This is a genomic window from Periweissella fabalis (genome assembly GCF_012396505.1).
GTDB lineage: Bacteria > Bacillota > Bacilli > Lactobacillales > Lactobacillaceae > Periweissella > Periweissella fabalis.
In genome coordinates this window covers 1-115,343 of record NZ_JAAXPN010000002.1, presented here as the reverse complement: position 1 = coordinate 115,343, position 115,343 = coordinate 1, and the positions used below count along the sequence as shown (strand labels likewise).

The 115,343-nt window shown below is 38.1% G+C and carries 105 protein-coding genes, 1 tRNA gene, 2 rRNA genes, 1 pseudogene and 1 riboswitch (1 of these 110 running past the window's edge); of the genes and pseudogenes, 15 read left to right on the top strand and 94 right to left on the bottom strand.

What is annotated here, in order from left to right:
• The 5 genes from HF964_RS03540 to HF964_RS03520 form a co-directional block, all read right to left on the bottom strand.
• On the bottom strand, positions 1-321 hold the beginning of the coding sequence (locus HF964_RS03540; RefSeq protein ID WP_168721682.1) for a 2,3-diphosphoglycerate-dependent phosphoglycerate mutase. It extends 375 nt beyond the left edge of the window; 321 of the gene's 696 nt are visible here — the first part of the coding sequence; it begins with the start codon at positions 319-321; its stop codon lies off the left edge, out of view.
• Positions 322-452: 131 nt separating this feature from the next.
• Positions 453-791 (bottom strand): AzlD domain-containing protein, encoded by a 339-nt coding sequence (locus HF964_RS03535; RefSeq protein WP_168721681.1) that lies wholly within the window; start codon positions 789-791, stop codon positions 453-455.
• Between the two features lie 15 nt (positions 792-806).
• The gene (locus tag HF964_RS03530; RefSeq protein WP_168721680.1) at positions 807-1,583 is read right to left on the bottom strand and encodes an AzlC family ABC transporter permease; all 777 of its coding nucleotides are present in this window, start codon (positions 1,581-1,583) and stop codon (positions 807-809) included.
• A 199-nt stretch (positions 1,584-1,782) separates the two neighbouring features.
• Positions 1,783-2,115, bottom strand: coding sequence for a thioredoxin (gene trxA / locus HF964_RS03525; protein WP_168721679.1), 333 nt, complete (start codon positions 2,113-2,115; stop codon positions 1,783-1,785).
• Between the two features lie 14 nt (positions 2,116-2,129).
• Positions 2,130-3,020: an RluA family pseudouridine synthase gene (locus HF964_RS03520; RefSeq protein ID WP_168721678.1), complete on the bottom strand. Its 891-nt coding sequence runs from the start codon at positions 3,018-3,020 to the stop codon at positions 2,130-2,132.
• A 147-nt stretch (positions 3,021-3,167) separates the two neighbouring features.
• Positions 3,168-3,255: riboswitch (TPP riboswitch) on the top strand.
• 112 nt (positions 3,256-3,367) lie between these two features.
• On the opposite strand from HF964_RS03520, the gene HF964_RS03515 reads away from it, so the two are divergent.
• The 5 genes from HF964_RS03515 to HF964_RS03495 all read left to right on the top strand — a co-directional run bounded on the left by HF964_RS03515 (position 3,368) and on the right by HF964_RS03495 (position 7,362).
• Entirely contained in the window at positions 3,368-3,928 is a 561-nt protein-coding gene (locus tag HF964_RS03515; protein ID WP_168721677.1) for an ECF transporter S component, read from the top strand.
• 90 nt (positions 3,929-4,018) lie between these two features.
• Positions 4,019-5,413, top strand: a complete 1,395-nt coding sequence (locus HF964_RS03510) for an ABC transporter ATP-binding protein (RefSeq protein ID WP_168721676.1) — start codon at positions 4,019-4,021, stop codon at positions 5,411-5,413.
• A 2-nt stretch (positions 5,414-5,415) separates the two neighbouring features.
• Positions 5,416-6,075 (top strand): energy-coupling factor transporter transmembrane component T family protein, encoded by a 660-nt coding sequence (locus HF964_RS03505; RefSeq protein ID WP_168721675.1) that lies wholly within the window; start codon positions 5,416-5,418, stop codon positions 6,073-6,075.
• Between the two features lie 54 nt (positions 6,076-6,129).
• Positions 6,130-7,050: a magnesium transporter CorA family protein gene (locus tag HF964_RS03500; protein ID WP_168721674.1), complete on the top strand. Its 921-nt coding sequence runs from the start codon at positions 6,130-6,132 to the stop codon at positions 7,048-7,050.
• A 57-nt stretch (positions 7,051-7,107) separates the two neighbouring features.
• Positions 7,108-7,362, top strand: a complete 255-nt coding sequence (locus tag HF964_RS03495; RefSeq protein WP_168721673.1) for a hypothetical protein — start codon at positions 7,108-7,110, stop codon at positions 7,360-7,362.
• A 125-nt stretch (positions 7,363-7,487) separates the two neighbouring features.
• On the opposite strand, the gene HF964_RS03490 is transcribed toward HF964_RS03495, so the two are convergent.
• From HF964_RS03490 to helD (HF964_RS03385), 22 genes are all read right to left on the bottom strand, one after another.
• A complete protein-coding gene (locus HF964_RS03490; RefSeq protein ID WP_168721672.1) occupies positions 7,488-8,138 on the bottom strand; it encodes a TetR family transcriptional regulator in 651 nt (216 codons plus the stop codon).
• A 37-nt stretch (positions 8,139-8,175) separates the two neighbouring features.
• Complete coding sequence (locus HF964_RS03485; RefSeq protein WP_168721671.1) at positions 8,176-8,832, bottom strand: TetR/AcrR family transcriptional regulator; 657 nt, start codon at positions 8,830-8,832, stop codon at positions 8,176-8,178.
• A 277-nt stretch (positions 8,833-9,109) separates the two neighbouring features.
• Complete coding sequence (locus HF964_RS03480; RefSeq protein WP_168721670.1) at positions 9,110-10,522, bottom strand: amino acid permease; 1,413 nt, start codon at positions 10,520-10,522, stop codon at positions 9,110-9,112.
• 190 nt (positions 10,523-10,712) lie between these two features.
• Positions 10,713-11,039: a hypothetical protein gene (locus HF964_RS03475; RefSeq protein ID WP_168721669.1), complete on the bottom strand. Its 327-nt coding sequence runs from the start codon at positions 11,037-11,039 to the stop codon at positions 10,713-10,715.
• 237 nt (positions 11,040-11,276) lie between these two features.
• On the bottom strand, positions 11,277-12,263 hold the full coding sequence (locus tag HF964_RS03470; protein ID WP_168721668.1) for a ribose-phosphate diphosphokinase: 987 nt from the start codon (positions 12,261-12,263) through the stop codon (positions 11,277-11,279).
• 154 nt (positions 12,264-12,417) lie between these two features.
• Positions 12,418-12,864, bottom strand: coding sequence for a MerR family transcriptional regulator (locus HF964_RS03465; RefSeq protein ID WP_168721667.1), 447 nt, complete (start codon positions 12,862-12,864; stop codon positions 12,418-12,420).
• Between the two features lie 66 nt (positions 12,865-12,930).
• The gene (locus tag HF964_RS03460) at positions 12,931-14,190 is read right to left on the bottom strand and encodes a D-alanyl-D-alanine carboxypeptidase family protein (RefSeq protein WP_168721666.1); all 1,260 of its coding nucleotides are present in this window, start codon (positions 14,188-14,190) and stop codon (positions 12,931-12,933) included.
• Positions 14,150-15,331, bottom strand: coding sequence for a sensor histidine kinase (locus tag HF964_RS03455; RefSeq protein ID WP_168721665.1), 1,182 nt, complete (start codon positions 15,329-15,331; stop codon positions 14,150-14,152). The genes HF964_RS03460 and HF964_RS03455 overlap by 41 nt, the downstream gene beginning before the upstream one ends.
• 110 nt (positions 15,332-15,441) lie before the next feature.
• Positions 15,442-16,134, bottom strand: a complete 693-nt coding sequence (gene croR / locus HF964_RS03450; RefSeq protein WP_168721664.1) for a response regulator transcription factor CroR — start codon at positions 16,132-16,134, stop codon at positions 15,442-15,444.
• 40 nt (positions 16,135-16,174) lie between these two features.
• The gene (locus HF964_RS03445; RefSeq protein WP_168721663.1) at positions 16,175-16,924 is read right to left on the bottom strand and encodes a DUF1129 family protein; all 750 of its coding nucleotides are present in this window, start codon (positions 16,922-16,924) and stop codon (positions 16,175-16,177) included.
• 84 nt (positions 16,925-17,008) lie between these two features.
• Complete coding sequence (ychF, locus tag HF964_RS03440; protein WP_168721662.1) at positions 17,009-18,112, bottom strand: redox-regulated ATPase YchF; 1,104 nt, start codon at positions 18,110-18,112, stop codon at positions 17,009-17,011.
• 21 nt (positions 18,113-18,133) lie between these two features.
• Entirely contained in the window at positions 18,134-18,331 is a 198-nt protein-coding gene (locus HF964_RS03435; protein WP_168721661.1) for a DUF951 domain-containing protein, read from the bottom strand.
• A gap of 11 nt (positions 18,332-18,342) precedes the next feature.
• Positions 18,343-19,260 (bottom strand): ParB/RepB/Spo0J family partition protein, encoded by a 918-nt coding sequence (locus tag HF964_RS03430; RefSeq protein WP_168721660.1) that lies wholly within the window; start codon positions 19,258-19,260, stop codon positions 18,343-18,345.
• Complete coding sequence (locus HF964_RS03425) at positions 19,247-20,017, bottom strand: ParA family protein (protein WP_168721659.1); 771 nt, start codon at positions 20,015-20,017, stop codon at positions 19,247-19,249. The genes HF964_RS03430 and HF964_RS03425 overlap by 14 nt, the downstream gene beginning before the upstream one ends.
• Complete coding sequence (locus tag HF964_RS03420) at positions 20,018-20,560, bottom strand: ParB/RepB/Spo0J family partition protein (protein WP_168721658.1); 543 nt, start codon at positions 20,558-20,560, stop codon at positions 20,018-20,020. It lies immediately after the preceding gene.
• A 24-nt stretch (positions 20,561-20,584) separates the two neighbouring features.
• The gene (rsmG, locus tag HF964_RS03415; protein ID WP_168721657.1) at positions 20,585-21,310 is read right to left on the bottom strand and encodes a 16S rRNA (guanine(527)-N(7))-methyltransferase RsmG; all 726 of its coding nucleotides are present in this window, start codon (positions 21,308-21,310) and stop codon (positions 20,585-20,587) included.
• A gap of 328 nt (positions 21,311-21,638) precedes the next feature.
• Positions 21,639-21,839, bottom strand: coding sequence for a cold-shock protein (locus HF964_RS03410; protein WP_168721656.1), 201 nt, complete (start codon positions 21,837-21,839; stop codon positions 21,639-21,641).
• Between the two features lie 237 nt (positions 21,840-22,076).
• Positions 22,077-22,808 carry a DUF4811 domain-containing protein gene (locus tag HF964_RS03405; protein ID WP_168721655.1) on the bottom strand — a complete coding sequence of 244 codons (732 nt, stop codon included), beginning with the start codon at positions 22,806-22,808 and terminating at the stop codon, positions 22,077-22,079.
• Positions 22,805-24,277, bottom strand: a complete 1,473-nt coding sequence (locus HF964_RS03400; RefSeq protein ID WP_168721654.1) for an MDR family MFS transporter — start codon at positions 24,275-24,277, stop codon at positions 22,805-22,807. The genes HF964_RS03405 and HF964_RS03400 overlap by 4 nt, the downstream gene beginning before the upstream one ends.
• Positions 24,278-24,697: 420 nt before the next feature.
• Positions 24,698-25,249, bottom strand: coding sequence for an aggregation-promoting factor (apf, locus tag HF964_RS03395; RefSeq protein WP_246220237.1), 552 nt, complete (start codon positions 25,247-25,249; stop codon positions 24,698-24,700).
• Between the two features lie 401 nt (positions 25,250-25,650).
• Positions 25,651-26,538 carry a type I pantothenate kinase gene (coaA, locus tag HF964_RS03390; RefSeq protein WP_168721653.1) on the bottom strand — a complete coding sequence of 296 codons (888 nt, stop codon included), beginning with the start codon at positions 26,536-26,538 and terminating at the stop codon, positions 25,651-25,653.
• Positions 26,539-26,541: 3 nt separating this feature from the next.
• Positions 26,542-28,833, bottom strand: a complete 2,292-nt coding sequence (gene helD, locus HF964_RS03385) for an RNA polymerase recycling motor HelD (protein WP_168721652.1) — start codon at positions 28,831-28,833, stop codon at positions 26,542-26,544.
• Positions 28,834-28,990: 157 nt separating this feature from the next.
• Here helD (HF964_RS03385) and HF964_RS03380 point away from each other — a divergent pair, with 157 nt between their 5' ends.
• Both HF964_RS03380 and hflX read left to right on the top strand, forming a co-directional pair.
• Positions 28,991-29,674 (top strand): histidine phosphatase family protein, encoded by a 684-nt coding sequence (locus tag HF964_RS03380; RefSeq protein ID WP_168721651.1) that lies wholly within the window; start codon positions 28,991-28,993, stop codon positions 29,672-29,674.
• A gap of 20 nt (positions 29,675-29,694) precedes the next feature.
• Positions 29,695-30,981: a GTPase HflX gene (hflX, locus tag HF964_RS03375; RefSeq protein ID WP_168721650.1), complete on the top strand. Its 1,287-nt coding sequence runs from the start codon at positions 29,695-29,697 to the stop codon at positions 30,979-30,981.
• A 92-nt stretch (positions 30,982-31,073) separates the two neighbouring features.
• Here hflX and HF964_RS03370 read toward each other — a convergent pair whose 3' ends face one another.
• From HF964_RS03370 to HF964_RS03245, 26 genes are all read right to left on the bottom strand, one after another.
• The gene (locus HF964_RS03370; RefSeq protein ID WP_168721649.1) at positions 31,074-33,518 is read right to left on the bottom strand and encodes a phosphoketolase family protein; all 2,445 of its coding nucleotides are present in this window, start codon (positions 33,516-33,518) and stop codon (positions 31,074-31,076) included.
• Between the two features lie 474 nt (positions 33,519-33,992).
• A complete protein-coding gene (locus HF964_RS03365; protein WP_168721648.1) occupies positions 33,993-35,312 on the bottom strand; it encodes a dihydrolipoyl dehydrogenase family protein in 1,320 nt (439 codons plus the stop codon).
• A gap of 40 nt (positions 35,313-35,352) precedes the next feature.
• A complete protein-coding gene (gene pnuC / locus HF964_RS03360; RefSeq protein WP_168721647.1) occupies positions 35,353-36,105 on the bottom strand; it encodes a nicotinamide riboside transporter PnuC in 753 nt (250 codons plus the stop codon).
• A gap of 82 nt (positions 36,106-36,187) precedes the next feature.
• Positions 36,188-37,330: a dihydropteroate synthase gene (gene folP, locus HF964_RS03355; protein ID WP_168721646.1), complete on the bottom strand. Its 1,143-nt coding sequence runs from the start codon at positions 37,328-37,330 to the stop codon at positions 36,188-36,190.
• The gene (locus HF964_RS03350) at positions 37,331-37,927 is read right to left on the bottom strand and encodes a non-canonical purine NTP pyrophosphatase (protein ID WP_168721645.1); all 597 of its coding nucleotides are present in this window, start codon (positions 37,925-37,927) and stop codon (positions 37,331-37,333) included.
• Positions 37,928-37,942: 15 nt separating this feature from the next.
• A complete protein-coding gene (folE, locus tag HF964_RS03345; protein ID WP_168721644.1) occupies positions 37,943-38,512 on the bottom strand; it encodes a GTP cyclohydrolase I FolE in 570 nt (189 codons plus the stop codon).
• Complete coding sequence (gene folK / locus HF964_RS03340; RefSeq protein WP_168721643.1) at positions 38,505-39,008, bottom strand: 2-amino-4-hydroxy-6-hydroxymethyldihydropteridine diphosphokinase; 504 nt, start codon at positions 39,006-39,008, stop codon at positions 38,505-38,507. Before folK ends, folE begins: the two co-directional genes overlap by 8 nt.
• Complete coding sequence (gene folB, locus HF964_RS03335) at positions 39,001-39,366, bottom strand: dihydroneopterin aldolase (protein ID WP_168721642.1); 366 nt, start codon at positions 39,364-39,366, stop codon at positions 39,001-39,003. The genes folK and folB overlap by 8 nt, the downstream gene beginning before the upstream one ends.
• 213 nt (positions 39,367-39,579) lie before the next feature.
• Entirely contained in the window at positions 39,580-46,725 is a 7,146-nt protein-coding gene (locus HF964_RS03330) for a mucin-binding protein (protein ID WP_168721641.1), read from the bottom strand.
• Between the two features lie 221 nt (positions 46,726-46,946).
• Positions 46,947-47,342 (bottom strand): VOC family protein, encoded by a 396-nt coding sequence (locus HF964_RS03325; RefSeq protein ID WP_168721640.1) that lies wholly within the window; start codon positions 47,340-47,342, stop codon positions 46,947-46,949.
• 18 nt (positions 47,343-47,360) lie between these two features.
• Entirely contained in the window at positions 47,361-48,119 is a 759-nt protein-coding gene (locus HF964_RS03320) for a DUF6198 family protein (protein WP_168721639.1), read from the bottom strand.
• Positions 48,120-49,121 (bottom strand): zinc-dependent alcohol dehydrogenase family protein, encoded by a 1,002-nt coding sequence (locus HF964_RS03315; RefSeq protein WP_168721638.1) that lies wholly within the window; start codon positions 49,119-49,121, stop codon positions 48,120-48,122.
• A 52-nt stretch (positions 49,122-49,173) separates the two neighbouring features.
• On the bottom strand, positions 49,174-50,052 hold the full coding sequence (locus HF964_RS03310) for an ROK family protein (protein WP_168721637.1): 879 nt from the start codon (positions 50,050-50,052) through the stop codon (positions 49,174-49,176).
• A 554-nt stretch (positions 50,053-50,606) separates the two neighbouring features.
• A complete protein-coding gene (locus HF964_RS03305; protein ID WP_168721636.1) occupies positions 50,607-51,335 on the bottom strand; it encodes a GntR family transcriptional regulator in 729 nt (242 codons plus the stop codon).
• Positions 51,336-51,485: 150 nt separating this feature from the next.
• Positions 51,486-52,160 (bottom strand): HD domain-containing protein, encoded by a 675-nt coding sequence (locus HF964_RS03300; RefSeq protein WP_246220236.1) that lies wholly within the window; start codon positions 52,158-52,160, stop codon positions 51,486-51,488.
• Positions 52,161-52,171: 11 nt separating this feature from the next.
• Complete coding sequence (locus tag HF964_RS03295) at positions 52,172-52,669, bottom strand: aminoacyl-tRNA deacylase (protein WP_168721635.1); 498 nt, start codon at positions 52,667-52,669, stop codon at positions 52,172-52,174.
• A gap of 13 nt (positions 52,670-52,682) precedes the next feature.
• Entirely contained in the window at positions 52,683-54,125 is a 1,443-nt protein-coding gene (locus tag HF964_RS03290; RefSeq protein WP_168721634.1) for an MDR family MFS transporter, read from the bottom strand.
• A 589-nt stretch (positions 54,126-54,714) separates the two neighbouring features.
• Positions 54,715-56,406 (bottom strand): acetolactate synthase AlsS, encoded by a 1,692-nt coding sequence (gene alsS / locus HF964_RS03285; protein ID WP_168721633.1) that lies wholly within the window; start codon positions 56,404-56,406, stop codon positions 54,715-54,717.
• A 325-nt stretch (positions 56,407-56,731) separates the two neighbouring features.
• Entirely contained in the window at positions 56,732-57,145 is a 414-nt protein-coding gene (locus HF964_RS03280) for a MarR family winged helix-turn-helix transcriptional regulator (RefSeq protein WP_168721632.1), read from the bottom strand.
• Between the two features lie 345 nt (positions 57,146-57,490).
• Positions 57,491-59,056, bottom strand: coding sequence for a bifunctional metallophosphatase/5'-nucleotidase (locus HF964_RS03275; protein ID WP_168721631.1), 1,566 nt, complete (start codon positions 59,054-59,056; stop codon positions 57,491-57,493).
• Between the two features lie 29 nt (positions 59,057-59,085).
• Positions 59,086-59,877, bottom strand: a complete 792-nt coding sequence (gene phnE, locus HF964_RS03270) for a phosphonate ABC transporter, permease protein PhnE (protein ID WP_168721630.1) — start codon at positions 59,875-59,877, stop codon at positions 59,086-59,088.
• A complete protein-coding gene (gene phnE / locus HF964_RS03265; RefSeq protein WP_168721629.1) occupies positions 59,877-60,665 on the bottom strand; it encodes a phosphonate ABC transporter, permease protein PhnE in 789 nt (262 codons plus the stop codon). Before phnE (HF964_RS03265) ends, phnE (HF964_RS03270) begins: the two co-directional genes overlap by 1 nt.
• A 1-nt stretch (position 60,666) precedes the next feature.
• Positions 60,667-61,443, bottom strand: a complete 777-nt coding sequence (phnC, locus tag HF964_RS03260; RefSeq protein WP_168721628.1) for a phosphonate ABC transporter ATP-binding protein — start codon at positions 61,441-61,443, stop codon at positions 60,667-60,669.
• Between the two features lie 157 nt (positions 61,444-61,600).
• Positions 61,601-62,524 carry a phosphate/phosphite/phosphonate ABC transporter substrate-binding protein gene (locus tag HF964_RS03255; RefSeq protein ID WP_168721627.1) on the bottom strand — a complete coding sequence of 308 codons (924 nt, stop codon included), beginning with the start codon at positions 62,522-62,524 and terminating at the stop codon, positions 61,601-61,603.
• A 411-nt stretch (positions 62,525-62,935) separates the two neighbouring features.
• On the bottom strand, positions 62,936-63,202 hold the full coding sequence (locus HF964_RS03250) for a DUF7671 family protein (RefSeq protein ID WP_168721626.1): 267 nt from the start codon (positions 63,200-63,202) through the stop codon (positions 62,936-62,938).
• Positions 63,203-63,212: 10 nt separating this feature from the next.
• The gene (locus HF964_RS03245; RefSeq protein ID WP_168721625.1) at positions 63,213-64,220 is read right to left on the bottom strand and encodes an NAD(P)/FAD-dependent oxidoreductase; all 1,008 of its coding nucleotides are present in this window, start codon (positions 64,218-64,220) and stop codon (positions 63,213-63,215) included.
• 293 nt (positions 64,221-64,513) lie between these two features.
• Between HF964_RS03245 and HF964_RS03240 the strand changes: the two genes are divergently transcribed.
• Positions 64,514-65,470, top strand: coding sequence for a nucleoside hydrolase (locus tag HF964_RS03240; protein WP_168721624.1), 957 nt, complete (start codon positions 64,514-64,516; stop codon positions 65,468-65,470).
• 174 nt (positions 65,471-65,644) lie between these two features.
• Here the strand turns inward: HF964_RS03240 and HF964_RS03235 are convergent, their stop codons facing one another.
• Both HF964_RS03235 and HF964_RS03230 read right to left on the bottom strand, forming a co-directional pair.
• Positions 65,645-66,424, bottom strand: a complete 780-nt coding sequence (locus HF964_RS03235) for a hypothetical protein (protein ID WP_168721623.1) — start codon at positions 66,422-66,424, stop codon at positions 65,645-65,647.
• Between the two features lie 107 nt (positions 66,425-66,531).
• Positions 66,532-66,942 carry a hypothetical protein gene (locus HF964_RS03230; protein WP_168721622.1) on the bottom strand — a complete coding sequence of 137 codons (411 nt, stop codon included), beginning with the start codon at positions 66,940-66,942 and terminating at the stop codon, positions 66,532-66,534.
• A 188-nt stretch (positions 66,943-67,130) separates the two neighbouring features.
• Between HF964_RS03230 and HF964_RS03225 the strand changes: the two genes are divergently transcribed.
• Complete coding sequence (locus tag HF964_RS03225) at positions 67,131-68,042, top strand: methyl-accepting chemotaxis protein (RefSeq protein WP_168721621.1); 912 nt, start codon at positions 67,131-67,133, stop codon at positions 68,040-68,042.
• Positions 68,043-68,123: 81 nt separating this feature from the next.
• Here the strand turns inward: HF964_RS03225 and HF964_RS03220 are convergent, their stop codons facing one another.
• Positions 68,124-70,196: a methyl-accepting chemotaxis protein gene (locus HF964_RS03220; RefSeq protein ID WP_168721620.1), complete on the bottom strand. Its 2,073-nt coding sequence runs from the start codon at positions 70,194-70,196 to the stop codon at positions 68,124-68,126.
• A 157-nt stretch (positions 70,197-70,353) separates the two neighbouring features.
• Positions 70,354-72,414 carry a methyl-accepting chemotaxis protein gene (locus HF964_RS03215; RefSeq protein WP_168721619.1) on the bottom strand — a complete coding sequence of 687 codons (2,061 nt, stop codon included), beginning with the start codon at positions 72,412-72,414 and terminating at the stop codon, positions 70,354-70,356.
• A gap of 299 nt (positions 72,415-72,713) precedes the next feature.
• Here HF964_RS03215 and HF964_RS03210 point away from each other — a divergent pair.
• Positions 72,714-73,259: pseudogene (locus HF964_RS03210) on the top strand (amino acid permease); the annotation flags it as partial.
• A gap of 316 nt (positions 73,260-73,575) precedes the next feature.
• On the opposite strand, the gene HF964_RS03205 reads toward HF964_RS03210, so the two are convergent.
• From HF964_RS03205 to HF964_RS03175, 8 genes are all read right to left on the bottom strand, one after another.
• Positions 73,576-74,376: a TOPRIM nucleotidyl transferase/hydrolase domain-containing protein gene (locus HF964_RS03205; protein ID WP_168721617.1), complete on the bottom strand. Its 801-nt coding sequence runs from the start codon at positions 74,374-74,376 to the stop codon at positions 73,576-73,578.
• Entirely contained in the window at positions 74,377-74,574 is a 198-nt protein-coding gene (locus tag HF964_RS03200; RefSeq protein WP_168721616.1) for an AAA family ATPase, read from the bottom strand.
• A gap of 132 nt (positions 74,575-74,706) precedes the next feature.
• Positions 74,707-75,285, bottom strand: coding sequence for a hypothetical protein (locus tag HF964_RS03195; RefSeq protein ID WP_168721615.1), 579 nt, complete (start codon positions 75,283-75,285; stop codon positions 74,707-74,709).
• A gap of 23 nt (positions 75,286-75,308) precedes the next feature.
• Positions 75,309-75,503 carry an AAA family ATPase gene (locus tag HF964_RS03190; protein ID WP_168721614.1) on the bottom strand — a complete coding sequence of 65 codons (195 nt, stop codon included), beginning with the start codon at positions 75,501-75,503 and terminating at the stop codon, positions 75,309-75,311.
• Positions 75,504-75,557: 54 nt separating this feature from the next.
• Positions 75,558-76,331 carry a hypothetical protein gene (locus HF964_RS03185; protein WP_168721613.1) on the bottom strand — a complete coding sequence of 258 codons (774 nt, stop codon included), beginning with the start codon at positions 76,329-76,331 and terminating at the stop codon, positions 75,558-75,560.
• 291 nt (positions 76,332-76,622) lie between these two features.
• Positions 76,623-77,132 carry a macro domain-containing protein gene (locus tag HF964_RS03180; RefSeq protein ID WP_168721612.1) on the bottom strand — a complete coding sequence of 170 codons (510 nt, stop codon included), beginning with the start codon at positions 77,130-77,132 and terminating at the stop codon, positions 76,623-76,625.
• Positions 77,048-77,332, bottom strand: a complete 285-nt coding sequence (locus tag HF964_RS10100; protein ID WP_420850122.1) for a macro domain-containing protein — start codon at positions 77,330-77,332, stop codon at positions 77,048-77,050. The genes HF964_RS03180 and HF964_RS10100 overlap by 85 nt, the downstream gene beginning before the upstream one ends.
• 256 nt (positions 77,333-77,588) lie before the next feature.
• Entirely contained in the window at positions 77,589-79,448 is a 1,860-nt protein-coding gene (locus HF964_RS03175; protein ID WP_168721611.1) for a DUF2971 domain-containing protein, read from the bottom strand.
• Between the two features lie 133 nt (positions 79,449-79,581).
• On the opposite strand from HF964_RS03175, the gene HF964_RS03170 reads away from it, so the two are divergent.
• Positions 79,582-80,271 (top strand): toll/interleukin-1 receptor domain-containing protein, encoded by a 690-nt coding sequence (locus HF964_RS03170; RefSeq protein WP_168721610.1) that lies wholly within the window; start codon positions 79,582-79,584, stop codon positions 80,269-80,271.
• An 86-nt stretch (positions 80,272-80,357) separates the two neighbouring features.
• Here the strand turns inward: HF964_RS03170 and HF964_RS03165 are convergent, their stop codons facing one another.
• From HF964_RS03165 to HF964_RS03125, 9 genes are all read right to left on the bottom strand, one after another.
• Positions 80,358-81,422, bottom strand: coding sequence for an AbiH family protein (locus HF964_RS03165; protein ID WP_168721609.1), 1,065 nt, complete (start codon positions 81,420-81,422; stop codon positions 80,358-80,360).
• A gap of 52 nt (positions 81,423-81,474) precedes the next feature.
• Positions 81,475-81,672, bottom strand: coding sequence for a hypothetical protein (locus HF964_RS03160; protein ID WP_168721608.1), 198 nt, complete (start codon positions 81,670-81,672; stop codon positions 81,475-81,477).
• A gap of 398 nt (positions 81,673-82,070) precedes the next feature.
• Positions 82,071-84,038, bottom strand: a complete 1,968-nt coding sequence (locus HF964_RS03155) for a glycosyltransferase (protein WP_168721607.1) — start codon at positions 84,036-84,038, stop codon at positions 82,071-82,073.
• 2 nt (positions 84,039-84,040) lie between these two features.
• The gene (locus HF964_RS03150; RefSeq protein ID WP_168721606.1) at positions 84,041-84,955 is read right to left on the bottom strand and encodes a glycosyltransferase; all 915 of its coding nucleotides are present in this window, start codon (positions 84,953-84,955) and stop codon (positions 84,041-84,043) included.
• Positions 84,956-85,065: 110 nt separating this feature from the next.
• Positions 85,066-88,899, bottom strand: coding sequence for a KxYKxGKxW signal peptide domain-containing protein (locus tag HF964_RS03145; protein ID WP_168721605.1), 3,834 nt, complete (start codon positions 88,897-88,899; stop codon positions 85,066-85,068).
• An 803-nt stretch (positions 88,900-89,702) separates the two neighbouring features.
• Positions 89,703-90,422, bottom strand: a complete 720-nt coding sequence (locus HF964_RS03140) for a metal ABC transporter ATP-binding protein (RefSeq protein ID WP_168721604.1) — start codon at positions 90,420-90,422, stop codon at positions 89,703-89,705.
• A 13-nt stretch (positions 90,423-90,435) separates the two neighbouring features.
• Positions 90,436-90,906, bottom strand: coding sequence for a MarR family winged helix-turn-helix transcriptional regulator (locus HF964_RS03135; protein ID WP_168721603.1), 471 nt, complete (start codon positions 90,904-90,906; stop codon positions 90,436-90,438).
• Between the two features lie 155 nt (positions 90,907-91,061).
• Positions 91,062-91,445, bottom strand: coding sequence for a DUF1093 domain-containing protein (locus tag HF964_RS03130; protein WP_168721602.1), 384 nt, complete (start codon positions 91,443-91,445; stop codon positions 91,062-91,064).
• Positions 91,446-91,770: 325 nt separating this feature from the next.
• Positions 91,771-92,286: a nucleoside 2-deoxyribosyltransferase gene (locus HF964_RS03125; RefSeq protein WP_168721601.1), complete on the bottom strand. Its 516-nt coding sequence runs from the start codon at positions 92,284-92,286 to the stop codon at positions 91,771-91,773.
• Between the two features lie 195 nt (positions 92,287-92,481).
• On the opposite strand from HF964_RS03125, the gene HF964_RS03120 reads away from it, so the two are divergent.
• Positions 92,482-92,853, top strand: a complete 372-nt coding sequence (locus HF964_RS03120; protein ID WP_168721600.1) for a DUF1304 domain-containing protein — start codon at positions 92,482-92,484, stop codon at positions 92,851-92,853.
• 268 nt (positions 92,854-93,121) lie between these two features.
• Here HF964_RS03120 and HF964_RS03115 read toward each other — a convergent pair whose 3' ends face one another.
• From HF964_RS03115 to metG, 11 genes are all read right to left on the bottom strand, one after another.
• A complete protein-coding gene (locus tag HF964_RS03115) occupies positions 93,122-93,358 on the bottom strand; it encodes a DUF2922 domain-containing protein (RefSeq protein WP_168721599.1) in 237 nt (78 codons plus the stop codon).
• 18 nt (positions 93,359-93,376) lie between these two features.
• On the bottom strand, positions 93,377-93,583 hold the full coding sequence (locus tag HF964_RS03110) for a hypothetical protein (protein ID WP_168721598.1): 207 nt from the start codon (positions 93,581-93,583) through the stop codon (positions 93,377-93,379).
• 300 nt (positions 93,584-93,883) lie between these two features.
• Positions 93,884-95,293 (bottom strand): NAD-dependent succinate-semialdehyde dehydrogenase, encoded by a 1,410-nt coding sequence (locus HF964_RS03105; protein ID WP_168721597.1) that lies wholly within the window; start codon positions 95,291-95,293, stop codon positions 93,884-93,886.
• Positions 95,294-96,148: 855 nt separating this feature from the next.
• Positions 96,149-96,727, bottom strand: a complete 579-nt coding sequence (locus HF964_RS03100; protein WP_168721596.1) for a hypothetical protein — start codon at positions 96,725-96,727, stop codon at positions 96,149-96,151.
• A gap of 527 nt (positions 96,728-97,254) precedes the next feature.
• Complete coding sequence (gene ispE / locus HF964_RS03095) at positions 97,255-98,109, bottom strand: 4-(cytidine 5'-diphospho)-2-C-methyl-D-erythritol kinase (RefSeq protein WP_168721595.1); 855 nt, start codon at positions 98,107-98,109, stop codon at positions 97,255-97,257.
• A gap of 423 nt (positions 98,110-98,532) precedes the next feature.
• Positions 98,533-98,769, bottom strand: a complete 237-nt coding sequence (locus HF964_RS03090) for a Veg family protein (RefSeq protein WP_168721594.1) — start codon at positions 98,767-98,769, stop codon at positions 98,533-98,535.
• Positions 98,770-98,859: 90 nt separating this feature from the next.
• Positions 98,860-99,852, bottom strand: a complete 993-nt coding sequence (gene galE, locus HF964_RS03085; protein WP_168721593.1) for a UDP-glucose 4-epimerase GalE — start codon at positions 99,850-99,852, stop codon at positions 98,860-98,862.
• 54 nt (positions 99,853-99,906) lie between these two features.
• Complete coding sequence (rsmA, locus tag HF964_RS03080; RefSeq protein ID WP_168721592.1) at positions 99,907-100,797, bottom strand: 16S rRNA (adenine(1518)-N(6)/adenine(1519)-N(6))-dimethyltransferase RsmA; 891 nt, start codon at positions 100,795-100,797, stop codon at positions 99,907-99,909.
• 3 nt (positions 100,798-100,800) lie between these two features.
• Positions 100,801-101,358, bottom strand: coding sequence for a ribonuclease M5 (gene rnmV / locus HF964_RS03075; RefSeq protein WP_168721591.1), 558 nt, complete (start codon positions 101,356-101,358; stop codon positions 100,801-100,803).
• A complete protein-coding gene (locus tag HF964_RS03070) occupies positions 101,358-102,131 on the bottom strand; it encodes a TatD family hydrolase (protein ID WP_168721590.1) in 774 nt (257 codons plus the stop codon). The genes rnmV and HF964_RS03070 overlap by 1 nt, the downstream gene beginning before the upstream one ends.
• 429 nt (positions 102,132-102,560) lie before the next feature.
• Positions 102,561-104,603, bottom strand: coding sequence for a methionine--tRNA ligase (metG, locus tag HF964_RS03065; protein ID WP_168721589.1), 2,043 nt, complete (start codon positions 104,601-104,603; stop codon positions 102,561-102,563).
• Positions 104,604-104,887: 284 nt separating this feature from the next.
• On the opposite strand from metG, the gene HF964_RS03060 reads away from it, so the two are divergent.
• Complete coding sequence (locus tag HF964_RS03060) at positions 104,888-105,508, top strand: phosphatase PAP2 family protein (RefSeq protein ID WP_168721588.1); 621 nt, start codon at positions 104,888-104,890, stop codon at positions 105,506-105,508.
• Between the two features lie 90 nt (positions 105,509-105,598).
• The gene (locus HF964_RS03055) at positions 105,599-106,390 is read left to right on the top strand and encodes a L,D-transpeptidase (protein ID WP_168721587.1); all 792 of its coding nucleotides are present in this window, start codon (positions 105,599-105,601) and stop codon (positions 106,388-106,390) included.
• A gap of 283 nt (positions 106,391-106,673) precedes the next feature.
• On the opposite strand, the gene HF964_RS03050 is transcribed toward HF964_RS03055, so the two are convergent.
• Together HF964_RS03050 and HF964_RS03045 are read right to left on the bottom strand one after the other, a co-directional pair.
• The gene (locus tag HF964_RS03050) at positions 106,674-107,600 is read right to left on the bottom strand and encodes a helix-turn-helix domain-containing protein (RefSeq protein WP_168721586.1); all 927 of its coding nucleotides are present in this window, start codon (positions 107,598-107,600) and stop codon (positions 106,674-106,676) included.
• A gap of 189 nt (positions 107,601-107,789) precedes the next feature.
• Positions 107,790-108,725: a helix-turn-helix domain-containing protein gene (locus HF964_RS03045; protein ID WP_168721585.1), complete on the bottom strand. Its 936-nt coding sequence runs from the start codon at positions 108,723-108,725 to the stop codon at positions 107,790-107,792.
• Between the two features lie 267 nt (positions 108,726-108,992).
• Here HF964_RS03045 and HF964_RS03040 point away from each other — a divergent pair, with 267 nt between their 5' ends.
• Positions 108,993-109,634 carry a L,D-transpeptidase gene (locus tag HF964_RS03040; protein WP_168721584.1) on the top strand — a complete coding sequence of 214 codons (642 nt, stop codon included), beginning with the start codon at positions 108,993-108,995 and terminating at the stop codon, positions 109,632-109,634.
• Between the two features lie 240 nt (positions 109,635-109,874).
• On the opposite strand, the gene HF964_RS03035 is transcribed toward HF964_RS03040, so the two are convergent.
• The 7 genes from HF964_RS03035 to rrf (HF964_RS03005) form a co-directional block, all read right to left on the bottom strand.
• Entirely contained in the window at positions 109,875-110,240 is a 366-nt protein-coding gene (locus HF964_RS03035) for a hypothetical protein (protein WP_168721583.1), read from the bottom strand.
• Positions 110,241-110,533: 293 nt separating this feature from the next.
• The gene (locus tag HF964_RS03030; protein ID WP_168721582.1) at positions 110,534-111,343 is read right to left on the bottom strand and encodes a Cof-type HAD-IIB family hydrolase; all 810 of its coding nucleotides are present in this window, start codon (positions 111,341-111,343) and stop codon (positions 110,534-110,536) included.
• Between the two features lie 12 nt (positions 111,344-111,355).
• Positions 111,356-113,656, bottom strand: coding sequence for an RNA polymerase recycling motor HelD (helD, locus tag HF964_RS03025; RefSeq protein ID WP_168721581.1), 2,301 nt, complete (start codon positions 113,654-113,656; stop codon positions 111,356-111,358).
• Positions 113,657-113,671: 15 nt separating this feature from the next.
• Complete coding sequence (locus HF964_RS03020) at positions 113,672-114,616, bottom strand: YihY/virulence factor BrkB family protein (protein WP_168721580.1); 945 nt, start codon at positions 114,614-114,616, stop codon at positions 113,672-113,674.
• Between the two features lie 182 nt (positions 114,617-114,798).
• A tRNA-Asn gene (locus tag HF964_RS03015) sits at positions 114,799-114,871 on the bottom strand.
• Between the two features lie 10 nt (positions 114,872-114,881).
• Positions 114,882-114,998: ribosomal RNA gene (gene rrf, locus HF964_RS03010) — 5S ribosomal RNA — on the bottom strand.
• A 79-nt stretch (positions 114,999-115,077) separates the two neighbouring features.
• Positions 115,078-115,194 (bottom strand): 5S ribosomal RNA (gene rrf / locus HF964_RS03005).
• Between the last annotated feature and the right edge of the window lie 149 nt (positions 115,195-115,343).

Here is a 115,343-nt window from a genome sequence, read left to right as displayed (position 1 = left end):
GTCACCCCATTTTTCAGCGGCGTCAGCTTTGTTTTGACCTTGCAAAGCACCGTAGTGACGTTCGTTCAAGCGCCAAGTCTTAGTTTCAGGAATCCAAAGTTGGTCTGATTCTTCAAGAGCGAAGTGCAAAGTCTTAATAGCACGAGTCAATACTGAAGTGTAGGCGAAATCAAATTCCAAACCTTCAGCCTTCAATGAACGACCTGCGTTCTTTGCTTCTTCAACACCTTGTTCTGACAAGTTAACATCAACCCAACCAGTGAAAAGGTTCTTTAAGTTCCATTCACTTTGTCCGTGACGAATCAAAACTAATTTAGCCATTAGGATACTACCTCTTTTTTAAATGATTTTTTATACAATTACGATTATACCCGATTTTGCTCACTAACGCACACTAAAAACCAAATCAAATCTAAATCCTACTAAAAAATTTTAATTGATTTATCAGTTATTTACATTGCGGCCAGTAATAAAGCAAAGCCCCATACACTAAGGAGGCCCACCATTACTGACAAGAACATTGATCGCGTATAGTATGCAAAAATTACGACAATTAAAGCAGCTAAATACATATTGTAGTTAGTAAATGTCATATGATAACTATGATCAACGAATAAATCTTTGGCAATTAATGAAGTAAATAATGCTACTGGCATATAGTTCATCCATTCATTAAACCAAGTTGGTACTTTTCGTGTTGTAAAAAATAACATCGGGAAGTACCGAGGGATTAAAGCGGCAACCATCCCGAAAAAAACAATCATTAAATGCCGTTTTGTTTCTGCATCCATGAACTTGAATCTCCTCTAATTCTCTGCTTCGCTAAGTTGTTCCATTTCACGAGCGCGGGGATTTTTAATCCGTTTTAACATTGCGCTATCGCTGTAGTTAGCTTTTAAGTAACGTTCCAAGAAGTATCCAGCGGTTGCTGATACTAAAGTTGCAACAATTAACCCTAAAGTACTCTTAAACATTACCACCGTTAAGACTGACACTACTACTGAAATGACTACTGGAACAAATAAAATGCGCCGTTTGAGCTGCATTGTTACCATGTACAAAAACATTGCGGTTAAAGCAAAGTGTACAATTGGCAAGTCAATCGTAATCTTGGTCCCTAAAAGACCCCCAATAATATTTCCAACTGTCCATGAAAGAAGTGAGAAGTATTCAACCATTAAAGCATCTGTGGCTGACCATTTCTTGTCTGTTGAAAACTTTAGGTAATTAACCGCATAGTTTTCATCGTTCATAGAAAAAGAAAAACGGAAAATAAAAGGCTTACTTTCATTTTTAAGATATTTTGACAAACTTGTTCCTAGCAATGCGTAACGTAATTCAAGGAAGAATAATAGCAAAGTAATTGTGAAGACTGGGGTCCCCGTCATAATTGATGATGCAATTAAAAACTGGGCGCCACCAGAAAAGACAAATAATGAAACTAGGACAATCATCCAAATAGCAAAACCACCAGTTTTTAATAAAATCCCAGCGGCAATTCCTATTGGTAAGTAACTAATCATTAGTGGCAAACATGCCTTTAATGCTTTTAGCCAGTGTGGCTCATTTGTATGCTCGTTCATATTGACTCCGAAAATAATTCAATCATGTATTAAAACAGTAAATCAATTGTATCATACCAATACACTTAATTTACAGTTTCACTAATTTTAACGACATAATCGTAAAATGTAAGCGTTATCTCTCATAATTATCTAATAAACAAGAAAATACTACTTAAAATTAGTCCCTTATGACCATTTTAAGTAGTATTTTTAGATTTTATTTGGAAGCTTGATATTCAGTAACTTTTTTGGCTAAATAATCATTTAACTTTGCTTGCGGATATAAACCAGAGATTTTTTCTTTAGCAACACCGTCTTGAAAAATAACCAACGATGGAATACTCATCACATGGTATTCCTCCGCTAATTTAGTTTGTCCATCAACATTTACCTTACCAAATGAGATTTGTCCAGCAAAATCATTTTCTAATTTATCCAAAATAGGATTCATAATCTTGCAGGGCCCACACCATTCAGCCCAAAAATCAACGACAACTAAACCGGTCGCTGTAGCTTCTTTAAGATTTTCTTGTGTAATTATAACTGCCATTATTATACTCCTGATTATTTTAAATTGACTGGAAAATGTGCTGGTAATGTTGCTGTTAAATTAATTACTTCATTACTAAACGGCACGTGTAATTCAACTTGAGCACTATGTAACATCATTTCATCCCCATGTTGGGTAGTGGAATTGTATAATGGATCCCCAATAATTGGGTGGCCAATACTAGCAAGATGGACTCGTAATTGATGTGTGCGCCCTGTTTCTAATTGTAACCGAACTAAGGTATTTTGAAAAACACTGTGAACTTTAGTCCAATGAGTAATAGCTGGTAATGCTTTGGGGCCATTTATTTGTCTTTTACGTGGATCATTCACATCTTGACCGATGGCTGCATCAATACTGCCGGCCGTTTGACTAATAGCACCACTAACCCATGCCAAATAAGTCCGCTTAATAATCTTTTTAGCAATTAATTGATTTAAAATTGGCACAACAACTGGAGTTTTAGCAATTATTAACGCCCCCGAAGTAGCTTGATCTAAACGATGGATAATATATGGTTGCCTATGTTGCGGTGCTAAATATGCCGCCACAAAATTCATAATTGTATTCATTTCTCCTGTATAGTTCGGATGGGTTTTATACCCAGCTGGCTTATTAACGACTAGTAAATCTTGATTCTCAAAGATTACTGGCACTTTAACACTATTGTCAATCGCATAATTTGAATTTGCTGTTACAAAATCCTCATCAATAAAGTTAAACGTCAATTTATCTCCTAACTTTAAGACTGTACTAGTATGTTGATAATCACCGTTAATCAATACGGCCCGGCGTATCCGTAAATTCCCCCTAATTCGACGGGGCACATACCATTTAGTTAATTGATCTTTTAATGTTGTTCCCGCCTCTTGTGCGGTTATAGTCAGTTCATAAGGCCATTTCATTATTATCTACCGCCTTTCTTCAAACTTTAATTTTAGCATATCTAATTGTAAAGCTCATAATTTACCAAGCCATTCTTTACAACTAACTTAAAAACAGTTATATTATTGGTAGCGAAGTTAACTTCGTAAAAAATTTAATATTTAAAAGCATGTTATCTGGGGTGCGAAGAGCTGAGAATTACCCATTGAACCTGAACTAGTTAGTACTAGCGGAGGAAGATACGCTTATTTTTGTGCAATTATGCCTATCGTAAGCCAATCTTTATTCGTAAACCATGAATGAAGATTGGCTTTTTGTTTTTTTAACTGACGATAATTGTGTTTTTAAATTTGGAGGAATTAGTACTATGCAAGCAACTAAACAATCATCTGGATGGCACTTACGTGATGTCATCATGTTAACACTTATTGCCATTTTCTTTGGTTTTATCTTTTGGGTTTGGGCCTTTGCTTATGATGCAGTAGCTGCAACCCCACTCAAACCATTTGCCAACGATATCACTTTAGGAGCCTGGATTATGGCTGGCCCACTAGCTGGTTATCTACTCCGCAAGGCTGGAGCATCATTTTTAGGAGAATTCCTTGCCGCCTTTGCTGAAATGATTATTGGCTCACAATGGGGAGTCTCAACGCTCCTTTCTGGCTTGATTCAAGGAATTGGTGGTGAGCTTGGTTTTGCTTTAACTGGTTACAAGGTGTGGAATGGTTTAAGTCTTGTTCTTTCAACTTTAACTAGTACAATTGTAACTTTTGGTTATGATCTTTATGCTAATGGCTATGCTTCATATAGCTTTGGCATGTTAGTTACTTTGTTTATTATCCGCTTCATTTCAATTGGCTTCTTTGGTGGTGTATTAGTCGCAGCCATTACTAAGCTAATTGATAAATCAGGAATTTTAAACCGTTAATTTTTAATAACACATATCTTTAGCACATCTATTTTAGCTATTTAGCTAAAATAGGTACATATTAACTATAAAATAATGAGGATTATAACCATGCCTGTGCTTACTACTCACAACTTAAGTATCGCTTATCAAGAAAATGCCACTCCAATTATCGCTGACGTTAATTTATCCCTTGATGCTGGAAGTTTTAATCTTTTAATTGGCCCCTCAGGTAGTGGTAAATCAACCTTGTTAAAAGCATTGGCGGGGCTTTATCCCGAATTTGGCGGTTTCATTAACGGTGCAATCAAACTCGAAGATCACAATATTAATGATTTAAGTATTATCGAACGAGTTAAGAAAGTTGCTTTACTTTTTCAAAATCCCAACCAGCAATTTGCAATGAGTACCCCTTTTGATGAATTAGTTTTTACACTTGAGAATCTTCAAACACCGCCCGACGATATTAAAGCCCGTGCTATGGCGGCTTTAGAATTTGTAGATATCGCTAATTTCAAAGACCAAAATATCCAAACATTATCCGGTGGTGAAGCACAAAAAGTTGCTTTAGCAATTTGCTTAGCCATGGATAGCGATATTATTTTATTAGATGAACCGTTTGCAAGTGTTGATCCCATAGCACGGCTAGAACTATTACAAAAGCTCAAGCAATTACAACAAGCAGGCCGCACAATTATTATTTCCGATCACGATTTAGCCGGTTACGCCGATATTATCTCAAGCATGTATACTATCGATGGTCAGCATTTAATAGAAGTTACTGATACTACTAGCTATTTTGCTAAATTTAGTGCTAAACCTGCCAATTATCAACCCGTAAGTGGTCAAAGTGTTTTTGAAATAAATCAGCTTAGCCTTAAAACTAGTGGTCGGACTTTACTGCAACCAATTTCTCTGCCAATTGCTAAAGAAAAATTCACTTTAATTACCGGTCCTAATGGGGTTGGCAAATCAACTTTCTTTACAGCTTTAACCCGCCTTAAAGCATATGATGGCCAAATTAGTTATTTAGGTACTGATATTCAAACTATCAAACTACCAAAATACGTGCGTGAAGTTGCCTTAGTTTTCCAACAAGCTGAGCAACAATATCTTAAAATGACGGTCATGGAAGAAATTGAATTAAGTTTAAAACATGCTTTACACCCTGATTTATGGACTCCTGCCAAAATTGATAGTACTTTAGCACAATTAAACATGGCTGCGCTCAAAGAACACGTTATTTATCAATTATCTGGTGGTCAAAAAAAGAAACTCCAAATTTTATTAATGCTTATAATTGGCACCCCTGTCTTGTTATTTGATGAACCTTTAGCCGGGCTTGATTTAGTATCTGTTGATAATATTTTTACATTATTGATAGCAACCGCTTCAGCTCAGCACCAAACTATTTTAATGATTAGCCATCAATTAAATGGGATTACGCAATACTTTGATCATCACTTAATTTTTGATAACCAAACTTTAACTTACGAGGTACATTAACCATGAATGCTAGTATCAAAATTGCGGTCGCCTTGTTGATTAGCTTGGAAATTTCATTTACAAAATCAATTAGTCTAAATATTGCATTGATTATTTGTGCAATTATTTATTTATTATTTAAACGAGTTAATTGGAAACTAATGCTTTACAGTATACTATTGCCAATTTTACCAGCCTTTGGTTCGTGGTCTTCACTTTACTTTTATGGGACAGGCGATCATGTCCATATGGCTTTTGTATTACTAACTCGGATTTTTGCTTACATTTGGATTGGTAGCTGTTTTACTTTTACCACCAATATTGATGACTTGTTGAAATCACTTGAACAAAATTTTCGGCTGCCTAACACCTTTGTCTACGGTGTTTTAGCCGCATTTAACTTTTTACCACGGATTGCTCAAGAGGTTAAAACCATCCGACTAGCGGCCCGCATGCGTGGTGAGGTTTTACACTTTTATTCACCCCAAATTTTCTTCAAAGCCATCTTAACATCATTTAACTGGTCTAATAATCTAGCACAAGCTATGCGTTCACATGGTTTTGCTGAAGGCAAACGTCGAACACATTATCATATTATCAAGATTCCTAAGTGGAATTGGTTAGTTGCTGCTAGTATATTAATTGCCGTGCAAGTGTTTTTATTCATGTCACCGTTTCATTAATTTGTTATAGTAGAGGTATACTATTCTAAACTAAAGATGTAGGCAGATGATACCATGATAAAAGAAATTACTCATTTTAAAAAATTTAAATGGTTGCAAATTTCTGATCCAACATCAGAAGAACGCACCCAATTAATTGAGCAACATCACTTGACTAATGAATTACTATTTTATGCAACCGACCCAAATGAAAGTGCACGGATGGAATATGACGTACATAATGATACCAAGTTAATGATTTTTGACGTTGTTACTTTGGATGGGTCTCAAGCCGTCACAAGTCCGATTGGCATTATGTTTCGTGAAGGCTACTTATTTACTTTCACGCGTGAATCAACTGAGTTTATTAACGATATCTTGATTAGTCCTGATAACCATCAAGTTGCAAAACCTGATGATGAAATTGAAGCGATTGATGTAGTCCTCAATGGTCTATATTCTTTAGTTACCGATTATGTTACTGCCCTTGTTGGGATTAATCGTCGTCGTAAGGGAATTCAAGAACGCTTAGCCCACGCACGACAAGTTCAAAAAGAAATTAATGCCTTACTAGAATTAGAAACTAATCTAATCTATTATTTAAATTCATTACAGTCCGATATTGTATTATTAGAAAATCTCAAGCGCCATGAAGCTAGTCGCTTATCCACGATACAGTCTGAACATATTGATGATATCTTAGTTGAACTGCGTCAAGCTACCGATATGGCAACAATGGCTCAAGATGTGGTCACATCCGTTTCAGGGGCTTATTCTAACTTAGTGAATAATGATTTGAACTGGACGATGAAACTATTAACGGTCTTTTCGATTCTTTTGACTGTGCCAACAATTGTTTCTGGATTCTGGGGGGAAAATGTTCCGCTACCATTAATGAATAACCCTTATGGCTGGATAATTACAATTGCAATTATGGTTGTGATTATGCTCATCTTTTCTTTCTTTCTATGGAAAGGTGGCCTATTTCGTAAATGAGAGCTTAAATATTGATATTCAATTAAGTCAATAAATACAACATTAAAGGATAAAATTATGCAATTAATTTTTGTGAGTATTATGTTGATCATTTCCGCACTCACTGAACATTTTCTTAAAGCTAAACCTAATCCACAATTACAAAAAATTACTGGTGGTATACACATTATCATTGCGCTTATTTTATTTAGTTTATACTTTTGGACAAGTATGAATTTAATTACTAAAATTGCGACTGGGCTTACTACGATTGGATTCTTATTAATTGGCAGTGCATATTTATTGCCGCGACCAACCTCAAAATATAAATGAGGCTGTAGCATAACTAAAATTTAGCAGTAATTTGCTTACAGAATGTGTTCCAAAAGGTAGATACTAGCGTAAAACAGGAAACCCCCGCCCGAATTTTAAAAAATTCGGACGGGGGTTTCCTGTTTTCACTTTAAAATACTATTCAAATACAATTCAAATAATTGACACGCTTCTTTTTCAATTGCAATTTCCGTTGCTGGCATTTCAATCGCCAGATTAACACCATTAAATTTATTAATATTTGCAAATGTAAGCAAGCCATTTAAAATTGAACCTTGAATAATAAAGGCATGTATAAGTTCATTTATATCTATATCAGGAACATTGGTAACCATTGTTTGACAGATGCTACTTAATAATTGATAGATAGCACTCCGTCCACGTTCTGTCTGTGAAGGATCAGCATGTGCTTCTAAAGTGAACCGGCGTAGCGAGTGAATTAAGATAATAACTTGGTATTCTCTAGCTAAAATTTTCATAGTATGTACTAAAAACATTTTAAGCTCAGTTTGATTAGTAATCGTTGTAGCTACTAATTCCGCCTTAACCTGCTCAAAATATTTTGTATAACCATTTATATCAATCGCCATATAGATGTCTTCTTTACTATTAAAATAGTTAAAAATTGTCCCTTTAGCAACTTGTGCCCTTTGAGCAATCATCGTCATCGTTATATCATTAAATGGTTTTTCAGTTATTAAATCGTATGCGGCCTGGCCAATTTGAAAGGCTCGTTTATTCTTTCGATCATAGCTATTAAACTTGTCATTGAACACAATCAATCCTCTTTTCCCAAAAATTAAAATATGTAACTTATTTTTTAAATAAAATACTATCTAAATACAAGCTAAACAAATTAATTGATTCATCAACAACATTAACCACCATATCAGGCATCGCCATATTAAATTGAATATTATTGACTTGGTCTAAATTACCAAAATTCAACATTCCATTCAAAATAGCTCCTTGAATAATAAAGGCATGTCGTATCTCCGATAAATCGACATCTGGAATATTTTTAACTGCTTCCTTAACAATATTGTTAATTAATAAGAAAATCCGGGTCCGCCCTTCCTCCGTTTGAATTGGATCAGCATGTGCTTCTAATGAAAAGCGGCGTAACGAATTAATTAAAATAATTATCTGATATTCTTGCACCAATGTTTGGGTTTGTTCCAACAAAAATTGCTTTAATTCTACTTTATCTTTGATTTCAATTTCTGCCAATTGCTTTTCAATTTCTTCGCAAAAGTACTGATAGCCAGTTAGCGAAATTGCCATAAATATATCTTCTTTATTTCTAAAATAATTAAAAATCGTCCCTTTGGCCACACCAGCTCGTTCCGCAATTGCGGTCATTGTGATATCTTCAAAGGGAACTTCTGTAATTAATTCATAGGCGGCTTTACGAATTTTCAATGCCCGTGGATTTTTGCGCCCATAACTATTTGAGTTTTCTATTTCCATCGTTAAATCCCGTCCTTTAGATATGGCGTATAAATATAATTTTTTTAATTATTCCACTTAATTATAACAGATGAAATATAACCTTTAGCTATATTTTTATAATCACGCATTATTAATCACTTAGCAGCCCAAGCCAGTAGCTACCAAAATTGTGCCATAATAATTTGCGTGAACTACGAAAAAAGACCGAATTTTTACAAATTCAGTCTTTTTTCTAGTTTTATTCGTTATCTGGGCGCCTTTTGTGTATAAACTTTTTGATTCCAGTCATTAAATATTATTTAGTGTTTAACTCCGAACGTTTACGACTGTATAAAAAGTAAATTGCTAAGCCAATGGCAAACCAAACTGCGAATCGTACCCAAGTTTCCCAGTTCAATCCGGCAATTAATACTAGGCAAAAAATAATTGAAATAATTGGTGTTATCGGTGCTCCGGGAACTTTAAACCCGCGATGTAAATCTGGTTCCTTTTTACGTAATACTAATACACCAGCCGAAACTAAAACAAATGCTGATAAAGTACCAATATTAACTAATTCAGATAATACATCTAAATTAATTAGACCACCTGCAAATGCTGTGATAATCCCAAAAAACCAGGTTCCTTTTGCTGGTACCAAGAATTTTTTGTCAACGTCACTAAAAAATTTGGGAAACAATCCGTCGCGAGACATAGCATATGCAATACGTGATTGGCCATATAAATCTACGAGGATAACTGTTGTCATCCCGACAATCGCACCAATACTTACAAAAACAGCTAACCAAAGCTGGCCAGTTTGATGTAAAACTGCTAAGACGGGGGCATTTAAGTATTTAGCAAAAACATGATAATCAACAACACCTGTCATTACTAGTGTCATCAAAATATATAAAATGGTTGAAATAACTAATGACCAAATGATACCACGTGGCATTGTTTTACTTGGATTGATTGTTTCTTCAGCACTTGAAGAAATTGCATCAAACCCGATAAATGAAAAGAAAACAATCGAAGCTGCTGGAATGATTCCCATCGCTGTCCCATGGCTAAAACTATATACTCCATGAGGTGCAAATGGAGTCCAATTGGAAATTTTAATAAACCAGAAGGTAGCCGCAATAAAGATGACAATCACCAAGACTTTGATAATAACCATAATGTCATTAACTCGCTTCGTATTATTGATGCCCTTTGAAATAATCCACGTTACTAAAAGAACAATTAAGAATGCTGGTAAATTAAAATAAGTTGTTACTCCTGGTGTAGTTCCGGCGGCAGCTGTTAAAGCAGTCGGCAAATGAATGCCCGCATTATTTAATAAACTCACGAAATATCCCGACCACCCCGCCGAAACATTGGCGGCACCTAATGAAAATTCTAAAATTAAATCCCAGCCAATCATAAACGCAATTACTTCACCAAATGCGATATATGAATAAGTATATGCCGAACCAGATATTGGAGCAATTGAAGCAAATTCAGCATAACATAGCCCCGCAAAGCCACAACAAATGGCAGCTAGCAAAAATGAAAGCGACAAAGCTGGTCCGGCCGTTAGTGCACCTTTACCGGTTAAAACAAAAATCCCAGTCCCAATGATATCACCGATTCCAAGTAAGATTAAATCCCAAGTACGTAGTGTACGTTTCAAGCGCGGTTGTGTCTTTAATAAATCCGCGACACTTTTTTTACGAAAAATATCCATAAAAATCTCCATTTCTTAAGCGTAACTTTTAATAAAAATACTAAATAGCAAAAAACACTCACCAAATATCATAGCATTATTCTATAAGGTAGGTTAACCGTTGCTTACATATTTTAATCATCTTCTAATAAGAAAAGTTTACTCAAGATTAAATGATATATCTTATGGATTACTTCTAAGCTAATTCACATTACTTTAACCGTTCAAGTTTTTCATGCTTAAACTTGTTTAACAAGCCGATTAGTAGTTCATGCGGTTTATTATCGTCATTTTGCCTACTAATCTCATCTAGACCATCTTTATCCATATGACTACCAATTTGAAAGTCTTTAATTGTTCCAGCCTTAATCCCTGCCAAAATTGCCTGGGCGGTATCTGATAATTCAACCGTTTCCTTATTATTTGCTCTTTTTGCAGCCAAATCAGGTGCTAATAACTTAGTGGGCTCTTCGTTGTCAACTACTTGCATTGTATCGATATTGAATTTAAATTGATTTTGTAAATTATTTATTTGCATCAAATCACATCCTACACATTTTTTTATTACGATCTTAATATCGGTAGTGAATATCCACAAAAAAGTTTCTTTAATAATCCTTTACGTACATTTAAGAAACCATATAGATAATTAATTATCCATACATGAACTGCTTTAGACACTATCATTTATGCATATACAAAAAAGCCGCCAAAGGTATACCTTCGACGAACTTTTTTCTAATACTTCACACTTCCCAAAGAGAATTGTACTATTTTATTTATGTGCACCACGACGGTAACGACTCAAGAACAATGGTGAGACTGCCTTGTTTTCATTAATCCGCATAATCGCATCGGCTAATAAGTCAGCTGATGAAACTTGTACCAATTTACTAAATTTCTTTTCTTCTGGTAATTTGATTGAATCAGTCAAGATAACCTTAGTAAATACCGAGTTCTCAAGACGTTCAACTGCTGGACCAGAAAGGACCGCATGAGTTGCTACCACGTAAACTTCAGAAGCACCTTCATCCATTACTTTTTGAGCCCCTTGAGTGATAGTCCCGGCTGTGTCAATCATATCATCAATCATGATTGCCCGCTTACCTTCAACGTTACCGATAATATTCATAATCTTAGCAACATTGGCTTTTGGACGCCGTTTATCAATAATTGCAATTGGGGCCTTTAATAGTTCCGCCAATGCTCGGGCTCTGGTTACACCACCATGGTCAGGTGAAACAACCACCGTATTACCTTCTTCAGCAATTCCGGAACTAAGTAAGTAATCCGCCAATAAAGGTGCCCCCATCAAATGATCCATTGGAATATCAAAAAATCCTTGAATTTGGGCAGCATGCAAGTCAAAGGCAATTACACGTGTGGCTCCAGCCTTCTCAAGCATGTTAGCAACTAACTTAGCAGTAATTGGCTCACGAGAACGCGCTTTACGATCTTGACGAGCATAACCATAATATGGCATTACTACGTTAATACTTGCGGCACTAGCCCGACGTAAAGCATCAATCATAATCAATAATTCAACTAAATTATCATTTACCGGTGCTGACGTTGATTGAACAATGTAGACATTGTCTCCACGAATACTTTCATCAATATTGACACGAATTTCTCCATCACTAAAGCGATCGACCGTAACTTTACCTAATTCAACTCCGATTGATTCGGCAATTTTTTCAGTAAGTGGTTGATTGGCACTTAATGAAAACAGCTTAAATTTTGGGTCAGTGTATGTTCTCATTTTGGTCCTCTACTTAATAAAATTTCTATAACGTTTTCTATAAACAATTTTATTAGTTTTTGTTAATCTATTCAAGCAATTATAGTCGTTTCTAACCAATTGTTCAGATTTATTCGCTTTATTCTAACGTAATCATCAAAATCAAAACTAAAACTTAACGTTCAATAATTTTGTACGTAACTTTACCATCTTTTTGGACAGCAATTAACCGTTGCTGCGTTGCTTCATCAAACCAACCAAGGTCAATTTCAATATGGTCACCATAATCTTCAATCGTTTGAATCGCTTCTTTGACAAACACATGTACAAAATTCGCCATATCAATGTATTCATTGATTTTTTTTACTGATGCTGACAAAGTATACCCCTGATCTTGAAAATACTTTATTCCCATTACGCGAGCATATTCTCGAAAACGGTATGAACGAGCTGCTTGTTCATCCCCACGTTCCATGGCCTGAATGTAATTTTTCTGTTCCCAGTACCGTAACTGTCGACTTGACACGCCAGTCATTGCACTTAATTCGCCAATTCGAAAAACCATTCGCTCTGCACTAAAAATTTTGCGAAACAATTGATACTGCACAGGTTCCTTTTCCATGTTAATACTCCACTTCTCTAACTATTGTATAGCTTATTGTCATTCAAGTTGACAACAATGTCAACTTTAGAATAAATCAAGGAAGTTTCGCCATATTTGTGCAAAGAAGCCTAGTTTCTTTACTGGATGTTGTGCAACGGCAACACTGGCAAAATCATCATGGCTACTTAAATACGTTGCATCATTAATTTTTACCATCCCCGCAGCTTCACCTTTTTTAACTGGTGCAGCAAATTCTTTGTTAGCGGTAATTGTAACTTTGGGAGTTTGTTGTGTACGTGGTAACCAAACCCCAATTGGTTGTTGATTTGTAACTATTAAGGTTTTATCTTGCCCATCTTTAATCGGTGTCTGTGCAGTTATTGCACCTGCATCAAGCTTTACGAAATGAACTTTGCTTAAAGTTTGATCAAGTAGCTTAATTGTTTGATAAAAACGGGTCGGATTTTCTCCATCAACAGGTCCTGTCCCGAAAACAACCGTGATTAGGCGCCGATTATCATATTTTAATGTTCCCACAAAGTTTTGATGAGCTTTAATAGATGTCCCCGTTTTTAAGCCATCAAATTGATATTTTGTCTTTACGCTACCACCCGGCAATAAAGCGTCAGTAGATGCAACATTCGTACCATAAAAATCTATATTAGGTAAGGCCGTCGTTTGAATAACATTTGGGTAATCATCAACCAAATGTGTTGCAATAATTGCCATATCCTTGGGACTTAATAGATTTTCGGTATTTGGATTGCTGCCTACTGCATCGCTATAGACTTGTGAATTTAATAACCCTGCAGCAGAATTAATCGTGGCATTATCAATTCCCCACATACCAAGTTGTTGTTTCATCTGTTGGATATATGCATGCTGATTACCACTAATTGCATCACCCAATGCCATAGCAGCGGCATTCGCTGACCCAAGTAACGCAGCTTGATATAATTTTTGAACGCTATAAACACGCCCAGGTGCTAGCGGTACATTCGTAAGTTCAGGTTCAATACTGACTTTAGCCACATTTTTTGAAATTTTAGTGACTGAATCCCAATCAAATAAATTATCTTTGCTAATTGCTTTATTTACCAAATAGGCCGTAATTAATTTTGAAGTTGAAGCAGCTGGCAAAACTTTATTCATATTTTGCTGAGCAATTATTTGACCACTTTCCGCATCAACAACAATTGCTCCTTTGGCATCAATGTTCGTTGTAACCGGATCTGCGTGAATTATAGGCTGATCTAATACCACAGCTAAGCCCGTCATTATTAGTAGACTAGCTAACAATAACTTAATCCGTTGTGGTTGCATGTCCTTGTGTATCATTTTCATTTATTTTCCCCATACTCCTTTGAACTATTGGTACTTGGACTACAAATTCAGTTGTATTATCATCTGATGTTGCATAAATTGAACCATTATGTCCTTCCACGACCCCTAATACAATGGCTAACCCTAGACCGGTACCACCAGTTTTAGTTGAACGTGAGCCCTCTACACGGTAAAAACGATCAAAGATATGTTCAACTGCATCTGCCGGAATCTTTTTACCATCGTTTATTACCCGTACTTCGACAAAATTCTTTTCTAACCGACTCGTTAATTTAATAAACGTTGCCCCAGTACCATATTTCAATGCATTCTGAACCAAATTCATAAATAAGCGGGCCATTTTATCAGGATCGGCATCAATAATAATATCATCTGGCTGTGATTCTGTTGTTAAGGTAAGCTTTTTATGCTGAGCTTCCAATTCAAAACTAGCTGCTAATTGTTCCAACATTTCACTTAAGTTAATTTTTTCAAAATTCAAACGCAAATCTAATTGTTGCATTTGTGCAAATTCAAATAATTCTTCAACCAATGATTTCATTTGCGTTGCTTTAGCATATGCGGTGTGGGTATACTTTTGAATTAATTCTGGCGTTAACTTATCATATTCATTTTCTACCAAACCTAAATAACCAATAATCGAAGTTAATGGTGTTCTTAAATCATGGGAAATATTGGTAATCATTTCATCTTTAGAACGTTCAATTGCTAATTCGTCCTCGCGTGCCATAATCTGTGCATCAACCATTGCATTAACACTATCAATAATTTTTTGTAAATTATTATTCAATTGGTATGAAATATGATGCTTAAAATGTCCAGCTGCAATATAATGCAATTCACTTAAGATATGTCCCATTTGTAAGCTTCGATACCGCCGCACTAATCGCCAGATTAAAATCCATAAATTAATGCCACCAATCATTAAAATTCCTACCCATTGGTAACTCCAAATTCGTAAATCTTCTGGTCCAAAAGATAGGCCACTTTTTATCTCAAAAATTCCTACTTGAAAGCTTTCATTCGTATGTACCACCTGATCAATAATCGTTAATACACTCCAATCAAGTAATAACAGAATCCCAATTGTAATAATACCTTCCCAAAAAAGAAGCCATTTTTCCCGACCAGTTAATTTCATTTTTTAACCCTTTCTTGCTTTAACGGTACGAAAAAGGACCATGACATATTACTAAAAAACAGTTATGTCACAGTCCTTTTTAACAACACCTTTATCAGGCTGCTTTAATATTAACGGCGTTCAATCTTGTATCCTACACCCCAGACAGTTTGGATAACTTGATCACCATTGGTTGCTTCTTCAATCTTATCGCGCAAGTGTGACACGTGAACCATAACTGTTTTAGCAGATACTACTGATTCTTGTTGCCATACACGTTCAAAAATGTCATCAGCTGAAAATACACGATTTGGATGACTTGCAAGCAAGTACAAGATTCCAAATTCAAGTGCAGTTAGGGCAATTCGTTCACCGCTGACAGTTTTAACTTCATGTGAATCTTTATTAATAATCAAAGAGCCCACATTTAAAACATCCGGTGTGATATCTTGAACACGGTTATCAGAACGACGAAGTAATGATTTAACGCGCGCCATGATTTCAAGTGGATTAAATGGCTTAGTAACATAGTCATCAGCTCCTGTAATTAATCCTTGAATCTTGTCCATGTCAGATGTCTTAGCTGACAAAATTAAAACTGGTACTTGAGAATCTTTTCGAATTTCTTTAACAACTTCTAAACCGTTAAGCTCTGGCATCATGATATCTAAAATTACTAGACCAATATCTGGATTAGTATGTAACTTTGATAGTGCTTCATGACCATCATAAGCGATTACTGATTCGTAACCTTCGTTTTTAATATAAATTTCAAGTAATTCTGCGATTTCGCGATCGTCATCTGCAACAAGAATTTTTGTCATCGATATCACCTCGTCTGATATATTTCAATATTTGTTATTGCTATTTTTTAGGTGTTGGTCCACCGAAGAAGCCACCAGTAATCCCGGTAATTCGACGTTCGTAAATAAAGCCTACAAAAGCCAATACAGCGATAATGATGTATGCCCAAGCTGGTAAAATTGGGTTAATTGAATGTGGAATAAATGATACTCCTAAGTAAATTAACATCCAAGCAATAATTGCTAAGATCATTGCTATTAAGCGGTACCAAAATGGTCGTTTTGGTTTATTAGCGCTTGGCAATAGTAAGCCTTGGATATATGCGAAAATCAACCCACCGGTCGCGGCTGTTAAGATTAAACTTACCACCCCATATGGTGCACCGTTAGTTTGTAACTTTGAACCGTTGAAGAGCATGAAAAATCCAAAGACCGCCCCAAACATTGCTAAGAATAAAATCCCTGTATCTAACGCGTTCAGCCAGTAGCCAGCATCATTACCAGCTACCGCTTGCCGTGGTTTAGGAGCGATTAACTTAGCAGCAGTTTCACTTGGTGTCCCAAATAATTGCTTAGCGGTTGTTCCAGTTGCTTGTGCAGCTAAAAGTTCATTTTCGATCTTAGTTAGTTCACTAGCTAGCTGATCTGCTTCCATTTTACCATGTAATTGTTTTTTTAGTTGGAACATGAAATCTTCGTTGCGTTTAGTTAACGTTTGCTTCGCTGCATGAGCAGTTGTAGCAACCGGTGTTTCTGTAGTTTCTGCAGCGGTTTGTTCTGCTACAGCTTCATTACTGTTTTCTTCTACCATTGCACCTTATCCTATAATTATATTGATTGAATATTAAATTAAAATTCATTATACCTTAACTTAAGTTTAAGGCTCGTGAATTTCTTAAACATTAAACAAGAATTCGATGATATCACCATCTTGAACAACGTATTCTTTACCTTCAGAACGACGTTTACCTGCTTCACGGACTGCCTTAACAGAACCAAATTGATCTAAATCGTCAAAAGCAATTGTTTCAGCACGGATAAAGCCACGTTCAAAGTCTGAGTGAATCACCCCGGCTGTTTGTGGTGCCTTCATGCCAGCTTTAAAAGTCCAGGCACGGGTTTCTTTACCACCAGCAGTGAAGAATGTCCGTAAATCAAGTAAGTGATAAGCCGCCCGAATTAACTTGTTTAATCCTGGCTCAGTTACCCCATTCATATCCAAAAATTCTTGCTTATCTTCATCTTCTAGTTCGGCAATTTCTTCTTCAGCCCGGGCTGATAAACCGATTACTTCTGCGCCTTCAGTGGCCGCAAAGTCTTGGATTAACTTAAAGTATTTAGAAGCAGTTGGATCAGCCATATCTTCTTCCGCTACATTAGCAACGTACAGCACAGGTTTTGACGTTAACAAGAATAATCCACGGACAACTTTTTGTTCTTCTTCATTAAATTCAAGTGTGCGGACTGATTTACCAGCTTCAAGAACTGGTTTAATTTTTTGTAAAACGGCAAATTCAGCATTAGCTTCCTTATTGCTAGCCGTTTTGGCGGCTTTTTCTGCCTTAGCATACCGCTTATCAACGGCTTCTAAGTCCGCTAAAATCAATTCTGTATTGATTGTTTCAATATCATCAAGTGGATCAATTACACCATTAACGTGGGTAATTTCATCATCATCAAATGCTCGCACAACATGTACAATTGCGTTAACTTGGCGAATGTTTTCAAGGAATTTATTCCCTAAACCTTCACCTTTTGAAGCCCCTTTAACGATTCCTGCAATATCAGTAAATTCAAATGTAGTTGGGACAATTTTATCGGCTGGCTCAACTTCTTGAATCCGTGCTAATCGAGCATCTGGAACTTCAACCATCCCCACATTGGGTTCAATAGTTGCAAATGGATAGTTAGCCATTTCAGCCCCAGCCTTTGTAATTGCGTTAAATAAGGTTGATTTACCAACGTTAGGTAAACCAACGATTCCTGCTGTTAATGCCATATTTATCTCTTCTTTCTATTATTATCCTTCATCGGTTACATGTGCTTCTAACACACGTTTTATCCGATGGTTAAAATCATTGCGTGACATCATAATTTGGTGACCACAATTGACACACTTAATCTTGATGTCTGCTCCCACACGCAAAATTTCCCAAGCATTGGTTTTACATGCGTGTGGCTTTTTCATCTCAACGATATCATTTACGTTATATTCCATCGTATTACCTACTAATCAAGACTAATGTTAAGCATATTTAGGATGCGACTCAAATCATCATCTGAAAGATAATTAATTTCAATTTTTCCTTTACCATTAGTCTTGCTCTTTAAGAGTACTTTCGTACCAAATTTTTCTTCTAACTGGCCTTCTGCGGCTTTGATAAACTTATTACCTTCAGTTTTGGCTTTGCTTTTAGGTTTTGTGGGCTTTTCAGTCGGTTCAACACCATTGAGTTCGCTAACAAGTTCTTCAAGCTGACGTACAGTTAAACCTTCTTCGATGACACGTTTCGCTAAAGTTGTAATTTGATCTTTAGCTTTTAGACCAAGTAGCGTCCGGGCTTGCCCCATTGAAAGGGATCCTTGTTCTACTAAATCTTTAACACTCAAAGGTAACGTCAATAGTCTTAAATAATTGGCAATAAAAGGCCGTGATTTACCTAGGCGTTTGGCTAATTCACTTTGCGTGATATTCAAATTTTCCATTAAAGTATGATAGGCTTGTGCTTCTTCAATTGGTGATAAATCTTCACGCTGCAAATTTTCAATGACTGCAACTTGCATCATTTGCTCATTAGATAAATCTCGGACAATGGCTGGAATTGTATCTAAGCCCGCCATTTTTGAAGCTCGGAAACGCCGCTCACCAGCAATAATTTCATATTGCTTTACCGAACGTTTCGGATGCCGAATAATAATTGGTTGGAAGACCCCTTCATTTTTAATTGAAGCTGCTAAATCCTCTAAAGCTGCTTGATCAAAATTTTTACGGGGCTGAAATGGATTGGGAACAATTTCATCTAAATGAATTTTATGCACCTTTTCTGCATTCAAATCTTCAATGTCAATATCAATATTATTACTGCTAAGGAGGGCTCCAAGTCCCTTACCTTCGCCTAAAATACTCTTCTTTTTAGAAATCGCCATGGGCCGCTAAGACCTCCTTTGCTAAAGCCGTATAAACTTCTGCACCACGTGAACTTGGATCATAATCAGTAATTGCCAACCCATGAGCTGGCGCTTCACTTAAACGTACATTCCGCGGAATGATAGTTTTGTATACTTGGTCACCAAAGTAGTTTTTAACTTCCGCATTAACTTCTTGCCCTAAATTAGTCCGAGCATCAAACATCGTTAATAAGACCCCTTCAATTTTTAAATCTGTATTAAAGTGGCGTTGTACTAATTTAACCGTGTTAAGTAATTGTCCCAACCCTTCAAGGGCGTAATATTCACTTTGCACCGGAATCAAAATTGAATCCGCAGCCGTAAAGGCATTAATTGTAATAATTCCAAGTGAAGGTGGATTATCGATGATCATATAGTCATATTGATCACGTAAAGTATCTAACGCATCCTTTAAGCGCATTTCACGGGCCATTTGAGGTGCTAATTCAATTTCAGCCCCTGAGAGTTGAATTGTTGCTGGAACCACGTCCATGCCTTCATGAGATGATTTTAAAATAGTTTCTTCAATCGGAACTTCATTAACTAATACATCGTAAATATCTTGTTCAATTTCCGCTTTTTCAATCCCTGTTCCACTGGTTGCATTTCCTTGCGCGTCAATATCGACAAGCAAAACACGTTTACCAGCTGATGCCAAGGCGGCTCCTAGGTTAACACTAGTTGTGGTCTTACCTACACCTCCTTTTTGATTTGCGATTGCAATTACATGTGCCATTTAAGCATTCCTCTCTGTCTGGTTCTTATCAATTATTTTTAAAATGACGTGATCGTCAACCTCACGTTGTTCGACAAAGACTCCTTGCTTGGCTAAGCGCTGCATTCCTTGCTTTAAGAAATCCTGTAACATTGCTTGTTGAGTTGGCAGATCAAGTTGGGTTTGAACTAATTTTTGAACTAATTCTTCTGTTTGTTTAACGTTTAATTTGTGTTTTAAAATCTTATTAACGACTGCTACTTGCTTGCGTTTTTCAAGTTTAAGAATCGTGCGGCCATGTCGTTCTGTAATTTGATTATTTTGTAACGCTGTTTTGGCAACATCACTTAACTTTAATAACCGTAATTTATTGGCGATTGTAGCTTGTGAGCATCCTAAACGTTTTGCTAGGTTTGCCTGTGTAATATTAGTTGCCGTAATAATTTCTTGGTAGGCATTGGCTTCATCAATTACAGAAAATTGTGCATCTGCACTGGCCTTTAATAACTGTTCAATGCGCATCTCAAGTTCAACATTGGAGATACCTTGTAAATCATTGTTCATATTACGTATGCCTTCCAAAAATTTTTATTCCCCTAGTGGTTCTTTATTTGGCGTTCCAGGTTTTCGGGGGTATTTTTTAGGAGTTACCTTAGTTTTTTGAACCACATCAATTTCGCGTGGATCCCCATTTGGCAATGTAAAGGCGTGTGTTTCAAGAACTTGGCCGCCGAGGGTCTTTAAGGCAAATTCGGCATTGGCTAATTCAACTTGCGCACTTGAGCCCTTCATTGCTAAAAGAACCCCTTTGACCTTCATAAGTGGTAATGTTAATTCACTCAAGATAGTCATTCGCGCAACTGCACGAGCCATTACAAGATCGTATTTAGCACGGTGTGGTGAGTTTTTGCCACCAAATGTTTCGGCCCGATCATGGTAAAACGCAACCCCAGTTAAATCAAGCGCAGCGGCTAAATCATTTAAAAAACCAATCCGTTTGTTTAATGAGTCAACGATACTTACCTTTAATTGTGGGAAAGCAATTTTTAGTGGTAATGATGGAAAGCCAGCTCCGGCACCAACATCAATAATATCCAGTTCTTCAGTTTGGAGCGCTGGATAATAGATGGCTGCAGTAAGAGAGTCATAAAAATGCTTTAAATAGACTTCTTCTTTGTCTGTAATAGCAGTCAAATTGAACTTTGCATTCGTTGCAACCAACAGTTCATAATACTTATCAAACTGTGCTAATTGCTTAGCTGACAAGTTGATACCATGTTCAGCTAATGCTTGCACAAATTGTTCTTCATTCATTGGGTTTCCTCCAGCGTTCAGTTGAACGATTAATAATTCATATAAAATAATAATACCTTAAAATTAGCTAATTCTCAAAGTTTGTTTGCATTTTTTAGGGAAATATTTTGTAATTTTCAGAGTGCGTGAAACAGAGTGTGAAACGATACGATTAAATCGCGTAGCATAATAGCAATAACTGTTGACGCGTCTTTTGAGTCAGCATGGAATTGCGTATATGCTTAGCTATATGTATCGTTGAAGCACGTTTTAGCCTTCCGTTTGTATACAACAAAAAAGCAACCGACAGATTATCTGTCGGTTGCTTTTTGACATTAATTAATTAAAATTAAGCCTTGTTAACGTTAGCAGCTTGTGGGCCGCGGTCTGAACTTTCAACGTCGAAAGTTACAGCTTGACCTTCTTCAAGAGTCTTGAAGCCGTCACCTTGAATAGCTGAGAAGTGTACGAACACGTCGTCGCCGTTTTCACGAGTGATGAAGCCAAAACCTTTATCTGCGTTAAACCATTTAACAGTTCCTTGTTCCATGAGAGAAATCTCCTTTTGATACTACTACTGTAGTGAAATATTTGATATGTAACTTGATGGTGCCAGGAGATATTTCTCAATACTGATGAAACAAGACCTAATTAACCGAACCAAACTACAACTTGAATTATAACACGATTATAAAATAATTAAAAGTTTTTATTTATCGAATTTCGCAGGAAAATCGCAAATATCCATTAAATTAACCAATATAAAGGATTATTTTTAATAATTAAATTATTTTTCGAGTTTATTTACAATATCTGCAAATGCTTTTTGTTGAAAATCTGTCGTTGCTTGCTTAACAATTTTAGCTTGCGCACTTGGATCAGTAGCCAACTTGGGATTTGCCATAATTGCTGCTTTAACTTTAGCACTAATCGCAGCTTTAGCCGCCGTTTCCTGTGCTTGCTTTTGAGCAGGTGTCATATCTTTTTGTATCTGAGCTAACTTCTTAGCATTTGTGGTACTAATTTTTAGCCATGACTTAGGTAAGTTAAACGTATTGTTACGTGATACTAATGTTTCATTATCACCTAAACCAAAGAATAATTTATACAAATTATTCTTATATTCATAACGAATTGTTGTTACTTCAATAGTTGCTTGTTTAGCTGATGTGAAGAAAACGCAATTAATAGTTTTCCCATCGGTCTGCGTGTGAGTTGCATTACTATCAGCATGTTTTTTGTAAATGTAAACATTTTCCTCACTCCCCTTACCCACTTGTTGATATAACAGTAAATCAGCGGGAGTTTTAGGAGCTGCTGTAAAGATTTGGTGGCTTGTAACGTGGCTAACTTGCTTCATTCCAAAATGATATTTATCATTTTGAATTAAGAGTGTCAAACTAGCAACTAAAGCAACAAATGAAATTAATGAGGCTATTATCCGTAATTTCCGCTTAGTAATCAATACAAATGATACGAAAAAGGCAATTACAAAAAGTGCAATTAAAACTAAGATCATAGTTTTTTACCTCCATCGATAATAACCATATTTTTAGGCTTTTCCGTTAAGAATAAAGCCACAATCAATCCAGCAATTGCAAAGCCAGTCGCAATCCAAAAAGCAGCGTGGTATCCACTTAAAGCTGCCTCTAATGCCTGGTTTTTGTACTCAAATGGTGCCGTCTTTAAAAGTGATTTAGCAGGTAAATTGTTCTTAATCACATTTGAAAGAACTGAAATCATGATTGCCGTCCCCATTGATGAGGCAACTTGTCGAGTTGTATTGTTAACAGCAGTTCCATGAGCAACCAATTGCCCCGTCAAAGCTTGCATCCCTGATGTTGTTGCTGGCATCATAACCATTGAAATGGCAAACATCCGAAGTGCGTAAAGGACGATCACGTTAATAATTGGGGTATTTTCAGTTAAGAAAGTAAACGGTAATGTTCCAAGCGTTAAGATTACCATTCCGGCAATAATCAGACGTTTAGCACCCATTTTATCGTAAATGCGACCAGTAATTGGTGACATAACACCAATTAATAATGCCCCTGGTAATAGGGTTAATCCGGCGTGAAAAGGTGACATTCCCCGTACTGTTTGTAAGTATTGTGGGATAACCAATTCTACCCCAATCATTGCGATTAAAACAATTGACGATAAAATAGTTGTAAGTGCAAATTGTTTAATCTGAAACACATGCACTTGAAGTAATGGTTTTTCGTGTGTAACTTGTCGCCGAACGAAGAAGGCAATAAAAATCACCCCAATAATCAATGGCAAGATAACATATGTAAAATCACCCCAACCTTGTGAACTAACTTCTGAAAAACCATATAGTAAACTACCAAATCCGATAGTTGAAATGATAAATGACCAAAAATCAAGTGGCTCTTTACCAGTATGGATAACTGGTTTCATAAAGAACAAGCCCGCTAGAATTACAACAATTATAATTGGAATCATTACTCCAAATAAAACTTGCCATTCATAATTATCAATAATCCACCCTGATAATGTTGGCCCCAGTGCTGGTGCTAAACCAATCACTAACCCTGCCATTCCCATGGCTGTTCCGCGCTTTTCAGCTGGAAAAATTGATAACATTATCACTTGTAGTAAGGGCATCGTTACCCCAACTGCAACCGCTTGAATTAAGCGCCCAGTTAATAACTGTGGAAATGTGTGTGCGGTGGCTGAAATTGTAGTTCCAATTAAGAAAATTACCATTGAGCCTAAGTAAAGCCATTTGGTGTTATACCGGTGACTTAACCATGCTGAAATTGGGATTAAGATCCCGTTAACTAACATAAATCCGGTTGTGAGCCATTGGACTGTCCCTAATGATTCATCTAATGATTTCATCAAAGTCGGCAACGCCGTGGCTAGCACAGTTTGATTTAAAACGGTCACGAAGGTCCCTATTAAGAGCACGGCAACTAATAAGCCGCGATTAAAATGTTTGCCTTGTGCATCAACTGCTTCCATTCAAGTTCTCCTTTAAATTGTTTACTTGTGTGTTTTTAATTACGATACGATAATACAGTTTAAAGCTTTTAACTAACGTTTGTCAACTTATTTGACATAAATTTAATTATTATTTGTAAGTGCGAGCATCACCGGGTAGCCACCGTGTCATACTAGCCATAACCTATGACTTGGCCTTGTGAGCACGTTATAAAAAAGTGCACAAAAAAGACCAGGCGAAAAACGTCTGGTCTTTTTACTAAATAAGTTGCATGTAAATGTTTCACACTCTCTATGCCGATCATGCCATTATTTAGTTAGAATTATTCTGTTTGTTGGAAATATGGTTATCATCTTAACCACAAAAGTAAGAACCTCTGCCTAAGAGAGGTTCTTACTTAAAAACTACACTTTTAAAGTAGTTACTAATCAGAATTTAGATTAGTACCAACCGTGTGATTGCCAGAATTGTTGTGCTCCAACCCATGAACCGTAACGTGATTGAACGTATTGGTTAGCAACACGTTCTTGGTTAGCTGGTGAGTAGTCACCACCAAGGTATGATGCAGAAAGTTGGTACATACCGATAAATTGACCGTTACGGGCATTGTAGTTGTTACCTGATTCACGGCTAGCAATCCATTGCTTAGCAGCAGCATTTGAGCCTGAAACATTAGTAGCTGGGGCTTGTTGTACTGGGGCTTGCTTTTGTACTGGCGCTGCTTGTTGTACTGGAGCTTGCTTTTGTACTGGAGCTTGTGTGTTAGTTGAAGGAATAGTCAACTTTTGGTTAACAAAGATCAAGTTAGCATTAGTTAACTTATTAGCATTAACAATAGCTTCGATAGTAGTATTGTTTTCCTTAGCAAGTTTTGAAACAGTGTCGCCTTGGTGAACAGTGATGATTGAGTCGGCGTTAGCAACAACTCCTGTAGAAATCATGGCTGCAACCAAACCAGTACCAGTTAAAAACATTTTCTTCAAATTATTCATATTGTATATCTTCTCCTATTAAATACATCATGTGTTGTGTTTATTTATTCGTTTTATATTATCTGGTCATCGATGTGACCCATCTTTTTGTATTGATAACTCGTTGCTATCAATCAACAAACTATATATTACTGGTAATTTATAACAGCCATATAGCTATATTGTGACAAGAACAGTTGTTTCCTGTCATATAAGCCCGAGTTTATGTAATACACCTGTAATATAATTTTTTTCATTGTGTCAAAAGCCTATCATTGCTTGCTTCTAGCAAAATATGTATACCCCCTTAACTAATTGGCAAAATTAGCGCTTTTTTTAGAAAAAAATCGCTAAAAAAGACTAATTTAGCCCAAATAATATAAAAAAAGCTGCAAAATTCAATGAATTTTACAGCTTTGTGACTAATATTTCCGTAATGCAACTTGCGTAACATTATGATTTGGCCCTTTTTGAATGATTATATCGGCTAATGATCGTGCTGGTAGAATATATTCTTTCAAATTGCGCTCATTAACCGCATGCCAAACCTTTTCAGCCTGACTAGTTGCTACTAGGCGATCATTAATAAAGCGATGATAATAACTTGATGGTTCATTAACAGCAGTATCTACTAAATGTTCAAACCGCTCCATAAACCAACTTTTGATTAATGCAGTTGGTGCATCAATATATAATGTTAAATCCATTAAATCAATCGGCGCTAAAACTTGCCCTTGACGATACAACGCATTAACGCCTTCTAGGATAACCACATCAGGAGCTCCAATAACTTGAGATTGATGCGGTAAGATATCGTAGTACTCATGTGAATACACAGGCACTTTAATATCAGGCTTGCGCTCTTTGACAGCTTTTAAAAAAGTAATCATTGCTTCTATATTATATGATTCGGGAAAGCCTTTGTGCTCTGTTAACTGAAGGCTAGCTAAAGTTTCATTATTATATAGGAAGTTATCGGTCGTTACTATTTCAACCTTAGCCTCGGGAACCGCCTTATTTAATAGTTGTTTGATTGCCTTAGAAATTGTTGATTTTCCTACAGCAACACTACCAGTCAAGCCAATAATAAATGGTTTGGCCTGGTCAATAGGTTGTTTTAGAATTTTATGCCATAGCACCTCGGCTGCATGATTATGCTCCATTTTGGCAATAATTAGTGGTATTAATGCTTGATAATCAGCTTGTAATTCCCTACTCATTGGTGCAGACCATGAATGTAATGGTTCAAAATTTGTCCCAATTTGATGCCAAGCTGCAGCCTTCAAAACGGTGTAATTTACATTTGCCACCGGTTATTCTACCTCGTATAAGTCCTTATTTACGCGATCAAGTAATGGTGTTACTGGCCCGCAAGCTAGTAATGTTAATTCGTGCATTGCCCGTGATGCAATCGTGTAAATTAATTGACGTTCACTTTCTGATGGGTAGTTAGTTGCTGAGATATCCCAAGCTACCACCGCATCAAATTCGAGTCCTTTAGCTAAGTATGACGGTACTATAATTACTCCAGCTACTAAGCGTTGATTTTCTGAGCGAATTAAAGTTGCCTTAAGCTCTGCGGCTTTCAAAATAGCATCCACTGCCAATCCTTCTGCTAAAGTCTTTGTAATAATCGCAGTTGTCTCATGTGCCGCATTATTTATTTCAATCTGTTTGATTAAGCGAGCTTCCATTGCTTCCATCGTATCAAATTGCGCTAAAACTGGCTTAGCACCATTACGGTTAAAGGCAATGATTTGTTCACCATTAACTAATAATTCTTTAGAAAAATCGGTAATTTGTTGCGTTGATCGATATGTCTTGGTCAATTGGACCACACTAGTCTTTTCAGGATCAAACATTGAACCTAATTCATGTAGTAATGTTTTAGAATTTTCCTTAGTAAAGATTGCTTGATTCAAGTCGCCAAGCATTGTAAATTTGGCTTTCGGGAAACTAAATTTCAAGAAAGCTAATTGGAAGGCTGAGTAGTCTTGGATTTCATCAATAAAGACAAACCGAATATCACGTTCACCACGTTTACCAGTAATTAAATCATAAAGGTAGAGATAGGTTGATACATCTGCTAATGTCATTTGCTTTGTCTTAAACTCTGTCACTGTGCGTTCGACACTAGCTTCCCAATCAGCAATTGAAATATCCCATTTATTTAAATCAATCATCTTAGGCACACTTCGTAAAAATGTTGCAAATTGCGCATTAAAATTGATGAATCGGTTACGGTGAATCGCCGTTGCAATCGGCTTAAAGGCATTAACCACAATTTTACGTGCTAAGAAATTATATTCCTTTTCTTCAGAAGCAAATTCCCGTGGTTGGTCACCAAATAATGAATCAATTTCAGTTTTAGTTAGGTTTTGAATCGCCTCTTCAACCCACTTTTCTTTTAATTCATTACCAATCCGACCGTTTAATGATGAAGTTAACCGCTCTTTTGTAGCATCTAAGCGTTGCCCTAATTTGTATTGTTCATTGTAACCATAATAAATTTTAGCCACGTGCTCTTTATCAAAGAAAGCTTTACCTTGGAAGTTAATATCTTTAAAGCGTAAGTTGCCTTTGTTAAGCGTTTGGGCATACTTCGCCACTAACTTGAAGAACGTTAAGCTCCCTTTAAAGCGCGTAATGTTTTCATTGGCCGCATCATTGTGTTCTTCAAAGCGTTCTTGTAACGTTTCAACTTGAATCTTAGGTAATCGACGCATTGCATATTGGTAGTATGTCATTTGCACCATGTTTTGTTCACCAAGTTCGGGTAACACTTGGTCAATATAGTCATTAAATAATTGGTTTGGACTAAATAAAACAACTTGCCCACTATTTAAATTACCGCGGTAACGGTATAACAAGTACGCCACTCGTTGTAAAACCGCGGCCGTTTTACCAGATCCGGCGGCCCCTTGAACAAATAGCAAATCAGCGCTGGTATTACGGATAATTTTATTTTGTTCCTTTTGAATCGTCGTTACGATACTCTTCATCTTAGTGTCTGATTCACCACTCAAAGCATCTAATAACATTTGATCTCCAACGGCTTCATCAGTATCAAAAATGGTTACAATCACGCCATCTTCAATTTGGAATTGTCGCTTAAGCTGAACGTCGACATTTTGCTTACCATCAGGGGTCATGTATTCAACATTCCCAAGACCTCCGTCATAATAAATAGAAGAAATTGGTGCACGCCAATCATAAATTAAGAAATGATCTGGTGTATCTGAAAACGAACCTAACCCAATATAAATAGTTTCTGCCTTTTCCTCCCCTTTTTCTTGGAAGTCAATGCGTGCAAAGTATGGGTTCACTTTCAACTTTTGTAATGTTTCCAAACGCTTAGTTGCATTTTGGAAACTATTTTGCCGTTCAATCAGCATTTGTTGTTGTTGGCGGACTGATAATGCCGTATCTAAAATATTTTCATAAGTACTTGTCTTAATTCGGACATCACCCCATGATTTTTCAATATCAGCACGATCGTTTGAAGTCCGGTCAAGTTCTTGTTGCGTTTTCTTCTGGGCAATCTCAAGTTTTTCATTAACTTGGTCCAGGTATTTTTGTTCGAATGTGTAGTTTGAATCTGTCATATATACTCTCGCTTTATTTTATATCTGGGCACATTGGCCTAATAACATTTTTGCTACTACTTGGCTATCAATTATACGCTAGCCACCGCTTTATTGCTATCTTATGTTACTATATTAGTATCAAAGTCTTTAACTTTTCAAAAAGGAGTATTAAAAAATGCAACCAATCAATGTTTATCTCGTACGTCATGGCCAAACTTTCTTTAATAAATACGACCGTTTCCAAGGTTGGAGTGATATCGACCTTACCGAAAAAGGAATTGCCGATGGCCGCCACGCTGGTCACCTACTAAGCAACATCCATTTTGACGCTGCATATTCAAGTGATCTACCACGGGCATTCAAAACTGCTACATATATCCTTGAAGAAAATACCCAAACAGATATTGTTGCTCCAACCCCTTTAAAAGCTTTCCGGGAACAGTTCTTTGGTACCTTTGAAGGTGTTAGTGGTCCAGATGCCGTCCTTGATATCGTTAAGCATGCGCCTGCTGAAGCTGCTAACATTACCACATTTTCTGATTTACTAGCTGAAATTGGTGCCGATGCAACTTTAGACGCTATTCATGCTGCTGATCCAGCCCATGATGCTGAAGATTCAACTCGTTTTTGGACACGCATCGAAGCAGGCTTTGATCGTCTTCGCCAACTTCACCCCGATGGTGGCGACATTTTACTCGTTTCTCACGGGGCAACAATTCGTAGTATCGCTGGCCGCTTTGGTGAAGCCGCATTTGAAGGTCACGCACCTGCTAACGGTAGTATCACCAAGTTAATTGTTTCAGATGATGATATTAAAGTTGCTTATTATAGCGTTACTGACGAATTACCCGCCAATTAAAAAGGTAATAAGGTATATTTATGACAACAACAGAAGAAGAAAATACATTACAACCCGTCATTATTGCCGGGCTTGATAATAATGATCCTAGTTTCGCTTATTCAATGGAAGAACTAGCAAATCTAGTCGCAGCTAATAATATGGTCGTTCAAGAAACCCTAACCCAAAAACTTGATCGCCCTAATGCCGGTACGTACTTTGGTAAAGGAAAAGTTGAAGAATTAGCCCAATTAGTTGCCGAAACTGATATTAAATTTGTGATTACCAATGATGAATTATCACCATCACAAATCCGAAATATTGAAGCTGCTACTAAAGCAACTGTCGTTGATCGAACTGGTTTGATTCTAGACATTTTCGCCAACCGAGCTCGTTCAAAAGAAGCTAAACTCCAAGTAGCAATTGCTCGCTTGAAGTACCAACTCCCCCGCTTACGAACTAGTATGAATGTGTGCTTGGATCAACAAACTGGGGCGACTGGGAGTGGCTTTACTAGCCGGGGTTCTGGGGAATCTAAACTTGAAATGGATCGCCGGACGATTGAAAAAAATATCGCCCACTTAAAAGAAGAGCTCGAAGCAATCAGCAAGTCTGAATCAACTCGTCGAGTGCAACGTGATAAAGCAGGCATTCCAACCGTTGCTTTAGTTGGTTATACTAACTCAGGTAAATCAACGACCATGAATGGTTTAGTCCGGATGTTTGGTGAAGGTGAAGAAAAACAAGTTTTTGAAAAGAACATGCTTTTTGCCACTTTAGATACCTCTGTTCGTTCATTAACATTACCCGATCAAAAGCAATTCTTATTAAGTGATACGGTCGGATTTGTTTCAAAACTCCCTCATAACTTGGTCAGTTCTTTCCGACAAACTTTAGCTGAGGCGGCCCAAGCTGATTTATTAATCCAAGTCGTTGATTATTCAGATCCTAATCACAAGGAAATGATGGCCACTACTGAAAAGACGCTTCATGAAATTGGGGTTAAAGGCATTCCAATGGTTATTGGCTATAACAAAGCTGATAAGATGGAGGATGTTGTCTTTCCAAGTCGTGAAGGTGATAACTTAGTCTATTCAGCACGTGATGAAGCGTCACTCTTGGCGTTAGTTGATATTATTAAGGAAAAGATTTTCACGGATTATGAAATTCACGATTTATTAATTCCATTTAACGATGGTCAAGTCGTGACATATTTAAATGAAAATGCGCATATTTTAAGTACTGATTATACTGAAAATGGAACTCTTCTTAATGTAGAACTCCATACTGCTGATGCGGCTCGTTTTGCCAAGTACTTCGCAGATTAAAATCATTTATTGTACAGCAAAAAAGCCGTTCGCTAATGCGAACGGCTTTTTCATATTTACTATTAGTAACAGCAGAGTTAATCGGCAGTAGATTACTTCTTAAGTGCTGACCATTTCCAATCAGTAAATTCTGGAATATCGATACCTTCGTTACGAGTAACTTCGAAGTGGCGAGCCAAGATAGCGTCCATTTCTGCAGTAATTTCAGCGATCTTATCAGCAGCAACAACACCTTCAAGCTTAGTAAGGGCATCCTTAACTTGGTTGAAACGGTCGATTTGTGAGTAAACACGCATGTCGTAAGTAGTAGTGATATCACCTTCTTCACGGTAACCGTGAACATCAAGGTTGTGGTTGTGACGGTCGAAGAATACGTCCTTAACAAGGTCTTCGTAACCGTGGAATGCGAAGACAACTGGCTTATCAGTAGTGAAGATAGCGTCGAATTCGTCATCTGAGATTGCACGTGGGTCTTGCTTCTTAAGACGTAAGAAGTCAACAACGTTCACGTAACGAATCTTCAATTCAGGAAGCTTTTGGTTAAGTAACCAAACAGCACCCAATGCTTCGATAGTTGGTTCAGTACCAGCTGAAGCAAATACGATATCTGGAGTTTCATCTTCAGATACAGTAGAAGCCCAGTCGATAACCTTAAGACCCTTTTCAACTAATTCAGTTGCTTCGTCAATAGTAAACCATTGTTGACGTGGTTGCTTAGAAGCAACGATCAAGTTGATAGTTTGGTTCAAGCGCAATGACTTGTCGGCAACGGCTAACAATGTGTTACCATCAGCAGGCAAGAATTCACGAATGTACTTAGTCTTCTTTTCAGCCAAGTGAGTCAATAGACCTGGATCTTGGTGAGTGTAACCGTTGTGGTCTTGTTGGAAAGCAGTTGAAGTTGCGATCAAGTTCAATGAAGGGTACTTGTTACGCCACTTGATTTCGTCTGCTTGACGGTACCACTTGAAGATTTGAGTAATCATTGAGTCAACAACACGCAAGAATGATTCGTATGATGCGAAGAATCCGCGACGACCAGTCAATGTGTATGCTTCTAACCAACCTTCAGCTTGGTGTTCTGAAAGTTGTGAATCAATGATACGACCTGAAGCAGCAACTGCTTCGTCGTTACCTTCGCGTACTTCTTCCATCCATTGACGGTCAGTAACGCTAAATAAGTCCCAAAGACGGTTTGACATAGTTTCGTCAGGTCCGAAGAAACGGAAGTCCTTCATGTTCTTCAAAGTAACATCCTTCAAGTAAGTTGAAAGAACGAACATGTCCATGTTACGGTTACCATCAGCAAGTTCAGTACCACGAGTTTCTTCAGTGATTTCGTTAGCGTAATCACGGAAGTTAGGTAAGTCTAATTGCTTAGGTTCTTGACCGCGGGCAACACCACCGTTAGCAATTGGGTTCATTGACATACGCTTGTCACCCTTAGGTGCAAGGTCGATCAAGAATTGCTTAGGAGTACCATCTTCGTTGAACAATTCAGTTGGACGGTATGAATCCATCCAAGCAACGAATGCATCAAGATCTTCGTTGAAGTTCTTGTCTTTTGATGAGAATTCCAATGGAACTTGGTGTGAACGGAATGAATCTTCAACTGGAAGACCCTTTTCGTTATGAGTAGGACCACCCCAACCCTTTGGAAGACGTGCAACGATAACTGGCCAGAATGGTACTTCACCATCTTGGTAACGACCGTTTTCACGAGCATCTTTTTGGATTGTTTTGATGTCTTCGATAGCTTCATCAAATACCTTAGCAGCCAACTTGTGGTATGCCATGTAATCGTGGATGTCATCGTTTTCGATGAAACGTGGTGACCATCCGAAACCTTCAAAGTACTTAGTCAATTGTTCATCTGAGTAACGTGACAAGATAGTTGGGTTTGAAATCTTGAAACCGTTAAGGTCAAGAATTGGCAATACTGCACCATCAGTCTTAGGGTTGATGAACTTGTTTGATTGCCATGCAGCCATAAGTGGACCAGTTTCTGATTCACCATCACCGACAACAACGAAACCAATTTGGTCTGGGTTATCTAAGATAGCACCAACACCGTGTGAAAGTGAGTAACCAAGTTCTCCACCTTCGTGAAGTGAACCTGGAGTTTGTGCAGTTGCGTGAGAACCAACACCACCTGGGAATGAGAAGCTCTTGTAAAGCTTGTTCAAACCAGCAAGGTCGCGAGTGATTTCTGGATAATCTTCAGTGTATGAACCGTCAATCCATGAGTTAGAGAACATAACTTGACCGGCGTGACCAGGACCTTCAACATAGAACATGTTTAAGTCGTACTTGTTGATCAAACGTGATGCGTGTGCATATAAGAAAGTTTGACCTGAAACAGTACCCCAGTGTCCGATTGGTTTTGCCTTAACATCAGCTTGAGTAAGTGGAGTGTTAGTAACTGAGAACAATGCGTTGTTCTTCAAGAAGATAACACCAGCTGAGATGTAAGTAGTTGCACGCCACCAGGCGTCAACTTGTTCCAAATATTCTAATGAATCGTAATCTACTGCCATTTGGAATAGCTCTCCTTATTAATTGGTTTTTATTAGTTTAAAAACATGACACAATCGTCAATGTTTACAATTATTATTGTAGCTAAAATATTAAAAAAGTCAACTAATTAATTAATTGGTGCGGTCCAATTTAAATTTCCGATTTTCACCAATTCAAGTTGCTTTTAACTTCTATATACTACAAGACAAGTTTAACGTGTTTTAGATGATATGGCTATTATTTTAATTGTAAAAAAATGGTAAGAGTGCGAGCACAACCGGGAACCAGTGAGCACTAAGAAAAAACGCTAAAATACGGTCTTAGTATTTTAAGCGTTTTGCAGTTAGGCGGAACTGGTTGATTGTGTGAGCACGTTTCAAAAGAGTGCGAACCTCCGCAAGACCTTCCGTCTAACTTAAAAATGCCCTAGATACATAGACCGTATCTAAGGCATTTTTCGTTAGTATTCAGTTCTTATCGCGGAGGTTCGCACTCTAATAAAAGTACCCCAAATCACTTTCCATCGTAGGATAAGTCATAATCTGATTAGCAACCTGTTCGGCCGTAGTACCATCATTAATTGCTGTGACAAACATATTAATAATTTCATCGGCTTGTTCAGAAATTACACTTGCACCAACAATCTTACCTTCATGCTTGATAATACGTGCCGCTGCTTGATCATTTAAGCGCATGTAATTAAACCAACTCCTCAAATCATAATCACTGACTTGATAGCCGCGCTTTTGGGCTTCACTAGTTGTCACTCCAACTTGAGCAATTCGCGGATGGCCATAAACCGCTGATGAGATGGCTGGATAGCTTATCTCATCAGTTGTAAGACCATTAAGATAACTAACCAAGTAACGCGCCTCATATCCTGCTACCGGTGTCAAATTAGGAACCCCAGAAGCAGCAACATCACCGGCTGCAAAAATGTGGGGATTGGTACTTTGTAAGTGGCCATTAACTTTGATACCTTTAGCATCAAATTCAACTCCCGCAGTTGGTAAGTCAAGACCTTCAACTGCGGCATGGCGTCCCATGGCAGCAATTACCGTATCAGTTAGAAATGTTCGCCCATCGGTTGTAGTTACCAAAATTCGATTATCTTGCTTTGTCAATGACGCTACTTCTGTATCAAATTGAAAATCTATTCCTTGAGCAGTCAGCCGAGGGACTAATTTATCGACAAGCCAAGGTTCAAAATTACGTAATATTTGCTGATTATGTTGCAATAAATGAACTTGGGCCCCAGCAAATTGAGCAATGCTAGCAAATTCCACAGCGATATAACCACCACCTATAAAGGTAATATCACTTGGCATTTGTGGTAAATTCAAAAAATCCTCAGAAGTCCCCGCTAATTGTGCCCCGCTAAAAGTTGGCCGAGTTGGCCGTTTACCAGTCGCAAGGATCCATGTATCAGCTTGAATTTGGGTGCCATCGGCTAATTCTACCGTGGTTGCATCGATAAACCGTGGTGTTTCATGATAGGTTTCAATCCCCGCACCTTCTAAACCATCAAGGGTTCGAATCGGATGGGCATCAACATATTTTTGCTTTTTGGCCATCACTGCTTCCCAATTTAAAGCTAACTTACCGATAACTTCATTTTGAAACAATTGTGCTTGCCGTAAAACATCAATACTATTAACAATAATTTTCTTGGGATCACATCCCATATTGGCACAAGTTCCACCCCAGATATAGTCTTCAAAAACTGCTACACTTTTGCCCGCAGATTGTAAACCATACGCCGCACTCGTGCCCGCTGACCCAGATCCAATAATTCCAACATTATATTTAAGCATTTTATTCCCCTCCTAAATAATTACTACTAAATTTATAATTCTATTTTACTCGTGGTCGTACAACTTCAGCACCATTAGCCCATTGACGATATGCGTAGATAGCATTAAATAATAAGGCAAACTGCAAGGCAACTTGTGAGACATTATTTCCTAATGAGCCCAAGCCACTTTGACCATTAAAGGTCCAATATGCCAAAATTGCCCAATAAATTAATCCGGCCCCATTCACAACAATCCATAACATCCAATTTTCTTGAAATCTAAAAATGAATAAAACCTGAGCGATAAAACTCACCACGAAATTAACCGAGTCAAGATATGGTAATTGACCATTAACATGTGCCAAGAATATCCCACCTACCAGCCATGAAATAACCGAAATTGCTATAATTACCCAGCGCATTTGCGGTGTAAATGCGCGAATTTTATGATTAATAATCCAAAAATACCATCCGATTGGCTGTGAAATCACATATAAAACATCAATTGCAAATGAACCATAGGCGTGTGTGGTGATCGCAATATACCCCATTGCAATGTATTGTAAAACTCCAAAGACAAAAGTTACATTCCGCCCCTTCATCCCGTAAACTAAGCATAAAACACCAAAGATACCAGATGCGATTCCCATTATCGAACTAGGAATCCACAGATACGCTAATATTTGTAGTAAGACTAACGCGATTGTATAACAAATTTCAAAAGGTTTCCAAGCACCAAATAATTGTGTATACCACCATCCCCGTCGCTGCTCACCTTCAACTTCGCCACTATCTGTTTGTAACTTTTTCATAAAATAAGCCCCCTATCGGATTTACCGTCGTCCGTTATGGGTTTATTTTACCACTGCCTCAAAAAATAATTGCGTTTGCAAACTAACCTAACCAATAGCCGCTTTCAATTGTTTCTAGTAAAGTAAGTAATTGACGAGTTTCTTCAACATCGTGAACACGCAAAATGCGGCCACCACGAACGTACATCAATGCTTCAGCCACTAGTGTCATTGGTAATCGATCTTCTTTGGCTAGCCCTAACAAATTACCAAGGTAACCCTTACGTGAAATCGCAATCATCATTGGCCGTTGAAAGTCATTAAATGCATCCACATTAAGCATCATGCCATAATCTTGCACCCCATGAGGGACTTTTGAATAGCCAATTCCTTGATCCAAAGCAATACGTTCTTTGGCAATCCCAGCATTCGTCAACAATTTTAAATTATCAGCAAACGCCGCATACATTTCCGGGGTTAATTCCGTAATGTCTTTAGTGCGTGCATTTAGCATTGTTAATAAGCCAACATCACTTTGGCCCAGCAAGGCTAACTTGGCTGGATCATCTTCAAAACTATTGACATCATTAATAATATCGACACCTGCTTCAATGGCTGCTTGCATCACTGGTAACTTGTACGTATCAATCGCAATTATAATATCTGGATACTCTGCGCGAATTGCTTTAATGTATGGAATCGTGCGGTTAATTTCAACTTCTGGACTAACTTCCACAAAGCCCGGCCGTGTGGTTTGGCCATTAACTTCAATTACATCAGCCCCAGCGGCAATCATTTCAGCAACATGCTCAAGGACTGCAGCTTCTGTCTGATACTTACCACCATCAAAAAATGAATCCGGCGTAATATTCATAATCGCATAAATCATTGCTTTTTGACTTAAATCAAACCGCTTATTTTTAACTTGCCAAATTAGTGCAAATTGCTCATTAATTGCCGCTAATTGTTGCGTGATGAGCGGATCAACACCAAACCACATATCCCAATTATCTGCCAAAAGTCGTAACCCCGGTAGCGTCAACAAGACCTTGGCACTAGCTGCCTCAGCTAACCACGTGCCATCTAGTTGCGCTACTCGATGAGCTAACTTAGTAAGAAGCTCAGCATCAATATCAGTAAACTCCAACGCAATTAAGCGTTGTTTTTCAACTATTTGTAACAAAGATTGACTAGTAAAATCATTTTCTTGTGCTAATGATGCCGTAATATCACGTACGCTTGTCATTTATCTATCATTCTCCATCAATAATTTTTGTCGTAAAGCTAAAGCCGCTTGCCCGCGATGCGTTAACGGTAAGCGCTTTGATGCTGGCATTTCCGCTAGTGTTACCGCTTGGCCAGTTGGTTGAAAAATTTTATCAAAGCCCCCGGATTGCTGCCCGCGAGGTGTCATCACAATTTGGCCTGTCACCGTGCCAGAACTAATAATGGTCGCATGGTTAGGTCGAGCAGCGGCTAACAACGTAACCATCTGGGCGCCACGTTGATCAGCTGGCAAATCATCGAGCCGAGCTAACACTGCGGCATTGGTGCTCAAGGAACTACCTGCTAAATCCCGCTGTGTCGTCACGCCCAGCTCATTTTGTAAGGCCGCCAATTCTAAGCCACTATCATCCGCAATGACCGGTTGGTGTAACAGATTCGCCAAGAATTCGGCTTTGACTTGCGCGTTGACTGCATAACTTGCGGTCCCTTCTGCCGGAAAAGTCACGGCTGGATATTGCGTCGTATAGCCCACTGCTTCAATGCCCGCAAGCGCCAAACATGCTTGTAAATCGGCCGTTTTAAACGAATTATTTGAGGCAATTAACCATTTTGTCATCGCATGCCCCTACTGTTATTTAGTTGTCCGCTGTAAAAATTCGCGTTTTAATTCCTTATCTTCCTTAAATGAACCTAAGTAATAACTAGTTTCTGTCATTACACCTGGCTTTTGAATTCCTCGCATTTCAACACACATGTGGCGGGCTGCAATTGATACAGCAACACCTTTGGGCGCTAAAATCCGCGTTAATTCTTGGGCGATATTAACCGTCATGCGTTCTTGAACATTGGGCCGTTTTGCACAATATTCAACTAAGCGTGGAATCTTACTCAAACCAATCACGTTATTATCGCCGGGCACGTAAGCCACATTGACCATGCCATAGAATGGTAATAAGTGGTGTTCGCACATTGAGTAAAATGGAATGTCTTTTAATAAAACCATTTCCGTTGTTTCATCAACTGGAAAAACTTTGTAATTATCAAATTCGGGTGCGGTAACTGATGAAAAAACTTCACTATACATCTTGGCAACCCGTGCCGGGGTTTCTTGAATTCCTTCGCGCTCGGGGTCTTCACCAATCGCTTCTAAAATCATTTTAACGGCTATTTGTATCTTTTCTTGGCTTTTTGTATCAATCATTGTTAAGAACTAACTCTCCTACTTTATTAATCCAACTAGTATCTTTATTTTCGGCTAAAGCCGCTTGAACTTGCGTTAACACAGCGGGATCATCTTGGGCAATTTCTTGGACTGGTAATAAGACAAAATTGCGTTCTGCTGCATGGGGATGAGGAACTTGTAAGTCAGGCAGATCAATCACACAATCACCCCAATAAGCGATGTCTAAATCAATCGTACGGGGGCCCCAATGGACTAGGCGTTCGCGATGCAAGGCTTGTTCAACCGCATGCAGCGTCGCTAATAATTCCAACGGCGTTAACGTTGTCGTCAATGCCACCGCGATATTATTAAAGTTAGCCTGCTCCCGATTCCCCCATGGTTCAGTTTCATAAATGGCAGAAACGGCGGTCACATTCACGCCTGGTTGGGCTTGTAATTCCGTCACAGCGGCACGCAAATTAGCTTCGCGGTCGCCGATATTCCCACCGATACTTAAATATACTTGCTCAGTCATTTTGCGTACCTGACACTTCAATCTCAACATCATCAAAAATCCCCGGCATTGGGACGCTGAACTTGCGAATCTTCAACGTAATGCGCGGCGCCGTTGGATAATTGTGGAGTAACGTTGCCAATAGTTCATTAGCCAATGATTCGATTAATTGATATGCATGTGTGTGCACAAATTTATCAATATCAGCGCGGACATCAGCGTAACTAATCGTTGTACTTAAATCATCGTTGTGCACGGCCGTTTCAATTGGGTAATCCAATTCAACGTCAATGGCAATTTGTTGGCCATTTTTGCGTTCTTCCGGAAGGACCCCGTTAAAAGTATGAAATCGTAAATTATGAATTCGAATAGCACCCATTTGTGTACCCTCCATGGTTTTTCATTTTTAGTTTATAACTCTAGATTATACCAAAATTATGGCTCATTAATGATTGTCGCCGAATAAAAATTATAATTTATCCAACAAAAGTTCGGCTTACCTACTTAACAACAAACAACCCGTCCGAATATTAGCATTCGCACGGGTTGGCCTTTTTATATCAAACTAACAAACATTTGTAACATCATTTACTTATTTTCCATGGTTCCGGCGCTTAATCCCTAACAAACCTAAACCAGCCGTAATCACACCAAGAACACCGGCCCAGATTGTAGCTGAACTTGCTTGTTCATCTGTGGCTGGGAGTGTTTGGGTATGCTTATCAGCATTATTGATTTGGTGTTGAGGATCCACGGGCATCACTTGAATCGGCGTCGTTTTATCGGGATCATTATGCTTTGGCGTCACGTGTTTATCAGGCCAATTTGGCGTCACATGATGATTAGGATCATGATGTGGTGGAATTACTGGCGTGATTGGGGTCTTAGTCTTGGCATAAACCACCGTAAAGTTGAGGTTATTACTTGCACGGGTAACTAATTGTTGCCCAACTTGGCTTAAACTACTTGCCGGTGCATTATTACTAATAACTTGGTAACCCTTAACTTGCGGATTAGTCACAGCGGCAAACGCCTTACTATTAGCTAAGACCCAAGCGCGATCAACTGGCGTGCCATCTGCATTCAAGGCAATTGACTTAGCCGCTTGTGCCACGTAGATTTTGACACTGCCATCAACAGGATTAGTTACCGTTAAGAATGTAATTGCGGGGCCTTGGTATGACTGTGCAACTTGACGACCGTGTTGGTCAACGTACTTAATCGTTTCGGTGATCGTCTTAGTTGTGGCGGTGTAAGCTGGGGCATAAACGACCGTGAAGCTCATTGACTCACTATTGATATCAACTTTTTGACTACCCACTTGGCGTAAATCACCACCTGGGGCATCATTGCTAATGACTTTGTAGCCCTTAACTTGCGGATGGATGACCGCATCAAAGGTTGCCCCATTGACTTCTTGCCAGCCATCCCCAATTGGTAAGCCATGCCCATTTAAGGTCACGTTGTAGTGATCGCCAAAGGCCACAAAGGTCCGAGTAACCCCGCCAAATGGACTGGTCACGACAACGACATTAATTTGGGGTGCCCCGTAAGTTGGGGCCAATTGCTTACCTTTTTGATCAACATAGTGAATCGTTTCATTCAACGGATTGACAACATACGTGTAGCCGGCACGATAAACGACCGTAAAGTCCAAATTATCACTCATTGGAGTGACGGTTTGCGTGCCAATTTGTTGAAAATCACTATTCGGTGCACTTACGTGATCAACAACATAACCTGGAATCTTAAGGTGGGCCAAAGCACTAAAGTCAGCTTGCGATGCCCGTTGCCAATCACCAGTTGGCACGCCATTTTCACCAAGCATGGCCGTTGCTAAGGTCCGTGATACGTACACTTGATCTTGGCCCGTCGTGGGGTTTGTCACCGTCAAGAAGTGGACCGGCGTGTTAGTAACCGGCGTTGCCAACACGGTTCCCTCGGTATCAACATAGTGTACCGTTTCGGTAATCGTCTTGGTTGTAGCTGTGTAAGCTGGGGCATAAACGACCGTGTAGTCTAAATCATCATTAGCTGGAGTGACCGTTTTTGCTGTAATCCGTTGTAAATCATTTTCACTGGCCGTTGTTTTAATAACCTTAAAGGCTTTGATTTGTGGGTGAGTAACGGCATCAAAATCAGCCGAATTAGCTAATTGCCAACCGCTATCAACCGGTATGCCATTAGCCGTTAAAGTCGTTGCGGTCGCGGTGCGTGATGTGTAAATTTGTTTACTATCATTTTTACTATTAGTGACCGTTAAGAAATTAATTGCGGGGCCATGATAGGCATCGGCGAGTTTATTCCCTTGTTGGTCAACATAGTGAATGGTTTGATGAACGGTTTTTAGCGTTGCTTGATAAGCGACTGGTTGTTCATCTGGGGCATAGACAACCCGGAAGTTCAAATCATCACTTGTTGACGTCACGACTTGGGCCGCCACCTGGGTCAAATCACTATCAGGCGCCGAATTGCTAAGCACATGGTAGCCGATAATCGTTGGGTTAACGACCGCCTCATATTGTGCCTGCTCCGCAACTTGCCAATCTTTATCTAGCGGCTTACCATCTGGATCGAGTAACGTTGACGTCGCCGTTTCCGTAGCATAAACCGTCTTAGTACCGTCAGCCACATTCGTAACGGTCATAAAAGTAATTGGTAAGCTTTGGTATTTCGGTGCTAAAGTATTCCCATTTTGATCGACATATTCAATCGTTTCACGGACCGTTTTCGTGGCCACTTGGTATGGCGCATTCGTATCGGGAGCATAGATGACCGTGAAGTTCAAATTACCGCTATCAGGGGTGACCTTTTGGGCGCTAACTTGGCTTAAATCACTATTCGGAGCATCATTGCTGAGCACTTTGTAGCCATTAAATTGCGGATTAACAATCGCATCAAACTGCGGATTATCCGCTAATTGCCAATCAGCCATTTGGGGCACGCCATTTGTATCCAATTTGAACTTGGTTGTGGTCGTTGAAATATACGTCTTGGTTGAGCCATCAAACGGACTGGTCACTACTAAGAACGTAATTGGCGTGGCAACATAATCTTTGACCAGTGCTTCCCCGTGTTGATCAACATAGTTAATCGTTTCCGTCACCGTATTAACAGCCGTCGTGTAGTTGGCCTGATAAACCACATTAAAGGTTAAATCGGTATCTTTAACATCCACTGTTTGCACCGCCACATGCTTCAAATCACTATTGGGCGCATCATTGCTGATTACGCGGTACCCATTAATCGCTGGATTAGTAACGGCGGCAAAATCTTCTTTCGTACCTAAGGTCCAAGCATTCCCCATTGGTACGCCGTTATCATCTAATTCAGCCGTGGTGGCAGTCGTTGAATAGTACGTCTTTGTACTACCATCAAACGGACTCGTAACAGTAATAAAGTTAATCGGCGTACCTTGCTTAGCGGGAGCGAGCACTTTCCCCGCTTCATCGATATAATTAATCGTTTCATGTAATGTCTTTGGCGTTTGCGTATAGGCGGGCGCATAGACGACAGTTAACGTTAAATCAGCATCCCCAGCTTGCACAGTTTGGGTTCCCACGTGCGTTAAATCACTATTTTTAGCATCGGTACTAATTACTTGATAGTTCGTAACGGTTGGATTAGTTACGGCCGCAAAATCAGCCTGGTTGCCAAGGGTCCAATCACTTCCTTGCGGTGCCCCATTGGCATCTAACGTAAATAAAGCGGTTGTCGTTGAATAGTACGTCTTCGTGATCCCATCAACGGGATTAGTGACCGTTACAAAGTTAATTGGGGTGGCATGCTTTTGCGTGGCGACCACATTACCTTTACGGTCAACATAATTAATCGTTTCATTAATTGTGGTCACTTTAGTCGTATAAACCGGTGCATACACCACCGTGTAGTTCAGATTATCATTAGTTGGCGTCACATTTTGGTGAGCCACCGTTGTCAAATCACTATTCGGCGCATCGTTGCTAACAACTTGATAGCCATCAAGGGTTGGGTTAGCAATTGCATCAAAGGTATGTTGCGAACCAAGCGTCCAATCGCCACTTGGCACCCCATTATTATCCAACGTCGCACTCGTTTGCGTTAATGAATAATACGTTTGCGTCTTAGTGCTATCAGTCGGATCGGTTACGGTTAAAAAGGTTACCGCAGTTGGTTGGGCTTGGGCATGAATTACTTTACCATTTTGGTCGACATAATTGACGGTTTCATTAATCGTCTTCGTCGTTTGTGTATAAGCCGGCGCATAGACCACCGTAAAGTTCAAATCAGTTCCGTTGACGAGCACGGTTTGTTGGGCAACTTTGGTCAAGTCACCTTGGCTATCACTGTTGCTAATAACTTGGTAACCCGTAATATCAGGATTGAGTACGGCCGCAAAATCAAAGGCCCCGGCTTCGGTCCATTGCGTTAAATCAGGCACCCCATCAGCATTAACATCGGCGGTGGTCGCCGTTGTTGAATAATACGTCTTGGCGGTGCCATCATTGGCATTCATAATCGTTACAAACCGGACTTGCTTAGCCACTTTTTGACTAATTTCAGTCCCATTTTGATTTATATAGTGAATCGTTTCGTTAATTGGTTTAATCGCTTGGGTGTAACTTGATTGGAAATCTTTTGTGTATAACACGGTAAAATTCAAATCAGCACTATCAGCCGTGACACTTTGCTTAGTAACCGCAGTCAAATCACTATTGGGCGCATCATTACTAAAAATCTTGTAATGCCCAACAATCGGATTGGTAACTTCACTAAAGGGGGCCGTGGCACTGTTATTCCAAAAGCCATCCGTTGGGATCCCATAGTCATTCAAAGCACTATCCGCATTCGCTTTTGAATAGTATGTTTGAGTTGTGCCATCAACTGGATTAGTCACCATCAAGAAATAAATCTTCGCGGTGTTAGCCGGAAAGACATTGCTCCGATCATCCTTATCGAGGTAGTGAATCGTTTCGGTCACAGTTTTGGTGGTTTTCGTAAAGAGTGGAGCGTACTTAACTGTAATATTAATATCACTACTATTGGGGTTGACAGTTTGGGTGCCCACTTGCGTCAAGTCACTGTTGGCACCGTCATTACTAATAATTTTGTAGTTGGCGACTTGCGGATTGGTAACTGCATCAAATGTAAATTGATTACCAGTCTGCCAAGCATCCCCCGTTGGGACGCCATTTTTATCCAAGGTCGCCGTCGTAGCGGTTGTTGAATAATAAGTTACCGCACTCCCATCAAGTTGATTGGTGACCGTCAAAAAGTTAACTGGTACAGCGACTTTTTTATCAGCCACCGGTTGCCCATTCAAATCAACATAGTTAATCGTGGCATGAATCGTGTTAATTTTTTGTTGATAAGCGGGGCCATAGACGACGGTGTAGTTCAAATCATTGGTCGTTGGGCTAACCGTTTGCGCACTAACTTGCGTCAAATCACTATTCGGGGCATCCGTACTAAGGACTTGATAGTTGGCAATATTAGGATGGGCAACGGCTGCAAAATTAGTTTGGTTGCCAACATGCCAGTCCCCTTTTGGCACCCCTCCATTATCAAGGTTGGCAATGGTGGTCGTCGTTGAGTAATACGTAATTTGCGTGCCATCAAGCGGATTTGTGACGGTCACAAAATTAATCGGCGTGGCGGTCGTCTTGTTAGCAATTACCGTTCCAGCTTGATTAACGTAATTAATCGTTTCATTAACCGTCTTACTTGTTTGGGTATAGGCCGGACCGTAGACGACCGTAAAGTTCAAATCATTATCCGAGCTCTTAACGGTTTGTAAGGCCACCTTGGTGAAATCACTATTCGGCGCATCCGTACTAATAACTTTATATTTATCAATCACGGGATTAGTAACGGCCGCAAAATCGGCATTTGAAGCCAAGACCCAATTCTTGTCGACGGGCGTCCCATCTTCTTTCAATGTCTGATCGGTTACACCATTTTTGGCGAGGTATACTTTAACCGTATTATCAACCGGATTAGTGACCTTCATAAAAGTTAACGGTGTTCCTTTAACACTGGCGGCCAAAGTTTTGCCATTGGCATCAACGTATTTAATCGTTTCATTGATTGTTTTAGTTGCGGCTTGGTAATCTGGTGCGTAAACATAAATTACATCCCCGTTATCACCAGGTTCCCCTAACTGACCACTCGTTGCAATACTTGCCGTACCAGTTGCAGAACCATTATCGAGTCGTAAGAATTTATAACCGGCAATATTTAATTGCGTTGTTTGATATGTACCGTTTTTGTAAGGGCCATTCGGATACGTAACGGTTCCTTTGGCTAACGGATTACCCTTGGTATCGACATATTTTACATCGACCGTCGCGGCTTGATTAAACGTAAAACTGTTAATTTTAAATTGTTGTAAGTTAGTATTAGCCCCGGTTGACGCTGAAACAATCATTGCCATCACATCTTGGGGACTACTGATTTTAGTTGTCCAAGTCAAAATTTTGCCACTAGTTTCAGTGAATTTAATTGTGACCATTTTCGTTGCACTATCGTAATGGGCTGAATAATCGTGGAATTGACCATTCAAATCACTAGCATCTAAGCCTTGGACTAAAGTTGTGTCCGTCACAGCCCACCACCGTTGATAGTAACGGCCATCAGTTGCCATTATCTGCCGATTTTCGGTCCGCACAATCGCCCCAAATTGTTTTGCGGCATCGGCTGGATCATTAGCCCAACCAAAGCCATTAGATTGATTAGGTTTAATTTGTTCCCCAGGTTTGGCAATATTAGGATTTTGGTAATCATTGTGGTACGTATCTAGCTTAAAGGCAATCGCATTTTGCAAACCACCAATCCCTAAGTTCCCCCCTGAATTACCAACATCATCGGTACTCCCGGTGTGCAGGGCAAAGGCAATCCCATCGGCGCCCCCAGCCCCAGACGTTTTCTTACCTAGGTTAATTGAACCGGTTAGGGTAAAGTCGTTGTTCAAGTCAATTTTACTCTTTAAAGAAAAGTTCCCGACTTGGTCACGAATATCTTGGGTCAACGTCACAATCCCCGTATTGGCATCATAAGTCGCTGAACCGTTTAATTTAAAGTAATCCAAAAAATTAGTCTTATTAACTTGTGTTAGTTCGATTGCCCCGGCTTTAGGGGCGACGGCGGTAAATCGTTTAACTAATTCTTGATATGACACTTGCGCTTTAGGTGTTGCTACTTTGGTCGGTGCTGCCTTAGGTTTTGCATTGGGTGCTTTAACCACTGTTTTAGGGGCTCCACTCGTTACTTTAGCGACCACACTGCTAGGTGCTTGGCTTGTCGCCGTTGAGCTGGGCGCTGCTGAACTTGGTGCCACACTCGCCGTTGAGTTGGGGGTTGCTGAACTTGGTGCCACACTCGCCGTTGAGCTGGGCACTGCTGAACTTGGTGCCACACTCGCCGTTGAGCTGGGCACTGCTGAACTTGGTGCCACACTCGCCGTTGAGTTGGGGGTTGCTGAACTTGGTGCCACACTCGCCGTTGAGTTGGGCGCTGCTGAACTTGGTGTGCCACTCACACTAGTAGCCGGGGCCGCATTACTAGTAGCTGCACTTATTGGCGTTTGTGGTGCACCACTTGCCCCCACTGGCGTACTACTAGTGGCCGTTGCTGCCGTAGTTAGTTCATCCCCATGAACTTGCGTTGGATTGGTCGTAACGGTTACCCCTAAGACTGCAACCCCCGCAACCAACCACAATTTACCTGATTTATACATTTTGAAACGGACTTTAGTTTCCATATTTATTCCCCCAAATAAACAAATTTTCATAAACAAGTTAATTAATATTGCCCTAAATCTGCAATACTATTTAATTTAATATCTGTGACAAGTATAACTTAAACCACTATTTTTTGTCGTTTTAAACCCTTTAGGGATACCAAAAAATCCCCCTGAGATTCATTAATCTGCAAGAGGATTTACATAATTTTTATTTAAGGAGGGCCAAGCTTTGCTAGACCTTAGTCAGTGAGAATTTGACAAAATTCAATCACTTCATGGTTTGGGCCTAAGATATTGAAGTATTTAATACCATGCGCCCAAAATGATGGGATGCTTTGAATTTCGTGATCAATTAATTCTAAGCCTTTTGCTTGCACCGCTGCAAAGGTACCCTCAATGTTAGTTGTATCAAGGGAAATGTGGTTAATGGCGCCGTTAGTCTTAGTTACGGCATCCCCCGTCCATGATTCAATCACAACATTATCAAGCTTCATAAAGACACATTGGTTCGCCCCGTTTGGAAATAACCCTGCTTGCTTGAAACCTAAAGCTTCATAGAATGCAATTGTTGCTTGCAAATCATCAGTTGGAATTCCAATATGTTGAATTCCAGTTACATATTCATTAATCGCCATTTGCTTACTCCTATTTTTTTATTTAGAGCTAACTTCTACTGCTTGGTGCTTTAACTTAGGAAATACGAATCGATCAGCGATTCCTGTAATTCCACCTTGGAATAAAAAGGCAAAAATTGTGCCTAAACCAAAGTTAGTAAAGCTACGTGTAATCACCAAGGCAATTACTGCCAAAATTGTTGGTGGAATATATGAAGCCCACATTGCTTTAGCCGCATGCCCATTAAAGTATTTAAAGCGTAAAATCTGCATTAAATCATCAGCCGGGTGTAATACTAAGTTGACCCGTTGATAAATTGAAATAGCAATAGCAATTAAAGCCACTCCAACAAAGTTAAGGGCAACATACAACCCAATCATCACTGGTGTTGTTGCATCTGGCATCCCGGCAAAAATCGTAGCATATTTTCCTAAAAAGAAATCGGAAAATACTTGAATCAATGCTGAAAAGGGCAACATAAAGGCTAAATTACCTAGCGCTTTTTTCAATGAAAAATGGCCCATTAAAATCGCATTTAATATAATTGTCAATATACCAACGATAAAGAAGGCCCAAAATAAGTTAAACCCAATCGCATTCGCTAAATTAGCAGTAGCTGCCGTCCAGTAAGCCGAGCCTAAAAAGCCCGGATGAATTTTAGCACTAGTAACAAGCGTTAAGACATTACCAACGGAATTAATCACTAATGATATTACAAAAAATATCAGTGATTGGGCCATTGATATTGTACGCGGTGCCGTTGTTATGGTAGGTGTTGCTTGACTTTTAGCATACATTTATTCACCCACTTTAACGACTGCTTTACTTACTCCCTTAACTTCACCTTCAAGGTATTGTGTTACCTCGGCCAATGATGGTTCATGACTAATCAATGGTAAAATATCTAATTTACCATTTGCTAACAATGCAATTGAGTCTTCAAAAGTGTCTGGATTAATAAATGAACCTTGAATCGTTAATTGCTTTTGGAAGACTTCATAAGTATTCATCTTGAATGTTTGATTAGGTTTACCAACCCCAAACATCAAAACTTGGGCCCCTTTGACCGTTGCTTCAATTGCTTGTTCTTGGGTTTGTGGCAAACCAACGGCTTCAATCACGATATCATATTCAGCAGGAATACTTTCTTTAGTTGTATTAATCGTCTTGCGCACCCCGAAACGTTCCTTGTTGAGGGCTAATTTATCATCAAAAATCCCAGCCAAATCAACACTACCAACACCATAAGCTCGTAAGATTTGAACAAATAATTGTCCCATAAAACCATCACCAATAACTAAGGCCTTTTGGTATTGTGTTAAATTCAACATCTTAATTCCATGGACTGCACATGAGATTGGTTCAATAGCCGCAGCAGCCTTTAAATCAACATTTTCAGGTACAACGTATACTTGTGCAGCAGGTGCCGTAAAGTACTCTTCCAAGCCACCATTACGTGTTACCCCAACTGCTGATAAGTGTTCACAAAGTTCCTTTCGGCCCGTCCGACAATATTGACATTGGCCACAATAGATATTTGGATCAACACTGACATGATCGCCAACTTTAACATTAGTTACACCTTCACCAACTGCTGCAACAATTCCTGAGTTTTCATGCCCCAAAACAATTGGTGGTACCGCTGGTGCTGAACCTGGTAAACCATTATACAAGGCATGGTCAGTCCCACAAATTCCGGCATATTTTGCTTCAATAAGAACTTCATATGGTTTTGGTGTTGGTTTTTCAATATCTTGAATTTCCATCTTTTTAATATCTGTTAAAACTAAAGCTTTCATCGTGTGTCTCTCCTTCTTTTCTATTAATCTACGTTTGTTATTAAACTACGACTTACTCTTGGTACTCCTTAAGTGCTAATGCATAATCACCAAATGTAGCTGAACCATTTGACTTCAAAGCAGGCATGACAAGGTAACGCTTTAAATCACCAACTTGAACATAATCATTCATCAAGGTTTTAAATTGATCACGAATTTTTTCCAAGAAGGCTTCACTAACCACACCGCCACCAAAGACAATTTTGCCTGGGCGAAGAGTTAAGGTTGTTTGCATTGCTGCTTGGGCAATGTAGTAGGCCATAATGTCCCAGGTTGGATCATCTAATGGCACTTCACGGCCGGGCTTGTTAAGCCGTGCATCAAAAGTTGGTCCAGCAACAAGGCCTTCCAAACAATCGCCATGGAATGGGCAAATTCCGGCAAAGTCAAGGTCATCAGGGTGGCGTTTAACACTCACATGGCCCATTTCGGGGTGACCTGTTTCACCAACAAAGTGCCCATCAATCACAATCCCTGCTCCAACTCCAGTTCCGATGGTGTAGTAAACTAATGAATCAAGCTTTTCATTAGCCAATGTTGACATGACATATTCACCATAAGCTGATCCGTTAACATCAGTTGTCCAGTAAACTGGTACATTATTCAAATGTTCTTGGATATAACCAACAAAGTTTGTATCTGCCCAGCCTGGCTTAGGCGTATTGGTAATGTAACCGTACTTTGGTGAATTCTTGCGAAGTTCGATAGGCCCAAATGATGAGATTGCAATTGCTTTCAAATCATCAAACTTAGCAAAGAATGCGACACATTGTGCCAATGTTTCAGCTGGTGTTGTTGTTGGGAAACTAGTCATCTCTTGGGTGCGGTAATCATCGTTACCGACCGCACATACAAATTTAGTTCCACCTGCTTCAATACTTCCTAACATCAAGACCCCGTCCTCCTAAAAATCCATCATTTTTATCTATTTAATTAACAAAATAAATTGTAATGCTAAATTGTTAAAATGTAAACGCTTTCTTATAATAAAAATGTATTATTAAATAAGTAAATAATAATTAGCAATTATTACTATTTTATCAAAAAGCTGTTCAATCTAATGAAACGGCTTTAAATCAAGGTTTATTATCATTTTAGTAATATTTTACAATTATAAAATTGCGGCATTAATCGAAATTAGCTTTAATTAAAACCCCAAAATAGCTATTTTTCACGCTAATAAGTTATAAAGCAGGTATATTCTTTAGATTTATTATTAGTTTTTTTAATAATAAACCTAAAAGCTAATTTAATATCAAGCACTCTAAACCAACAGTAAATTTTAGTAGCTCTTTGCGTTATCAAAATGTGTCCCAGAAGTCCGATATATTCGAAATGTCGACAAAAAAAGCTGGAAAAATAAATTTTCCCAGCTTTTTTACTAGTATTCTTAGCCTTGCCCGCCTTATGTATGCTAGTTGATTACTATTTTATTAACTATTTTAATTATTCTGAATCTAAGCTTACAAATGCATTGTATTTCATATATTTGTAGTGCAAACGCATCGATGAAACTTCAAATGGTGTTCCATCATCAAGGAAAAAGATTCCTTCCATTACACCAACCGGCTCTGTTTCAGATAAGCCTAATAGTTGTCGATCGCGCTCAGTTGACGGTTCCGCCATGACTGACATAAAAGATTTTGTCACGGATTTCTTTTTAGTATCTTCTACAAAATTAAAAATTGAATTAGTGACATTATCCATCCCCAGTTCTGGTAAAACTTTAATCGGAATAAACCCATTTTCAATCATAAATGGTTCCCCATCTAAACGCCGTAAACGTTGCAATTGATACACAAAATCACCGGGCGATAAAAATAATGCTTGCTGTAAATCTTCATCCGCGGGGATGACTTGAAAATTAAGAAGCTCAATTGAAGGTGCTCGCCCATCAATTCGATAACTATCTGTTACCCCAAGGTTTGAACCTTCATTGTGAAAAATTGGTTGATTTTTTAAATATAACGGATTAACAAATGTCCCTGAACCGCGCTTTTTAAAAATAATTCCTTGCCCGGCTAAGATATTAAGGGCGCGTTTGATCGATGAACGACTTACCCCATAACTCTCTGCTAATGAGCGTTCGTCTGGTAATTTCTTATCAGGAAATTCATTACTATAAATGCGTTTCTTCAAGTCATGCAACACCTGCATATAGATCACGTCAGCCATGAAGTTTTCCTTTCACTTCTTTGTATTATCTATGTCTTAATATTTGCCTACATAAAATATTATAGTCTAAATAAATTGGTGTGACCACCGTTATTTAAAATGATACCCAATTTTTTCATTGAAGCTACCAATTTCCGAAAGCATTCACCCTTATAAATCCATGCCATCCCATTCACGTTTAAAATCATTAAGATAATTTAGCATAATTTGTTGCCGCTTTTGCCCGATTTGCTTAGCATAATCCGTGTTCAAATAATCAACCAAGCGTAAGAGCTTTTCATAGAAATGATTAATCATCGTACTTTCATCTTGATTGCGGTATGCCTCTTTACTAATGTTGGTACGTGGTTTAATACTTGGATCATACATCTTACTACCGACATGACCGCCATAGACAAAGACTCGTGCAATGGCAATCGCGCCAATCGCATCTAAGCGATCTGCATCTTGCACAATCTGGCCATTAATATCAAGCGGTTTGGCCGTACTTGTTAATGATTTAGACCAGCTCATATTATCAATAATTGTAAAAATAGCCCGTTGATCATCTTTAGTCACGTTGATACTAGTTAGAAATTTAACAACTTTAGCTTTAGCGGCAGCCTGATCATCAAATAGCTTTTCATCATACGTATCATGCAAATAAGCTGCGGCAATCACAATAAACCGGTCAGCGGTTGGTTCTGTCTCCAAAATTCGCCCGGCAGTTTGAACAACCCGTTTAATATGGCTAAAATCATGACCACTAGTATCATGCTTTAAAACATTCGCTGCAAATGCCGCAATTGTACTATAGTTGTTACCACATCCATTAATCATCTCCATTGTCTGACTCCTTATTCTTCATGCCGTGTTAAATCAACAAATTCAGCATGGGTAAATGCCGCCAATTGTTTGGCATCAACTTTAATTGAACGGCCAAGTTCACCACCTGAAACAATAATTTCACCCATGTCTAAAGCAACTTGATCAATAAAAATTGGAAAATGTTTCGTTTGCCAAATACCAACTGGATTATTAGCACCATGAACATAGCCCGTTGTTTTGACTAAATCTTTGAGCGGAATCATCTCAACTTTTTTATTACCAGATGCCTGGGCTAATTTCTTTTCAGATAAATGGACATCTAAAGGTACACATCCAACTACTGGACCGGTAACATTACCCATTAAAGCTAATGTTTTATAAATTTGATGTTCATCTGTATCACCATGATCAAAGCGTGCAACTCCATGATCATCGTGGGTTGGAAAAACGATTGTTTCATAACTAACCTTTGCTTTATCAAGCATCTGTTCAGCTAAAGTCTTTTTTAATTTGGTTTTCTTTGCCATTTTTTACTCCATTCTACATAACACGATCATCAGCTGGGCGATAATGTCCATCGGCTTTTAGCAAGCGTGTTAACCCAGCAGCGATTAAAACTAAAATAGTGGCGACAAAATATGTCACTTGAATGCCGACTAGTTGATGTGCTGGTGCCACAACCCCACCATGCGCTGCTTGTTGCGCAACTAAGGACATAATTGTTATTAATGCTGCCGTCCCAAAGGAAGCAGCTAATTGACGAATGGTGGTAAACATTGCCGAACCATCCGCCACCATTTGAATTGGTAAAGCACTAAAAGCTTCTGTTTGAATTGGCATTGTAACAATCACTAAGCCGACTTGCCGAATAACTTGCCATAACATAATATATAAAATGCTACTATCCATATTCAGTAAGCCGAGCATAATTGTCCCGACAGCATTAATCAATAAGCCCACCAAGGTCAAATTTCGAGCGCCATATTTATCATATAATGTCCCACTAATTGGTGACAACAAAGCGGTAATTAACGAACCTGGTAGCAATACTAATCCTGATTCAAACGCTGAGCGCCCCATTACGACTTGCATATACAATGGTAGCAAAATTGCGCCACCATATAAAGCAATCATCAAGACGACATTAATAATGATGGCAACATTGAATTGCCGGTATTTAAGGACATTGAAGTTAACTAATCGTAGCTTGGCATGCGTTTGTTGATAAACAAATGCCATTGTAATTATCATACCAATTAAAATATATCCCCAAACAGCAAAGGCACCCCAGTCACCTGTCCCTGCATTTGAAAAACCAACTAACAATGAGCCCAGTCCTAAACTAGATAAGACAACCCCTAGAAAGTCAAATTTCAAAAATTTTTGCTCGCCAATATTGCGTAGTTTAAAAAAGGCAAAAATTAAATCCAAAAAAATTAAGGGCGCAACCATGAAAAATAAATTGCGCCAATTTGTATAAGTCACAATCCAACCAGATACCGTAGGCCCTAAAGTCGGTGCAAAGTTAAGTGCTAAACCGATAATTCCCATTGCACGGCCACGATGTTCAACGCTAAAAAGCTTCATAATAACTACATTCATCAAGGGGCCAAAAATCCCACCCCCCATTGCTTGAATCATCCGCCCAGTAATCAAGACTGGGTAATTTGGCGCCAATCCCGCAATTAAAGTTCCAATCCCAAAAATAGTTAATGCCGATAAATATAATTGCCGCGTTGTAAAACGTTGGATTAAAAAGGCCGTTAATGGGACCATCACACCATTAACTAACATATACCCATTGGTTAACCATTGTCCTAACGCGGCTGTAATATGAAAATCAGCCATAATACTTGGCAAGGCCGTATTCATCAAGGTTTGATTCAAAAAACCGATAAAAGTTCCAAGCATCAAAATCCCTAATACTTGTCGTGATGCCCGACTCGGGTTGTTACTATTACTTTCATCTATCTCTACTGCCATATAAATCCTCCATTTTCGCTATTTTGACTTTATATATTTATAACAAATATAGCCTTAACTTATCTAAAGATAAAGCACATTATATAGTTTTTATAATCATATTTGAGTAATTCCAAAAACAGGCTAAAGAAGAACTCTTCAGCCTGTTTTATTATTTATTAATGCCCATTTTGATGAGTATCAGCAAGGCGATCATAAAACATCTGAATACGGTAATTGAAAAATACTAAGCCTATATTGCCCAGACAGATTAGAGTAACGCAGTGAACGGAACTAAATTATAGCGCGGGTCATCAGATGGGCGACAGCCTCGCGTGAAGGTAGCGGTAAGATAATCAAAAAATACGCACTTAAGTTAATCCTAGCATAACTAAGGTTATGGTATACAAAAAGTGCTTGTAACTAGTTATCCGTAGCAATCGTTAATATTGATTTATACGCATTAATAAGGACCTTTAGCGTTTGTTTGCTAACACTGGATTTACTTCTTGGCATACCAAAAAGCCTCTTAGTTAATAAATGAAATTTATCAACTAAGAGGCTATCCTAACTGAGTTTAAACATTCAGTCGGGAATTTTTATATTTTAATTATCCTAATTGTGAGTTAATGATTTGTGCAGCTAATTCGTTGTTGTGTGAGTAATCAACTGGTACGTCAACAACCACTGGACCCTTAGTAGCAAAAGCTTCATCTAAGACTGCGTTTAATTGATCAGCTGATTCAACACGTAGACCCTTGGCACCACAACTTTCAGCAAACTTAACCACGTCGATTGGGGCAAATTGGACCCCAGCTGATTCACCGTTGTATTTGTTTTCTTCTTGGAATTCAACCATGTTGTAACGTGCTTTATCATTAAACACGATTGAGACTGTTTCTAAGCCTAATTCAACAGCAGTTGAAAGTTCAGCTCCTGAGAAGAAGAACCCACCATCACCAGATACAGAAACTGACTTAGCATTTGGGCGAACCATTGCAGCCGTCATCGCCCATGGAAGACCAACCCCAAGTGTTTGCATACCATTACTAATCAAGAAGTGACGAGGAACATATGAACGGAAGTGACGAGCCATCCAGATGTAGTGTGAACCAATATCAGTTGAAACGGTCATATCATCAGTCACGTGCTCTTGAATTGCTTTGACAATCGCAATTGGGTGGCTTAATGTGCTGTCGCTTGGTTCAAAAGTTGGTTCTTGTGCAGCTTCCAATTCAGCTTTAAGACCCTTAAGTGTTTCAAGGGCTGCCGCTGGAACTTGGTAACCATCAAGGTCAGCTTCCAAGGCCTTCAAAGTTGCCGCCATATCACCGATTAATTGCATTTGTGGCAAGTAGTTATTGTCGATTTGAGCAACTGCTGTATCAACGGTCACAATGTTTAAGTGACCTTCTTTGTTCCAGTTACGTGGTTCGTATTCGATAGCATCGTAACCTAAAGTAATCACTAAATCACTTTGGCTAAGTAATTTATCACCAGTTTGGTTACGGAATAAACCAATTCGACCAAAGAATGATTGTTCTTCAAGGTCACGTGAAATCACACCGGCACCTTGGAAAGTTTCTACAACTGGCAAAGCATACTTGTGTAACAAGCTGTGTAATGCAGCCACAGTAGCATCATCAGAACCACGTTGACCAACTAAGATAACTGGCAACTTAGCGTCCTTGATACGTTGGGCAAGAGTTGCGATATCTTCAGTTGCAGCGGCCCCCATGCGTGCTGGGGCTGCTACTGGAAGAGCTTCAAAGTCAACAGGAGCATCATCAATATCTTGTGGAAGGCTAACAAAAGCCGCACCACGCTTGTCGCCATTAGCTGCGGCAAATGCGTTACTCATGATTTCTGAAATATTCTTTTCATCTTGAATTTCAGCACTAAAACGAGTAATTGGAGCAAATAATTGTGCTGATGGTGTACTTTGGTGTGTCAAACGGTATAAGTCCTTACGAGGAACTTGACCACCAATAGCAATCACCGCATCCCCTTCAGCATTGGCAGTCATCAATCCAGTAGCTAAGTTACCAACCCCAGGACCTGAAGTGGCAATCATTGCACCAGTTTTACCAGTAATTCGGGCAAATGCTTGAGCCATGAAGGCAGCACTTTGTTCATGACGAACCACAATTAATTTAGGTGACTTTTGGCCAGGCTTTGGATGGTCAAGACGTTCGAATAAACGATCAATTTTAGCACCAGGAATCCCAAAAACAAGGTCAACTCCGTGGTTTACAAGGCTGTCGGCAACAATGTCGGCACCATAACGTTGTGTATCTGACATAACTATAGTTCCTCCGTGAACATTCAAATTACTGTTCTCTATTTATTTAATATACTGAGTATCTTAATCCCAAACTTGAAATAAGTCAACTTGATTGACCTTTCTCTTACACTTTTCTTAATGATTAACAAAAGAGTGCGACAGTAACCGGGAACTAGTGAGGACTAACGCAACAAGGTTTTAGTTACGGTCTGGGGGACTAAACATTATTAGTTAGACGAAACTAGTTGGTTGTTGGCGCACGTTTTGGCAGCAAAGTAATCCTAAAGCGTGTTTAAAAAAGGCCGCTCAACACCTTTCATCTCACTGCCTCTAGTATACCGGTTTATTCTTGCATATGGGTGAGATACATACTGGCTAATTGATGTAGTGCTAAACCCCAATCGCCATTATTCTCGGCTAAGATGCCATCAATAATGGCAGCTTGACCACGATTAATTTCTGTAATCATTGTTAGTCCCGCAGGTGTCAAATTAATCACCTTACTCCGTTTATCTTGTGGATCGGGGGTTAAATATACTAAATCACGTTCCGCTAAATTACGAAATAACACGTTGAATGCTTGCTTAGAGATTCGCAGTGTTTCCAACAATTGTTTAATCGTTAACCCCGGAACTAACTCCGCTAGAAATAAAATTCGATGCTGGTTTTTATTTAAATTAAAAGCCGTAAAATCGGCGACTTCGGCAAATTCATGGTATGCAAAAAAGATGGTGGCCAGATTATTTTTCGGCGCCATAGCTAACTCCTCACTCATTTATTTAATAACTTATTATCACTAATATTCGTTTGAATAATCCTTTTCATTCTAGCACTTCCAACCAATGGGTGCGATAAAGAAATCAGTTGTCACGCGTTAAAATATGGCCACACCTAATTTGGAGCGATATGGAAAATAAAAAACAGCCAAATTTGGCTGTTTTTTTGATATAGGTATGTGGGTGGACGTGGGTCCTAGGCAGTGGCAGCTTAAACGCGTTCGCCCAACCAAACAGCTCCGCCTACTGACAATTAGCAAGATACCAAGACCGTATCTTTTGCTAATTGTCAGTAGTGCTCGCTATTTCCCGGTTGGGCTCACGCTCTACATCTTCATATAACTATATCCACTTGTCCGCAAGTTAACCGGCACTTTAGCCTCAACTTCAGCATGCGTTGCAAAATGATCAGCAATTAAGTCAGTAATGTCAGCTGGATTTTCTGCCACAATCTTAGAGGCATCAAACATCATATAATCCCCACCAGAAACGGCCCGATATTGATTAATGGCTACGACTAATTCGTCATCATCAGCAACATCGACCCCATGATAGCGTAGACATACTAATCTTTGACCAACAGGCTTACTTACATCAAAGCTATAGTCAATTCCGCTCCAATAGTCATAGTTATAATGCTCAACTTTCGGTTCCAAGAACTTTGGACTAACCTGTAATTCACCATTAACTACTGTAAAGTATGATGCATTCCGTTCTAATGCAGCCTTCATATCGGCACCCGAAATCTTTTCAGCTGCCACCGTATTAGGAAAGACATAACTAGTCACAATATCACGCATGGTAACTTCCGGACTAAATCCAGGAACATCATCGTTAAATAATGCTGTTCCTGCAATATCCGTCCCCACTGCGTCCATTTGGACTTTATTAATAAAGGCTAAATAAGCACTACCATGAGCTCGTTCACTCAATGGATTTTTCACCAGCATGTCACCTTTAACATGCCCAATTGGTGAATCTAACCAATCCTCAAGTTTCGCCGTTAATGGTACTGCCAAATTCGCAATTCCTTCATCAATTTTGAAACCGCGCGTACTAATTAATTGGGCAGCTTGCTTGGTAATTTGTAAGTCATCATCAAGTTCTAAAGTAATTGCCCCAACGTGATCACCCCGATAACCTGGTTGCGTTACTGGTGTCCCCTTAACAATTTGCGCAATTGACCGGTGTTGGTGCCCTGATACTAAAGCATCAATACCTTCAACCTCTTTTAGCAAACGATAACCGGCATTTTCACCAGTTTGCATACCATCAGGTTCACCTGTTTTCAAATCTGCTTCAAAGCCACCATGATAAGCAACCACCACGACATCCGCTTCTTGACGTAGAATTGGTACGTAACGTTTGGCGGTTGCCACAACGTCTTCAAATTTCAAACCTTCAATATTACCTGGTTTTTCCCAATGGGGGATGTAATCAGTTGTTAACCCTAGAATTCCAACTTTGACGCCATTATGTTCCAAAATAGTATATGGCTTGCCAATAAATGGTTGGTCATCTTGGGCTAAAATGTTGGCATTTAAGACATTACTATTAGCAGGAATAGCATCTTTAATATATTGAATCCCATAATTGAATTCATGGTTACCCAATACCCGAACATCATACCCCGTTTGCTTAGCAACTTGATCATAAATAGTTGCCGCTGAGCGATCAAATTTTGCAATGTAATTCGTCAATGGTGAGCCTTGAATAAAGTCACCATTTTCAATCATAATCACAAAGTCATCACTATTGGCATGTGTTTTAATATCAGCCATAACTGTGGCCGCACGCGCTAAGCCAAAATCAGTCACAGTATCACGACTAGCAAAGTTGGTGGGCATGAAATAACCGTGCACATCACTAGTTGATAATAAGATAATTTTCATGGATTTCTCCTTCTATCCCAAGTTAAATTTTAAACGAGTTTCTTACGAAGGTATCCTGAAAGGAAGTCAATTACCGTCACCATCACGATAATTCCCAATAAAATGATGGCAACTCGTGGCCACCAACGGGTTCCAATAGCAAAAATCAATGGTGCACCGATTCCACCAGCTCCAACCAATCCAAGAATTGATGCCGAACGTACTGCGATTTCAAATCGGTATAGTGTTAATGAAATAAATTCAGGAATTACTGCCGGAATTGTTGCGTGAATTAGCACATCAAAATGCGTTCCACCAGCTGCAATGATTGCTTCAGCTGGGCGGCGATCGATTTCTTCAACTGCTTCAGCAAATAACTTCCCTAGCATCCCAATTGAGTGAAATGATACTGCTAAAACCCCAGCAAATGGTCCGGGACCAACGGCTTTAATGAACATGATTGCCATCACAATTTCAGGAAATGTCCGCACAATTGTTAAGAATAATTTCCCTGTACTTGATGTAAAGTGGATACCACCTTTTTTCATTCGGGCGGCCCAAAAGGCAAACGGAATACTAAAGATTGCCGATGCTAACGTCCCCGCAAAAGCAATCGCTAATGTTTGGAGTAACAAAGAAACTAAATCTTCACCATCACCAGTATATACATAACTAAAATCCGGATGTAACATCCCATTAAGGATTGACTTGGTAACTTCACCGGCTACAGCTTGAATCCCAGTAGCTGGAATACCAGAAAAGGCCCAGATATAAATTAAAACAAATACTAATGCCCAGATCCAGGCTTCATATTTTTGCCAAAATGTTTTCTTAATTGTCATTATTGTAAACGCTCCCGTAATTGGTTACTTAAGGTATCAACAACAACCACTACGATGAATGTGCCGATAACAACGATGGCGGTCCGGTCATAGCGGAATTGTCCCAATGAACGTTGGAGTAATTCCCCAATCCCACCGGCACCAAGGTATCCAAGAATCGTTGATGCCCGTACGTTGATTTCAAAAGTGTACAAGAAGTAACTTAAGAAGTGGTTATAAACTTGTGGTAACACCGCAAACCAAACAACTTGGGTCTTAGTAGCCCCAGCTGCTGTTAACGCTTCAATTGGCCCCATGTCAATGGTTTCAATCGCTTCATAAAATAGTTTTGAAATCATCCCAAAACTAAAAATCGCTAATGTCAAGACCCCAGCCATTGGCCCAATCCCAACAACAGCAACGAAAATTGCGGCTAGCATTAAGTCAGGTAAAGTCCGTACAAGGTTTAAAATGAATCGAATTATTCCACGAATTGCCGGGTTAGTTACAATATTGCGGGCGGCTAATACTGAAAATGGCACAGCTACAATTGAACCAATTAAAGTTCCAATTAGAGCCATTTGAATTGTTTGAATGATTGGTTGAACTGTGAATGGCACATATGACCAGTCAGGTTTCAACATTTCATAAAAAATTTGCATAAATTGGTTGAAGCCGGTTAAAAATACGCCAACATCAACACCAGTTACTGAGCATGAAGCGATGAATAGCGCTAAGACAATCACAGTCCAAACAATCGCTTTTACATGCCACTTTTGGGCAAAAGATTTTTTGGGAATGGTGTTCATCTTAGGCCTCCTTTACTTCTTGGTTCTTACCATCGTAAATTTCGTCAAAGTCACCATCTTGAACATCACCGATTTGCTTATCGTATACTAATTTACCAGCACGCAAGCCAACAACTCGTGAAGCATATTGCTTGGCTAAGCTCACACTGTGTAAGTTAACTACCACAGTAATTCCGAGCTCTTCATTTAACTTCTTCAAATCATCCATAACCATCATCGTTGTTCGTGGATCAAGCGAAGCAATTGGTTCATCAGCCAACATGATCTTGGGTTCTTGCATTAAGGCCCGCGCAATTGCCACCCGTTGTTGTTGTCCACCAGATAATTCATCGGCACGTGAGTAAAGCTTTTCACCTAAGTTAACTCGTTGTAAGTTAGCCGCTGCTTGTTGCTTATCGGCAGCTGAAAATAGACCAAAAATCGTCTTCCAAGTTGGGTAGTAACCGACACGACCATTCAGAATATTTTTCTCAACGGTTGAGCGTTTTACTAAATTGAAATTTTGGAAAATCATCGCAATGTTACGGCGAACTTCACGTAATTGCTTACCTTTAGCTGAAACAATTGATTGACCATCAATCAAAATTTCTCCATCTGAAACATCATGGAGGCGATTTGCGGCTCGTAATAATGTACTCTTACCGGCTCCTGATAGCCCAACAATAACTACAAATTCACCTTTGTTAATCGTTAAATTAATGTTATCAAGTCCTACTGTTCCATTAGGATAAACTTTATTGACATTCTTAAATTCAATAATTGGTGTACCTTCTTGCATGCTTGCATCTCCGTTCTTCGCTTAGCGTCAGCTCTAGGCAGTATATAATAAGTTTTCGGCACCACAGCCTTTTAGTACCATCAAGTAAGGACTTCATGGCACTAAAAGACCGGATAAAGGTTAATTTCAACCTCTATCGCGGCCTTCTAGAAATTGCTTAGTTTAACTTGTTAGCTTCTGATTCGTATTGACGTACGATATCAAAGTTTGAATCTTTAGATGGTGTCACGCCGTTCCATGAGTACACATCCTTCATGATTGCGGCACCTTGTTTAGTCTTAGTAATAGCTTCCATTGCGTCAGTGATCTTCTTTTGCCACTTAGCATTGATACCTTCACGCACTGCGATAGTATCGTTAGGAATTGGAGTAGTTTGGTACAATACTTCAGTATCGTTAAAGATTGAAGGTACATCCTTTTTAACCAAGTTACGAGCATCGTTGAAGACAAAGGCGGCATCCGCATTCTTGTTTTCAACTGCAAGGACACCTTGGTCGTGACCCTTAACAGTTACAGTAGTGTAATCTGAAGGCTTGATACCCTTGTGGTTTAATTCAACCATTGGGAAGATGTAACCAGCATCTGAAGTTACGTCTTGAACGGCAATCTTTTTACCCTTCAAGTCCTTGATGCTCTTAATACCACTGTCTTTACGAACAATGATGTCTGATGCGTAACTGTTTACCAAGTTAGTAGTTGGTAAACCAGTGTTGTTGTTTTGTACACCAAAACGTTGTGATTGTAAGATTACTTTAACGCCGTATTTCTTGTGTGCAATCGTGTATGGTGCAGGTGGCAAGAAGCCCATGTCAACTTTCTTTGATCCCATTGCTTCAACGATTGTGTTGTAATCAGTTGAAACAGAAACGTTAACTGGAATTCCCAATTCTTTACTCAACAACTTACCAAGAGGTTTTGCCTTAGCTTGGATTGTGTCAGCGTTAGAAGATGGAACAAATTGAACAGTTAATGACTTTAAGTCACCGTTCTTAGTTGTATCTGAAGTCTTACCACATGCAGCAAGTGTGAACAATGCTGCTACACCCATTACGAGTGCCAAACCGCGTTTAAAATTACGCATCAGTTTTCTCCTTATAAGAAAAATTAAAAAGTTAAGATATTGAACAATTTAAGAATAGTATAACCTCATTATTTACGCAATAAGTTTCTTAAAATTATAGGCCAATTTACGAACATTAACACTAAAATTTACAAAATAAACCAGTTTTAGCGGTTAAAATATTAAATAAATAGCCTTTGTCAACATTGGTCAGTGTTTTTCGGCGTTTTACATAATCTTTACATTGATACCTAATTTACACATTTTTAGACCTTTTTTTCTAATTTAATGCTATTTAATTACATACATCGTAATTTAACAAATATATCGCATTATTTACCGATAAATTCCGAATAAAATAACCGGAAAAAATTAATTTTTCCGGTTATTTTGTATCGTTAATTTTACAATTGTATTTTTAGGTCACCTATCCTAAATGCTTTCATTCGTAAACCGCTGCAACGCCACCACATCATGGCGGTCCTTAAATGCCAACGGTTCCGCCCGTAAAATCGCAATTGGAATATTCTTCTCAGTCAAGAAAATCTGACCTGGATTGGTAAATTTACCTTTAGTATGTTTACCAATCCGCCAATAGCTCGGATTAGCCCCCGCACGAATAACATATTTACCATTAGCGTCCTGATCAACTGGGGCACCTAGATACTTCTCAACAAAATACTTATCACTCTTACCCATCCTACTTCTCCTATTTTGTAATCTGCCCATTCTCAATATGCAACGAACTTGAGTGAATTGGCCCACGTTTACTTGGATCCAAAAAGCGAACGGCTGCATTAACTGCTAATGGTGCTTCACCAAAACCAGTACTCAATAATTCCGTTCGTCCTGGATAAGTCGCAGCATCCCCAATCGCAAATAATCCCGGGATGTCAGTTTGTAATGTCTGATCAACCTTAATGCCATGGACCGTTTGTGCGGGCTGTACTTGCCACTGTTGCATCGTACTATTTTCAGAAATAAACCCATAACTAACTAGCACTTCATCAACCTCAAGCACCTTAGTCCGTTCCCCCATAACTTCATGCATCGTAACTGCTAAACTTCCATCAGCGTTTACGGTGATATCTTCAATTAAAAATGGCACTTCCAACACCACATCACTTGCCAGCAGTTGTTTAACACTGTGCTCTAAGGCTCGAAAAGTTGCGCGGCGGTGCATCAGATGGACTGCCTTTGCTTGCTTTAATAGATGCAAAGCCGAATCAATAGCCGAATCACCACCTCCTGCAACTAACACACGTTTATTAGTAAATACTTGCCCATCCCCGACAAAATAATGCAGATGCTGCGCTAATTGTGCACTCATATTTGGTAACGGTAAGGTCCGTGGGGTAAAGTTACCACCACCAGTTGCAATAATCACCGCGCCTGATTTAAAAGTCCCCGCACTCGTTACAATTTGAAATCCCGCTTCACCTAATGCTTGCACATCCGTAACTAGTGTCCCTAGCACAAATTCAGGGACTAGTTGCTTAGCTTGCGTAACTAATTGCTGGACTAAACTATCCCCGCTAATCTTAGGGAAACCAGCCACATCAAGAATTTGCTTTTGTGGATATAACGCACTAATCTGGCCCCCTAATGTTGCTAAGCTTTCAATGACTCGCACATCTAAATCACGTAAGCGTGCATAATAAGCCGCAAATATCCCCACTGGTCCGCCACCAACAATGGTTAAGTCAACGTCTTTCATCTTTTCTCCTCCGTTCACATTGTCATGCATCTATTTTACGCTATTTCCGGATTAGACGTGTAGTTGTTCGTAACTTTTCTAATTATCTGTGTGTGTTTCCAATGGCCAATACCATTAAAATCCGTTTTAGCGGTGAATTATTACTAAAACATAGCTATGTTACCAGCTCTGATTTGCTAACCATTCGGATTTTCCGCATTATACTAATTGAAAATTCCGCTTTTGTTCGGTATCATTATGATAATAACTTTTACTTAATAAAACGTGCATAGCATTTGAAATGGAGAGTACACATGGCGCAAAAGAAAATGATTTTGGATTTGGATACAGGGATTGATGATGCCTTAGCATTAGCGTATGCCATTGCTGATCCAGCCGTTGACTTAATCGGTATTATCAGTTCTTACGGTAATTGTTTGGTAGAAACATCAGGCGAAAACTCATTGAAGTTATTGGAATTACTTGGCCAAACTGATGTTCCAGTATTCTTGGGTGAAAGTCACTCAAGTACAACTGACAGCTTTGAAGTCATGGAGATTTCACAATTAATTCACGGTAAAAATGGGATTGGGGAAGTTGAATTACCAATTGCTAAGCGTCCGATTGAAAGCCAATCTGGGGTTGATTTCTTAATCGAAGCCGCCCACAAGTACAATGATGACTTGATTTTGATTCCAACTGGTCCAATGACTAACTTGGATGCAGCCATTGCCAAAGACCCCGAAGTTGCCAACTTAATTGGTAATATTACTTTCATGGGTGGGGCTTTAACTGTGCCTGGTAACGTAACTCCATTTACCGAAGCTAATATCCACCAAGATCCTGAAGCCGCTGATCGTGTTTTCCGTTCTCCAGCCCAAATGACCATGGTTGGTTTAGATGTTACATTACGTACACTACTTACTAAAAAAGAAACGCAACAATGGCGTGACTTAGGTACTGAAGCTGGACGCGTCTTTGCTGATATCGTTGATTTCTACATCGATGCTTACTACAACTTAGATATCGACAAGAACGGTTGTGCCCTTCACGATCCATTGGCCGTTGGGGTCTCAATTAATCCATCATTTGTTAATACCATCGACTTGAATATGCAAGTAACTTACGATGATGTTGACTATGGTCGCACAATCGGTGACAAAGCCCGTCTTAATGATCCAACTACTAATATGAAGGCTGCTGTTGGTGTTGATGCGGATGCCTACCTTGTGTACTTCATGGAATTATTAAACGGCTTATTTGCTAAATAAGCCGTGCTATATAGTTGCAATTTGCGACTAGTATACGTTCCAAAAGTCCGATAGATTCGAAATACGACAGAACCCCCTTGAAGCGAAAATCTTCAAGGGGGTTCTTAGTGTATATTTCTTAATAGTGCCCGACTTCTGTCAAAGCTCTATTTCTCCTAATGCTAATTTATTACATTAAGTATTTTCCGTAATTATCTTTTTACCCTTTTCACTGGGTTTCTTTTTGGTTGGTGAATAACTATAGTAGTTAGTTTTACCAGTCACAATCTGCTTTTTGACTATTTTAGGCATGTTCTTTTGATCTTCTAATAAAAGATTATTAAAGATTCCTGGTAATTTGTCATCTTGCATTTTGACAAACTTCTTATTAAACCAATATGCAGTTAAGTCCTTATCCAAAAATTCTTTAGGTGAATGCGGCGTATTACTCATATGTTTAACTTGTTTAGGTGAAGCATATAATACAAACAATGGCTTTGGCTTCTTATGTACTCTGACATATGAAACTATCAAAATTCCATCTTTTTTAGCTGCCGGGTGATTACGCATTCGATGAATAGCTTTTTGTGCATTACTTAAAAGTTGTGCTTGTTCAGCTGCCGTACAATTCACTTGTGCCTGAACCCCAGTATTTTTATGTGGTTGCATTAGCAATAATAAATATTCGTAAAAGCCAAACTTATTCGTAACTTCTAACCTTTCTAAATCACGAGCTTGAATCTTAGCTTTCTTGATGGCGATTTTTTGTAAGCGTAATTGTTCAGCTTGATACATTTGGCCCCGAATTACACTAACACCTGAACCACTAATAAAGATGATAAGCATCATCGCTAACATGTATTTCCACTTATTATTTGGCCGTTTTTTAACTGCCCCACGCAGCCACATAATCATAAATACCAGCGCCGCAAGCATGCTGATAATATATATCGCAATAACGATTTTTAGTATCATCTATTTTATCCCTACATTTTGTATTTTAAAAATAAGTGTAACAAAAAATCGCTTATAAGTGAATACTAGCAAACATTTCTTAAAGCACCCACCATCACTTAAAGTTACTAATCACTTAGATTGGCCATCTCTAATGGTAGCTCAGTGGCGTAGTTAATGATCATATCCGCGAATGCCTGACCACCTTCAATTCCATCCATTCGATGTTGCATTTCCGTAGCAACTTCCTGATACGTCTTGCCAGTAATCGTTCGAAAATCATTACTAATTGACAAGACTTCAAAAGTTAAATCGTTTCGGAATAAATAAAAATAGCCCTTATATTCATATTTATTAATAAATTCCATTGGTAATTGGATATCTAATTTCATATATGTATTATGTTGTTTAAAGTAAAAGTAGTTTAAAATGTTTATCACAAATTCCCATTCACCTGTCTTGGCATTATTGACATTAGTATGTATAAAATAATAATTTAAACGTTTCAACGCTGCTGTTAGTTCTAAAACCGGTTCCATTATCTTATTACCTCGCATGTATTCAGTTATGCTATGTTTTTATTAATAATACATTGTAAAATCTAATATGTATATACATTTTTTGTTTATATAATAATTATTATTAAGAATATTCTTTATTTACTTTAATTTCCAACGTATAAGCCGATTAATTACAGTAACACATTAAATTAAAGGACGTCGCAATTATGGAAAATTCTGAATTAATTCAATATTCACTTCGCGAAGTAGTCGACCATGAGATTCCGGTAGCAATATTTGATACTGATCGCGTATTGATTCATACCAATGAGGTTTTTGCTAAAAGTTTAGGTTATACCGTTGAAGAAATGTTAAATCACAAACATGCCGATTTTTGTTTTTCAACCTATACTGAACACCCGCAATATGAAATTTTTTGGGGGACTCTCTTAGGTGGTGAAACCTTCCAAGAACAAATTTTGCGTAAATCAAAAACCGGTGAACGGGTTTTCTTTGAGGCAACATATGTGCCAGTTAAAGATGCAACTGGTCAAGTTATCTCAGTTGTTAAGATTGCTTTTAACACAACTGAACGTGCGGTTGGCTTAGGTGGCATCCTCAAAAAGATTAAAGCCTTCACTGAAGACGTTGATTACATTGCTAATCGTGGTGTCGAACGGGTTAATCAAACAATTGATGGCGTCAATGAGATGGAAGAATTCACAAATAAAAACAAGCAAACTAGTTCTACTTTGCTTCGTGAAACAGAACAAGCCAACGATATCATTACTGTGATTCAAGACGTTGCGCACCAAACACGGATGTTAGCCGTCAATTCAGCAATTGAAGCAGCCCGCTTAAATGAACATGGTGGGAGCTTTACTGTTATCTCGCAAGAAATTCGTAAACTTTCTAACCAAGTCCGTGAAGAAGCTGTTAATATTCAAGAACGTATTAGTAAGATTGAAGAACAAGTTAAATTACTTGCTAATGAATCAAACCAAATTAACGAAATGACTAGTAACTCAGCTGAAATGTTACACGTTAACTTAACCTCATACCAAGAACTTAAAGAAGGTGCTAAGAAGATAAATGATATTTACTTCCAAATTGGTCACCTCTTTGAAGAACAAAACTAAAAAAGAAGACTGAATTGTATAAATTCAGTCTTCTTTTTTACTATCATCTATATTTAATTGTGTGTTTCACGTGTAACAATGTTATTTTTGAATCTCAAATTTGTGTAACAAGGTGTTTAAATGGTCTGCTGATGTTTCTAAAGTAGCCACACTATTCGTAAATTCATCCATCATTGCAGATACTTCTTCTGCATTAGCCGATACTTCTTGTGTTCCGGCTGAGCTTTCCTCGGCGGCTGATGAAATTGATTCCAAGCTACTTAAAGCTTGTGCTTGAATTGCACTCACCTCATCAGCAGCAACAACTAAGGCTGCTACTTGTTCACGTAAGGCTTCGTTATTAGCAAATACTGCCTGTGTCGCTGCTAATGAATCAGTTAATAATCCTGCTTGTGCTTGGCCACCAGTTACCGACGCATCGGTCTTAGTAACCATAACTTGGGCATCCCCTTGAATTTGTGCGACAATACTTTGGATATCCTTAGTTGAGGCTTTACTTTGTTCAGCTAACTTGCGAATCTCAGTAGCCACCACCGCAAACCCTTTTCCTGCTTCACCGGCACTAGCCGCTTCAATTGAGGCATTTAAGGCTAAGAGATTAGTTTGTTGTGAAATGTCATTAATGACTTTGATCACGGTACTAATTTCTTGGACATTAGTGGCCATCTGCGTCATGCTTGTTTTTAACTCTTGTAATTGTTCCATTTGAGCTTGCCAGTTAACTTGGACTGTAGTCGTCATTTCAACATTGTCATGGTTTAACTTGGCTGATTCATCAGCTTTATCTAGCATCGTACTGATATTTTTTTGAACACTATCCAAGATTTTTGACAAGCCTTGAACAGTTGTCACACCATGTTCGGTTTCAGTCGCCTGATTAGCTGCTACTTGCGCAATTTCAGTGACAGTCGTTGCAACTTCTTCTGTCGCAGCATTCGTTTGTTTAGCTAACTCACCCATATTACTTGCTTCAGTTGCAACGTGATCACTTTCAGCTTGCACATCGGTAATCAGGTTCCCAACAGCCATAATCATGTCATTATAATGATTCGATAGTCGGTTAAATTCATGTCCGTTCGGGTTAGGAGTAATAATCCGATTAGCAATTTTTTGGCCACCAAACCCATCAGTATTACTTTCAATAGGCAATAACTTACCTTGGCTAGCTTGTTCGAAACTTTCAGTGTAGCGGTGCAAAATTTTGCGAATTAAATTAACAAAATACACTGATAGAATAGTTGTAACTAAGCTGACAATAATCACCAAGAATAATGAAATTCCGACAAGCAAGCCTTGTTCTAAGCCAATTTCGTGATTTGAGACTTGCTCAATCACCCACATCTTACTACCGGCATCCCCCTTATCAAAGTAAACCTGATGGCTATTAAGCTTTAAAAAGCCGCGTTGTTTTGGTGCTTTAGCCACAGCTTTAAAAACTGGATTATTACTCATATTTTTGGCGACAGGGTAGACTAAACTTTTAGTTGCCCCATCTGAGGCGATTACCATCCCATTATTGGCCACAATCGTTGAGGTCCCTGTGCGGCCAACATCAAGGTCTTTTACTAAATCTTGGAGACTTGCATAGGGAATATCAACTTCTAAGACTCCCACTTCACCACTAGCATTAGTAATTTGAATTGATGCTGATGTTACTGCTTGTCCACTCACCTCATCAATGTAAGTTGGCGTTAAGTAAACACTCCCATTAGCTTGCACTGCGCCTTTATACCAATCACGTGTCCGTGGATCATAGCCGGCTGGTAATTGACCAGTGGTAATCATCTTACCGCTACTAGTTGCAAAGCCTAAATTCAAGACATAGGCATTACCGTTATCAGCAATACTATTTAATTCAGTTTGAATGGCATTTAGGTCAAATTTTTTACCACTTACACTGTGTAATTTAGCCAATTTATTAATCTGGGCTGTGGCATTTTCATTTAGCCCCGACGTCGAAGTAGTGATAGCCTTAGCGGCACTGCGTTCAATGCTTTCAACACGTTGATTAACCAGATTAGTGGTAATCAAAAATGATGCTAAAACCATTAATAACACTGGTATGACTGAAATTGCAATCATTCCAGTAGTTAAAAATTTCCCAATACTACGTTTTTCATTACTTGGTGTTGCTTGTAAGTGACGTTTCTTCATTGGCACTACTCCTTAATATCTTATCTTCCCTTTAAATCGGACGAATAGTTTAATAATTAAGGGCTAACCTTTGATTTTATAAACAAAAAATCATATTATGCTCAAAAAGTTATTTTAAGCTCATCAAATATTAAGTAGTTTCCGCTGAGAATGGTGTTTAATCAAGCATTTTAAATTTAGCACTAGCTTGTTTTAAATTCTGAGCAGCCTGATCTAGTTGCGCCACTTGGCTCGTAAATTCGTCCATCGTCGCTAATACTTCTTCTGAATTGGCAGATACTTCTTCAGTTCCTGCCGAATTCTCTTCAGTTGAGGCTGAGATACTTTCCAAATTAGTTAATACTTTTTGTTCAATCTGCTCGATTTCTTGACTAACACTACTCATTTGATCGATTTTTGCAACTAATTGTTCATTGTTGGCGGCAACTTCATTACTTGCTGCTAGTGCTTGTTTAATCAAGTCAGATTGCCGTTGACCACCTTGAACTGAATTAGATGTTTGACTCACCATTGCACTAGATTGTTGACGAATACTATCAATTAACTTACGAATAGCTGTTGTCGAATCTTTACTTTGTTCAGCAAGCTTACGAATTTCACTGGCCACTACTGCAAAACCTTGACCAGCTTCACCCGCACTGGCCGCTTCAATTGAGGCATTTAAGGCTAACAAATTAGTTTGTTGGGCAATTTCATTAATGACATCAATAATTTGATTAATGTTTTGGACATTATCATCGAGTTGTTCCATGTTAGTTTGCAATTGGGCCATTTTGGCTAATTCATTTTGCCAATTATCATCAACTTCCTTGGTCACGGTTAAGTTTTCCATATTAATACGGCGTAACCCATCCGATTGATTCTTCATCTCATCTGCAGTTTGCCGCATAGTTGTTACTTCATCGGTTAGATGTTGAACTTCGGCCACACTCTTTTCAGTTTCTTGGGCTTGAGCGGCCGTTACTTCAGCAATGCCCGTAATTGTTTGTGCTACTTCTTCCGTCGCAGTTGTTGTTTGCCGTGAGAGTTCAAGTAAGGCGGCTGAGCCATTAGCAACCGTTTTACTTTCAGCTTGCAAGCTAGTGATTAATTGACTAACCGCATCAATTGTTGCGTTATATTTAACCGTTAAATAATTCAATTCATTCCCATTAGTATCCGGTGCCGTCAAATTCCTACTAAGGTGCGTTTTAGGATCAGTACTATCGTCGGCACTAATTTGCACTAAATTACCGTTAGCGACTTCATCAAAATAACTCGTATAGCGATTGATAATGTTGCGTAATAAGCGACTAATTATCATTGCTAACAGTGACCCAACAATCAAAACCAGAATTAAGACAATCACTGAAACAATTAAAAGACTATTACGTTCGATATTAATTTCATTAGGCATAACTTCAGAAAAGACCCATGAAGTTGCCGAACTTTTATCAAAGTATATTTCGCGAGGATTTAAGAAACTTCCCACTTTAATATGACCGGCCTTACTTGCTGAATTGACAATTGCTTTATAAACTGCTGTATCAGCAATGCTTTGACCACTTGGATATTCTAGCTTTTTGACTTTTGATTCTGAATCAATTACGACACCACTAGGACTAATTACCGTTGCACTCCCAGTTCGACCGATATTTAAATTCCGCACGACATTGTTAACCGGTGCATAGGTTGTATCAATCATTAACACTCCTTCATCACCGTGTTTATTTTTAATAACCCGTGAGACACTTGTAACCATCTTACCAGTAAGGGCTTCTTTAAAGGCTGGTCGCCAGTATTGTTGTCCTCCCTTAGCAACTGCACCTACATACCAATCGCGTGACCGTGGATTAAAGCCCGCTGGAAATGGCCGTGTAGTTGCATATGGGCCACTAGTAGGGATAAAAGCGATGGTCAAAATTCCTTTGTCACCAATTGCTTGTGATTGAAATAATAATTTCTCAATAGCTGGAATATCATAAGTTTCTTGCTTAAATTCAGTATTATTAGCGATATATTCTAATTCCTGAGCTGTATGATTACGTAAGTTAGCCTTGGCATTCATCGCCATTTTTATGGCCCCGGCTTGATCGAGATGCACTCGCTCATTAACTAAATTTGAATTGACGAACAATGAAGTTATTAATGTAATAATGACTGGTACCATTGCGATTAATAAAATTGTTACTTGGATTGCGGTTCGAATCGTCTTGCGTTTCCTGTTTGTTTTTATCACTTTATTAGCTCCTTAATGTTTTCTTTAAGATTACTATAAGGAAAACGGTATCCATTGATAACGGTTTGTCAAATTAAATATTTATTAAGTAAATATATTTTATATTTTCACATTCGCATCATTTATAACGTTTAATTTTAATTAAAAATTTCATCACCGCTATAATTATTGGTGCACTCAAATTTCTTACTATATTATTAATTTTTATTATAAAAGCATTAATTGGCGATATCAGTAATTTTATCGTGCTAAGATACTAACTAACAGTTAGTATCTTTTTTGAGATTGGAGCGTTATCTATGGATGTTTTTCGAAAAAAATCTGTCAGTGCTTTGTTAAAAAGTGAGCCGCGGTTACACCGTTCTTTGCGGACGTGGGACTTAATTTTACTAGGTATTGGCGATATTATTGGTACTGGGATCTTTGTTTTAACTGGTAAAGGAGCCTTAACGGCAGGACCAGCATTATGGCTATCATTTATTATTGCCGCAATTTGTTGTGGTTTTGCTGGTCTATGCTATGCCGAATTTGCCTCAATTGCCCCCATTTCTGGATCAGCTTATACATATTCATACATCGCTTTTGGTGAAGTAATTGCCTTTATGGTTGGTTGGGATTTAATTTTGGAATTTACTTTAGGTGCGGCTAATGTCTCAGCAGGATGGTCTGGTTACTTCTTAAATCTCCTCAACTCAGCTGGTATTCATATACCAACCGCCCTGACAGCAGCGGCTGGAACTACTCCCGGTGTGCACACAATCTTTAACTTACCGGCTTTTTTAATTTTACTAATCGTCTCATGGGTTATCTCTGTGGGTGTTAACAATACCAAACGTGTCAATGATTTCTTTAAATGCATATACAAGACTTTCTAACAAAAACATCCATATAATCCGTACTAATAAAGTATAATGTGTTGATTTTAAGTCTTCAATAAATCTTTCACATTTGATTTTTTTTAAAACTTTTTCTAAGTTTTTGCGAGATGAATAAATTAAAATGCCATTATATTCAAAACTAGTTAATACAATTAATGCAACAATTATTCCTAAAAATTGCCATAAAACAATATTTAAACTTTCTAACGTATTTCTCATATGCCCATCCAAATCGATTTATCTATAATCTAAAAATTTATTTAATATACAAAATAATTAACTATTATTTACTTTTTACCGAAACTGTTGTATCTTTCAATATAGTTTCAACAATTCCACGCCATTCATCATAGGCCGTACTTTCATTACACCTTAAGACTTGTAAACTTTCAATGGTAATTGTATTTTTAGGAATATTCAACCATGTATGCTCTTTAAATTTACTAGATTTAATAGATTTTTTACCTTCTACTTTTAGAAAATGGTATATACGATTATAAAATAATTCTATTCCTTTTTCCCCAAAGATAAATCCATTAGTATCAGCATTCCAGCCTGCTTCTTCAATAGTTAAATCAGGTTCATTACAATATTCTTGAATACCTAATTTCCCGGGGAAATACACTTTATTTAGAATCATATCCATGTATGTATAGGGCAAATAAAATTCCATAGTTGGTCTATTCAATTTAAACTCATTACTTAATCCATTTTTTACATATTTAGTACCGGCATCATCACCATCAATAATAATATAATAGGGTATCTTAAATTGATCCAATGTGTGCGCTTTTTGCCAGTTATCTATATTAGTTCCTCCAGCAGGTAAAAGAATTACTTTTTCTTGCCACATTTTTAATTCATCTAGGTTTAATATAGCTGGAATAATTTGTTGTTCAATTGCAATTTGATCCCATTTACCCTCTAGAACAACAATTTTTTTATCTTTAATTGTACTAATATCAGTTAAAATACCTAGGTCTTCAGCAATCTGCTCCACTGCCTGTTCACCATTCACAAGTATTGATTTATTATTGTCTCGTTTAATCAAATTAGCATGTTCCACCGATACAAAATTTGCCATTTAAGGACTATGTGTGGTTAATAATATTTGAATTTCTTCTTGTTCGCTCATTTCTTTTAATGCCATAATTAACATCTTTTGATGATGTGGATGTAGTGCTGTTTTCGGTTCCTCGACAGCATAAATTGTCTCTTTAAATTTATTACCATTATTTTGGCGCTTTTTACGAGCCTCATTTTGAAAATAACTAAGTAACACTAGTCAGCGAATACCACTACCACGATTTTTCAGTGGAATACCCAATTCAGTAGTCAAGGTTAATTTGAAAGCTTTTGCCCAGTTAACGTCACCAAAACTAGGACTTAATTCCACTCCAATTTCAGGATTAAGTTAATTAAGAATATCCAAGACGCCTTTAGTTGAATTTTCTAGTTCAGAAATAACACGTTCTTGAACATCAGCTAATAAATCATGTATTTCCGTGTTATCAAGAACACTCTTGATCAATACCGTCATCGGGTTTTGCACCTCAGGATCAGTATCAGAATTATCACGATCTGATTTAAATAACTGAAAATCAGGTAATTGTTTCTTTAACGCTTCCCAAATACTTTTAGTCAATCGTTTAGTTGCGATTGAGAGTTCTTGCTCAATCTGAGTACCATTTGATTTCCACTCTTGTAATATTTCACTTCGTATAGTTGTATTTCTTTTTTCCGATGAACTATCAAGCCCTAATTCTCTTAATAAAGTACGAAGCTTCGATTGAGTTAATTCATAAAGATTTTCTTTACCTTCATGATATAAAGCAAGAATACTCGTTGATGTAGTGATTTTTCCAATTTTACGTGAAAATCGTTTAATAATTTGCATATTACCATCTTGATTAGTCAATGCTTCGTCACTAAGATTAGCAAGTACATTTTCAAGTACTAACGTTTCTGGTAAATTAGTTAAGGTAGCTATCATGACAATTTCTACTGCTGAATCGGTTAAATTAAGATTCCAATCCTTTTCATTAATCTTTTTTTGTGCATTTGTCTCATTAAAAAAATGTCCATTGCTTCAAAAATAGTTGATTTACCAGCATCATTTTTACCAAATAATCCCGTAAAATCACCAACGTTTAATATGACTTTATTTGTGTAGCCACGAAAATTTTCAACCGAAAACGATAATACTTTCATATTTAAACTCCGGATATTGTAAATTAGTTTCTCTTAGTAACATACTTCCACGCCCTACACTGCCTTAATCCGTTCCACGACCTTATCCATCACCGCACTATTCCCTGCTTCCATCTCGATTGTCTGCTTACGAGCTTGGTAGTGATAGATAATCTCAATAATCGCCGTTGGGAACTTGGCTTGTATGGCAGCTTGATAATTAGCAAATTTAGATTTACCCATGAGTAAGATCACAAATGGTTTACTAGTATCAAGGCCTACAATCTGTTCTAGTTCATATGCCAAGCCATCGATATTAAATGCTAAGATTTCGGCCATTTCAGCTTTGGAATGGCTTTTTTCAAATTCATTCCAAGTATGTGAAGGTAAGCCACTCGCAATTAAGTCCGCATGCTCGTCGAGGCTGTACTTAAATAAATCCGTTAAATAGGCCCCACGGATAAGTGAATCAGTAGCTTGGTAATAACTAAATTTGGGGCCGAGACCCTTCTTCCCATAACGACCACCGTACTGATTAGCCATGTTCATGTGTGACTGGTACAAAGCCACGCGTTCCACTGGTTGCATCGCAATTTGCTGGGCAATTGTCTTCTCACTACCCTTAACGTCGCCATAATTCAAACCTAAAATAACCACATTCTTATGTAACTTACCGGCTAACTGAGCGTTAAAATCAGCTTCTGTATCAACTAGCAAAGCCGGTGCTTGATTACCAGTGTGTTTAGCTGGCCACAAAGCAAAACTACTAATATGACTCAAGTATTTCCTAATATTTTGGTACTCTGGATAAGTTAATGGTTGGGCATCTAAAAATTGGCGTAGCTCCATCTCTATACCTCATGATTTTGAATTAAATAAATTATTTATAATAAATTTAATTATATCACGCAATTAAATTATTTTTATAGAAAAATAATTTTTTAATATAATTAAGTTGCCCAAATAAACAAAAGGTTGTGACATAACTCTTTTCTAGTAAAAATTCACCGGCAAAGCATGTTGTAAAAGGCATATAATTCCTAGAATACTAAAAAAGGCCGAATTTTTACAAATTCAGTCTTTTTTTATTTTCATTCATTATCTACTAACTGTTAGGTATCCTTCCCGAGCCAACCTACCTTATTTAACGCCTTGAAAATCTTTAAACGTTTTCTTTACCTTATACAGATTAATTTCCTGCAAAGTCTCAGGGCGCAATAAGATTGTCAATTTATTCTTGTCGCTAAACTTAATCTGTGACAAACATAAAATGAATAGAATGGTTTGCAATGTTTGTTCTTCATTAATTTGATTGGATAGTCTAGTCATCCCCGATCCTAACAAAGTCATGTAGACCTTGCGACCACCATATAAGCAATCCATTTGATCCCAAAAATTAATTAGAAACCGCAGATAATCTTGAATCGATAATACTGACCGATTATCCTTATCAACATGACTTAACGCGGTAGCAAAAATATCATTGTCATATTTGAAAATTGAGCCTAATTTATAGGGCTGATTTTTTCCCTTACGATAAATTTTTTCTTCTAATTTGTATTTGTTTAACCATTCATCACACTCAATACGGGCATCAAAGTCATCCTTCGTTGTTGGCTTCGCCAATGATCCGTAGAATGTTCCGCACATGTACAGTTGAAAATTTTCTTTAAAAATTGGCCATTCACGGATGATTTTACTACGATATTATCATCCAACTGCGTGTCAAAATACTGATTAAACGGAATAACCTTAATTACCTTATCATCATTAAAAATTGCACACTCAAAAATATCACCGATTTTTACTTCGATGCTTGCATTACCCAAGGTTAAGGTTAATCGTGACATTGCATTAGCATATGCGTAGTTAAACAAATATATAACCACAGTGCTCAGAAACAACCCAATCACAATCTTAATGAGCAACGGATGACTCAAATTCAAAAAACTCACAATCGCTGACCCACCACCAAAAATATATCCAAAATACGTGATAAAATTTTTAATTAATTGCCGATCAAAAAAACTAACTTTCCTACAAAATATATCCCTTATTCGCACTACTTAATACCCCAGATTAATATAAATCACTTCCTATTGAATACTAACGGTAACGGCCTTCTAACTCAGAACTAGTTATTTGATTAGTGGCCATTAATTCTGGCACTTTTATACTCAAGAATGGAATCCATTGATACGCCTTATTGAAACTCGTCCCAAAAATAATTGAAGCCAATTCGACATCTTCAAATTCATAATAAAGTTTAGGATTCCCTTTATCAAAATGTAAAACAGGCTTCTCGCTATATTTCTGTATATCGTTAACTTCTTTTGCTGCTTTGGCGCCAGCTACTTCATCTTTAATAATCGCCGAGTCAATCCGAACCAACAAACGATATTCATATTCACTTTTGTAAATTGAATCTTTGATAAGGTACCGAATTTTTTCTAATTGCTGATCAATTAATACAGTTAGTTTGTCAGCAATAGTCTTTTCGGCACTAGTTATCTTTTCCGTTAAATTACTAACTACTTTTTTTATTTCAGCAAATATAACCTCATTTTTACTTTCATTAGAGGCCACTATTTCATGAAGTGCTGCACTTTTAGGACAAGCTTTGGTTACTTCTGATATAGTGGCTTCATCAAAATAGACAACCTGATATAATTCAGGAAATATTTCTTTATCGCTATCAGGCGTATCGGACGTATTTTCAATAAATGTAAAACCTAATCTGACACCTTTGAAATCATCACCATACATTTTCCACATTGCTAATGATTCCTTTTTTCCCTTAATAAACGACGCAATATACGTATTTGACGGCATAAAAGTATTACTTTCAATTGGATTGTAATCCAATAAGTTATATGAATATTTACCTTCGAATGGATCATTCATTCCCAAAATATTATACAGGCGAACTTTAATTTGTGGTTTTTCTAGATTATTCGGTTCATCCAGTGACATTATACTCTTTAATGTATTTTCTCCAGTGTACTGGTAATACGTTGTACTGTCCTTAGGAGCAAATTGCTTAGCACGGAACAACGATACTAAATACACGAGTCTAAATGCGTCTTTTATAATGTTGTCATTGTCGTCCTTATTGCTCAAACTATCCGCAAGTTCAAATAAAGCAGCATCTTTAAACAATACTGTAGTATTTGTCTCCTTAATATCACTGCTAATGTCACTAATATTTGCCTTACTTAAATACGTATTAACAGCATCTTTAAACTCAGGTGTATACTCGTCTTTATTATTTATATTAGTTAAAAATGGAAGTGGAATTTTATCTTCTTTTAAATTATCATCAATTTGCTTTTTAACTGCTTGAATATTCGCATAACCACTTACTTGTTTCTTATCACCTATGCCACCGGCCTCAGAACTAATCAAAATTTGCTGTAATTTTTTTAACTTCTCTTTGTTATTAGAAATTTTTATTAGAAGTTTTCCTAACTTATAAAAAGGCCAATTACGCTCTGGATATTTAATTGTTGAGAGTTCAAAAATGAGAATTGCACTCTTACCATCATCACTCATGAGGTTATTTAAACGATCACCTAAATTAAAATAAGAAGATGCACTCTCGGGTAATGATAATAATTGAACCAATAGGACCTTAACCGCTTTAACCGCATTATTTTCAGTGGCCCAGTCTTTATTGCCATTCAATTCAACTTTTTCAAATTTAGCTTCATCTGCGAATTTATTACTAAAGTCAATAAAATTTTTGGCAGTAAATTTTGGTTTACTTTCCTGCGTATTTGAGCCTTCCTCAAAAAATTTTTCAAGTAAAGCGCGCAGATTTTGCATTAAACCATCGCAATAATTATCATAATCCTCACCGTACACTGCCTTCAAAATTGCATTAGCATCTTTGTTTAAATGCTTTTTAAAATTTTCTAATAACTCATCATTATATTTAAAATCTACAATATATTGTTCTATATCCATTCCTATTACCCCAGTAGCTATATATAATTTTTATTTTATCATATTATTTTTAATATTTTACAACATAATTAATATTATTTAAGTTATTATAAACATGTACTAAATTAAAATTAAATAACAGGAGTGATTCTTTATGGCCATTTGTACCGCACCAGTTAGGGGACACAGTTCTGCAGCCGCAGCAGCTAATTGTCCTGCATGTCGCAATAGAGGTAGTTACAATAAATATTATGGGAGTGGCTATGCTATTGCTACTCCTAATCAGATGTCATCTTCCAAGCAAACCGGCTCATCCCACAGTGGCCAGAAACGTAAAGCAAGCTGGTCATCAGCGAATTCTACTGTCTTATATACTCCTAAGCAAATTAAGACGCTGACACCCTTGCGTAAAGCTGTTGAACAAAGAGCTGAAAAAGTTTTAAAAGACATTTTCCTTTGTCATGCTTGGGATGATCGAAAAACAATCGCTTTAAATCTAAATAATTTACTTACGGCCCAAGGAACATCAGTCTGGTTTAGTGAAACTGAAGTTAAGTTAGGCACAAATTTACTTAGAGAAATTGATAAAGGCCTAGCTAACTCTCGTAGCGGTATTGTATTAGTTACGCCGGCTTTTCTTAAAAGGATTCAAGGAGACGGGATTGCTGATGATGAACTCTCTACACTACTTTTTCGTGATCAATTGATTCCGGTACTTGATGGCGTTACCTTTGAAGAACTACGGGAGGTAAGTCCATTACTTGGTTCTCGTAGCGGGTTATCGACTTCAGAGGAAACGATGGCAGAAATCGTGGCCAAATTAGCAGAAGTCGCTGCTGTTTAATTTCTAGAACAATATTAAAAGCCATCATTGATTTAGGTCAATGATGGCTTTTTTTATGTATCTACATTAGCACTACTTAGTATTTTTTAAACTTTTAAATGCCACATATTAACTTCTTTTGCTCCCAAACCAGTTAATATATCCTTCATGTCTGAATACTTACTTTCGTCATATACGTTAATGTACCAAACTGCTTTTGGCAATCTATCAATTATTCTATTTAAATAATCATGATCCACCTCACCTAAAGAATGTCCATAAACGTATATATTTTCAATATTATTTAAGATACTAGGTGATTGGTCTATCATATTATTCCACCACTTGTCAGTATTCTTTATTAATCCATCATACGCGGAATATCGATACCTATCATCGTAATCATTCTCTACGCTGGTACCAAAAACAAGTTCTGCATAACCATCTGCATGTCCATGAATATGGTAAATGTTATCATATGAATATATATTTTCGATTGTATCAGTGTAGTTAAACGTAATTATTTTGGGACTTACATCAGAAATAAATTTTTTAAATTCAGGTAAAGGATTTATATCAATTTTAGAATTCAAGTCATTAGCCCAATCTTGAAATAACCAATGGATTGTATAAGTTAATACTTGAAAATCCGCATAAAAAGCATCTTCATCTCCGTATTTAGTCTCATCGGCATCATTTTCATCGTAAGGTTTTAGAATATCCGCCACACTATCCAATTCTAAGCATCTTAAATTACCTTCAAAATCAGACCATAGATTTTTTTTACTACTATATAAATAATCTACAACCTTATTTATATGTACCAACCAGTCATACGCTAAATCATCATGGTTAGTGTATTCATTCGTATCTAGGTTAAAAACTGTATCAGATTCTCTAAATAAATTACTTAAGGCATCGTTTATACATGTCGTATATTTGTCTTTCCCTTGGGTTAGATTGGCTAAATATTTATTTTTAATCTCATCAACATTTTTCGGCTCATCAAAATATTCTATAATTATTTGTTCTAGCTCATCTTCAAAGTCCAGATCACATTTACGAGATTCAAATGCACGTTGTATCAAATAAGAACGAAAATTTTCATAGCTTGATTTTAAATTGTGGGCCAAATCAAACCCATTACCTAGTATTAACAATGAATTTCCCATATATTAATTCTCCATATTTTCAATATTAACAGCTTGAACTACACATGAACCACTAAATTTTCTTATAGATATCATAGTTAACTTTCATCAGTAAATGATCTACTCCCTTACGGCCAATTTGATATTTTGTAAGGCCTAAATACACAGCAACCGCGGTTAAGATTGTACCCATCGAACCACTAACTAGAGACCACGTATTCGTTCCAATCGAAAGCTTAAAGGCAGGTAACACAATATCAATTAATTCCAATATCTTAAAGATATTCCATATCCCATCGATATCTGTTAATATTACTCACTTTTAAAATTTTAACTAATGCCTTAATTACTTATCGGTTAAAATAACCAAAATTAAAGTATATTTATAAAATATCGCGTGAGTAATATTACATTCATCACACAACATCAAAAAATGACAAATAATACTCTCTACCATTCATTTAATAAAGAGCCCTTTTTCGCCATGCACTACAAAAAGCCACTAGCTCTAATATCGAGCTAGTGGCTTAACCGAATAAACGGATTTATTCAATTTTTAGATCCATCAGTACCATTTGACCTAGAACCAACATAATTTAATTCGAGTATTAAAACTATGTCTAAATTATCTTCTACACGTTACACACAGAAAATATTATTGTCAAAACTTCAATCAGTTGATTCAGTTATCATGTTTTGCATAAACATTTTTAAATTATCAGCTGTTACGCCTTTTGCATCACCCTCATCTCTACGATTAGCATCTTCCTGTAACGCTTTTGTCCATCCATCCCAGTAAATAGCATTTTCATTAATAAGGGTTGTCATTATAGTTTGTAATGTATTATCAAGTACGCTATCTTGTATGCCGTAGCTTTCGTACATATAGTACCAATTAATAACAAAATTATTTAAATCAATTTTGATACGTTCAGGAAATCTTTGTCTTGATTCTCTAAACCAAAATAAATTTTCTAAAACATACTCTTTTAAATATGCTTTTTGTCGTTCAATATCCTTACCTTTGTGAATTAAAGAATTATTATTCAAGCAATGCGTATAAATATGTTTATCTAAATAAATAACTTTTTTTGCTAAAGAAAATGCTAATGCGTTAAAAAATGTATCTTCATAAAAGCTGTGTAATTCTTCATGGAACATAATCAAATAGTTTCTTAAAAAGTCTAATTTATACCAATTTGGGTATACTGTCCCATAATGGTAGTGCCACTGTACGAGTTGCGTACTGTTTTCTTTATCTAATTGCTCATCAACTACTTTAGCCATCACAATATCAACATTGTTTTCGGACTGTGCCGCTATATACATCTGTTGTAATGCATCGATGGTATGTAAATGATCATCAGCGTCACAAAACATAGCAAATTTACCAGTTGCGATGTTTAGACCTTTATTTCGTGCAGGTCCTGGACCAACTTTAGTAGTCAAATTAATATAAATTATCGTTAGCTTTTCAAATTGTGCATTAATTATGGTCTCATCCAGTGGTCGGCCAGCATCATTTACGATAATTAGTTCAATATCAGCCAGACTAATGCCAATCTGATTATTAATTGATGATAATTGTGATATTAATAATTCGACATTTTCACCATTGAAAGGCATTATAATTGAAACAATTTTACTATTGGGTACAATTAATTCTGCATCCTTTGTAGTCTTGCTACTAGCATTTATTTGCTTTAATTTATTAACCCAAAAATCACTAAACCCAGTTACGTCATTAACGTTATTTTCAGAACTAAATAATTTTGCTGCATATTGTAAATCAATTTGGCTATAATTTTCACTTAAAAATCTTGTTATTTCAAAATTAAATTCAAATATAATTTCAGGCACCGGTTTACATTCATTAACAACCCGATATATTAATCCTAGTGCGTTGTTTATATCAAACTTTAATCGCTCTGGGGCTCGCCTTCGCATCTCATTAACCCAGAAGTAGTTCTCACGTACTAATTCATGTAAATGCAATGATCGATAATCAATTTTTTGCCTAACAATTGAATTTTCACGGTAGAGCCATGTATACGTTACCGAATCAAGATAGTAAACATCCGTTGCAAATATCAATAGTAAGTCCATAAAATACGTATCTTCATACGCTGACGGCAACTCTGGATGCCATGTAAATTTATGCTCCCTAATATAGGCTACACTAAGCCATTTACCATAAACTGCCGCTGGCACATATTCACGAATTTTATACGTATTTTTGCCGTTTTTACCAGGAGCAAATTCTTCGATATATTTTGTAAAGATTATTTGATGATCACCTGTTTTATTAATAACATCTACAAACCGCCATAATGAATTAACATTACTTAAAATATCATCGGCATCCATATAAGCGATATATTTTGAATCAGCTTGATCTAAGCCAATTTGACGTGCCTTACCTGGACCGGATGACTTAGAACAGTATGTATACTCAATGTCTAAATTAGGAAATAATGTGAATAAATGAGTATCTAGTTGATAACCGGCATCACCGATGATTTTAATTGCCACTTGGGTAAAATCAATCCCAATTTGATTATTAATTGACGTTAATAAGCGTAGAATTGTAGACTCTTTTTCACTATATTGCGGAATAACAATCGTTACTAATTTCATAATTACTTATACTCCATAATTTTTTGATAACTAATACGATTTGTAAGTCCCTTATCTACAAAATAATCATTTACTAAAATTGCTACCTCACCCATTTTAGAACCAAATTCACATAATGCTGCTAATTTTTTTAAAATTATAGCATTATTTTCTAGATTAGCAGCAAGTACTAATTCACTAGCGTTCGTAATAGACCAAACAAGATCACTTACATAGTCATTACGTTGAACATTCTTTTCAGTAATAAATTGCATAAAATGGTGTCTATACTCAATAAATTCTTCAACATTATCTGCAATTTCACCACGATCACTTAAAAAGTAATTTGCGTAATCGTACCATTTACTATCTGGCCGTAAAGCCAGTGCTCTACTTACAAAATCATCCAATAAATATCTATCTAAGTTAGAATTCATTTGTAAGTTCATTCGTTGAATAAAGTTCCAATTAAAATATTTACCGTAAATAACATTAGCATAATCTGCATTTTTAAAATCAATAACTCGATTTTCATCATCCATTATAGGATATACATATTTAAAAATTAAAATATCCACTGCGTTTTGGGGTGTCCCCATGCAATTCATAAAATCAAGTAATGAACCATCTGCGTATAATTGATCCCGTGAATCTAAAAAAGTAACCCATGCACCATGCATTGCAGATAATCCCATATTCCACGCAACACCATCATTTGTCTCTGGTACAAATATATAACGTAAATCTAAATCTGAAAATATAGCGAATTTTACTGATAGTTCATCAAAATTTCGTCGTGTTAAAATAATTATCTCAATTAGTTCTTTCTTAAAGCCAATTTGATTATTAATTGATGAAATTGCATGCAATAGTGATTCATCATCATTATGATCTAGAACCAAAATACTTAAATTTTTTTTACTTTTTTCATTTAACATATCGTTTTTCCCAAAATTATTTTCAACTAAAAAAGCGACTAACTCATATTAAGTTAATCGCTTTTCTTCTGTAACTTATAAGCTAATTAAGCCTGAGCTACTACTTTTTATTAGTTTGAACCAGTTGATGATCCTGTGCTTGAACCAGTTGATGATCCTGTACTTGAACCAGTTGATGATCCTGTACTTGAACCAGTTGATGATCCTGTACTTGAACCAGTTGATGATCCTGTACTTGAACCAGTTGATGATCCTGTACTTGAACCAGTTGATGATCCTGTGCTTGAACCAGTTGATGATCCTGTGCTTGAACCAGTTGATGATCCTTGAGCAACTACAGTCTTACCAGCCAAGTTATTGATGTCAGTTGACAAGTTAGCAGTGGCTGAACTGATTTGTGCAGCAGTTGCATTCGGGTTAGCAAATACAGCTTGTGCAGTTGTCAAGTCATTGTTGTAAGTAGTTGCAAGAACAACACTTACACCTGTTGATTGGTTAGTTGCCAAGTTAGCTGCAATCTTAACTGCGTTTCCGTGACCATCGTTAAGAATGTTTGCGGCTTGTAACAAGGCAGTTTGAAGACCAGCTTTGTTAGCTGATACTAAACCGTTAATAGCTGATTCTAATGCACTTTGGTCAGCAGCAACAACTTGAGCACCAGCAGCTAAATTGTTACGTGCTGCATAGTTAGCTGCAACATCGTTTTGAGCAATTGTTAAAGCATTTTGAACAGCTGCCCATGAACCGGCTGTGTAGTTAGTAGCTGAAAGACCAGTTGCAGTAATAATATCTGCTTGTAATTGTGCATCATCAACCGCGTTGTTTAAAGTACCGTTAGCAACAACTAATGCTTGACGAGCGTTGTCAAGGGCAGTTAATGCACTTGCAACTTGTGCAACTGTTGAAGTATTATTCAAGCTAGTTGAAGTTGAAACATCTCCGTTAGGTGTAGATGCAAATAATTGTTGTGCGGCTGTGTATGCTTTATTAAAGGTCGTCCAAGTTGTACTTGTGTAAGTTACTGATGACTCAGCTGTCACTCCCGCATTGGCTGCAGTAGTTGCAACAACACGAGCATTGTTAAATTGTTCAACTTCAGCAGAAGTTAAAGCAGTTGCAACTGCTTTATCAGCTGCTACACCATTTAAGCCCTTAATAGCTGCAGCAATTGCATTAACATCAGTTTGAGCTGTAGTTGCAGTTAATTGAGCATTGTTACTGTCAGCAATTGCTGTATTCAATGCAGTAGTTAATGCTGCAAATGAACTAACTGTGTAGTTAGCAGCTTGGTAAGTCTTAGCTGAGGCAATGTTAGCAAGTAACAATGTCTTATCAGTTGTACCACCCAAAGCGTTGTATGCATTTACTAATGAAGTGTAGTCAGCATTGATTTGGGCTTGAGTAACTGTACCACCAGCAGCTAAGTTATTAAGATCAGTTGTTGCAGTTGTGTAAGCTGCGCTAAATACTGACCATGAAGTTGGAGTCCAAGTACCAGCACCGTTACCAGCAGTAAATACAGTTTGAGGATTTACTGTTGCAGGGTTTGTAGATGCAGGTGCAGTTGTTAATGCTGACAATGCAGTGTGATCAACTGTTGCACCATTAAGGTTTTGTGCCAAAGCATTAAGTGTGTTGTTCAATGCAGTCCAGTCAGCATCAACTGTTGCTTGAGTTAATGACATACTTGCAAGATCAGAATTTACACTAGCAATTTTGCTTTGTAAAGCGGCAAAAGTAGCAGTTGTGTAAAGTGCGTGACCTAAGTTATCAAGGTTACCAGCAGTAATTACTTGGTTAGCTTGAGCAAGAAGTGCTTGGATACCTGATTGGTCAACTGAACCAGCAGTTGCTTTAGTCAAGCCTTTAAGGGCAGTCGCTAAGTTAGCGTCACCAGTGTTAACTGTTGCTTGAGTTAAGCCAGTTACTTGAGTACTGTTATTACTGTCAGTAAATACTTGGTTAGCACCAGTAGCGTGTAAGTTAGCAACAGCACTTACTAATGCGTTGTATGATGCTTGTGTGTAAACGTGAGCACCACCAAGAGTAGTGTTTTGTGCACCAGCGTAGAAAAGATCATTTTTAGCAGTTGCTAAGTCGGCGTTCAATTGGCTAAGGTCAACAGCACCGTTTAAGAGTGCTGCATTAAGGCCAGTTGCTGTGCCACTGTTGTTACCCGCTGTCTTACCAATTGCATTAACCAATGCAGTATCAGCAGCTGTAACTTGAGTAGCAGTTGCTGATGCATCAGCTGCAACACTAACAGCATTGTTGTAAGCCTTTGTAAAGGCAGCAAATGCTGCGGCTGCATAGATTTGGTTACCATTAGCATCAGTGTTAGTCATGTTAATTGGTGCACCAGTACCGTTCAAAGTGTTCTTAACGTTTGCGATATCTTGGTTCAATTGGTCTTTGTTAACAACACCATTAATAAGTGTCAAACCATTAAGCGCAGTTGTCAATGCAGTATCTGCACTATTGATTTGAAGTTGTTTAATTGTAGTAATTAAAGCACCAGCAGTTTGGCCGCTACCTGTAGTGGTTGCATACAATGCGTTGGCACCAGCAATGGCTGCACGTAATGATGCAATTGAAGTTGGTGTGTACATTGCAGCAGTAGTAGGTGCAAATAACTTAGTATTTGCAGTTGCTAAGTCAACTTGTAATTGACTGTCATCTTGGTTGGCAACTACTTTAATCAAACCAGTTGTAACCGTTGCTTGACCAGGGAGTGCTTGACCTAAAGCAGCTGTAAAGGCTGCAATTTCAGCCGTAACTTGTGATTGCGTTACTTTAGTGTTAGTTAAAGTAGCTTTGGCAGTTGCTAAAGCAGTGCCAAAAGCCTTGTAAGATACTTGTGTATAAATTGCACTAGCATTGCTAGTTGGTGCTAAGTTTACAAGCGCTTGCAATGCAGTTAAGTCAACCGCATTTGGAACCAATGCAGTTTGCGCTGCCATCAAAGCCTTGTCAGCAGCGTCAATCGCTTCTTGAGTTGAAGTCTTGTCGCCGGCAACCTTTTGTGCTGCAGTCAAAGCAGTTTGAAGTGCAGCGTATGAATCATTAGTATAATCTGATTCAACGTATTTTGCATCAGTAACTGCAGTAATGTCTTTGTTCAATTGAGTAGCATCACCAGCGGCATTTGAAGCAATCAAGTCCAAACCGTCTTGGTGTAACTTAGTAGTAATTGTAGCAATTTGATCTGGAGTAGCAAATTCAGGATCTGCTACGTAACCATTTGCAGTTGCAATGTCAGTAGTCAAAGTAGCAAATGCTTTCTTACCAGCTTCAGTAGTGTAGTCAGCAGCCTTCTTAGCGTTTGACCATACTAATTGTGCTTTTAAGTCAGTAACTTTAGAAGCGTACAAGTCTAAACCAGTTTGGTGTAAGGCTGAAGTGATAGCCATTACGTTTTCTGGAGTAGCCAATGATGGGTTCTTAACGTATGAGTTTGCAGTTGCAAGTTGTTTTTGTAATTGAGCAAACAAAGTCTTACCTTGTGCAGTTACGTAGTCAGAAGCAACCTTCTTGTTTGACCAGTATAATTGGCCGTTCAAGATGTTAGCTACTTCGTTGTTCAAGTTAACACCATCGTTACGCAATGCAGTAGTGATTGTATTAACTTTAGCTTGTGTAGCTGACTTAGGGTTATTAATGTAGCCGTTAGCAGTTTTAATGTCTGCTTGTAATTTAGCAACCAAAGTCTTACCAGTTGCTGATGAGTAAATGCTTGCGTTAGCAGCCTTAGCATTTGACCATACTAATTGTGATTTTAAACCATTGAAGTTAATGTTTGATTGTGCAGCAGCTGGAGTTGCGGCGTGCACGTTAAGGGCAGTACCGGCCAAGCCAGAACCGCTCAATACTGTAATTGCAGCAATTGATGCAACAACCCAGTTTTTACCAGATTTGTATAACTTGTAGTGACGTTTTTCTTCCATCGGTGATCTCCTCAAAACTATTTAAGTAACAGAATTTATATAAAAATAAGGTACAAGATATATTATCAATATTTTTACGCTTAAAAGAATACTTATGGGGTTATGTTAATATTTTCTTAATACTTTTAACGCTTCCTTAAAAATAGACTTTGAATTTCTTAAGAAATTTCAAAGCCCACCCGATGGAAGTATTGCAAGCATGCGCTCGTTTCGACATATACTTACTAATCATTTGTTGGGGTCAACGGTCATGACAACCACTGATTCCAATTGGGATCAATATTTATACGAAGCCAATACGTCATTTACCTATATTTTTATAAACACTCTACCCTAGCCTTATACAATAAATGATTTAATTCACCCCACAGCAAATTAATCTATATATAAGATAGTGCAAATGTCTTATATAATGTTATAATTTTGTTACGTGATTTTAAACTATTTATAGTCCTAATTATAATTTGCTTAATTAATTTTACTTTTTCTTAATATATATTTATTAAGAAAAGCTTAACATGACCAAAAATATAACTACTTAACGACATAATAGTGACATTTATTGCAATAATATTAATTATATATTAAAAATATTTTGATATTATTGATACTAAAAAAGCCTTGCAAATTAATTTACAAGGCTTTTTTAATTATACTTTATGTTGAAGTGGTGCCAGTCAGCATGGCTAAAACGAGATCCAAGTCCCAAAAACCTCCGCCTACCGTCAATTAGCTAAGATACTAAGAGCGTATCTTGCGCTAATTGTCAGTAGTGCTCGACCCTTCCCGCTTGGGTTCGCTCTCTAGAGAATTTCACTATTAACTTCCCCCGTCAAGTCAGCCATCTTAAGCTTTGTTAGGTCGAGGTCTTTGATCTTTCCGTTGACCGCATGACCGTTTTGGATTAGAAGATAATCCGTCGCATACTTTTGCGCTAATGGCAAGTCGTGCGTAACAAAAATAACTGTCACATCGTGGTCACGTTGGTATTCAGTTACAAGATCAAGCAGTTCATACTTCACAACATTATCCAAGCTGGCGGTTGATTCATCTAGAATCAACAAGTCTGGTTGTTCAACTAATGCTTGGGCGAGATAGGCCTTTTGCTTTTCCCCACCAGATGCTGTCCCAAGGCGGGCATCAACACGCTTAGTTAATTCAGTTTCTTCAATAATATGGGCTAACTTCGCTTTTTCACGCTTAGTTAACCACGGTAATTTACTTTCTGTTAAGCCTAATGCCACGAAATTCTTAATACTTAATGGATATTCGCCAGTCAAATTCCGAAATTGGGGCACATAACCAATCTTGATATCTTTGCGCTCAGGTGATAAGGTCACATCCCCACTTGCAGGTTTTAAATGCCCCAAAACTACTCGCAAGAACGTCGTCTTACCAGCTCCATTATCACCAACAATACTCAAAAAGCTCCCGCGTGGTACTTCAATATTTAAGTCTCGAAAGACTACTTTATCAGGGAATTCAACGCTTAAGTTGTGCGCTGTAATAATATTTTCCGTCATCTTACTATCCTTTTCATTCCTGTGGCGCATTAGTTTCCCATGCGCGGGTGGCAAGTTCATTCATAAATTGTTGAATCAATTGGAGATCAGCCATACTATACTTAGCACAGACTGTTGCTAATTGATTGATTGTCGCCTCATGACGTTGCCGGTGCTCATCTGCCACTAGCTGACCACTTACCGTCAATTGATATTCCATGACCCGCCCATCATGTTGAGCCGGGGTGGCCGTTAAGTAAGCATGCTTAAGTAACTCTTTGACAGCTTTGGTAATAGCCGGCCGACTTAATTCCATTGCCGTTGCTAATTGGCTGTTAGTCAATGGCACCTGGCTATCTAATAGCAACATCAGAATATGGGCTTGCGTATCACTAACGGTGACTTGATTATCGTCATTTAATAACTCACTCCGACTTGCGTACTGTCGCACGAATTCATTTAAGGTGGTCGTGAGATTAATAATCTCTGTACGTGAATTGGTCATGGGTTACTCCTTACTAGATATAATTAACCAGTTAACTATATCGAAGTTAGTAGTGCTTGTCAACATTCCCATTAAGACATTACCATTTCTTCAGATGATTTAATAATAGTACAAAAAATTCGCAGTACATTAATATGGTCTGCGAATTACTAATATTATTGAGCTAATTTAGCTTGAATCGTTTTAGGCACATCGGTCTTTTGAACTTCATTAGGACCTTGGGTAACACGTTTAGCACTAATTTGTGCTTTGACATAAACGCCAGGTGTAAAGGGCTTAACATGGCTTCCTTCGAGAGTAAAGTCCATTATTTGCCGTTCACCATTAGTCTTAACAAAGTTAAATGTGTACCGATATGTGCTAGAATTTGGCACGATTTTACCATTATCATCACGGGTTTGTTCTTTGGTTGGTACTTGATTAGGTACTAATGCATATGCGGGTACATCTTTATAAGTTGCGTTGTAATACTTTAGACCATAAAAGCTACCAAGTGCGACAATAATTGCTAAAAGTATAATTCCAATGACTTTTTTCATAATCCCTCCTTTAATTACAAATGTGCATTATACGTTAAGGATAACATATTGGCGGGCAGGAATTCTAATATGAAGGTGCCTTAGCAATTGAGTGATCTACTAAAATACCGCCCTGAATATTTTCCCAGGACGGTGGCTGTCATATTTTGCATATATCAGTTGTGTTTTAGAAACCAGACTATTCCACCTAGCATTGTAGGCAGTATGGCCTAAACGTGCTCGCAAAGACAACAACCTGAAACGATACGCACCTTTGCGTGATGGTGCCCATCAAACACGGTGCTAGTCGCTCACGGTTGTTAATCGGCTTTGCTCGCACTCTTTTCTAAAACACTCTTTTGTCTACCAAATGCTTTGGAAAGTTAACAAAATCATACGTCGCCAACTTTTGGATATCTTCTTGACCCCAGAAGAAACCAGTATATGAACCTGCCAACATTAAGTTAAGTGGTTCTTCATCTTGGGTGTATTGAACAATGATCACCGGTTTACGTAACGCAATTGCATACCCAATTTCAAACATTGTGCCTTCATCAGGGCGAACATTACCGTTTTCAATATCGAAATCTAACATCGCAACAACCGCATTAGCTTGGTTAATCCCTTGGATATCACCTTGATAAGTCGCGTCTTGCCATTCCTTAGTCTTCATCGCTTCTTCTAATGAACCATTACCGTATTCGGCCACAATTTCATCTTGTTGGTGCTTAACTGGTTCAAAGACATAACCAACTGTGGGGTTGCTAGCAAGTAATGCGGCGACTTCATCCAAGCGTGCATTCTGAGCATCTGAGAAGAATGGGCCGGCCAAGTAAATGCGGCTCTTAAAGTCCGTTGTCATGATAATATTCCTCCTTTAAATTAACAAAACGTTATCAATAATTTAATATTATACGTATTTATCTACCTATTTGCAAACCGATGTACAATAATGTTCGATTTAGAGCTTAACTTTCTTAATATTTGTTATGTCATTAGCATTAAACTATACTTACTAAGTGAATATTTGCAGTTGCAATTATGAAAGGAAATTATCATGTCTTTAATCTCAATTATTTTCGCTACTATTGTCGGGGTTGAAGCCCTAGGCATTATGCTGATGGAAATGTTCTTTTCACCAGCCCAACTTGCTAAAGAATTTGACTTACCTAACGAATTCACGGTGCAACACGAGGCTAAAGTTTTGATGGCCAATCAAGGACTCTATAACGGTTTTGTCGGTGTCATGACGCTACTTGCAGTCTATGCTTTCCCAATTGATGCCCGCTACATAACAACCCTTGCATGTATTATTTTTGTAGTTATCGCCGCAGTATTTGGAGCGATTTCTGGCAGCAAACCTAAGATCTTATTGATGCAAGGAACACCAGCGATTGTGACGTTGATTATTTTGGTGGTATTTAAATAAGAGTGCGAGCAGCCGCTGGGAAAGTATGAGCACTACTGACAAGTAGCGAAAGATACGGTCTATGTATCTTAGCTAATTGGTGGTAGGCGGAGTACTTTGCGGCTTCGAACACGTTTAATAGAGTGCGAGCAGCCGCTGGGAAAGTATGAGCGACTAGTACCGCAGCATATTAACTGAAATACTATAAAAGGCTGGAAGAAATTTTTCTTCCAGCCTTTTATAGTATTTCTCAATAGTGCTTGACTTCAGTCAAAGCACCAATGATAGTTTACTTTTGGCGAAGGTCAAATACTGAATTATCTTCAGTATTAACAACCTTGGCAGCAAGTGGTGTTACATACTTCTTCTTACCATTTTTATCGACAAAGATGTTACTTTGCGCGATTACATTCATGGCTGCTTGAACTTTAGCCGGATCAATTGGTTCCAATACATCCTTAAGCACTAAAGTATTGATGGTGTTTTTTTCATTCTTGAATTGAAGCAATAATTTCTTAACTAACATGGACTATTCCTCCTAATATTAAGCCATTAAGCTGTGAGCGTGAGTTTCAACAAAGTTAATTGTTTGCACATCACCAAGGTTAATAATGGTTTCTAATGCGGCGACTACGGGTTTGATTTGTTCAGGGGTGATTTCGATGGGCACATCACTGAAGCGTTTGGCAACATATAACTTACCGGTTTTTTCATTGACACTTGATACATAGATACTAATTGCTTTTAACATGACATTTCCTCCTGTCTGCACTGCGAAAGTAGTTTGTAGGTGCTGAGGCTAGCTCTCAACTGCCTACCCTTATACAGTCAAATGAGGGAGGAAAAGTGAGACATGAAATTTAAGAGTGCGAGAATAACCGGTAGTCAGTGAGCACTAACGCAAAACGATAAAATACGGTCTTGGTATTTTAATCGTTTTAAAGTTAGGCACAGTACTTTGGGGCTTCGAGCACGTTTTAGCCATACCGTCTAAATACGACAAAAAAAGCCTGGAAACAATTTTCCAGACTTCTTATTTAGTTAGTTTATTTTACAAAAAACCACCAGTAGTATCAGTTAAGTCAATTGGCTTGCGACGAGTCACGATCAATTCTTGGTTAGTAAAGGCAGTAATTCCTTCTTCACCCATTTCACGACCGTAACCTGAGTTCTTCACCCCACCAAATTGTAATTCTGGTAAGGTACCACCGTAACTGTTTACATATACTGAACCAGTTTCGATTTGTGCTGCAACTTCAGTACCGTGATCAGCATTGCCGGCAAAGACAATTCCTGACAAGCCATAGTGTGAGTCATTAGCAACCTTAATTGCTTCTGCTTCATCTTTAACTTTAATCACGATTCCAACAGGACCGAAAAATTCAGTGTAGTACATTGGATTTTCTGGTGTCATATCAGTCAAGATAACTGGCATAAAGTGAGCAGTTGTTAAGTCTTCGTCAAGCGTACCGTAAGCTAACGTTGCACCACCTTCAACGGCCTTTTTAACTTGTTCAACTAAGATATTCTTAGAACGAACAGAGCTTAATGGGGCAAATGTAGTGTTAGGATCCATTGGGTCACCAACTTCTTTGACTTCCTTAAAGCCATCAATGTACATTCCTAGCACAGTATCGTAGTTGTTTTCAGTTACAATCAAGCGTTTTGATGAGACACACACTTGACCTGAATTGTAGAGACGTGTTTGTTTAAGAACTTTGTTAAGTTCAGTCAAATCAGCATCTTCTAAGACGATTAATGGATCACTACCACCTAATTCTAAAGTACTCTTCTTCAAGTGACTACCAGCTTCGGCACCCACAATTTTACCAACACGTTCAGAACCAGTAAAGGCAAGACCAGTAACACGTGGGTCAGCTAAAATATCGTCAACTTGTTGATTAGTAGCGTATAAGTTTTTAAAGGCACCCTTTGGCATACCTGATTCATCAGCAACTTTTTGGAATTGGGCTGCTGAGGCAGGTGTAATGTCAGCGTGTTTTAAGATAACTGGGTTACCCGCCATAAAGTTAGGCGCAAACACACGAATAATTTGGTACAAAGGGAAATTCCATGGTTCAACTGACAAGATTACTCCCGTTGGTCGGGCAATAACTTGTGCTTCACCCATTACAGATGTAACGGGCTTTGGTGTAAGAATTTTAGCAGCATTATCAGCATAGTAACGTGCGATAATCACTGAAAGGGCAACTTCACCTTGGGCTTCTTTGAATAATTTACCCATTTCTTTTGTCATTACTTCAGCAAATTCATCAGCATGTGCTTCTAAATAATCGGCTAAGTTATGCAAGTGTTGTGATCGAGTAGCAACATCATCATTTTGCCAAGACAAGTATAATTCGTGTCCTTCAGCGATTGCTTGTTGTACTTCTTGATCTGTAGCATATGGGTATTCTCGGATAACTTCATTGTTCCAAGGATTGATTGATGCATAAGCCATTTGTGATTCACCTCTATTAAAAATAATTTTTAGTTGCGTGAATCAAATATATGAACGAAACATGTATTTAATTCATCCAGCTTTAAGCCAAAGTTTATACCCAATTAAAAAAGTGTCAATTAAGTGATATGTTTCACTTTATTAAAGTTCTTTCAATTTATTTTAAAAATATTATTCTATTATAATTTTGATAGCAAATTAGCTACTAAAATACCCTAATAACCATTTTATAAATATAAATTTTTACATTTATAATCATTTATTTTATCTAAAGTTTATGATAATAAAAGCTTAAGATTATTTAAAGCTATGACTTTGATCAATTATTAACTTTATATCGCCCTCCTATAAGCCATCATTAATATCATAAAATCCTCCTTTTACGGTTAGCCCATTTGTGCTTTGTTTATGAATTTATAATACGTATGCTTTGCAAAAAAGGCCCAAATTTTTTTAATTTGCAAAGATCGGCCAAAAATTGAGGCCCGCTATTGCTGACTGCTCGGGTGTGTTTGGTGTTTGTTTAATTTAGTATTTATTATATTTAGTATTTGTTTTATTAGTATTTATTAGTGGCCGGTTTTCCAGTACTGGATTATCCACTATTGGTTTAACCGGCAGCGGAAAATCAGAAAGTGGTGAAAAGTCAATAGTATCAAGGTATTAGCCAGCCTTATAAGGTGTTTATCTCACCTTTAGCAGGTTTACAAAAAACACGTAATATTGCGCAATATACTAAAATACCTCGCTGAAAAATTCTTCAGCGAGGTATCTGTTGTATTTGGAATATATCGGCCTTTTGAAATAAGTTTTAGCTGCAAATTACTACTAAAACTAGTTATCTTCAAGTTTTGCTTACATCGTTGTTTGTGTAATGTGTAAATTTAATCTTGCAACTGAGTTTTGATAAATAAGTTGATAAGCAAGCTGGCGTTGACTTGCGGTTGCCCCATCACTTCTAAAAACTAAATTACCAATATAGATATTGTGTCGCATTTGTGCCACCGTCGTTGGATTAGCAACGACGGTAGTTAATTGTTCTTCTAAGAAGGTTGGATCATCTTTTTTGTCAACTAAATTTACAATCGCTTTACGTAATTTTTTGACAGCATTATTAATCGTTTTCTGACTAACATTATCCATAGCCAGAATCCCCTCAGCTATCGTCAACTCATGTGTTAATTCTTGATAACTTGTGGTTGTATAGGCTGCTTCACGGAAATTATGAGCACAATCAACCTGGCGTTGTAGACTACGCTTATTACTTTTTATTTTACTTGCATCAACAGTTGGAATTTGGACTCTGACTAAAGTTTCATTTTCAATTCTAATATCAACTGTAGTAATACTAGCAAGTACTGCAAAACTAGTAACGGCAACCTTTAGCCATTTTTGGTTTGAACGGTTTAATTTGATGCGCTGTTGCCGAATCATATATACTCCTTTCTGAGGATAATTAATTGCCTAACAATAATGCAATTATATTTTCTGAGACACGTACATATTGTTTGCTCAATAACTCTTTTACACGATGCTATTTATTTTAAGCTTTTTTAGTCTATAAAACAATAAATTTATGCATTCTATACAAAAAATTATTCAAATTATTTTTTTGAACTTTATCAAACGGCAATAAATATTTTATATTTATTTTTATTTTTTAGTTATACAATATTAATTTTTAACTTTAATTATATCTATTTTTTAAAAATTATAAGTCTAGATTATATTTAATTTGTTATCTTATAAAATGTATAATTCGTTTTTTATGTATATTTTTATAGATTAATTGTATTTTTATACATAAACCTATATCACTGCTCTAATTACTTATCATTATACATTGCTTTTATTATCACAAAAGGCGATTGTTAGAAAAGGCATCCAGCTAACGCGTAAAACATACAAAAAAGACTGAATTTTTTAGAAATTCAGTCTTTTTTTCTATTTCACAATAATGCCTAACCTAATGTCCGCACAATATAGACTTCTTTGCAAAAGCCCTTAATCGAATTTAGCACCCGTTGTGCACGGCTTTGCTTCTCACAAATCCCAAAAACTGTCGGCCCTGTTCCACTCATTTGTGCAGCACACGCACCAGACTGGAGCATCCGTTCTTTAATATCTAGAATTTCAGGATAATGATGGGAGGTGATAGGTTCAAGCACATTTTTCATATATGGATATACTTGCTGCCAATCTTGTTGCTGCGCCCCGGCTAATAATGCTTGCGTATTAACATGTCCAATACGTTTATAATCGATTTGGCGCAAAATTACCGGTGTTGATACGCTTATTGTTGGTTTAGCGATTACCACCCAAGCTGCCGGCATTTTAGGTAGTGGTTTTATTCGCTCGCCTTTACCAGTAACGTATGCGGTTTGTGAATAGACACAAAATGGCACGTCCGCATCGATTGCTAGACCAATTTCAGCTAATTGCGCTAATGTTAAGTCGAGCCCCCAAAGCCGGTTTAAACCACGCAAAACCGCGGCAGCATCACTTGACCCCCCACCTAGGCCTGCAGCAACCGGAATATGCTTTTCAATTTCAATTTTGACCCCTTCCATCACGTGAAAGCGGGTCTGGAGAATATGTGCCGCTTGAAAGGCCAAGTTACGCCGATCATTAGGTAAGAATCCGGTATCCGTTCGAACCTCAATCTTTGTCCGCTTAGGAATTGTAGTAATCGTGACATAATCAGCCAGATCAACGGCAGCCATCACCATCTCCCATTCTTGCGAACCGTCAGGATGACTAAAAGGCGTGTCTAAGCTTAAGTTAATTTTAGCTGCTGCTTTTTCAACAATTTGCATATCCTAGCCCCTTTAGTCTGTGTTAATAACGATTATACAAAAATATGCAGAATGTGACAACTAGTTGTGCACGTTAAAGGCGGTATAGAGCCAAGGTCGGCCACAATCTTGCTTCAGGCAACATGGTTAAAATGCATTCAGGTGCTCAGATAGCTCCGCCTATTTGGCAGTATAGTCAAAACGTGCAAAGTGCCCCCAAGCACCTCCGCCTAACTTTAAAACAATTAAAATACCAAAAGCGTATTAGGCAGTAGAGCCAAAACGTGCAAAGTGCCCCCCAAGCACCTAAGCATATACGCAAGACCACTTCTTGATGAGTGCGCTCATCAAGCGTGGCTTGCTAGTATGCTACGGTGCTTACCGGGGGGCCTTTGCACTCTACAAAAAAAAGCCCTGTCACCAGACAGAACTTAATTCAGAAATTTATTCGTTGAAAGTTAATTCAATATTTTGCGTTAAAACATCTGTGTAACTGTAGGATACGGTTTCCACCGCACTTTGGGTTTTATCATAGTCAACAACAAATACAGCAGGATATGTTTCTCGGAGCACACCGGTCCGTTCGGTAACCTTTTTTCGGCCGGCTTGCGCGACTATCGTCATCGTCTCTCCCCGATGTGCGTCGAGCGATTGTTTGATACTTGCTAATGTACTGGGCATAATCAACCACCTTCCTTGTGCAAGATAAATAAATTTTACCACATTTTTCTTGACAAATCAAGGAATAACTTGTAGCACCCGTTTCATTAGCTATTTATCATCGTATCCATTAGGATGTGCTTTAGTCCATGTCCAAGCTGTTTTGATGATTTCTTTTACATCATCATATTGTGGTTGCCAACCTAAGACATCTCGAGCTTTGTCAGATGCGGCGATTAAAGTATCCGGATCCCCTTCACGACGAGGCGCCACTTCAGCTGGAATGGTTTCACCAGTTGCTTCACGCGCGGCTTCAACCATTTCTTTAACTGAGAACCCAGTTGATGAACCTAGATTGAATTGATTACTTGGATTACCTTGAGCTAAGTAATCCAACGCTAAGATGTGGGCATCTGCTAAGTCAACTACGTGTACGTAATCCCGCACATTAAAGCCATCGGGAGTGTTGTAGTCATCCCCAAACATTTGGATTTTTTCACGTTGACCAGCCGCTACTTGCAAGATAACTGGTACAAGATGCGTTTCGGGACTGTGATCTTCACCAATTGAACCATCGGCTTTGGCCCCCGCCACATTAAAGTAACGCAAGGCCACCCATTTCGTGCCGTTAGCAACATCTGCCCAACGCATGATGTGTTCCATTTGGAGCTTTGATTCACCATATGGATTAATTGGCACTTGGGGATCAGTTTCCTTAATTGGTGAATGTTCGGGCACTCCATAAGTGGCAGCCGTTGATGAAAAGACAATGTTTTTAACATTATGTGCTTCCATTACTTCAAGAAGTGTTATCATGCCACCGGTATTGTTATCAAAATATTTCAAAGGATTAGCCATTGATTCAGGCACAATTGATGAAGCTGCAAAATGGACAACCGCCTCAATTTCCTCTTGATCAAACACTGCTGATAATGCCGCTTTATCACGGATATCAACTTCGTAAAATGGTACTGATGCCGGTACAGCTTGGCGGTGACCAGTTACTAAGTTATCCACTACCACTACATCTCGCCCATTTTCGATTAAACGATCAACCATATGTGAACCAATGTAGCCGGCCCCACCGAGTACTAAAATCGCCATTTTAACGCCTCCATTCTTTATAATTTAATAAGTTTTTTAAGGTCTTTACTAACCCTATTGTAACAGACCAACTTCGTGGAATGCATTAGTTAATTCAATAAAGGTTTCGAGGCTCAATTTTTCTGCCCGAATTTTCGGATCAACATTGGCAAGCGCCAAAGCGGCCGTAATCTTTTCTTTGGTTGCATCATCCTTACCAAAGTAGACCGTTAAGTTATTCCAGTAACTCTTACGCCGGTGCACGAAGCTAGCTTTCACAAATTTAAAGAAGGCATTTTCGTCATATGGCAAGACTGCAAGTGGTTCACGCTTCGTTAATTTAACAATTGCTGAATCGACATTTGGTTGCGGGATAAAGGCTGTGCGGGGCACAATAAAGGCCACTTCTGCATTCATGCGGTATTGCACCACAATTGAAAGCGAACCGTAATCCTTGGTACCCGGCTTAGCAGATAAGCGATCGGCAACTTCCTTTTGCATCATAACCACGATATTGTCAAACGCGACTCCACTCTTCAAGACGTTCATCAAGATTGGCGTGGTGATGTAATATGGTAAGTTAGCAACCAATTTTAAAGGAGCTCCCGTGCCAAATTGTTCATTCAATGTAGCTGGTAAGTTAACATCCAAAATGTCATTGTGTAACACCGTGATGTTGTCATATGGGCTCAAAGTATCGGCCAAAATTGGAATCAAGCGATCATCAATTTCAAAAGCTAACACTTTGCCGGCCACTTTAGCGAGTTGCTCCGTTAAAGCCCCAATTCCGGGACCAATTTCAACCACGTTATCAGTAGCCGTTAATTCGGCGGCAGCAACAATATTGTGTAAGATGTTTAAGTCAGTCAAAAAGTTTTGACCAAGACTCTTTTTCGTCGCAATCCCATATTGGTTCATAATAGCTTGCGTGCGGACAGGGGTGGCGATATCTGGGTAATCTGCCATGATTTATTCTCCTTCGTGAATCCGGGCAACTGCTTCAAGGAAGTCAGCGCGAGTGATTTGAAACATGTGTAGCCGTTTCATAAGTTGTTTACCATTGACATAGCCAATGTTTAAATACATTCCAAGTAGTTCGCGGTTCTTACGAGCTTGGGGGCCACCAATTAATTTGGCAGCCAATAAGTCACTATGACTAATTAATTGCGGTGCATCTTCGCTCGCCGTGTAGATATTTTCCAAGGCTGCTAAAATAACTTCTTTACTAGCATGTTCCACCCCAAGGCTGCCACCAGTGTTCTTAGGGACCCCATCTTGGCGTTTGATAAATGCATGCTTAGCGTTGGGAACAGCGTCGCTAACAATTTTGCGAATCCGTTCACCATTAAAATCGGGATCGGTGAAAATAATCACTCCACGTTTTGCAGCTAATTCTTGAATTTGTGCAAGTGTTTCATGTGAAACAGCCGATCCATTTGTTTCAATTGTATCAACATCAAGGGCTTTTTTGATATTAATCGTATCATCTTTACCCTCAACGACAAGCACTTCTTTAATTGTCGCCATTATTTAATTCTCCATAGCCGGTGGGCATTGGCCGTTGTTTGGGCTGCTAATTCAGCAGGTTCCATGTTTAGTTGGCTTGCCAAATTATCAACAACATACTTCACATAACCGGGCTCGTTTTGCTTACCCCGGTATGGTGTCGGTGCTAAGAACGGTGCATCGGTTTCAACCAACAGCCGATCAATGGGCACAATTTGTGCGGCGGCTTGAATATCCTTAGCATTCTTAAACGTCACAATGCCACTAAATGAAATGTACATCCCCAAGTCCAAGAAGCGTTGGGCATCGGCAGCATCCCCGGTGAAACTGTGAATCACGCCCCCAAATTGTTCCACACCAGCAGCTTTTAGCATGGCATAGACGTCATCCATTGCATCACGTGCATGAATAGCGACTGGTAGATTTAATTCCCGCGCCAAGCTTAATTGCGCGGCAAAGGCTTTCATTTGTGCATCAATTAGGGTATCCCAGTGATAATCAAGGCCAATTTCACCAATCCCAACGACGGCGGGATCAGCTAATTGTGTCTTCAAGGTTGCTAACTCATTAGCATTAAATTCGGGGGCATTTTCAGGTTGAAAGCCTAGTAAAGCATGCATTCCAGAAAATTGGTGAACAATCTCTAATGCCCGTTGATTACCTTTTGCATCGTACCCAACAATGTTCATTTCGTTAACGCCAAGTTCGTGGGCACGATTAACATAGGTTGGTAAATCATTATAAAATGCATCGTCATTCAAATGGGTATGAGTATCGTAACTGTTGAATGTCATGAACAACTCCTTTTTATTTATTATTTTGCGTAGTTTAGTTAGTATAAGTAAACCACCCCAGACTCCAAAACGAGTCTGGGGTGGAAATGTGAAAATCAGAGTGTGACAATGACCGGTTAAAAGTCGAGTACTAGTAAATTTTTACGTTAGTAGCGCACTATGCTACTGAGGAAAAATAGACTAGACGGAAACTTTTAGTCATTGGAACACGTTTTAAAATCAGAGTGTGACAAGTGGCGTTAAGCGACCGTAGCATACTAGGAACAAACAATGGTTTGCTTTTTGAACCAGTGTTCTAGGCAGCAGAGCCAAGACGTGCTCGCACAACCAGTCAGTTCCGCCTAACTTTAAAACGATTAAAATACCAAACCCGTATTTTATCGTTTTTCGTTAGTGCTCACTGACTACCGGTTGTTCTCGCACTCTGTTCTATTCCACTCCTGATCCAGGCACAACGCTATCCGGTAAAATCGTCAATTGCACTTCACCGTCGTATTCAGCAGAAAGAATCATTCCTTGTGACAAGCGGCCCATCATCTTACGTGGTTTCATGTTCGCAACAATCACCACTTTCTTACCAACAAGTTCGCTGTAGTTAGGGTACCACTTCTTGATACCTGACAAGATTTGACGGTCTTGACTATCGCCGGCATTTAAGCGGAATTGAAGTAATTTGTCTGACTTAGGCACTTCTTCAACTGCAATAATTTCAGCGACTTTCAATTCAACCTTATCAAAGTCATCATATTCCAAAAGGGCATCTTTTGATGAGTTCATTTCTGTATCAGCAGGATTCCAATCATCAGCTACTGGTTGTGTTTCGGTTTTGTTTTCTTCCATTGCGGCACGTCCTTTCTTCTTATCTGACTTAGTTAATAAACCAGCAATAAAGGCTTCTTCTTCCTTGGCATCACGGCGTGGGAAGATTGGTTCACCCTTCTTAACCACGGTCGCACCGGCGGCTAAGTCAGCAAAGTTCAAGTTAGCAATTTGCATATCATCGGCGTTCAAGCCAAGTTGGGCAAAGATTTGTTTTGGTGCATGTGTCATGAATGGTTGTAATAAGATAGCGACAATTCGCAATGTAGCTGCTAAGTGTGCCATTACATCGGCTAATTTAGCACGATCATCATTCTTAGCTAAGACCCATGGTTCCGTTTCATCAATGTACTTGTTAGCCCGAGCGATTAATTTCCACACCGCACTTAACGCATCGGCTGTTTTAATGTCAACCATGTTGGCGTTAAATTCCGCAATTACCTCAGCAGCCGTTTGGGCTAAGTCAGCGTCAAATTCAGTAACCCCACTGTTAAGGGCTGGAATAACGCCACCTTCATACTTGTTAATCATCGCTACCGTCCGGTTAAGCAAGTTCCCCAAGTCATTAGCTAAGTCGTAGTTCAACTTACCAATGAAATCTTCAGGTGTAAAGACCCCATCATTACCAAATGGCATTGCTTTAAGTAAGTAGTAACGCACGGCATCAAGCCCATAACGTTCAACTAAAACTTCAGGGTAAATTACGTTCCCTTTAGATTTAGACATCTTACCGTCCTTCATGACTAACCAACCATGACCAAGAATAGTTTTTGGCAATTCAAGGCCTAATGCGTGAAGCATAATTGGCCAGTAAATTGTGTGGAAACGAACAATTTCTTTACCAACTAAATGAACACTAGCAGGCCAGAATTTGTCAAAGTTAGTAGTGTCTTCACCGTCGTAACCAAGGGCAGTAATATAGTTAGCCAAAGCATCAATCCACACATAGATAACGTGTTTTGGATCTGATGGTACTGGCACACCCCAAGTAAATGAAGTGCGCGTAACCGCTAAGTCTTCAAGCCCTGGTTTGATAAAGTTGTTAATCATTTCATTCATCCGTGCTTCTGGTTGAATAAATTCAGGGTGAGCTTGGTAATATTCTAGCAACCAGTCAGCATACTTGCTCATCTTAAAGAAGTAAGATTCTTCTTTAACTAGTTCAACTTCGTGACCAGATGGGGCCTTCCCACCAGTCACATTACCTTCAGCATCGCGGTAAACTTCGGCAAGTTGTGATTCTGTGAAGTATTCTTCATCAGACACTGAGTACCAACCTTCATACGCCCCCTTGTAAATATCACCTTGGGCTAACAATTGTTCAAAGATTTGTGCAACGGCTTTTTCATGAATGTCATCAGTCGTGCGGATGAATTGATCATATGAGATATCCATCAATTTCCATAATTCTTTGATTTGGTCGGCCATGCCATCCACATAAGCTTTAGGCGTCATGTTCAAGGCTTCAGCTTTTTGTTCAATCTTCAAACCGTGTTCATCAGTCCCGGTTAAAAAGTATGTATCCTTACCAAGTAAGCGGTTGTAACGTGCGGCCGCATCGGCCAAAACAGTTGTATATGAATTACCCAATTGGAGTTTGCCAGATGGATAATAGATTGGTGTCGTAATGTAGAATGTGTTATTATCTGTCATTTAAAATTTTCCTTCCCTGTACTGACAAATGACCCAGTACGGTCTTTCCGCGATTTGATACGGTTTGGCAACGATATTAATAAAGTTGCTGTTCCGTACTATTATACATTAGATTTTTGTAAGTGTCCTACTTACATCTTGAAAAAATTATTGGGGTTGGCTTAAAAAATGTCATTTTATTATTCGTAAAATACTTAACTGATTTGATGTATTTATTTGGCGTATCCCCGCTAAATAAGTTAAGCTTAATATATAGAGAACCAATTAATTACGAGGTATTAAACGTGAACGACTTCCATTTATTTTATACACTCGGTAGCTTAGCATTTCTATTTTTTGCTATTATTGCGGCAACGTTATTATTCGGCCATCATCGCCTATTACCAGCTGATATGTGGGTAACTAATTTTTTACGGCGCGGCACTGGTCAATCAACGCGTTTTTTTCAAGCCGTTGATCGTATCGGTAGCATCCCCAATTTAATTATTTTCGTCACTGCTATCGTTTTATATTTATATTTTAATGGCTATCAGCTTTTAGCTTGGTGGCTGAGCATTAATGTAACTATCATCGCAGTGGTCTTAAATCCATTGTTGAAACTAATTTTTCATCGCCATCGGCCGGCCGTTCCACGCTTAGCCAAATCATTTGGTTATAGCTTCCCGAGTGGCCATTCTAGTGGCAGCATGATTATTTTTGGAACCTTAATTATGATGCAACCACTATTAGGCTTTAGCTTGCTTAATATTATAATTGGGACTTTAATTGGTGGGACTTTAATTATAATTATCGGGATTTCACGCGTCTATCTAGGCGTTCATTATGCAAGTGATGTTCTTGCAGGCTTTCTATTAGGATTAGGATGCTTATTATTCAGTTATCCATTAATCTGGGTGTATCATTAATATATAGCTATTAAACATATTATTTTTAATTGAACCAAGCCTATGCTAACATGAGGAAATATTATACTTTTATGTGGGGGGGGAATAATTATGAACTTAAAATCAATTGGATTTGGTGTCGCTGCAGTCGCAGTAGTGATTGGTGGTGGTGTTTTTGCTAGCCGTACTTATTTAAATACATCGGCTAGTGATGCTCACTCAGCTACTAGTAGCAGTAAGGCCAGTTCGTCATCATCAGTAGCAGCTAAACAAGGCAATGATAAAGAAAAAGAAAAAGCCGCGGCTGCTAGTTCTAGTGCGGCTGCTAGTTCTACGGCCAACGAAGCTAAAAAAGATTCAGCTACTGATACCCCCGCTTCAAAAACAGATAAAGTGGCTGCACCTCAAACTGATCCAACCCCAACTGCAGCCGAAACAGCTAACAAATTACGCTCACCAATTAACTGGCGCCTATCATCAGAGGATAAGCCTTATCCAGACGTTAATAAGTACCCTAACTTATGGATTCACGTTTCAATTCCACAACAACGCGTCTTCTTAATGACTGGTAATACCGTCCTCTACACGATGTATGCCTCTACCGGGATGGAAAGTGTTGGTGCTGGTACCCCCCGTGGGACTTTCCACATTCAAAAAGAGCGTGGTTTAAGTTTCTACAACCCAACTGCCCAAGGTGGTGCTTATAACTGGACATCCTTCAAGGATCACGGAGTCTTTTTATTCCACTCCGTACCAATCTATGAGAATGGACAATATATCCTTAGTGAAGCTGCTAAACTTGGTAAACAAGAAGCTTCCCATGGATGCATCCGTTTATCTGTTCCAGATGCCAAGTGGTTCCATGATAATATTAAATACGATACCAAAGTAGTCATCGACTAACTTAATGTATTTCATGATAAACCTTATTTGTGCCATAGCTACCACAAATATATTCGCAAAAAGGAGCTGTGACAGAAGTCGGACGCTATCGAAAAATCCACTAAAAATCCTCTATGGAGAAAATTCTTCATAGAGGATTTTGTCGTATTTCGAATATATCGGACTTCTGGAGCACGTTTTGATAGTAATTTTGTATTCAAAAAGCGTTATGTCACAACCTTTTTTTGGTTTCATTCATTATCTAGGCTGCCTTTTGGCATATACTCTCTAGGGTTAGTTTAATTTAGCTATTGCCCTTGAATTTTTGAATCTGTTGTTCAAAGAAATGTTGATAATAATTTAGAATTGATAATTGATCATCATCGAGTGCTTGATGAATTTTAGTAAATTGACTTAAGTACTGTTGTGCTGCTGTAAAATCTAACATTGAAGCACTGCGCACCCCGCAAGTAAATAAATATAAACAGTAGTTTTGTAAATCATTGAGTTTTAAATAATTATTATTTTGGTACATGACATCTAAATCTTTTAAATCGGTCGCTAATTCTTGGTATTCACCTGTGTAGATTTGACCTATGAAATAATATAGTAGCAACTTAATATATTTGTTTTCCCACATATTCATTTCATAAAAAGAACGATATTTTTTAAAATTATTTTTAAAGTGGCGATACAATATCTTTTTTGCAGTATTATCAAAAATCCAGCTGGCGACTGGAAAGGCTTCTAACTCAGCCATTGTCCATTCAGCAATTCCTAATAATCGATTTTGAATATAGCTAAACTCCTCTTTGTAAATTGGTAATAAGCTAATAATGTCATCCTCAAAGCGTAAGGTTTTGATTAAATAATCAATATGGACTAAGTATGCATAATATTTAGCTTGATCGCGTTCATCATTTTTATACTTTTCATAAAAAGCAAGTGAACGCTGCGGTGTGCGCCCATAAATAATTGCTTTGTATTCAACGAATAATTCATCTTCAACTTCTGACGAACTAAACCAACTTCGCCGTAGAAAAACAAATTCATCAAGACTAAAGATATTAAGTCGATTCAAAATCTCACGTAATTGGCTAAATGTTACATTGGCAGCATCTTTTTCAAACCGGTATGCTGTTGACCGTGACAAAATTCCTTCATAGACCTCTTTACTTAAAAAGCCTTTATCTTCGCGGATTTTTTTGACTGTGGTGCCAAAGTATTCCATCGGTTTGCACCTACTCTCTATTTTTTCCAATTCCCAAATCACAAAAGCACTAAGCTGGATTAATTAAGACCATCTTAATTGAATTTGCTATTGGTTTTGGTCCATGTATAGTGATGCTTGCTTAAATTTGCATAACTGTATCTATTGTAACATTTTTACCGATATTCAAAAAATACCATCTAGCTATTCTTATCTTAATTGTGCTATTAAGCGCTTGAAGAATTGTTGATAATAATTTAAAACGGCGGAGTCTGGTGCAATTGTTTGCTGTAACGTCACAAATTGCTTGTAATAACTTTGCGTCATCATAGCATCTTGTTGATAAGCTGCTCGTGCTCCACAGACAAAGATATAGAGACAATAATTTAACGTATTATTTAACCGTAATTGCTGATTTACTTCATATAATTGGTCTAGATCCTGTAGGTTATTTACCAGTTCTGCATAATTTTGCACATAAATCTGGCCAATGAAATAATACAATAATAGCTTACTATATTTTGTTTCCCAACCTTCATCATCATAAAAGGTCGCATAGCGCTTAAAGTTAAGCTTAAACTTACGGTATAAAACTTGCTTAACTACATCATTAAAATACCAGCTGATTAGAGGAAAAGCTTCCAATTCCGTCATCGTCCATTCACTAACCATCATGAGACGTTGTTGCACATATTCAAATTCGTGCTCATATTGGGGGAGTTGATTCAATTGGTGCTCTGTAAATTGTAAATTTGTTATTAAATAGTCAATATGAATTAGATAGGCATAGTATTTAGCTTGTTCATTGGAACTAGCTTGATAACGTTGATAAAAAGCCAGCGATAGATCAGCAGCATCAATTAAATTATTAGTCCGTGCCGCCACTACAGCTTCATATTCAACTATTAGCTCGTCATCAGATGAAGTATTTTTAAAAATACTTCGGCGTAAGAATGCAAATTCATCCAAACTAACAATATTTAAGCGCCGTAATATTTCACGCAATTGACTAAAAGTAATATTTGCACTATCTTTTTCAAAGCGATATGCTGTAGAACGTGGCAAAATATCATTATAGATTTCCTTCATTAAAAAGCCTTTGTCCTCACGTACCTTTTTGACTGTTGCTCCAAAATACTCACCCATACGCACTCCTAACTTTATTGTGATCGATAATCAATAGGCTGATTATATGTAGCTAAGATAAAATTTAGGTTAAAGCCTTTATATTTTAGTACTACCCATAATAAAAACTTAATAAAAATTGCTTTTAATGCGTCAATTATGAAACATTTAGCCGTTTTAGTTTAATATGAGCTAATATTAATTAGCAATGACAACTGATGAAAACTATTTTATCTTAACTCAGAGAATAATTTTTCATCAAAATAAAATCAATACGAGGTTCAATTTATGAAATTCAAAAAAACACTCCTTGGTTTAGGAGCATTAATCGTTCTTATCGGTGGTGGCTTTGCTGCTACTAAGGCATTTGCCAAAAACGATACTGCATCAGCTGATGCTGCAAAAAGTAGCCAACCTAAAACTACCGCTACTACTAATAAAAAAGCTGCCGCAAAGCCAGTTGAAGTATCTAATATGCGTAAGCCAATTGACTGGCGATTATCTTCTGAAACCATCCCTTACCCAAATGTTGCTGAGCACCCTAACATGTGGATTCACGTTTCACTTAAAGAACAACGGGTTTACTTAATGGATGGTGACAAAGTTCTTTATACAATGTATGCTTCAACTGGTGAAACGGCCAAGGGTTGGGGTACCCCTAAAGGAACTTTCTACATTCAAGCCGAACGTGGTCACTACTTCTATGCCCCAAATGTTAAAGAAGGCGCCTACGACTGGGTATCATTTAAAGGCCACGGTCTATACTTGTTCCACTCAGTTCCGGTTGACAAAGCTGGTAATGTAATCCAAGAAGCTGCTGATGCCCAAGGTAAGTCAGAATCATCACATGGTTGTGTGCACTTAACAATGGCTGATTCAAAATGGTTCTACCAAAACATTAAATTTAACACTAAAGTTGTAATTGACTAATCTCTAAGTAGTGTGATGAAACTCAAGCGATATTGAGTATAAGATTCAAATATTCTAATCACATTTTTATTGTTAGTAATTTTGCAAAAAAAAAGCCATTCAAATGAATGGCTTTTTTTAATGTAAGGTATGGCATAATTTTATATATTATCATCGGCAAATGATGAAAAACCATAGTCATATTATCTTATACATTAATCAATTAATGGAATAAAATCTCATAATTGACCCACTGTTGTTTTAATATCCTGGTTGATAGTGTGCAATAATGGCATTAAACTCCGGCTCTTGTTGGGGGTATTTAGCTTGGCGGCGTTTTATATTTAGTTTAATCCGCCGGCCGCCAAATGATTTAATAAACATTTTAAAGTTCATCCAGCCTTGTGAAAATTGTAATTCTTCAATATCTTGTGCTGGTAAAAAACGAATTTCCCCTGTTAGCATCTCATTTGTATCCAATCGTAACATGGCAACTCCACGGTTTGAAAAAGCAACCATAAATTGCTTATGCCCAATTGTAGCTTCAATAATGTGGATTGTCTCTTCAGCTAATTGATTCTGTACTAACATCTCAATAACACTACTTCTCGGTATTGCATCGTCCATAATTGTCATCCCCCTAATTCTGGTGGCATTGTGCGTGACTCTACAAGCCCATTATAACGAGAATTAAGGAAATAGCAAACTATTAACCTATTCATAAGCTTTTTTAAATCGCAATAAGGTCGTTTTTTACAATGAAAGTGAGTGAAACAAAAATATGCTTAGCGCATGTGCACTAAGCATATTTTTTAAATTTAATTGTAGCGAGAAATTGTAAAAATATTTTGCACCAGTAGAGCCAAAATGTGCCACCTTGCTAGCATATCCCGGTGGTTGGACGCCTCGTGTCGCACTATCTAGCCAAAGTACCGTTCCAAAAATTTGCCAATCCCATCCTCATCATTTGAGCACGGAGTTGTATAAGCCGCAAGTGCTTTAACATCATCGGAACCATTCAGCATTGCAACTGGGGTCCCAGCATATTCAAACATTCCCAGATCATTTTCAGCATCCCCAAAAACCATCACATTTTCAGCCGTTAAACCATAATGTTTGGCCAATGCTTGCACACCTACCCTTTTATCTAGTGTTGGCTGTAAAAATTCCAAAATTTTGGGTTGTGAGCGCACCATATGATATTGGGCTTGTAAATCAGCTGGCATCAACGTGCTAATCGCATCTAAGCGTTCTTTACTCGTTGCCATTACTGCTTTGGCATATGGCTGCTCTGGTAAACTAGCAAAATTAGTAATCTCAAACAATAATGGTGCTCGTAAGACACTTGCATAATCAGAGTGTCCAATCCCACTGATTTGCCAATTTTGCTTAAAATCCAACACATCCAACGGGTACCCATTAGCCATCGCCCATTCATACAATGGCGTGATGGCAGCTTTATTGGTTGCTAATTTAAAAATTGGCTCCTGGGATGCATTATTTAGTACTAATGCCCCGTTGAACGTTAATGAAAAATCATTTGCACCAGTAAGCCCTAATTGATCAATAAATTTACCAATGGCGGCAATTGGTCGTCCAGTTGCAATTGCAATATGAATCCCCGCAGCATGTAATTCACGGATAACTTGTGCCGTACGTGGTGCAATCTCTTTTTGACTCGTCAATAATGTGCCATCCAAATCAAAACAAATTAATTTAATTTCTGCCATTAGCTATTCTCCTCATAACTCTGTTGTTGGTACGATTTTTTCATATAACGCTTGCTCAATTGTGGTTAACATTGGGGCTGGTTGACCATTTGTAATCAATAATAAATCATGCATTGCTCGTGTAGCAACCGTGTATAAAATTGCCGCATCATTAGCGGTCGCATAGGTTGTAGCTGAAACATCATATGCGATTGCACAATCAAATTCTAACCCTTTAGCTAAGTAAATAGGTAAGGCAATCACCCCTTTTGGTACTGCTCGATCAGTGGCCGTTAAGGTTGTTACCGGTAAATGCCGCCGTAATATTTGGGCAATCCGCGTGGCAGCAGGCATTGTTTTGGTTAAAATTGCCACCGTACCATATTCATTTAATAATTTAGGTAAGTGCAGCGTTAAGTATTGGACTGAACTAGCTTCATCAGCTGTCATAATTACGCGAGGCAAGTGCCCTTTGCGGGTGAATGCTTCAATATGATTATCGGCTGGTAGTAATGCTTTCCCAAAGGCTGTGATTTCTTGGGTTGAACGATAACTTTTATTTAAAGTCACCAGTTTAGCATGCTTAGCCGCAAAGGCCGTTTGTAAGTTCGTATAAAATTCATTGACCGCTGTAACATCAGCAAATAACGCTTGCTGGTTATCACCTAAAATCGTAAATTGAGCTTGTGGAAAGGCATGTTTGAAATACACCATTTGAGCCATCGTGTAATCTTGCATTTCATCAACAAACAAATGTTGAATTTGCCGGTTACGACCACTATTGGTTAATAGATCACGTAAGTACATAAATGGCGTCGCATCATCAAGCAATATTTGGTGATATTCAAGGGCCGTTTGGAACTGTTGGGCCTTTAATTCCCACAATTCCGGTTCCTTAGTATTGGCACCATACTCAGTCAAAAAATTGGTAAATTGGGTATATACATCAAGATAATAATCATTAAACAATGCATCATAAACCCCTTGGTAATAGCGTTCTACAAATTTAGCCGCTGCGTATTCACTTTCAGCTTCAGCACTACTAAATTCATCACGCTTGCCAATGCCAATAAGTTGTTCGTATTCTTCGGTACTCATACCATTGATTGCATCACTAACCCAAGCTGCCTCTAGTGCATGGGCTGCTTTACGTTTTAACTCTTTGATTAACTGATTTTTAGTTGCCAACATTTTGGCCCCCACACTTGCATTGGCTGGTTGGCGACTATAAATTAATTGCGTATGATAAGCCGAAAATATTACTTCATCAACTAAATACACATCTGCAAATTCAATTGTTTGCTCATCTAAATTAGCAACGTAGCGTGCTAAAGCTTGCATAAAGGACAATGAACCCATAGTTGTGCGAATGGCTTGTGTTGGAAGCTGGATTTGCTGGGCTTCATAACGTTCAAATAAGGTTTGGACTTTTAACCCTTCCAAGCGAGCCGACAAAAAATCTGTCAACGTTACTTGCCGCATGTTGCGCTCACCCAAACTTGGTAAGACCTCAGCAATATAGTTGCTAAACAATTTATTTGGTGAGAATAGTAATATTTGATCAGCACTTAATTCAGCTCGAGCATGGTAGAGCAAAAAGGCAATGCGTTGTAAAATAGCCGAGGTTTTCCCAGAGCCCGCGACTCCTTGAACAACAAGTAAATCATGTTGCGTATCGCGAATAATATCATTTTGCTCCGCTTGAATTGTTGCAACGATATTTTGCATGTATTCATCGTTTTGTTGCCCTAATGCATATTGGAGCATTTCATCGCCAACTGTTTCATTAGTGTCAAACATATTGGTAATATGGCCATCTTCAATCGTAAATTGCCGTTTGTTGAGTAATTCAGTTTCTTGAGAACCACTTGGCGTACTAAATTTCACATGCCCCAACGTCCCATTGTAATAAATAGCTGCAATGGGGGCTCGCCAATCATAAATCAAAAAATCATCATCTGGTCCTTGTAATGATGATGTCCCAATGTATAGTTGCTCAGTTGGTACACTTGGCTCATCTTGAATTTCAATTTTTCCAAAATATGGATTATGTGCCAATTGCTCTAAGGTATCTAATTGGCGTTTTAAAATCGTTTCAGTTTCAACAACGCGCGCCACCAATTGACGCTGTTGTTGAATTTCAGCATTAGTTTCACTAGCATCATCAATTTCAAAAGTATTAACTGATGCATTGTCACTATAGTTACGTTCAACTGCCCGTGTTTCTTGATGGGCATGCACTAATTGCTGTGTCATTGCGGCTTGCTTTAACTTGACTTCAGCAATTACCTTATCAACACGCAACTGTTCGTAGTGTTGTTCATTTGCTTCCATAATCTTTGCTTTCCTTTAGCTTTTCCTGTGTTTCTGTTTCCAGCGGGTTAGCCCCCAGCGTGGATTATGCGCTAACTTATCGTCATCATCTACTGCATTCAGGCTCGGACTCTCTTGGGGCTGCCACAGCGTATTAAAGGTCGCTACAAACACCGCCCCTAATAGTGAAATTGTTGCCACCAAATTTAACCAAATTAACATGATAATGATACTCCCAATGGCTTGATAAAATGTGTATTTATTGGCCGCAATTTTAACATATAACCCAAATAATTGCGTTAAGGCTAAAAAAGCAGCAACTTCAATTGTACTCCCTGCTAGCAAAGCACGCCAGTGGGGACGTTTGGCCGGCATCGCGTAATTAATTACCATGACTCCCAGTAACAAGACAACAATCACCACCGGCCATTGTGCTGTTTGAATGATATTAATTAACTCTGCTGTCCCCGGGAAGAAATTAATGACTTCATCCAAAAGGGGTTTACTAATAGCAATAAAAAACATCACCACCGTTTGGACAATAATCACGCCAATAATCCAGCCAATTGAAATTAAACGCGTCAGCCACGGTGACTTAGCTTTTTTTTCACCATAAATCCGTTGAATGCGGGTCCGAAAAATTGCAATAACTTGACTTAATGACCATAGTGTCACTAATAACCCGACAGAAAAAATGCTAACACTTTGGCGTTTTAAGACTGCTTCAATTAGCGGAATTAAAACCGTATTAATATTTGATGGTAAAGCTGTTTGTACCAATTTAATCGTATCATTAATATTAATTCCAATATACGGTAAAATCGCCCCTAAGGCAATGATTGCCGGAAAGAGTGCCAATAAACTATAATAAGCTACCATCGGACTCGCTTGACCTAATTCAGCTCGTTTAAGATATGTTAGAAACGTTTTAATTACCGGTTGTTCTTGTAATTCATTAAGCCATGCCCGTATCTTCTTCAAATCCTTACGCCCCCTAAATTCCGTTATTAATTATTTTACCATATCATTTTTTAAACTGAGGGTCCGACCATTTAGTAGTTAATTAATTGATCGCTGTGGTTATTTTATTAATAAACAAAAAACCAGACAGAAATGTTTAACATTTCCATCTGGTTTGCAATTGTAGGATTAAATCCTTTTAACTCCGGCAGGCGGGCTCGAACCGTCGACAACCTGATTAACAGTCAGGTGCTCTACCAACTGAGCTATGCCGGAATAATATGAAGCATGGCGACGTCTTATCCTCGCAGGGAGCGATCCCCCAACTACTTTCAGCGCTACAGAGCTTAACTTCTGTGTTCGGCATGGGAACAGGTGTATCATCTGCGCCATCATCACCACACTTGATATTAGGTCAAGTATAATTGCTTATACTTTATATAGAAAAAGACGAAACCTTCCGACTTCATCCATTTCAATGTGCATGGCGACGTCCTATCCTCGCAGGGAGCGATCCCCCAACTACTTTCGGCGCTACAGAGCTTAACTTCTGTGTTCGGCATGGGAACAGGTGTATCATCTGCGCCATCATCACCACACTATTTACCTGAGAAATGCTTGATCTCTCAAAACTGAATATTATCATTTAAATCTTTTACACCGGACACCACTTCGTGGTTAAGTCCTCGACCGATTAGTATTAGTCCGCTACATGTGTCACCACACTTCCACTTCTAACCTATCTACC

Excerpts from the sequence above, each read along its gene's own strand:
- HF964_RS03190 (WP_168721614.1), bottom strand. The coding sequence starts at position 75,503 with ATGAAAGTATTATCGTTTTCGGTTGAAAATTTTCGTGGCTACACAAAT.
- HF964_RS03425 (WP_168721659.1), bottom strand. The coding sequence starts at position 20,017 with ATGGCACATGTAATTGCAATCGCAAATCAAAAAGGAGGTGTAGGTAAG.
- HF964_RS03055 (WP_168721587.1), top strand. The coding sequence starts at position 105,599 with ATGAACTTAAAATCAATTGGATTTGGTGTCGCTGCAGTCGCAGTAGTG.
- HF964_RS03350 (WP_168721645.1), bottom strand. The coding sequence starts at position 37,927 with ATGACAAAATGGTTAATTGCCTCAAATAATTCGTTTAAAACGGCCGAT.
- HF964_RS03195 (WP_168721615.1), bottom strand. The coding sequence starts at position 75,285 with ATGATAGCTACCTTAACTAATTTACCAGAAACGTTAGTACTTGAAAAT.
- HF964_RS03470 (WP_168721668.1), bottom strand. The coding sequence starts at position 12,263 with ATGAGAACATACACTGACCCAAAATTTAAGCTGTTTTCATTAAGTGCC.
- HF964_RS03175 (WP_168721611.1), bottom strand. The coding sequence starts at position 79,448 with ATGGATATAGAACAATATATTGTAGATTTTAAATATAATGATGAGTTA.
- HF964_RS03045 (WP_168721585.1), bottom strand. The coding sequence starts at position 108,725 with ATGGGTGAGTATTTTGGAGCAACAGTCAAAAAGGTACGTGAGGACAAA.
- HF964_RS03130 (WP_168721602.1), bottom strand. The coding sequence starts at position 91,445 with ATGAAAAAAGTCATTGGAATTATACTTTTAGCAATTATTGTCGCACTT.
- HF964_RS03235 (WP_168721623.1), bottom strand. The coding sequence starts at position 66,424 with ATGATACTAAAAATCGTTATTGCGATATATATTATCAGCATGCTTGCG.
- rsmG (WP_168721657.1), bottom strand. The coding sequence starts at position 21,310 with ATGAATGAAGAACAATTTGTGCAAGCATTAGCTGAACATGGTATCAAC.
- HF964_RS03100 (WP_168721596.1), bottom strand. The coding sequence starts at position 96,727 with ATGATTCGGCAACAGCGCATCAAATTAAACCGTTCAAACCAAAAATGG.
- helD (WP_168721652.1), bottom strand. The coding sequence starts at position 28,833 with ATGACAGATTCAAACTACACATTCGAACAAAAATACCTGGACCAAGTT.
- HF964_RS03220 (WP_168721620.1), bottom strand. The coding sequence starts at position 70,196 with ATGAAGAAACGTCACTTACAAGCAACACCAAGTAATGAAAAACGTAGT.
- HF964_RS03070 (WP_168721590.1), bottom strand. The coding sequence starts at position 102,131 with ATGACATTCAACAGTTACGATACTCATACCCATTTGAATGACGATGCA.
- apf (WP_246220237.1), bottom strand. The coding sequence starts at position 25,249 with ATGAATAATTTGAAGAAAATGTTTTTAACTGGTACTGGTTTGGTTGCA.
- HF964_RS03280 (WP_168721632.1), bottom strand. The coding sequence starts at position 57,145 with ATGGCGCCGAAAAATAATCTGGCCACCATCTTTTTTGCATACCATGAA.
- galE (WP_168721593.1), bottom strand. The coding sequence starts at position 99,852 with ATGGCGATTTTAGTACTCGGTGGGGCCGGCTACATTGGTTCACATATG.
- HF964_RS03170 (WP_168721610.1), top strand. The coding sequence starts at position 79,582 with ATGGCCATTTGTACCGCACCAGTTAGGGGACACAGTTCTGCAGCCGCA.
- phnC (WP_168721628.1), bottom strand. The coding sequence starts at position 61,443 with ATGCAAGAAGGTACACCAATTATTGAATTTAAGAATGTCAATAAAGTT.
- HF964_RS03500 (WP_168721674.1), top strand. The coding sequence starts at position 6,130 with ATGATAAAAGAAATTACTCATTTTAAAAAATTTAAATGGTTGCAAATT.
- folE (WP_168721644.1), bottom strand. The coding sequence starts at position 38,512 with ATGATTGATACAAAAAGCCAAGAAAAGATACAAATAGCCGTTAAAATG.
- HF964_RS03400 (WP_168721654.1), bottom strand. The coding sequence starts at position 24,277 with ATGGAAGCAGTTGATGCACAAGGCAAACATTTTAATCGCGGCTTATTA.
- HF964_RS03050 (WP_168721586.1), bottom strand. The coding sequence starts at position 107,600 with ATGGAATACTTTGGCACCACAGTCAAAAAAATCCGCGAAGATAAAGGC.
- folK (WP_168721643.1), bottom strand. The coding sequence starts at position 39,008 with ATGACTGAGCAAGTATATTTAAGTATCGGTGGGAATATCGGCGACCGC.
- HF964_RS03275 (WP_168721631.1), bottom strand. The coding sequence starts at position 59,056 with ATGAAAATTATCTTATTATCAACTAGTGATGTGCACGGTTATTTCATG.
- trxA (WP_168721679.1), bottom strand. The coding sequence starts at position 2,115 with ATGGCAGTTATAATTACACAAGAAAATCTTAAAGAAGCTACAGCGACC.
- HF964_RS03140 (WP_168721604.1), bottom strand. The coding sequence starts at position 90,422 with ATGACGGAAAATATTATTACAGCGCACAACTTAAGCGTTGAATTCCCT.
- HF964_RS03330 (WP_168721641.1), bottom strand. The coding sequence starts at position 46,725 with ATGGAAACTAAAGTCCGTTTCAAAATGTATAAATCAGGTAAATTGTGG.
- HF964_RS03300 (WP_246220236.1), bottom strand. The coding sequence starts at position 52,160 with ATGGAGATGATTAATGGATGTGGTAACAACTATAGTACAATTGCGGCA.
- folB (WP_168721642.1), bottom strand. The coding sequence starts at position 39,366 with ATGGGTGCTATTCGAATTCATAATTTACGATTTCATACTTTTAACGGG.
- HF964_RS10100 (WP_420850122.1), bottom strand. The coding sequence starts at position 77,332 with ATGTCACGATTAACCTTAACCTTGGGTAATGCAAGCATCGAAGTAAAA.
- HF964_RS03430 (WP_168721660.1), bottom strand. The coding sequence starts at position 19,260 with ATGGCGATTTCTAAAAAGAAGAGTATTTTAGGCGAAGGTAAGGGACTT.
- HF964_RS03475 (WP_168721669.1), bottom strand. The coding sequence starts at position 11,039 with ATGCAAATAAATAATTTACAAAATCAATTTAAATTCAATATCGATACA.
- HF964_RS03035 (WP_168721583.1), bottom strand. The coding sequence starts at position 110,240 with ATGGACGATGCAATACCGAGAAGTAGTGTTATTGAGATGTTAGTACAG.
- HF964_RS03325 (WP_168721640.1), bottom strand. The coding sequence starts at position 47,342 with ATGGCGATTAATGAATATGTAACTGGAATTCAACATATTGGAATTCCA.
- HF964_RS03445 (WP_168721663.1), bottom strand. The coding sequence starts at position 16,924 with ATGGTAGAAGAAAACAGTAATGAAGCTGTAGCAGAACAAACCGCTGCA.
- HF964_RS03420 (WP_168721658.1), bottom strand. The coding sequence starts at position 20,560 with ATGAACAATGATTTACAAGGTATCTCCAATGTTGAACTTGAGATGCGC.
- HF964_RS03465 (WP_168721667.1), bottom strand. The coding sequence starts at position 12,864 with ATGGAAAAGGAACCTGTGCAGTATCAATTGTTTCGCAAAATTTTTAGT.
- HF964_RS03410 (WP_168721656.1), bottom strand. The coding sequence starts at position 21,839 with ATGGAACAAGGAACTGTTAAATGGTTTAACGCAGATAAAGGTTTTGGC.
- HF964_RS03405 (WP_168721655.1), bottom strand. The coding sequence starts at position 22,808 with ATGATCTTAGTTTTAATTGCACTTTTTGTAATTGCCTTTTTCGTATCA.
- HF964_RS03135 (WP_168721603.1), bottom strand. The coding sequence starts at position 90,906 with ATGACCAATTCACGTACAGAGATTATTAATCTCACGACCACCTTAAAT.
- phnE (WP_168721630.1), bottom strand. The coding sequence starts at position 59,877 with ATGACAATTAAGAAAACATTTTGGCAAAAATATGAAGCCTGGATCTGG.
- HF964_RS03155 (WP_168721607.1), bottom strand. The coding sequence starts at position 84,038 with ATGAAATTAGTAACGATTGTTATTCCGCAATATAGTGAAAAAGAGTCT.
- phnE (WP_168721629.1), bottom strand. The coding sequence starts at position 60,665 with ATGAACACCATTCCCAAAAAATCTTTTGCCCAAAAGTGGCATGTAAAA.
- HF964_RS03295 (WP_168721635.1), bottom strand. The coding sequence starts at position 52,669 with ATGGCAAAGAAAACCAAATTAAAAAAGACTTTAGCTGAACAGATGCTT.
- HF964_RS03090 (WP_168721594.1), bottom strand. The coding sequence starts at position 98,769 with ATGCCCAGTACATTAGCAAGTATCAAACAATCGCTCGACGCACATCGG.
- HF964_RS03120 (WP_168721600.1), top strand. The coding sequence starts at position 92,482 with ATGTCTTTAATCTCAATTATTTTCGCTACTATTGTCGGGGTTGAAGCC.
- pnuC (WP_168721647.1), bottom strand. The coding sequence starts at position 36,105 with ATGAAAAAGTTACAAACAGATAGTGGCGAAGTTGAAGGTGAGCAGCGA.
- HF964_RS03225 (WP_168721621.1), top strand. The coding sequence starts at position 67,131 with ATGGAAAATTCTGAATTAATTCAATATTCACTTCGCGAAGTAGTCGAC.
- rnmV (WP_168721591.1), bottom strand. The coding sequence starts at position 101,358 with ATGGCGACAATTAAAGAAGTGCTTGTCGTTGAGGGTAAAGATGATACG.
- HF964_RS03515 (WP_168721677.1), top strand. The coding sequence starts at position 3,368 with ATGCAAGCAACTAAACAATCATCTGGATGGCACTTACGTGATGTCATC.
- HF964_RS03245 (WP_168721625.1), bottom strand. The coding sequence starts at position 64,220 with ATGAAAGACGTTGACTTAACCATTGTTGGTGGCGGACCAGTGGGGATA.
- HF964_RS03530 (WP_168721680.1), bottom strand. The coding sequence starts at position 1,583 with ATGAACGAGCATACAAATGAGCCACACTGGCTAAAAGCATTAAAGGCA.
- HF964_RS03125 (WP_168721601.1), bottom strand. The coding sequence starts at position 92,286 with ATGACAACGGACTTTAAGAGCCGCATTTACTTGGCCGGCCCATTCTTC.
- croR (WP_168721664.1), bottom strand. The coding sequence starts at position 16,134 with ATGACAAAAATTCTTGTTGCAGATGACGATCGCGAAATCGCAGAATTA.
- HF964_RS03250 (WP_168721626.1), bottom strand. The coding sequence starts at position 63,202 with ATGGGTAAGAGTGATAAGTATTTTGTTGAGAAGTATCTAGGTGCCCCA.
- ychF (WP_168721662.1), bottom strand. The coding sequence starts at position 18,112 with ATGGCATTAACAGCAGGAATCGTTGGTTTACCTAACGTTGGTAAATCA.
- ispE (WP_168721595.1), bottom strand. The coding sequence starts at position 98,109 with ATGCAAATTGTTGAAAAAGCAGCAGCTAAAATTAACTTAAGCTTAGAC.
- HF964_RS03435 (WP_168721661.1), bottom strand. The coding sequence starts at position 18,331 with ATGGAATATAACGTAAATGATATCGTTGAGATGAAAAAGCCACACGCA.
- HF964_RS03320 (WP_168721639.1), bottom strand. The coding sequence starts at position 48,119 with ATGTATGCTAAAAGTCAAGCAACACCTACCATAACAACGGCACCGCGT.
- helD (WP_168721581.1), bottom strand. The coding sequence starts at position 113,656 with ATGGAAGCAAATGAACAACACTACGAACAGTTGCGTGTTGATAAGGTA.
- HF964_RS03150 (WP_168721606.1), bottom strand. The coding sequence starts at position 84,955 with ATGTTAAATGAAAAAAGTAAAAAAAATTTAAGTATTTTGGTTCTAGAT.
- HF964_RS03495 (WP_168721673.1), top strand. The coding sequence starts at position 7,108 with ATGCAATTAATTTTTGTGAGTATTATGTTGATCATTTCCGCACTCACT.
- hflX (WP_168721650.1), top strand. The coding sequence starts at position 29,695 with ATGACAACAACAGAAGAAGAAAATACATTACAACCCGTCATTATTGCC.
- HF964_RS03185 (WP_168721613.1), bottom strand. The coding sequence starts at position 76,331 with ATGGAGCTACGCCAATTTTTAGATGCCCAACCATTAACTTATCCAGAG.
- HF964_RS03535 (WP_168721681.1), bottom strand. The coding sequence starts at position 791 with ATGGATGCAGAAACAAAACGGCATTTAATGATTGTTTTTTTCGGGATG.
- HF964_RS03115 (WP_168721599.1), bottom strand. The coding sequence starts at position 93,358 with ATGTTAGTTAAGAAATTATTGCTTCAATTCAAGAATGAAAAAAACACC.
- HF964_RS03165 (WP_168721609.1), bottom strand. The coding sequence starts at position 81,422 with ATGGGAAATTCATTGTTAATACTAGGTAATGGGTTTGATTTGGCCCAC.
- HF964_RS03480 (WP_168721670.1), bottom strand. The coding sequence starts at position 10,522 with ATGGATATTTTTCGTAAAAAAAGTGTCGCGGATTTATTAAAGACACAA.
- HF964_RS03255 (WP_168721627.1), bottom strand. The coding sequence starts at position 62,524 with ATGCGTAATTTTAAACGCGGTTTGGCACTCGTAATGGGTGTAGCAGCA.
- HF964_RS03040 (WP_168721584.1), top strand. The coding sequence starts at position 108,993 with ATGAAATTCAAAAAAACACTCCTTGGTTTAGGAGCATTAATCGTTCTT.
- HF964_RS03370 (WP_168721649.1), bottom strand. The coding sequence starts at position 33,518 with ATGGCAGTAGATTACGATTCATTAGAATATTTGGAACAAGTTGACGCC.
- HF964_RS03240 (WP_168721624.1), top strand. The coding sequence starts at position 64,514 with ATGGCGCAAAAGAAAATGATTTTGGATTTGGATACAGGGATTGATGAT.
- HF964_RS03230 (WP_168721622.1), bottom strand. The coding sequence starts at position 66,942 with ATGGAACCGGTTTTAGAACTAACAGCAGCGTTGAAACGTTTAAATTAT.
- HF964_RS03365 (WP_168721648.1), bottom strand. The coding sequence starts at position 35,312 with ATGCTTAAATATAATGTTGGAATTATTGGATCTGGGTCAGCGGGCACG.
- HF964_RS03380 (WP_168721651.1), top strand. The coding sequence starts at position 28,991 with ATGCAACCAATCAATGTTTATCTCGTACGTCATGGCCAAACTTTCTTT.
- HF964_RS03455 (WP_168721665.1), bottom strand. The coding sequence starts at position 15,331 with ATGAAATTAACTGGTCGGGAAAAATGGCTTCTTTTTTGGGAAGGTATT.
- rsmA (WP_168721592.1), bottom strand. The coding sequence starts at position 100,797 with ATGGCAGATTACCCAGATATCGCCACCCCTGTCCGCACGCAAGCTATT.
- HF964_RS03110 (WP_168721598.1), bottom strand. The coding sequence starts at position 93,583 with ATGTTAAAAGCAATTAGTATCTATGTATCAAGTGTCAATGAAAAAACC.
- HF964_RS03520 (WP_168721678.1), bottom strand. The coding sequence starts at position 3,020 with ATGAAATGGCCTTATGAACTGACTATAACCGCACAAGAGGCGGGAACA.
- HF964_RS03030 (WP_168721582.1), bottom strand. The coding sequence starts at position 111,343 with ATGGCAGAAATTAAATTAATTTGTTTTGATTTGGATGGCACATTATTG.
- HF964_RS03485 (WP_168721671.1), bottom strand. The coding sequence starts at position 8,832 with ATGGAAATAGAAAACTCAAATAGTTATGGGCGCAAAAATCCACGGGCA.
- HF964_RS03180 (WP_168721612.1), bottom strand. The coding sequence starts at position 77,132 with ATGTGCGGAACATTCTACGGATCATTGGCGAAGCCAACAACGAAGGAT.
- HF964_RS03460 (WP_168721666.1), bottom strand. The coding sequence starts at position 14,190 with ATGAAAATGATACACAAGGACATGCAACCACAACGGATTAAGTTATTG.
- HF964_RS03105 (WP_168721597.1), bottom strand. The coding sequence starts at position 95,293 with ATGGCTTATGCATCAATCAATCCTTGGAACAATGAAGTTATCCGAGAA.
- folP (WP_168721646.1), bottom strand. The coding sequence starts at position 37,330 with ATGACAAGCGTACGTGATATTACGGCATCATTAGCACAAGAAAATGAT.
- HF964_RS03290 (WP_168721634.1), bottom strand. The coding sequence starts at position 54,125 with ATGGCAGTAGAGATAGATGAAAGTAATAGTAACAACCCGAGTCGGGCA.
- metG (WP_168721589.1), bottom strand. The coding sequence starts at position 104,603 with ATGACAGATAATAACACATTCTACATTACGACACCAATCTATTATCCA.
- HF964_RS03505 (WP_168721675.1), top strand. The coding sequence starts at position 5,416 with ATGAATGCTAGTATCAAAATTGCGGTCGCCTTGTTGATTAGCTTGGAA.
- HF964_RS03205 (WP_168721617.1), bottom strand. The coding sequence starts at position 74,376 with ATGGCAAATTTTGTATCGGTGGAACATGCTAATTTGATTAAACGAGAC.
- HF964_RS03315 (WP_168721638.1), bottom strand. The coding sequence starts at position 49,121 with ATGAAAGCTTTAGTTTTAACAGATATTAAAAAGATGGAAATTCAAGAT.
- HF964_RS03145 (WP_168721605.1), bottom strand. The coding sequence starts at position 88,899 with ATGGAAGAAAAACGTCACTACAAGTTATACAAATCTGGTAAAAACTGG.
- HF964_RS03510 (WP_168721676.1), top strand. The coding sequence starts at position 4,019 with ATGCCTGTGCTTACTACTCACAACTTAAGTATCGCTTATCAAGAAAAT.
- HF964_RS03305 (WP_168721636.1), bottom strand. The coding sequence starts at position 51,335 with ATGGCTGACGTGATCTATATGCAGGTGTTGCATGACTTGAAGAAACGC.
- alsS (WP_168721633.1), bottom strand. The coding sequence starts at position 56,406 with ATGTCAGATACACAACGTTATGGTGCCGACATTGTTGCCGACAGCCTT.